Below are 113505 nucleotides of genomic sequence, written 5' to 3' on the forward strand. Positions count from 1 at the left end.
CGCAGCGAGGCGAGCGCCTTGTCCGCGAGGCCCTTGCCATAGGGCGGATCGAGAAACACCAGCGCGAACGGCTCGACCGGATGCGCCGGTCCGAGATCGGTGGCATCGCGGCGATAGACCTTGGTCGTGCCGCCGAGGCCGAGCGACTCGACATTGTTGCGCAACAACGCCCGCGCCTCGGCGCCATTGTCGACGAACAGCGTGAATTTCGCGCCGCGCGAGGCCGCCTCGATACCGAGCGCGCCGGTGCCGGCAAACAGATCGAGCACGCGGGCGTCCTCGATCGGATTGTCGTAGGCGTGGATCAGGATGTTGAACACGGACTCGCGCAAACGGTCCGCGGTCGGACGGATCTCGCGGCCGGACGGCGAAGCGAGATTGCGGCCCTTCAGCCTGCCCCCGACGACCCGCATCGACCGTTACTCGTCCTGCGGCTTGAGATCGCGCTTGCCATGATAGCCGCGCTTGGGGCGGCGCGGCGGGCCGTAGCCGTTGGCCTCATCCTCGTTGCGGGCGCGGGCCTCCTCGCTGCCGGTGCGCTGCACCAGCACGCGGCGGCCCTTGCGGTCATTGATGGTTTCGCGCTTGGCTTTCGGCTTCTTCGCGGGCGCATCGTCGCCGGCGTCACGCTGCTCCGGCCGCGTGAAATCCGCACCCGCGATCTTGGCGATCTTCTCGCCGAGCTGCTCGCGCAGCACCCGCGTCTTGACCTCCTCGACCTTGCCCTCCTCGAGCTCGGCGAGCTGGAACGGGCCGTAGGAGATCCGGATCAGCCGGTTCACCTCGAGCCCGAGATGCGCCATCACGTTGCGCACCTCGCGGTTCTTGCCCTCGCGGATCGCGAACACCACCCAGACGTTGGAGCTCTGGTCGCGCTCCAGCGTGGCGTCGATCGGCCCGTATTTGACGCCGTCGACCTCGACACCGTCCTTGAGCTGATCGAGCTGGCCCTGCGTCACCTCGCCATGCGCGCGCACGCGGTAGCGGCGCAGCCATCCGGTGTCGGGATGCTCCAGCGTCCGCGCCAGCCCGCCGTCATTGGTCAGCAGCAACAGGCCCTCGGTGTTGAAATCGAGCCGGCCGATCGAGATCAGCCGCGGCAGGCCCTCGGGCAGATTGTCGAACACGGTCGGCCGTCCCTCGGGATCGGCATGCGTCGTCATCAGCCCGCGCGGCTTGTGATACATGAACAGCCGCGTCCGCTCGCGCGGCGGCAACGGCTTGCCGTCGACGGCGACGACGTCGTTGTCGGTGATGTCGAGCGCCGGCGAATTGATCACGCGTCCGTTGACCGTGACACGGCCCTGGGTGACGATCTCCTCGGCGTCGCGGCGCGAGGCGAGGCCGGCGCGCGCCAACACCTTGGCGATGCGTTCGCCTGCCTTCTTCGGCTTCGGCTCGGGACGCTCACGGCGGTCGTCAAAGGCGCGTTCGCGATAGGCACCGCGGCCGCCGAAGGCCGGACGCTTGGCAAAGATCTGGCTGTCATCTTCGTTGTCGCGGCGCGGACGATCGCCGAAACGGCCTTCGCTGCGCGGATGCTCCTGCCAATCCCTGCGCCCTTCCGGCCGCTCGCGGCGGCGGTCGCCGCCTTCGTCATCATGACCCTTCCAGCGCGGCCGGCTGAATTTCGGACGGTCGCCCTGCTCGCGGTCATCGCGCGATCGCGAAAACCGCGGCCGCTCGTCGCCACCGCGATCATCGCGCGGCCTGTCGAACTTGCGCGGGCCGTCACGGAACGGGCGCGAACTACGCTCGGGACGATCGGAGCCGCCCTCGCGCTTCTGCCACGGCTTGGATTCGCCGCGCGGCGGACGATCACCGAAATCCTTGCGCGGGCCACGATCTCGATCGCCACCGCGATCACGATCGCCGCCGCGCGAAAACTTCCGGTCGCCGCCGAATTTCCGCTCCGGCCGATCGCCGTCGCGCGACGGACGGTCGCCATAGGATCGCTCACCGCGCGGCGTGTAGGGCCGCTTCTCGCCATCGCGATCCCGCGATGCATAGGGCTTCCGGTCACCGAACTTGCGGTCGGAAGATCGTCCCGCCGGGCGGGCGTCGTCGCGATCGCGGCGCGGCCCACGGTCGTCGCGGTTGTAGCTCGGGCGGTCGCCGCGCGGCTTGAACGAACGCTTGTCACCATCGCCGTCACGGTCAAACCGTGGGCGGTCGCCACGCGGCTTGAACGGGCGCTTCTCACCATCGCCGTCACGAGCGGAACGAGCGCCGAATGGCCGATCGCCCCGGGGACGATCGCCGTCGCGGCTGAATCTGGGCTTGTCGCCGAAATCGCGGCGCGGCGGACGGTCTTCGCGGTCGCCGCGATAGGGCCGCTTCTCGCCATCGCCCTTGCCTGCGAAGTCCTTGCCGGCAAAGCCGCGCTTGGCGAATTTCTTGTCCGGCCCACGCGCGGCTCCCGAGCGGCCCTTACCGCCGCCGGCGCGGCTCTGGCCGCCGCCGGGCCGATCACGCCGGCCGCGGGAATCGTTGTGTTTGTCGCTATCGCGGGGCATGAATGTTCTCGCCTGGGCGTTCAATTGGGGTGCAAGGGCCAACCGGTCGTGCGCGCCCCGTTTGGCAGCGCGCTTGACGCAAAACCGGCATCCACTTTTGCTGAAGGCGAAGCTACTAGCAGGTTTCTTCCAATGATACGAGGCATGTCGGCCCCTTCTTTCATGGATTTGGCGCTGAAAACGGCCGAAAATGCCGGAAAATCGGGCGAAGTTCCGATCGGGTGCGTCATTGTGCGGGGCTATGAGGTGATCGCCACCGCCGGCAACCGCACGCTGACCGACCGCGACCCCACCGCGCACGCCGAGATTCTGGCGATCCGGCAGGCCGCCGACGCCATTGGCAGCGAGCGGCTGGTCGACTGCGACCTCTATGTCACCCTGGAGCCCTGCACCATGTGCGCCGGTGCGATCTCCTTCGCCCGCGTCCGCCGGCTGTATTACGGCGCCGCCGATCCCAAGGGCGGCGCAGTCGAGTCCGGCGTGCGGTTCTTCGCGCAGCCGACCTGCCACCACGTCCCGGAGGTCTATGGCGCGGTGGGAGAAACCGAGGCGGCGACGCTGCTGCGCGAGTTCTTCAAGGAGCGGCGGTGACTGACCTTGGTAGCCCGGATGCAGGCAGCGCAATCCGGGAGCAATCCATCCGCGGACACCATCCCGGATTTCGCTTCGCTGCGTCCGGGCTACGAAGCTATCGGCGAGTAGCAAGTCAAACCCGTCATCCTGAGGTGCGAGCCTCTTCGGCGAGCCTCGAAGGATGCACGGCCCGGCTGGTGGCCGATTCATCCTTCGAGGCTCGCTGCGCTCGCACCTCAGGATGACGGGGGGAAACTTGTTGTCGCTACCCCGCCAGGAAAAACTCCCGCAATAGCTTCGCCGTTGCGTCCGGGGCCTCCTCGGGCAGGAAATGCCCCGACGCCACCGGCGCACCGCTGACATTGATGGCCCAGTTCTTCCAGGTGTCGAGCGGCGTGGTCGCCGCGCTCGCGACCCCGGCATCGCCCCACAAGGCCAGCATCGGGATCGTGATCTTGTTGCCGGCATCGACATCGGCCTTGTCGATCTCGTAGTCGGCATAGGCGCCGGCGCGATAGTCCTCGCACATCGCGTGGATGCGCGCGGGATCGCGGAACGGCGCCAGGTAATGCTCGAGCGCGCGCGGATCGATCGCCTCGAGCGTCTTGGTCCTGGTCTGGCTCGCCATCTTTTCCTTGAGGAAGAATTCGCCGTTGTTGGAGATCAGTGTCTCCGGCAGCGGATAGGGCTGCGCCAGGAACGCCCAGTGGTAGATCTTCAGCGCCGACAGGCGATTGAGCTTCTGCCAGTAATCATAGGTCGGCGCGATATCGAGCACCGCGAGCTTCGACAGCCGGCCGGGATGATCGAGCGCCAGCCGGTACGACACCCGGCCGCCGCGGTCGTGACCGGCGAGCGCGAAGTGCACGTGCCCGAGTTGCTCCATCACCTCGATCATGGTCTTGGCCCAGGCCCGCTTGGTGTAGGGCGTATGATCCTTGTCGCTGTCGGGCATGTCGGACCAGCCGTAGCCCGGCAGGTCGGCGATGATCAGCGTGAACTTGTCGTCGAGCTTCGGCGCAACCGTGTGCCACATCACATGGGTCGACGAGAAGCCGTGCAGCAACAGCAAGGGCGGGCCCTTGCCGCCGACGCGGGCGAAGATGCGGCCCTGCGAGGTGTTGATCCATTTCGATTCATAGCCGGGAAAAAGATCAGCGAGATCAGGCATTGGTGGCTCCTCCCGGTCGCGTGCGCCGTGCTTCAAACTTTGTTCGGCGTTGCCGCTGGCCTGGTTTATGCCATCCTGAGGTCCTGCCAACAACAACACGAAACGAGGAAGTGCCATGTCGATCGATTTTGAGATTCCCGCCGAGGCGAAGGCGATCCGCGAGAAGGTCCGCAAATTCGTGCACGACGAGTGCATTCCGGCGGAAAAGGAACTCGACACCAAGCCGCTTGCCGAGGTGCTGGGACCGCTGCGCAAGAAGGCCCGCGCGCAGGGCCTGTGGTGCCCCTTCGTGCCGAAGGAGTATGGCGGTATGGGCCTCGGCCCGCTCGCCAATGCCCTGGTGCAGATGGAGCTCGGCGAAAGCATGCTCGGCGCGCTCTCGATGAACACGCAGGGGCCGGACGACGCCTCGATGATGACGATCCTGGCGCACGGCACCGAGTACCAGAAGGAGAAATTCCTTAAACCCCTGCTGAACGGCGAGAAGCGCATCTGCTTCTCGATGACCGAGAAGGCCGCCGGCGCCGACGCCACCGGCATGCAGACCACGGCGGTGAAGGACGGCAACGAGAACTACATCCTCAATGGCGAAAAGTGGTTCTCCTCCTCGGCGAGCGTCGCCGATATGGCGCTGGTGATGGCGAAGACCGATCCCAACGCGCCGCGCCACAAGCAATACTCGACCTTCATCGTCGAGCTGCCCAATCCCGGCTACCGCATCAAGCGCAACGTCGCCAACATGGCGATCGAGGGCCCGCATGACGACGTGATCCATGGCGGCCATTCCGAGATCGAGATCAAGGATCTGAAGGTGCCGGCCGACAATCTGCTCGGCGGCGAGGGCAACGGCTTCAACATGGGGCAGCACCGCCTCGCCTACGGCCGGCTGCGCCACGGCATGCACAACGTCGCCAAGGCGCAGCGCGCGCTCGACATGGCGGCTGCCCATGTCACCAAGCGCTCGACCTTCGGCCAGCTCTTGGCCGACCGCCAGGCGGTGCAGTTCATGCTCGCGGACTGCGCGAGCGAGCTCTATATCGGCCGGCTGATGCTGCTGCACATCGCCTACAAGGCCGAGAAGGGCCTCGACATCCGCCAGGAGAACTCGATCGCCAAGATCTTCCATGCCCACATGGTGCACAAGGTGATCGACACTGCGATCCAGCTCCACGGCGCGCTCGGCTTCAGCCAGGATACGCCGCTGGCGAAATGGTACACCCAGGTGCGCTCGCAGCGGCTGGTCGACGGCCCGGATGAAGTGCACAAGTGGAAGATCGGCAAGAACGTCATCAAGGCGTTCCGCGAGCACGGCACCACCGCGAGCGCCGCAGGCGGCGATTTGCTGTAGCCCGCACCGTCATTCCGTGGCGGCGCAGCTCCGTACACTTCGTCATTGCCGGGCTTGACCCGGCAATCCATCAAGCAAGGAGGCTCTTCCGAAGGCGATGGATGCGCGGGTCAAGCCCGCGCATGACGAGCGAAACGTGTGGCGCGAGCTAGCCCTTCAGCTTCTCCGCCGCCACCGCCTGCCAGGCGATATCGCGGCGGCAGAAGCCTTCCGGCCATTTGATCCGATCGACCGCCTGATAGGCGCGGTCGCGCGCTTCGGTGACCGTCTTGCCCATCGCGCAGACGTTCAGCACGCGGCCGCCGTTGGCAAGGATTGTGCCGTCCTTCGCCACCGTGCCGGCGTGGAAGATCTCGACGCCCTCGACCGAGGCTGCGTCATCGAGGCCGTCGATCCGGGTGCCCTTGATGTAGTCGCCGGGATAGCCCTTGGCCGCCATCACCACCGTGAGCGCGGGGTCCGGATACCATCGCAGATCGAAGTTCTTCAACTGGCCGTCGATCGAGGCGAGCAGCGCCGGCACGATGTCCGACATCATCCGCAGCATCAGCACCTGGCACTCGGGATCGCCGAAGCGGACGTTGTATTCGAACAGTTTTGGACCCTGCGCGGTCAGCATCACGCCGGCATAGAGCACGCCCTTGAACGGGATGCCGCGGCGCTTCATCCCGGCGACCGTCGGCAGGATGATGCGCGCCATGATCTGGTCGTGGATTTCAGCGGTCACGAACGGCGTCGGCGAATAGGCGCCCATGCCGCCGGTGTTCGGCCCCTTGTCGTGATCGAACACCCGCTTGTGGTCCTGCGCGGCCGCGAGCGGAATCGCGGTCTCGCCGTCGCACAGCGCGAAGAAGCTGATCTCGCGCCCCGAGAGGAATTCCTCGATCACGACCTCGGCGCCGGCCGAGCCGAACGCGCCCTCGAACATCATCGCAATGGCGGCTTCCGCCTCGTTTAGCGTCTGCGCCACCACGACGCCCTTGCCGGCCGCGAGCCCGTCGGCCTTGACCACGATCGGCGCGCCCTGGGCGCGGACGTAAGCCAGCGCGTCCTTCGCATTGTCGAAGCGGCGATAGGCGCCGGTCGGAATGTCGAACTCGCTGCAGAGGTCCTTCGTGAAGCCCTTGGAGCCTTCGAGCTGCGCGGCCTGCCTGCTCGGCCCGAACGCCTTGATGCCGACGGCGGCGAGGTCATCGACGATCCCGGCGGCGAGCGGCGTCTCCGGCCCGACCACCACCAGGTCGACCGCATTATCCTTGCAGAACGCGATGACCGCGGCATGGTCGGCGACGTCGAGCGCGACGCACTCGGCCTCGCGCGCGATCCCGGCATTGCCCGGCGCGCACCAGAGTTTGGTCACCAGCGGGGATGCGGCGATCTTCCACGCCAGCGCATGTTCGCGGCCGCCGGAACCGAGCAGGAGGATGTTCATCAGGTGTCGCCGATCAGAGGGGTTGTAACGCCGTTTGGTCCGGTTTAGCACGCTCGCGGACCGCAGCAACACGCGGTTCGATCATGTGGATATGTGATTCGACGCTTGAAACGAGGCGTCCGGACCTTGCACACGGGGTCGAAAACCCCGATTCTATAGGCCAGATGACCGCTGCTCCGAATCTCGTCAACGCGCCTGAATTCACCGTCTCGGAACTCTCCTCCGCCCTGAAGCGGACGGTGGAGGACCGGTTTGGCCATGTCCGCGTCCGCGGCGAGATTTCGGGCTTTCGCGGCCCGCACTCCTCCGGCCACTGCTATTTCGCCCTGAAGGACGAGAGCGCCAAGATCGAGGCCGTGATCTGGAAGTTCGCCCACGCAAGGATGCGCTTCAAGCCGCAGGAGGGCCTCGAGGTCATCGCGACCGGCAAGCTGACCACCTATCCGAACTCCTCAAAGTACCAGATCGTCATCGATTCGCTGGAGCCGGCCGGCGTCGGCGCGCTGATGGCGCTGATGGAGGAGCGCAAGAAGAAGCTCGCGGCCGAGGGCCTGTTCGACGAGGCCCGCAAGCAGCTGTTGCCCTGGCTGCCCGAGGTGATCGGCGTGGTCACCTCGCCGACCGGCGCCGTGATCCGCGACATCCTGCATCGCCTCGAGGACCGCTTTCCCCGCCGCGTGCTGGTCTGGCCGGTCAAGGTGCAGGGCGACGGCTCGGCCGAGCAGGTCGCGGCCGCGATCCGCGGCTTCAACGCGCTGCCGGAGGGCCGGATCCCGCGGCCCGATCTGTTGATCGTCGCACGCGGCGGCGGCTCGCTGGAGGACCTGTGGTCGTTCAACGAGGAAATCGTGGTCCGCGCCGCATCCGAGAGCCATATCCCGCTGATCTCGGCGGTCGGTCACGAGACCGACATCACGCTGATCGACTTCGTCGCCGACAAGCGCGCGCCGACGCCGACCGCGGCCGCCGAAATGGCGGTGCCGGTGCGGAGCGAGCTGTTCGTCGAGGTTCAGGCGCTGGCCCGCCGCACCATGGTGTGCTGGCAGCGTGCCCAGGAGGCCCGCCGCAACGAGCTGCGTGCCGCGGCGCGTGCGTTGCCTGCGGCGAACGAATTGCTGGCGATCCCGCGGCAGCGGCTCGATCATCTCGCAGCCGGGCTGCCGCGCGGGCTGAAGGCCAACACGCACGCGCATTTCCGCCGCTTTGCCGCGTCGAGTTCGCGGCTCACCATCGGCGTGCTGCGCGGCCAGATCGCCCATGCAAGGCAGCGGCTCACCGCATCCGGCGAGCGCATCGCGCTGTCGGCGCGCGCGCTGCTGCATCGCAGGCGCGAGCGCTTCAGCGGGCTCGAGATCCGGCTCAAGGCCTCCAAGCTCGCCAACGCCAAGGCGCAGCGCAACGCGATCGCCCGCGATCTCGAACGCACCCACCGCCTCGCCGAGCGCGCCCGCCGCGCGCTGGAGACGACGCTGCAGCGGCTCGAGGCGCGGGTCGCCCATCGCAGCCAGCTGCTGTCGGCGCTGTCCTATCGCGGCGTGCTGGCGCGCGGCTTCGCGCTGGTGCGCGACGAGCACGGCCACGCGCTGCATTCGGCGGCGGCAGTCGGCCCGAACGCCAGCCTGTCAATCGAGTTCGCCGATGGCCGCGTCGCCGCCACCGCTGACGCCAATCAGCCGCCAGCGACGGCAATGCCCGAGAGCCAGCCCAAGCCCTCGCGCGAGGCGAAACCGGCGGCAGCGAAGCGCGTCACCAAGCCGGTCGATCAGGGCAGCTTGTTCTAGTTTTGTTTAGCGCGTTTTCTTTACGCGAACCGCTGCCCACTTCGCTCGAAAACGCTTCAGCGCGACAGCCACTCGGCGACTTGCTTCTGCGCATCCTTGCGCGCGTCCTTATCGGTGCCGATGTGACCGCGCTCGGCGATATCGGCATCGGAGGCCGCCACCGCGTGTAGTGGCAGATTGGGGCGGTCGAAGTCGTGATAGGCCTCGGGATAGACCACGATCCGCGCCAGTGCGCTGCGGCCGCGCGCGCCGTCGACCATCTGGTGGCAGGCCGATGACGAGGTCACATCGTCGCGCGCGCCGATCAGCACCAGCGTCGGCACCCGCGCGCTCCAGCCGAGACCGAACGAGGTGCGGCAATCCGGATAGAACGCCACCGCCGAGCGGAAGTCCGGCTCGACATTGCGCGACCACATCTGCGGCCGCACCGCCCACAGCAAGGCGGCCGCGCCGTTGCCCCAGCCGATCAGGCTGATGCGGCTCTTCGCCACCCATTTCTGCTGCACCAGCCACTGCCGGGCCGCATTGATGTCGGCGACGCGTGCGCGGCGGATCTGAACCTGATGCTCCCGGATGCGGCACTGCGGGCCGAGTTCGCGCGAGCCATAGCTGTCGGGCAGCAGCACCGCGTGGCCGGCCGTGAGCAATTGCTCGGCCCAGTCGCGATAGCGCGGCGCGACCTGCTCGGACTTGCCAGCCAGACCGCCGCAGCCGTGCAGCGCGATGACGGTCGGAAACGGCCCATCGCCGTCGGGCCGGTAGAGCTGCGCGTGCAGCGTGACGTTGCCTTCGGGGATCTCGACCTGATGCGGGGCCGGGAGCGGCGCCGCGGCCGCCGCCGGCACGGCAAGCATGGCGAGGCACATGAAAACTGAGGTGAGGCGCATCCGATCCGGCCGGCTCGATATGGCGCTGCAAACACAGCGGAGCACAGCTGCAAGGCTACCATGCACGTCCGCCGCCAAATCATCACAAGTCGGTGGTTTAACGGGCGGACATGCCCCCCTATCTGTGATAGACGGATTCATGAAGATCCAGGTGGCCTCATCGGAGGCAAGGCGGAGAGTTCAAACGTGCTGAACAAGTTCGGTCCCTCGGGCCATGGCGAAGCGCAGGTGCAATATCTCGACGGCGATTTCCGCGTGATCTCGCCCGGCACCTTTGTGCGTTGTGCCATCACCGACGTCCGGATTCCGCTCGACGAGCTGAAGTACTGGAGCGTCGACCTGCAGGAGGCCTACGCCACGCCGACCGCCGTGCTGCAGCGCCACCATCCCGGCATGGTCAAGCCGCAGGCGTAAGCTCAACGCCGGATTCATTTCCGCAGCCTCCTGTCCCGCGCCCTGAACAGCTGATCGGTAATGAACCGCCGCAGCGCGGCAGCATCCTCGAATTGCAGCGTCACCGCAAACGGCACGATCGCCTGCGCAAAGGCCGGCATCCCATCCGGGCCGCGCAACCGCGCGAGATCCTTTTCCGTCGTCACCAGCGCAAGCCCATCACGTTTTGCATCGGCAACGAGCTGCTCGATCTCGTCCCTGGTGAAGGCGTGGTGATCGGGGAAGGCCTCGTTGCGTACGACGTCGACGCCGCCTGCGCGCAGCGTGTTGAAGAAGCGCGCGGGATCGCCGATGCCGGCAAAGGCAAGCGCACGCGTGCCGCGGAGCGCCGCCAGCGAACCCTCGTCCGGCCTCAGGCGCGCGGACAGCACCGGCTTGCCGCGGGGCGCGAGCTCGGCCGCAATGCTCTGCGCCGCGTTCCCCTCACCGACCACGATCAGCGCGGCGGTGCGCTCCAGCTGCGGCGGCAACGGCGCGCGCAACGGGCCTGCCGGAATCACGCGGCCGTTGCCGACGCCGCGCGTGCCGTCGATCACGATCAGGCAGCAATCCTTCGCAACCGACGGATTCTGAAAGCCGTCATCCATCAGGATCACGGTAGCGTCCTGCGCGCGCGCCAGCGCAAGCCCCGCGGCGCGATCGCGCGACACCACGACCGGCAAGGTCGCCGCCATCATCAGCGGCTCGTCGCCAATATCGGCGGCCGTATGGCTGTCGCGATCGACCTTGACCGGACCGGCAAGCCTGCCGCCATAGCCGCGGCTCAGCACCACCGGCCGCTCGTCGAGCTCGCGCAGCAGCTTTGCCAGCGCCAGCACCGTCGGCGTCTTGCCGGCGCCACCGACATGGTAGTTGCCGACGCAAATCACGGGAATGCCGGCATCGGCGCCGGATTGCTGCATGCGGCGCGCGGCGACCGCGCCGTACAGCGCGGCAAGCGGTCGGAGCAGTTGCGATGTCCAAGACGAAGGCCGGTGCCAGAAGGCCGGCTCACGCATTGGCAGCTCCCATCTCGAGCCGCAGCTGCAACAGATACGGCTCGAGAGCAGTTACCGTGCGCTCCAGCGCACCACCGAGCTGTTCGACGACGCGCTCGGAGGCGGCAAGCGAGGTGTCCCGCGCCGTGGGATCGGCGAGGAACTGGCCGAGCTGCTTCACAAGCGCTTCCAGGTCATCGGCGCGGCGCGCGCCGCCGGTACGGTCGAGCGCCTCATAGACGTCGGTGAAATTGAACACGTGCGGGCCGTGCACGATTGCAGCACCGAGCTTGATCGCCTCGATCGGATTCTGGCCGCCATGCGAAACCAGCGAGCCGCCCATGAACACGATCGGCGCGAGGCGATAGAACAGGCCGAGCTCGCCCATCGTATCGGCAACGTAGATATCTGTTGTCGCGACCGGCAGATCCTCATGCGAGCGCAGCCCGGGGCGCAGACCGGCATCCGTCACGAGTTGTGCGACCGCCTCACCGCGATGGGCATGCCGCGGCACGATCACCGTGAGCAGCCCGGGGAAGTATCGGGCGAGCGATTTGTGCGCCTCGATCAGGATCTCTTCCTCGCCAGGATGGGTGGACGCGGCGACCACGATGGCGCGGCCGCGCGTCACCGACATCAGCCGCTCCAGCTTGGCGGGATCGGCGGGAGGCGCTGCGACGTCGAGCTTGAGGTTGCCGGTGATGGCGACGTTGTGGCTGCCGAGCGCGGCGAAGCGTTCGGCATCGGTCTTCGACTGCGCGAGGCAGATGTCGAACCGTCCGAGCAGGGCGCCAATGGTGTTGGAGACCCGGCGCCAGCGCGGGAACGAGCGCTGCGACATCCGCCCGTTGATCAAGACCATCGGCAGCCGCCGCGCGGCGCTCGACAGGATCAAATTCGGCCACAAATCGGATTCGATGAACAGCGCCAGCGACGGACGCCAATGATCCAGGAACCGCGCGACATAGCGCGGCGAGTCATACGGCACGTATTGATGGATGACATCGGGCGGAAACCGCTTGGCCACGATCGCGGCCGAGGTCACCGTCCCCGACGTGAGCAGGATGCGCAGATTGAGCGCACGCAGCCGCTCGATCAGCCCGGCCGCCGCCAGCACCTCGCCGACGCTCGCGCCGTGGATCCACACCAGCGGCCCCTGCGGCCTGAGGTCGGCGCTGATGCCGCGCCGCTCGCCGACGCGCTCGGGATCTTCCTTGCCGAGCTTGAGCCGCCGGTTGATCAGGGCAGGCGCGAGCGGCACCATCGCAGACGACAGCTTGCGGTACACACGCAACGTCATCGGTAGCGAGTTAGCCAAGCGCGGCCTCCGGTCGCCCGACGGCTGCATAGGCACGTCGGGTCGCTTCGTTGAGAAGGTCCTCCACGTGCTGCCGAAGCTGTTCCATCGTCGCGGCATCGGCATCGGGCGGCACATAGACCGGCTCAATACCTACCACTGCGCCGCGCCCGAATGGCAAATTGATGGTGGTCGAATCCCAGTTTTTCAACCGGATGAATCGGCTGGTGACCATCGCGAAGGGGATGATCGGCCGGCCGGTCTCCCGCGCCAGCATGATGGCCCCAAGCCCCGCCACCCGCGCCCGCTTCGGCACGTCGGCGGTGGTGGCCATGTTGCAGCCGTCCTCCAGCGCCCGAACCATCTCCAGGAAGGCGCCGACGCCGCCCTTGCGATGGAACGCGCCGGAATGGTCGCCGGAACCCCGGATGGTGCCGATGCCGAGCCGCTCCACCGCAAGGGCGTTGAACTCGCCGTCGCGGTGGCGGGAGATCAGGACCTTGGCGCGGTAGCTCGCCTTGGTCTTGATGAACGGCGTCATGAAGTGCTGGCCGTGCCAGAACACGAAGATCGCCGGCATCAAGGGCTCGACGATCCCGTACACGTCAGTCGGCTGATAGATGAAGCGGTTGGTGTACCACACCAGCCGCAGATACTCGGCCGCAAGCACACCCAGCGCGCGCTGCACGAAGCCGCTGCGCAGCAGATCGCGAAGAAGTCGTTTCAATGGGAATGCTTTGTGTCCTGCTCAGGATCGAGCAACCGGTGGAGATGAACGACGAAATAGCGCATCTGGGCGTTGTCCACCGTCTGCTGCGCCTTCGCCTTCCAGGCCGCATAGGCGGTCGCATAGTTCGGATACACGCCGACGATCTCGACCTCGTCCAGGTTCTTGAAGGTGTTGTGCTCGAGATCGGTCAACTCGCCGCCGATCACGAGGTGAAGCAATTGCGGCTGGGCATTGTCTGACATGGTGGTGTTTTCCTAACGAGATGCCCGGCAAAGAAGTGAAGTCGTTACAGGTCTGGTCGTCACAAGTCCGGTCGTCACAAGTCTGTCGCAACTAGTCTGGTCGTCACAATCGGAGACATGGGGCGGTTCGACGAGGCCTTACGGCAATGGACGGTTACGAAAATGCTCGACAATGCGTGCATGACGTTCGCGTCCTGCTGCCACCAGCACCCCATGCGTCACCTCCCGGCGATTGTATTCAATCGCATCCCCCGAGAGCGCGGTCATCTTACCACCCGCTTCCTGCACGATCAAATTCGCGGCGGCAAGATCCCAGTCGCGGCTTTGCCCGCCCGCAAAGGCGGCGTCAAGTCGACCTTGTGCTACGCGGCACAGCCGGAGCGCCAGCGATCCGATCCGCGGATACAGCGTGATCTCGTCCGGCGTCGGGCTGAGCCGTTGCACCAGCGGCTTCGGTCCGGCCATGCGGGGAAAATTGAAATCGGTGCCTGCGGTCGCGTGCACCGCGCCGTCGTTCAGGGTGGCGCCCTGCCCGCGGGCGGCAAAGAAGAATTCCTCGCTCACCGGTGCATACACCGCGGCGAGCACCGGCGCTGCATTTTCAACCAGCGCCACACTGACGCACCAATCCTCGCGGCCGGCGAGATAGGCGCGGGTGCCGTCGATCGGATCGACGATCCAGGTGAAGCGCCTGGCGAGCCTGCTCTCGTTGTCGGCGCTCTCCTCCGACAGCCAGCCATAGGTGGGTGTCGCCGAACGCAGCTGCTGCTCCAGGAGGTCGTTGACCGCGATATCGGCCTCGGACACCGGCGAGGACGCGCCCTTGATCCAGTTCTTCAATTCGGTGCGGAACAGCGACAATGCGAGCCGGCCCGCCTCCTGCACCGATCTGGTCAGCAAGGCGGCATCGCGCGCCTTGGTCCAGTCGTCCGTATCAGCGTCCGCCAAGCGTCAGGCCCTCGATGCGCAGCGTCGGCGAATTGACACCGTAGCGGAACTCCAGATCGTTGGCCGCGACCAGCGACTTGAACATCGGCAGCAGATGGCCGGCGATGGTCACCTCGCTGACCGGATAGGTGATCTCGCCATTCTCGATCCAGAAGCCGGACGCGCCGCGGCTGTAATCACCGGTCACGCCGTTGACGCCGGAGCCGATCAGGTCGGTGACATAGAAGCCCTGCTTGATGTCGGAGATCAGCTCCTTCGGCGTCACCGCACCCGGCTCGAGATGCAGATTATACGTTCCGGGCGACGGCGAGGACGACACGCCGCGATGCGCATGCCCTGTCGTGACCAGGCCGAGCTCGCGCGCAGTCGCGGAGTCCAGAACCCAGGTGGTCAGCACGCCTTCGTCGATCAGCGCTGTTTTCTTCACCCTGACGCCCTCGGCATCGAAGGTCTGCGAACGCAGGCCGCGCACGCGCAAGGGATCGTCGATGATGCGGATATCCCTGGAGAACAGCTGCTCGCCGAGCTTGTCCTTCAGGAAGCTGGTCTTGCGCGCGATCGAGGCGCCGTTGATGGCGCCGACCAGATGGCCGACGATCGAGCCGGCGACGCGCGGATCGAAGATCACCGGCACCTTGCAGGTCTCGACCTTGCGCGGATTGAACCGCGCCACCGCGCGCTCGCCTGCCTTGCGGCCAACGGTCGTGGGTGAATCGAGATCGGACGCATGCGGCGCGCTGGTGAAGTCGTAGTCGCGCTCCATGCCGGTGCCCTCACCGGAAATCGCCGTCGTCGAGATGCCGTGGCTGGAGCGCAGATAAGAACCGTGGAAGCCGGTCGAGGTCACCAGCACCATGCCGCCGATGCCGGTCGAGGCCGACGCGCCGCCGGACTTGGTGACACCCTTGACCGCGAGCGCCGCGGCCTCGGCTTCGATGGCGCGTTGCTCGAGTTCGGCCGTGGTCGGGACCTTGCGGTCGAGCAGATCGAGATCGGGGAAATCATGCGCGAGGAGCGCGGGGTCGGCCAGGCCGACATATTTGTCGTCGGGCGCCACCCGCGCCATCGCCACCGCACGCTCGGCGAGCTTTGCGATCCCGTCGCCGCTGACCTCATTGGTCGACACCACCGCCTGGCGCTGGCCGACGAATACCCGCAAGCCGACGTCGTCGCCTTCGGAGCGCTCGGTCTCCTCGACCCGGCCGTCGCGGACCTCGACGCCCTGCGAGACGCCGCGCACCGCGATGGCGTCGGCGGCATCGGCGCCCGCGCGCTTGGCGGCATCGACCAGGCGCTGCGCGAGGTCGCTGAGCGCGGATTGATCGAACAGATCGGAGGTATCACCGTGTCGCGATGCAGATGGTGAAGAGTTCACGAACGAATTCCTGCGGATTGAGGGGGGCCCGGAACGAGATCGACAGACCTAACCAGATGTGCCGGATTCACAGGGATTTCAAGCACTTTGCGTCGGCGGGCAACAAAGATTTGAGTGATCGGCGCAAGGCTTCGTCAATCATGCGGGCCAACCTCTTGTCAATCATGGCGCCAGGTGAGGAGCGATTAACCAGGCTTTTTAAGCTGAAACGGCAATCGGTCGGCTAGGCTCTCACACATCGACCGGGAACATAATCCCGGCGGGGAGAGTATGGCTTTGAGGCGTCAAACACCAACAAGCGGAATCAATTCCGCCGGGTCGAGCTGCGCACTGCGGCTCGACCCTCTTTCCCTTCCGCTCTCCTTCCATGCGCAGGATGCGCGCGCGGATGGCGGCATGCGGCAGGTCGAGCTTCATCGCGAACATGTCGTGCTGCGCCGCGCCGTTCTCGGCATGCGGATGGCGGTCAATGTTCGCGTCAGCGATTTCCTCGGCGTCGCGGTGCGCGGCATCGACGAGGCGCAGATGCTGGTGCTGGTTCACCGCGATCCCGCACTCACCATTCCGCTCGGCACCAGTTCGGACGCCGAAGAAATCTCTTCCGCCTGGCAGATGTGGAGCGACATCTTCCGTCTCCCGCGACTGACCGAGCCGCCACCGCGGACGCCCTCTCCGCGCCGCCGCCGCCGCAACGCGATCCGCGCGCGGAGACCGAAATTCCTGGTCCGCCGCCGCGCCGGTGCCAGCCTCAACGGCACCAGCGTGCACCGCGACGAGCGCGAGATCATCGCGCGGGATTAGATTTCTGCGCGCTTCTTTGGCCTCATGACAATGTCGTCCTGGCGAAAGCCAGGACCCATAACCACCGCATTTGATTGTGCACGAGACTATGGCCCCAGCGTCGCGCAACAACGCGCAATTGGGGTAATGGGTCCTGGCTTTCGCCAGGACGACGACGGTGGATGGTTCTCAATCAAGACGCCAAGCACGTGTCATCACCCGCGAAAACGGGTGATCCAGTATTCCAGAGACAGCAGTGCTTGAACCGATGGGCCGCGGCGTACTGGATCGCCCGGTCGAGCCGGGCGATGACAGTTGAGGGTGAGGATACAGCTTCGTTTTCTCGCGACTCCTCGATGCGCAATTGCGCACCCGGGAATGACGAGGGATGGAAATCACCCCGCGCGCAGCACCGCGTCGACGACCAGGCTCGCGAACAGGATCAGACCGGCGTCCCGGTTGGACTTGAAGATGCGCAGGCAGAGCGCGGGATCGCCGATGTCGAGCCGGCGGACCTGCCAGCCAAGATGCAGCGCGAACGCCGCAAGGCCGATCCAGGCCGGCCAGTGCGCCCCTGCGAGCGCGAATGCCGCGCCGATCAAGAGCACGGCGAGGCCATAGAAAATCACCAGCGCGCGATGGGTGCGGGCGCCGAACAGCCGCGCGGTGGATTTGACGCCGATCAGCGCGTCATCCTCGGCGTCCTGATGCGCGTAGATGGTGTCGTAGGCGATCACCCAGGCGATCGATCCAGCGTAGAGCGCAATCGCGGTCAGATCGATGCGTTCGAGCGTCACCGCAAATCCCATCAGCGCGCCGTAGGAAAAGGCGAGGCCGAGCACGACCTGCGGCCACCAGGTGATCCGCTTCATGAACGGGTAGATCGCAACGATCAGAAGCGAGGCGATGCCGGTCAGCACCGCAAAGCGGTTGAACTGCAGCAGCACGACAAGCCCGATCAGCGCCTGCACGACCATGAAGATCACCGCCTGCGTCACCGTGACCTGCCCGGCGGGGATCGGTCGCGACCGCGTGCGCTCGACCCTGGCGTCGAGATCGCGATCGGTGATGTCGTTCCAGGTGCAGCCGGCACCGCGCATCACGAAGGCGCCGATGAAGAACAGCAGGACGGTGAGCGGCAGCGAACGGACATCATGCGCGACGCCGGCGGCGAGCGCCGCCGACCACCAGCACGGCATCAAGAGCAGCCAGGAGCCGATCGGCCGGTCGTAGCGCGCAAGCCGCAGATAGGGCCGCGACCACACCGGCGCATGCGTATCCACCCAGTTACCTGTGGAGTCGGCAACGCGGGCGGACACGTCGCTCATCTGCGATCCATCATCGGGTGAGAACGTTGCCGTTCAGCGTGTCGAAGGTGCTGCCGCCCTTCTTGGTCGGGGTCGCTTCGGGCAGCGAGGCGGACGAGCCGAGCACATCGCTGAGCGATGGCCCCGCGGGCCCGCGCGGCTGCGCCGCTGCCTGCTCGGCGACGTTGCAGACCTTCTTCAGCAGGGCCTCGGTATTCTTGTGACCGTTCTTGAGCTGGTCGGCGATCTGCGGCGGAATTCCGCACTTCGACGCGTTGACGTCGACATACTTGATCATCTTGATCTCGGCCTGGCTGTAATTGCCGATCAGCTTGCAGGCCTCCTGGGGGCTGGCGTGACGATCGCTCGCGGTCTTGATCGCCTTGCCGCGCTTCTCCGCTTCCTCGCGCAGCGGAACGAAATTCTTCATGCAAGCGTCAGAGGCGCCACCGGCCTCGGCGCTTGGCGGGGGTGGCGGAGACCCCAGGCCGCCGCCGGCGATCGGGGCCGCGCCATTGCTCGGAAACGGCGACGGCGCCGCGCCGACCCTGGCCCCAGGCGCGCCGTTGACCGGCGGGAATGCAGGATCCGAGGCCGTGCCGGTCTGGCTCGGACGCATCCCCTTGACCGGCGGGAACGCGGGATCCGACGCGGTGCCGGCCTGCCCCTGCTGATTGGGCAGCGGGGCCGGAAAAGCGCTCTGGGCAGCGGCGTGCCCCACCGAAAGGGCGGTCGCGGCAACGGTCAGCACGATCAGGCGGCGGATCATCGAGGGTGTTTCTCCGGCAAAAGGTCCAGGCAACCCCAGCGCAACAAAACGAAGCAACGAAATTTGGGGGCGTTTTACGATTCCTGTGGCGCCTTAACAACCCGTGGATTTTGGCGACAGCGCGGCGTAGGGCCACACCGGCCACATTAAATTGTTCCCCGATTCTAAGCCTTTAGGCTACGAACGGCGGTAAAACCGGGCCATCAAATATGCCTGAACAGGGTTTTCGGTCATGCCTCGGCACGGCGCCGAAGCGACCGAAAAGCAAAAGGGGTCGCGTGCAAGCGACCCCTTGGACTTAACAAATGAACTGGTGACAGAAGCAATGTATCGACGGGTTCCTTCCTACTGGGCCGGCGCGTTCCTGGCGAGTCCGCGGGACTACGGTGCCGCTCAGTTTGGTAAACCTGCCCCGCAGCAATAACACCCGCCCTTGGGCCAGACCGCGGCACACGAACCGAGCACATGCCTGAACACGATTTTCGCAGCCCCCGCCTGTTTGTCGATGCCCCGCTCAATGCCGGCGCAATCGTTCCGCTCGAGCGCGACCAGAGCAACTATCTCGGCAACGTGCTGCGGCTTGGCAGTGGCGACACCGTGCTGGCCTTCAACGGCCGCGACGGCGAATGGCGCGCCGCGATTTCCGGCCGCAAGCGGGCCGACACCCTGACCATCACGGCACAGACCCGCGCGCCGGACCGTCTGCCCGATGTCACCTATGTGTTCGCGCCGCTGAAGCACGCGCGGCTCGATTACATGGTGCAGAAGGCGGTCGAGATGGGCGCCGCGCGGCTGGTGCCGGTGCTGACGCGCTTCACCCAGGTGTCGCGGGTCAATGGCGAGCGGATGCGCGCCAATGTTGTCGAGGCCGCCGAGCAATGCGGGATCATCTCGCTCGCCGAGGTAGCCGATCCGCTGCCGCTGGAGCGCTTTCTGGCCGGCCGCGACCAAGCGCGGCTACTGGTCTTCTGCGACGAGGCGGCGGAGGTCGAAAACCCGGTGCAGGCGTTGCAGGCGGCGACAACGGCAAACAGCGGGATCGACGTCCTGATCGGCCCCGAAGGCGGCTTTGCCGACGAGGAGCGCACCCTGCTGCTGCGCCAGCCCTCGATCCTCCGCCTCGCGCTCGGCCCGCGCATCCTGCGCGCGGACACCGCGGCGGTCGCCGCACTGGCGCTGGTGCAGGCGGCGCTGGGAGATTGGCGCGGTAGTGATGGACGCACCAGCGGAAGGGTTCCCTCCCCCCTTGCGGGGGAGGGTTAGGGAGAGGGGTGCCGCTTGCTCCGCCGTGGCACGTTCGCACGGATTCACGCTTGGGACGTTCGCGTTACAACGGCCGGATTGCGCGGAGAGCTGTCAAAAATCTCAACCGCTGGAGCCCGGGGCTCACCCCTCTCCCCAGCCCTCCCCCGCAAGGGGGGAGGGAGCCTGAGAGGCGTGCTCACATCACTCGCCAATCGGCGTGCCCTGCCCCTAGCCAAGCCGTCGCAAAATCGTTAACGAACCCAATCATTAAGCCACTTGGCTGATCCCTGTCGAAACCCTGACACGGCCATGCTAAGGGCTCCGCCAACACCACCCACGGAACCGGCCTCGAAACGCGATTTCGGTGCCAATTGGACGTCGAGATGACCGAAGCTGCCGCACCACGATCCGCCGCCGGATCCGCTGGATCCGCCCCCGGGGCGGCATCCTGGGCGGATGCGCTGCTGGCCTCGTTCGCGCAGGCCGGCTACATCAGGTCGGAGCCCGCGATCCTGCAGCCGGCCGAGCCGTTCCTCGACCTCTCCGGCGAGGACATCCGCAAAAGCCTGTACCTGACGACCGACCCGAGCGGTGAGGAGCTCTGCCTGCGCCCGGACCTCACGATCCCGGTGGCGCGCGACTACCTCGCCTCGCCTCGCGCCGGCCAGCCGGCCGGCTTCAGCTATCTCGGACCGGTGTTCCGCTATCGCGACGGCCAGCCGAGCCAATTCCTGCAGGCCGGCATCGAATCCTTCGGCCGGCAGGACCGCGCCGCGGCCGATGCCGAGATGCTGGCGCTGGCGCTGGAAGCGACCACGGCGTTCGGCCTGAAGGATGTCGAGATCCGCACCGGCGACGTCGCGCTGTTCAACGCGCTGATCGACGCCCTCGAACTCTACCCGGTGTGGCGGCGCCGGCTGATCAAGGATTTCAACCGCAAGGTTTCGCTGACCGACGACATCGAGCAGCTGACGCTCAAGACCGCGCCGGGCCGCAACGAATATGAGGGCGTGCTCGCCGCGCTCGCCGGCTCTGACCGCAAGGCGGCGCTGGCGCTGGTCACCGATTTGATGTCGATCGCCGGCACCACCAATGTCGGCGGCCGCACGGTCGCCGAGATCGCCGACCGCTTCCTCGAGCAATCGACGCTGAAGGGCGGCGCGCTGCCCCGCGACGCGGTCGCGACCATCAAGCGCTTCCTGTCGATCGCGGGCGATCCCGACGACGCGGTCGCGCAGCTGCGCGCGCTGGCCAGTGACGCCAAGCTCAACCTCACGGCTGCGATCGACCAGCTCGAGAGCCGAGTCGGCTTCATGGCGGCGCGCGGCATCGACATCCGCAAGACGCGGTTCTCGACCGCGTTCGGCCGCGGCCTCGACTATTACACCGGCTTCGAGTTCGAACTGCACGCCAGGGGCAACGGCAGCGAGCCGCTGGTGGCGGGCGGCCGCTATGACGGGCTGATGACGCAGCTCGGCTCAGCCAACCCGATCCCCGCGGTCGGCTTCTCGGTCTGGATCGAGGCGATGACCCGGCACGGCAAGGCCGCCGGCCTCGGAGGCGCCCAATGAGCACGCCCTTCGTCGTCGCCGTTCCCTCCAAGGGGCGCTTGCAGGAGAACGCGGAGAGCTTCTTCGCCCGTGCCGGGCTGACCCTGTCGAAGGCCGGCGGCGCGCGCGACTATCGCGGCACCATCCCGGGCGTCGACAATGTCGAGATCGCCTATCTCTCGGCGAGCGAGATCGCGGCCAATCTGGCGCGCGGCGCGGTGCACCTCGGCGTCACCGGCGAGGATCTGGTGCGCGAGAGCATTCCGGATGCCGACAAGCGCGTGCTGATGATCGAAGGCCTCGGCTTCGGCTATGCCAACGTCGTGGTCGCGGTGCCGCAGGCCTGGATCGACGTCCGCACCATGGCCGATCTCGACGACGTCGCATCGGGCTTCCGCGAGCAGCACAATCACCGCATGCGGGTGGCGACCAAATACATCAATTTGACGCGCGGCTATTTCGCCAAGCATGGCGTCGGCGACTACCGCATCGTCGAGAGCGCCGGCGCCACCGAAGGCGCGCCCGCGGCCGGCACCGCCGAATTGATCGTCGACATCACGACCACGGGGGCAACGCTTGCCGCCAACGGGCTCAAGGTGCTCGACGACGGCGTGATGCTGCGCAGCCAGGCCAACCTCGTCGCATCGCGGGATGCCGACTGGTCGACCGGCGCCCGCGAAACCGCGCGCGTCATCCTCGACCACATCGCCGCCCGCGCCCGCGCCAGCAAATACCGCGAGGTCCGCACCCGCTTCGCCGGCTGCAACGATGCGCTGCTGTCCGAGGCGCATAACCGTTTCGGCGTAGTCGCCCCGTTCGGCGGACCGACCTCGTCGGGCATGCTTACGCTGCACTGCCCACCGGGCAAGCTCTACGCGCTCGGCAGCTTCCTGCGCGAGCATGGCGCCGAGACCGTGTCTGTCGTGTCGCTGGACTATGTGTTCGACCGCGAGAATCCGCTGTTCGCCAAGCTCGAGGCGTTCCTGCGACAATGAGTCGAAACGGCTGTTCATGTTGGCGACAGGCAGCCGTCGGTACCATATTGTGTTGGTGATCTCTCGTTGCGACGCGTTTTCTGCACGCGAGCCGGAACCCCATCCCGCGTCACGTGCGGGGCAGGCTTCGCTCGAAAACGCCCTAGTTCTGGAACCTGACCGATGATGCTGGGCTCTGACGTTTCCAGCCTGACCACGACCGCCAAGACCGCCGCCGCGCAGGGTCTGTCCATCGTCGTGCCCGTCTACAACGAGGCCGCCGGGCTCAGTGCGCTGCACCAGCGGCTGATCGATCTCGCCAAGGCGCTGCGCGCCCGCTACGGGCTTAATTGCGAAGTCGTCTATGTCGACGACGGCAGCGCCGACAACACGCTGGCAATCGCGCGTGCCCTGCCCGCCGATGGGCTCGACCTCCAGGTGGTGTCGCTGTCGCGCAATTTCGGCAAGGAGGCGGCGCTGATGGCCGGCCTCGACCATGCCCGCCGCGGCGCGGTGCTGTTCATGGATGGCGACGGCCAGCATCCGCCGACCCTGGTGGAGCAGCTGGTCGCGCACTGGATCGATGACGGCTACGATGTGGTCTACACGGCGAAGGCGCATCGCGACAATGAATCGGCGCTGCGGCGGCTGTCCGTGCGCGGCTTCTACGCGCTGATCAATTGGGGCGCGCGACAGAAGATCCCGGAGGATGCCGGCGACTTCCGCCTGCTGTCGCCGCGCGCCGCGCTGGCGCTGCGGCAATTGCCGGAGCGCAACCGCTTCTTCAAGGGCCTCGCCAGCTGGATCGGCTTCAGGCAGATCCGCGTCGATTACGAGCCGGCGCCGCGCGCGCATGGCGTCACCACCTTCAATGCCGGCCGGCTGATCGGCCTCTCGATCGAGGGCCTGACCTCGTTCTCGGTGGCGCCGCTGCGCTTCGCCAGCCTGCTCGGCGCGCTGCTCGCCGGCGTCGCCTTCCTGTTCGGTCTCTCGATCCTGTGGGAAGTGCTGACCACCGGCAAGCAGGTGCCCGGCTATCCGTCGCTGATGATCGGCATGATGACGATCGGCGGCGTGCAGCTGATCATGATCGGCATCGTCGGCGAATATATCGGCAAGATCCTCTCCGAATTGAAGGCGCGGCCGATCTACTTCGTTGCCGAGCACACCGAGAAGCATGCCGACGGCGGCGCAGCGCAAAATGCCTCCGAGCGGACCGCTGCCGAATGAGCGAAAATTCGCCGCGCCGGATCTGGCTGTGTGCTGACGATTATGGTTTGAGCGACGGCGTCAACCGCGCGATCCGCGATCTGATCGAGCGCGGCCGCCTCAACGCGACGTCGGTGATGATGGTGACACCGGCGATCGGCCGCGAGGCTGCGGCCGCGTTGCAGGCGTCGGTCGCGAAGAGCCCGCGCTGCGCGATCGGGCTGCATGTGACGCTGACCGCGCCGTTCCGGCCGCTGACGCTGCATTTCCGTCCGCTCGACGGCGACATGTTCCTGCCGTTCCCGCGGCTGCTGCGCGCCGGGCTGATGCATCGGCTCGACGCCGAGCTGGTGCATGCCGAGGTGCTGGCACAGCTCGACGCCTTCCACGAGCTGTTCGGCCGTGCGCCCGATTTCGTCGACGGCCACCAGCACGCGCAATTGTTCCCGCAGGTCCGCGACGGCTTCCTGCGCGCCGTGAAGGAGCGCGCGCCGGACGCCTGGGTGCGGCAGTGCGGCCGCGAAGGTCCGCTGGCGCGCCAGTTGGCGGCACCGAAGGCGCTGGTGCTCAACGTGCTCAGCACCCAGTTCCGGATCAAGGCGCAGCGATCCGGCTTGCATTTCAACCCGGCCTTCGCAGGTGCCTATGATTTCACCCGCGAGAATGATTTCGCGGCGCTGATGCGCGGCTTTCTGGACGGCATGCCCGGGGACGGGCTCGTGATGTGCCATCCGGGTTTCGTCGATGAAACACTTGAGAGCCTCGACCCGCTGACGACGCAGCGTGAGGCCGAGCATGGCTATCTCGCCGGCGACGATTTCGCCGCCCTGCTCGCCCTGAATAAAGTTACACTTGCCTGAGAAGGTTCACGAAATTCATCCGGTCGTATTGTCGCATACATAAATTTAATTCTGGCCCCCACTCCTTGCGCCACAAACCCCGTCCTACATCAGCCGCGCGCCGATTCGATCGACGCGATGGAGAACGCCATGACACCGCAAGAACGCCAATTGATCGACGATCTCTTCGACCGGCTCGCCAAGCTGGAGAATGCCCCGCGCGACAGCGAGGCCATGTCCGCGATCATGCAGGGCCTGCGCAGCGCGCCGAATGCGGTCTACGCGCTGGTGCAAACCGCATTGGTGCAGGACGAGGCGCTGAAGCGCGCCCATGACCGGATCCAGGAGCTCGAGGCCGCGGTCGGCCAGCCGCAGGGTGCGCAGCAGCAGGGCGGCGGCTTCCTCGATTCGATGCGCGACGCCATCTTCGGCGGACAGGGCCAGCAACCGCATGGTTCGGTGCCGCCGGTGCGCGCGCCTGATATCGGCGGCGGCCGCCCGGTCTGGAACTCGGGCCAGGCGATCCAGCAGGCCGGCGGCTACGGCCAGCCGCCGCAGCAATACGGCCAGCCCCAGTACAATCAGCCCGATGGCGGCCCGCAGCCCCCGGCCTTCGGCGGCGGTGCGCCCGGCGGCGGTGGCGGCTCGTTCCTCGGCACCGCGGCTGCGGCTGCGGCTGGCGTGGTCGGCGGCGGGCTGTTGCTCTCGAGCATCCGCGGCATGATGGGCGGCGGCGGTCACCAGTCGCTGGCCGATGCCGGCGGCCTCGGCGGCGGCTCGCGCCCGTGGGGCGGCGACCAGTCGTCGAGCGACCTCGCGCGTGACGCCGGAATCAACGATGTCGGTTCGTCCGGCCGCGACAGCGGCTCGCGCTCCGGCCTGTTCGACCAGGCCTCGAACAACAACAACGACGACAATTACAACACCGATCACGATTCCGACGGCTTCGACAATGATGACGACGGCTTCGACGGCGGCGGAGACAATGACAGCGACTACGCGTAAGCGGATCGCTTGAACGACAAACGGCCGCTCTCATCGAGCGGCCGTTTTGATTCCGACTCAAACACGCGGTGTCATTACCCGCGCATGCGGGTGATCCAGTATTCCAGAGACCGCAGTGCTTGAGCCGAGAGGCCGCGGCGTACTGGATCGCCCGGTCAAGCCGGGCGATGAGAGGTGGGGATGGGTCCCGGCCCACGCCGGGACGACGCGGATTTCGTAACCCATCGTTCTGCTTCGCGTTCGGCTACACACTCACATCACGACGACCTTGGCGCCGACATTGACGCGGCCGTAGAGGTCGATCACGTCCTCATTGCGCATCCGGATGCAGCCGGACGAGACGTTGGTGCCGATCGTCCAGGGCTCGTTGGAGCCATGGATGCGATAGAGCGAGGAGCCGAGATACATCGCGCGGGCGCCGAGCGGATTTTCCGGGCCACCTTCCATGTGCCGCGGCAGATCGGGGCGGCGCGCCAGCATTTCCGGCGGCGGCGTCCAGGCCGGCCACTCCTTCTTCGCCGAGATCGTCTTGACGCCGGCCCAGGTGAAGCCGGGCCGTCCGACGCCGATGCCGTAGCGCAGCGCGCGGCCGTCGCCCTGCACCAGATAGAGGAACTTGTTCGGCGTATCGACCACGATGGTACCGACGCCTTCCTTGCCGTGATAGTCGACCAGCTGCTTTTCATATTGCGGATCGAACGGACGCTGCGTCGGATCGCCCATGGCCTCTTGCTGCTGACGGATCATCTGCTGCTGCGGATCCATCGGCGGCAGCCCCTGGCGGTTGCCGTAATAGCCCGGCTGCTGCTGATACTGCTGCGGCGCATAACCCTGCGACGACGGCGCATCGCCGAACAGGAATTCGATGAAGCCGCCGCCCATGTTGGAGCGCTGCGGCTGCACATAGGCGGTGCGCATCGGCGCCTGCGGTGCGCCCTGGTTGGCGTAGATCACGGTGGGCTCGGACGGAGCCTGCGCGTCGATCGCCATGGCGGAATGGGGAATTGCAATAAGCGAAGAGGCGCCGACGAGCAGCGCAAGCGTGGTTTTCCTGAACATCGACGTACTCTGTACTGGTTTCGTCGTGACGTGATGCGCGGACGGAGCGCATAGGGCCCCGCCGCACGTGGTCAATAAGCAATGAAAACCGCATCGGTTTGGTAAACGGAATCGCCGTTTCGATTCACCACGTCGCCAACCGCATGCCGTTTTGTGGGACAGCGTTTATTTTGCGTGAACGCCGCGGCGACATGGTTAATCGGCGGTATCGCCGCGATTGCGCGTTGTCCGCGCAAACTGTTCCCGCGTGAACCTGACGTTAAATCACCTCTCGCTAGAACGGACCGCAGTGAAGGGGCGGGAATGAAAATCATGTCAGTGAAGCGCAAGCGTTTTCGTGTCGAGCAGGCGATGGGTGAAGTGGTGATGCCGGAGCCGGAAGTGGCAGGCGGCGGCGACCTCGGTCCGATGCATCGCGAGATCATGGCCGAGCTTCGCTCGATCCGCGCCCAGATGGCCGCCGCACCCGCGCAGCGCACCGGCGACAGTGTCGATGCCGCGGTTGCCCGCGAAGTCGCCGAGACGCACGCGCTGCTCGAGACCTACCGCGCGCAGGTCGAGCAATGCGAGAAGCTCAAGGTCGAGCTCGACCTCATCCATGATGCGATCAGCCGCACCAAGCGCGAGATCGCCGTGCTGCACGGCAAGAGCTTCAACGGCGAGGAGATGGCCAAGGTCAATGGCGAGCTCGGCGCCGTGGTCGGCGGCACCGAACAGGCCACCCAGCAGATCCTCGAGGCGGTGGAAGCGATCGACCAGGCCGCGAGCGCGCTGGCCAACAACGTCACGCCCGACCAGCAGAAGCGGCTCAGCGAAGACATTCAGGAGCGCGTGGTCTCGATCTTCGAGGCCTGCAACTTCCAGGACCTCACCGGCCAGCGCATCAGCAAGGTGATGCAGACGATGAAGTTCATCGAGCAGCACATCAACGAGATGATGAACATCTGGGGCGGCGTCGACGCGATCAAGACCCACGTCCCGCCGATCGTCGACACCCGCGAGGGCGATGCCCGCCTGCTCAACGGCCCGAAGCTCGACGGCGACGCCGGCCACGCCTCGCAGGATGATATCGACGCGATGTTCAACTGAGGTCAGGTCAGAGACAAACGAGAACGCCGGTCCTGAGGGCCGGCGTTTTTGTTTGAGCGGTAGCCCGGGCTCCAAGCTGCGCGATCGGCACCTGCGTCCATTTCTAGAACTTCGCGACCTTTGACATGGATCAAGCCATGTCGAGGCAGGTGAGCGATCCGTCAGAGCCCTCTCTCGACCACATGCAGTTTGTGCCAATTGCGACAGCCGGAAATCTGCTGGCAGCCTTGCTGTCGCCGACGCATACTGTGTGTGAGGGAAATTGTCATGCATATGCCGGGAGCCAACATTAGGTGCCGGGTGCATGGGACTTCCGGAGCAAATCCGGTCGCCCCCGGTTGGGGCTTGTACTTCCACTCAGCATATCATCACAGGTTTGCCGCCGCTCGCCGCGCACATCCGGCGAGGTGAAGTCGGCATCTCTCGGAGGCTGCCGAAGCGCGAGGCGGTCTTTTGTAGCTGTGACGATGAGCGGCGGGTTTTCATTCGTGCGGATCGCCTGCGCCTTGTGATCGGATCCCTGATTTGGGGGGGAGCTACTGGAGTAACTCAACACTGGAGATTCAACATGACGCGAAGAACTGTCAGGACTACTGCAATTGCGCTCTCGACATTCGCTTGTGCGGCACTGTTCTCCATCACCTGGTCCGAGCAGGGCGGCATTTCGGCGTCGGTCGAAAGCGCCCAAGCACGGGTGGGCCGACCGCTGACGCCTGTCAGCGTCGCGGGCGTTGCGCGGCGTCAAAACCGGCGCGCCGCGTACGGATACGGAGTTGGCGCGGGTATCGCCGCTACGGCAGCGGTGGCCGCGGCGGCTGCTACAGCGCCGGCCTATGCCGGCTGGGGCGCCAACGACTGGACCAATTCATATGCCGCCCAGACCGATCCACACTATGGCCAGCCTTACTATCCGGCACGAGCCTACCATGGGGTCAGTCCGTATTACGGCTATGCCGGATGGGCGGACTACAAGGCAGCCAATGGGATCGGCTGCGAGCCCGGCACGATGACGAAGATGGCTGACGGCCGCATGTACGTCTGTCAGTGAGGTCGGCGCAATGGCATCACGGGGGCGGCTCAGCGAGCCGCCCTCTTGGCCTTCTTGATGTAGCAGACCGGTCGCGCATGGCGACGGAGCACGCCGTGCGTTGATCCACGTCAGCAATCACCAATGTCTCGCCACTGACGACAGTCCGGGCCACATCTTGAGCGGCTCCGTCGCCTTTCGATTCGTGTGCGACCAGAGGATCACCATGCATCGGACGAACATTCATTCGACCAAGTCCGTGATCTGGCCGCCCCTTCGCTACGTGAACACATCACGCGTCAACGGCGCGAACCGCGTGAAGCTCCTCGTCAACGACGCTGACCCATCTGCGTCAATTGGTCGAGTTCCTCAACTTGTATGAAGCAATGCAGGGTTGTACGTTCCGTTGCGCGCTCCAGCAACAGGAACGCCTGCAACCTGCTGCAAGCGGTTCATTATGCCGATTGAGTTGCCGCAGGACGCAATTGGTTCTCAAACGCCATTATGGGAGGGAACAATGTCAATTGCTCACGTACTTGTCGCGTTGTCCTCGATTGCTGCTGTTCTGACGGCTGGCAATGCCCAGGCTCAGAGCATGCCACCGGAAGGGCCTGTCTCGGTCACATTCGTTGCAACACCAATCCCGCCGCCAAAGCCGATGGCTGTCGGCGGCGGTCGAGAGTTTGACCTGCTGAACCAGGCGATGGCGGCGGTGAACGACGCCGGAAATCCTGTGCTCAATAACATGGGTGGACGTTGCCAGTTCAGTCGGCTCAGAGACACGTCGGCGAAGACCGTCGAAGTCCACGGGTTCTGTAATTACGTCGACAAGGACGGCGATCAAACATTCGAACAATGCGATTTCCTGCCGGGGCAACCCAACAAGTGCACCATCACCGGCGGGACCGGCAAATTCGAAGGGCTCCAGGCCGAGCTTGTCATTTCCATCGAGCCTCTCAAGAGCAATTTCGAAGGCATTGGTCAGGTCATTGGCCACAAGAAGGGTACGTATCGGTTGGCAAAGACAAACTGATACACCCGGCCGCGTCGTCGTTGACGCCGGCGCGAGCCGGCAGCAAGCGCTTCCGCGCGGAATGTGATTACCTCGATGGAGCGATTGCCCCATCCAGGGCTGACCAAGTACCGTTGTCAGCGACGGTTGTGATCGGATGGTCCGGCGGATGTACCCGTGGCCGATGATCTCGAACGGCCCCGACGTGGATATCGTCGGGGCCGTTTGCTTGAGGGCGCGATCACGTAAGCAGGTTCAGGCTGAGAGCGCCGCTGCATAATCACGTAGAGCGATTTCACATGACGTCGGATCGCACCCGGCGTTGATCTACGTCAACACCATTTGACCCATGCCACTCATATGCTGGGCCGCGCATGAAGCGGCTCGACCATCTTTCGGTCGGCCGCGATGAGGAGGATCACCATGCATCGGACGAACCTTTTTTCGAGCAGGTCGATGACGGTTGCGGGGATTGCGGCCAGCCTCGCATTGGGGGTTGCAAGTGTCGCTCTCACTCCAGCACCGGCCAAGGCCGTCGTTTACTGCACCTATGTCGGTTATCCGGTAGGCTGCGTGGCGCGGGCAGGCGTCGTGCTCAGGCCTCGTCCGGTGGCGCGCGCGGCAGTTCGACATAACGTGGGCGGCAACATGAATGGCGGCGTCAATCGCGTTGGCGTGCGGCGGTAAGACGGTCGCGCATCTCGACCATCGGCGGCCGACAACAAGCCAGGTTCGTCCCTTGAGGTTCGTCCAGGGACGACAGAAAACGCCGGCCTTCAGGGCCGGCGTTTTCTGTTGTCCGGTCGGAGGTCCGTCTTCCGTCGCCACGAGCTCGAGGACAGGTTCGGACTCGCGGAGGGAGACCCCTCACCCGGATCGCATGGGTATGCGATCCGGCCTCTCCAACAAGGGGAGAGGCGGACCGCCGACGTGGCACTAGCCGCGGATAAACTGATACCCCGCCGTTACGCCCTTGGCGCGCAGCGGACGTAGACCATGTTGCCGTAGCGGGTGGCGGCGTCCTTGTCGACGAAGCGGGTGATCAGGACCCTGCCGTCGAACGAGATGATCTCGCGGTCCTGCTCGCCGGGCACCGGTCCGGGCGGGCCGATATAGTTCTTGCCGCTCGGGGAACCCTTCAGCCGCAGTTCCTGCGGGGTGGCCTGGTCGGCCAGATGCATGATGACGCCGCCGTTCTGGCCGGCACCGATCACGTAAGGCTGCTTGCACTGGCCGCGCGCGGCGGCCTCGGTGCGGGCGCGGTCGGCGGGATTCTGGAACGAGGCGAGACCCCAGCGGCCGACGATCTCGTCGGGGCGGATGCTCGCCGGCATCTCCGGGGCGACCCCGGGTTCGACGGGCGCCGGCTCGGGGTTCGACGACAGCGACGGCAGGCTCATGCTGCCGCACGCCCCCAAAAGTGTCGTCAGCGCCGAAACAGCCGCGAACCGTGCGACCAATCGCGCGTTGAGTGACCTGATCATATGTATCCCCCGACTATGGTCCCGGCCGCACCCGTCCTGCAGCCAAGCGTAAAACTTAAGACGGAGCAATGACGTCTGACAAAATTACGTCATCGCTACGATTTGGTTTCTGGTCCACCATCCTATATTGGCCTCACCAAGGCCTTAACCCCTTTGCTTGACAGAAACTGTGCCAAGCCATATTTCCGGGCCCACAATTAGCACTCTCGCACCACGATTGCTAACTGCGCCGGGCGTCCTGCCCTGCGCCGACCGGGCCGGCATCCAACGCCGGTCTCGATGAACCGGACCTGAAACCGAGCCTCCAAGAGGGAACGTCATGGCTAAATCCACCTTCCGCCCACTGCACGACCGCGTCGTGGTCAAGCGTATCGATGCCGAGGAGAAGTCCAAGGGCGGCATCATCATTCCGGACTCGGCCAAGGAGAAGCCGTCGCAGGGCGAGATCGTCGCCGTCGGCCCGGGTGGCCGCGACGAGGCCGGCAAGCTGATCCCGATCGACCTCAAGGTCGGCGACCGCGTGCTGTTCGGCAAGTGGTCGGGCACCGAGGTCAAGCTCGACAACCAGGAGCTCCTGATCATGAAGGAGTCCGACATCATGGGCGTGCTGGCGTAACGCCAATCCATCGAGAGCCCGCCTCTCGTTCCTCTGTCATGCCCGGACTTGATCCGGGCATCCATCAAGCTTCGAAAGAGTCTTGCAAGGACGATGGATTGCCGGGTCAAGCCCGGCAATGACGGGCGCAGTTGCCGGGTGACCGCACACAATCATTCCAGGAGTTCAAATCAATGGCTGCCAAGGACGTAAAATTCGCCGGAGACGCCCGCGACCGCATGCTGCGCGGTGTCGACGTGCTCGCCAATGCCGTGAAGGTGACGCTCGGCCCGAAGGGCCGCAACGTCGTCATCGAGAAGTCGTTCGGCGCTCCCCGCATCACCAAGGACGGCGTCACCGTCGCCAAGGAGATCGAGCTCGACGACAAGTTCGAGAACATGGGCGCGCAGATGCTGCGCGAGGTCGCTTCCAAGACCAACGACACCGCCGGTGACGGCACCACCACCGCGACCGTGCTGGCCCAGGCCATCGTCCGCGAGGGCGCCAAGTCGGTCGCCGCCGGCATGAACCCGATGGACCTCAAGCGCGGCATCGACACCGCGGTCGCCGCCGTGATCAAGGACATCGAGAAGCGCGCCAAGCCGGTCGCGTCCTCGTCGGAAGTTGCCCAGGTCGGCACCATCTCGGCCAATGGCGACGCCGCGATCGGCAAGATGATCGCGCAGGCGATGCAGAAGGTCGGCAACGAGGGCGTCATCACCGTCGAGGAGAACAAGTCGCTCGAGACCGAAGTCGACATCGTCGAGGGCATGAAGTTCGATCGCGGCTACCTCAGCCCCTACTTCATCACCAATGCCGAGAAGATGACCGCCGAGCTCGAGGATGCCTACATCCTGCTGCACGAGAAGAAGCTGTCCGGCCTGCAGTCGATGCTGCCGGTGCTGGAAGCGGTGGTGCAGTCGGGCCGTCCGCTCCTGATCCTCGCCGAGGACGTCGAGGGCGAGGCGCTGGCGACCCTGGTCGTCAACCGCCTGCGCGGCGGCCTCAAGGTCGCCGCCGTCAAGGCGCCGGGCTTCGGCGATCGCCGCAAGGCGATGCTGGAGGACATCGCGATCCTGACCGGCGGTCAGCTGATCTCCGACGACCTCGGCATGAAGCTCGAGAACGTCACGGTCAACATGCTCGGCCGCGCCGGCAAGATCGTGATCGACAAGGAGAACACCACGATCGTCAAGGGCGCCGGCAAGAAGAAGGACATCGACGCCCGCGTTGGCCAGATCAAGGCGCAGATCGAGGAGACCACCTCGGACTACGACCGTGAGAAGCTGCAGGAGCGCCTCGCCAAGCTTGCCGGCGGCGTTGCCGTCATCAAGGTCGGCGGTGCGACCGAGGTCGAGGTCAAGGAGAAGAAGGACCGTGTCGAGGACGCGCTGAACGCGACCCGCGCCGCGGTGCAGGAAGGCATCGTACCGGGCGGCGGCGTCGCCCTGCTGCGCGCCAAGAAGGCGGTCGGCCGTCTCACCAACCCCAATGCCGACGTCCAGGCCGGCATCAACATCGTGCTCAAGGCGCTCGAAGCTCCGGTTCGCCAGATCTCGGAGAACGCCGGTGTCGAGGGCTCGATCGTGGTCGGCAAGATCCTCGAGAACAAGTCGGAGACCTTCGGTTTCGACGCCCAGACCGAGGACTATGTCGACATGGTCGACAAGGGCATCATCGACCCCGCCAAGGTGGTGCGCACCGCCTTGCAGGACGCCTCCTCCGTGGCCGGCCTGCTGGTGACCACCGAGGCCATGGTCGCCGAAGTGCCGAAGGACGCAGCGCCGGCGATGCCGGGCGGCGGCATGGGTGGCATGGGCGGCTTCTGAGCCCCCCGCTCATCCGCATCGAGATCGAAGGCCGCCTCCGGGCGGCCTTCTTTTTTTGCAGTTTGATTACGATCGAGACGTAAGGATCATCGCATGTCCCGCGACGCCAAATCACTGACGTCAACGCTGGCGCTGTTCTACGCGATCGGCGCGGTGCTCGCGTTGGGCGCCTATGTCCAAGGCAGCATCGATGACTTCGCGGCGGTCTTGACGTTCTGGTTCAAGCAAACGGTGACGTTCGTGGTGCTCGGCGCGGGTTACGGCCTCTATTGCGTCATCGCCGGCTCGATCGGTCATCGTCCAAAAGCGCCGCTGCGATTTCTGGACATATCGTTCCTGGCCGCCGCGGCCACGCTCGGCGTCGGCATGCTGGTCCGCAGTTGAGCACAAAAATCGTAGGGCGGATTAGCGAAGCGTAATCCGCCGAGATACCGCGCGTGATCGGCGGATTACGCCTTCGGCTAATCCGCCCTACCGGCTGAATTCGACGGCACGCTAGGCCACGCACACGCCCGGGACCGCGACCTTCTGGAACAGATGCGGCGATGCCACCGCCGAGGCCGGATAGGCCGAAAGCTTGGCCCTGAACTCCGGGTTCATGAAGGCGGCACGAAAGGCGGCGGTGGATTCCCAGACCGCGTAATTCAGGTAGGCCGGGCTGTCGCCGAGCGCGCGGTGCAGCTGGGTCGAGATGAAGCCGGGCTGCCGCTTCATGATGTCGGCATCGTCCTGCCAGGCCTTCAGGAAGGTGTCCTCGTCAGCCTTGTCGAGCGTGAAGAGGTTGACCAGCACGACGTTGCTGGCTTCGACCGCGAGCTGGCGGTCGATCGGAAATGCGGGGTCGAGGGGGCGCATATGCGGCATGGTTGGCTCCGTTGAATTGGTGCTATGATGTCATTCCGTTATGATGGATACATATCGATATTGACATTATGATGTCAATATACTCCTATGGTGACAAATGCCGCAGACCAAGCGAACCCCGGCGGGCGAAGCCCTGAGCAGCCTGATTCTCGACCTGTTCCGCCTCAACAGCCTGCTGTTCACATCAGGCGACCGGTTGGTGGCCGGGCTCGGGCTGACCAGCGCGCGCTGGCAGATCCTCGGCGCCATCATCGCCACTGAGCGCCCGCAACCGGTGGCGTGGCTGGCGCGCGACCTCGGCGCGGCCAGGCAGAACGTGCAGCGGATCGTCAACGACCTCGAGAGGGACGGACTCGTCACATTCGAGACCAATCCGCATCACCGCCGCGCCCAGCTCGTGGTGCTGAGCGATAAGGGACGCCAGGCCTTCGACGCCGCCATGCGCCTGCAATTGCCCTGGGTGAACAATCTCGCCGACGGACTGTCGCTGAAGGATATCGAAACCGTGGCTCGCGTCGTCGCGACGCTGCGCGGCCGACTGGAGAACGGCGAGGAACCTGACGAACGCGGATGACGCACGGCACGTCTGCGTTCGTCATGAAAGTGCCAAAGGTCAGGTCGGTCGAAATGCGAGAACCGCCGTTAGGCGGCCTTCTTTTTTGCGCAATGACAGGGAGGTTTGCTAGTTACGGCGGAACCGATTCTGCCCTTCGAGGACTCATCGTATGCGCGCGCTCCCGCTCCTGCTGCTCGGTCTTGCCGTCGCCTCGGCCCCTGCCCTCGCCCAGATCAAGCTGCAAACCAAGCCGGCACCGTCGAACGGCCCCGAGACGCGCTATTTCACCTCGATCGACGGCCTGATGGACGGCAATGCCGACGTCGTGCTGAAGGAGACCCGCCAGGGCAAGACCGTGACCGCGGCGGTGCTCGACGTCTGCTATCCCGCCGACAAGAGCTCCGACCGCAAGGACCGCTTCGTCGCCAACCTGACCGTCAACGGCCAGACGCTGTCCGGCACCACCCAGAGCGTCGCCGACAAGCAGCCGGTCACGATCAAGCTGAACCGCAAGCAGACCGGCGACGGCTTTGAGTTCCGCGGCCAGATCACGATCGGCCAGACCGTGACCGAGGTGGCATCGACGGACAACTCCGATCTCAGCGAGAAGGAATTCCACGACAACCAGGCCACCGAGGACGGCATCACGCCGCAGCCGAAGGATTTCACCGACGTTTCGCCGGAGTCGATCGGCGTGCGGGTGAAGCTCGATGCAGCAGCGGATTTCCTCAAGAGCCTGAAGGGCGAGGCCGTCGAGATCGGCACCTCCAGCCTCGCAGTGACCTGCGATGCGCTGCGCTCCGGCGAGCAGACCATCAACCTCACCGTCGATCCCGAGCGCGCCAGCGCGCTGCTCGCCAAGGCGAAAGCAGCCCCGGGCGTGACGGCAGCCGGCTGGACCAGCGGCGTGGTCGAGATGGACCGCACCATCCGCTTCGCCGCCGCCGACTGGAGCAGCGGCGACAAGGTCAACAAGGACAAGCTGGCAACCGCGATCGCAGGCGTGCTGGCGAAGACGCTTGCCGCAAAGCCTGCGTCTGCGACCTGGAATGCGAATACCGGCAAGCTCAAGCTGGTGCTGAAGCGGCCCAGCACGATCTACCCTGTGCTCGGCCTCACCCAGAATTACGAAGTCACCGCCCTCGTCTCACCGGATAAGCCCGGCAGCTCGGACAAGTTGATGCTGTGGGTCTCGAGCCCCACCGTCTCGACGTCGGACGACAGCGCCGGCGCCAAGCTGAACCTGTCAGACGACTCCAGCAGCGACGAGGAAGGCAGCGAGACCAAGGACGACAACGGCGCGATCGACGCGCTGCTCAAGGAATTCAAGGGCCAGCGCTGGGACGCCGACAAGTCGGTGTGGCGGTAAGGCCGCCGCTCTTAGGCTGCCCTCGTCTTCAGCGGCACAACATTGTCGCGCACCGGCTGCGGAGCTGCGTCCGGGCCGGACTGAAGCATCCCGTCGCTTCTGACAAACAATTCAGAACGAGGCTCGATCGCGGCGCGATCGAATAGCGCCCGCAGCTCGGGACGAAGTCCGTCGCCGCGCAGCGCGGCGATCGCATCGAAATGACGCATGATGGTCTCCTGTGTGATCGCGAAGACGTTCGCGCGTCGGTGTTGTGCAAACCACCCGCTTCCCGATTCCACGACGGCGTTCGCGAAGCGGCGCTAAGCGCCATGTCGACAAAGCGGAATCTCGTCTGAAGCTCGATCGCGAGCCCGATCTGAAATCGGGTGGCTCGACACACGCCTCCAAATGTTCACTGCGCGCATCGACAGAACGCCGGCCGCGATACCGGCAACGCGCAAATGGAGACGAACAGATGTCAGAGGACAACAAGACCGTGGTCGGCCGATGGTTCAAGGAGTTCTGGGGCAATCCCTGGAATCCGCGCATCATCAACGAGCTCGCAACGGCCGACATCGTCGTGCACTACCCGATGCACGAACCGAAGAAGGGCCGCGCCGCGGTGACGAAGTTCATGACCGAGTTTCGCGAGGCGTTTCCGGATCTCAATTTCTGGGGCGTCGGCGATCTCGTCGCGGAAGGCGACCTCGTCGTCGGCCGCTGGGAAGGCGGCGGCACCCACACCGGGCCTGCGTTCAGCGACTTCCGCCTCGGCTCGCTGCCCGCAGCCTCCGGCCGCAAGATGACGTTCGCCGGCACCACCGTGCTGCGCGTGCAGGACGGACGGATCGCCGAGGAGCTCGGACAGGAAGATGCGATCACCGCCATGCTGCAGCTCGGCCTCATCCGCCTGCCCGAACAGGACGGCGCAGCGGCGCGGCCGGGCGGCGAATTGCCGGCCGGCTGGAACAACATGCCGGGATATCCGGAGGGGCCGCGCTGAACACGGCCGCACGGCCTGGCGTCAATCGACGATCGCATCATCACTACCCGAACGCGGTTACCACCGCGGTCGGGTAGCGCAAACCAGCGGCGCGATGAAATTGAAGGTCTCTAAGCCGACGGCTCGCTGGATGGATTCCAATGTTGCTGCGCCGGCATCGCATCTCCTGATGCAATGCCGGCGCAGTTTGTTCGCAGCAACTCCACATCACCCCTGAAAGATCAGGCATGTCGTCGTGCCATGGGCGAGCAGCCGCCCCTTCGCGTCGGTGACCCTGCCTTCGGCAGTGCCGACGCGGCGGCCGCAATTGAGCACATGGCCCTCGGCGCGGATCGGGCCGGTATCGGGCGTGATCGGACGTAGCAGCGAGATCTTGAACTCGAGCGTGGTCTGGCTGGTGCCGGCATCGAGCGTCGATTGCACTGCAAGTCCCATGCAGCTGTCGAGCAACGTCGCGGTGAGGCCGCCATGCACGGTGCCCGCCGGATTGAGATGCGCATCGGTCGGCACCAGCGTGACGACGACGCGGCCGTGTTCGGCTTCAGTGACGTCATAACCGAGCGTCCGCGCGATGGTGTTGAGCGGCAAGGCGCCGGAGGCGAGCCCCTGGACGAACTCGAGCCCGCTCATCCTGAGTTTCTGTTCAGCACTGACGGTGCCGTAGCTCTTTGCCATTGCTGATCTCCATCGGGTTCATTGCATCGTGACGTCTGACGGCCGCTTCCGTCGCAGCGAGGCGGGCGAGCGTCCGTAGAGTTTTGCGAAGGCGGCGTTCATGCGCCTTGGACTGGAGAAGCCGGCGCGCTGCGCCACCAGCGCGAGCGGAAGCTCGCTGCCGTCGATCAGGCGCTTGGCGCGCTGCACGCGCAACGACAGCGCAACCTGCAACGGCGAGGCATCGAGGTGCTCGGCGAACAGCCGCGACAGATGCCGCGCGCCGATGCCGAGCCGATCGGCCAGCGCTCCGACATCGCCGCGGTCGAGCGCGCCCGCTTCGATCAGCGCCAGCGCACGTTCGACGGTGGTCCTGGTGCCCTTCCACGCCGGGCAGAACGGCGCCGCCTCGGGACGGCAGCGCAGGCAGGGCCGGAAGCCGGCGCGCTCGGCCGACGCCGCGCTGCCATAGAACCGCACATTGCGGGCGAGCGGCGTGCGGGCGCGGCATACCGGGCGGCAATACACGCCCGTGGTCTTGACCGCGACGAACACGACGCCGTCCCAGGCCGGATCGCGGCGTTGAAAAGCTTCATACTGTGCGGCGAAGTCGAGCATGCCTTCGCTATAAACGCGGCCGCCCACCGCGACGACCCGGTTTGCGGAGACGACGTCCGGAAACGACCGCTGCATGCGCCGCCGCTCCCGGGCGCATGTCACATCACCGTGACGCGGTTTGACGCCTCAGCGCGGCACGTGATACGGCGTCTCTGCCGAAAATAGGTATGGCCGGATTGGTAAGCCCGGCCACTTCCCGAGACGGGAAGACTAGCCCGCCGCTTTGCGGTGAGACCCACGGCCGGACAGAGTGACGAGACCGTCACGCTGCCGGTTGGGTCATGCGCGTCACCATTTCGGCCCTTCCGTCGGCTTCGGCGTCGTCACCGTCCGTTCCTCAAACCCGAACGGATGAACCATGCAACTGAAACATCTCAATCTCGCGACCTCGGATGTCAGCGACCTTGCCGCCTTCTTCCGGCGCTTCTTCGCCTTCAAGAGCCTGCTGGAGCGCGGCTCCACCTTCACCATCCTCGGCAATGACGACGGCTTCGTGCTCACCTTGATGCGGCTGAAGCCGAGCGATCCGCCGGCCTATCCCGAGACCTTCCATCTCGGCTTCTATGTCGCGGACCGCGCCGCACTTGCGGCCAAGCGCGATGAGCTTGCCGCCACCGGCCTGTCGCCGCAGCAGATCCAGGAGGCCGGACGCTCCGGACGCGGCGCGCATTTCTACTGCACCGCGCCCGGCAACATCGTCGTCGAGATCGCCACGGCGCCGGAGCTGCACGAGGCGTAGGCCCGCACGCGAACGCCCCGGATCAGAGGCGCTTGGTCATGAACAGGCTGAGCGGATCGGGCGCGTAGCCGCCGAACGGCGGGCATTCCCGGTAGCCGGCGGCGCGATAGAGCCCGATCGCCTCCGGCTGCCGGATTCCGGTCTCCAGGCTGATGCGCACGATCTGCCGGCTGCGCGCCGCGTCTTCCAGCGCGTCGAGCAGGCGGCGGCCGAGCCCGTGGCCGCGCGCATCGGCACGCACGAACATCCGCTTCATCTCGGCATGATCAGGCGCGATGCGACGGAAGGCGATCGAGCCGAGCACGTCGCCCCCGCGCCGCGCGACGAGGAAGACGGTGCCCGGGACGGCGAGCGTCTCGACCGCGGCGAGGTGATTGCTGTCAGGCGGATACAGCGCCTGCATGTAGGCGTCGGACAGATCGATCAGCCGCCGCACCTCCAGCTGCCGCGGGTCTTCGGGAGCGATGCTGACGTCAGGCTTGTGCATCTCTGGCCGCAATGCAGGATCGTCGTCCGGATTGTCGGCCGCCCGCACCGGCCCGTCAATTTACGGGGGCCTGCGACCAAAAGACTTCGTGCTGCCGCAGTTCGGTCACCGAAAATTAAGGCTCGATTTAGTTTCGAGGATCATCCTTTGCGTCACCGAACACAGGTCACGCCATGCAAGACCGCGAGCCGATCAGTGCTGCGAGCATCTGGCCAACAGATGTGACGGAGGGTCATTCGCCGGCGCAGACGGCGGACCTCTGGGACGTCTCAGGCGAAAACCACGACGCAGCCCTGCTGTTGCGGGAGCCGTTTGCCGATCGTATCGGCACCGCGCTGCTGGCGGCCACGGCGCTCGCCGCAAGCTTCGTGCTGGGATGGACCGGCGGCGCCAACTGGCACGACTTCGCAACGCCGGCGCCCGTCCCGATGGCCCAGAAGGAAGCGCCTGCCCCGCACGTTGCGGAGGCGCCGCCGAGCCGGAGGAGCGAGGGGCCGCGGCGGACCGCCTCCAACGCCGAGCCGTCGGTCACCGGCAGCATTCCCAAGACCGCTCCCGCCAATCCGCGCCCGCAGGTTCTGGGCGCGGCGCCCACGACGCTCAGTGCGCAAGCCGCCGCGCTGGCGCCGAAGCCGCAGCTCGCAGCGGGGCCGGAGACGCGGCCGAGCACCATCCCCGGATGGTCGGTGGTCGAGGTCCGCGACGGCACCGCCGTGCTCGAGGGGCCGGAAGGCGTCAAGATGGCCGCGCGCGGCGACGTCGTCCCCGGCCTCGGACGGGTCGATTCCATCGTGCGCTGGGGCAACCGCTGGATCGTCGCCACCGCGAGCGGACTGATCGCGACGCCCTGAGCGGCGAGTAGAGATTAGTTGCTGTTGATCACGAAACGCAGCGACTTGCTTCCGATGAACGTGACCTCGTCACCGTGCCGCCGCCAGCTCGTCATGTCGCCGAGCACAGTGAGCAGATCCTTGTCGGCCTGCGCCCGCTCCGGCGTGCAGGTGCGGTTCTCCATCGCACCGGGAACGAAGACGATGGTGTTGCCGGCAACCGAGAACTGGCCCTTGCCGCCGTCGCACCACAGCTCGAGGATCACCTCGCCATTGTCGCCGACCTCGATCGAGGGAATCCGCTTGGAGCCGGGCATGCGCGCGGCATCGAGCGTCATCACGAAGCCGAACGGGAATTCTTCCTGGGCGTGAGCCGGAACCGCGGCGAGCGCCGCGGCAAAGAGCGCTAACGCGGCCATGCCGCCGTTCAAAATCCGCTTCATCGACTGATGCCATTCCCGGGAATTGCGATGCCGCCCTTCTATGGGACGAGACCAGGATTGGCCAGCTTGCCGGTGCAAGAAAAAGCCCTTGAAAAGCAAAATCCCCGCGGGCTCGCGCCCGCGGGGATCTCGTTTGGGCGACGCCTCGCCTCGTTATTTCAGGACCATCGCGGTGAACGGGTACACATAGGCCTGCAGGGTCACGAACAGGCCGACCAGACACGCCAGCACGATCGAGTGCAGGAACACGTAGCGCAGGATCGATCCTTCGTGGCCGTACCAGTTGGTCGCGGTCGAGGCGACCACGATCGATTGCGCGTCGATCATCTTGCCCATCACGCCGCCCGAGGAGTTCGCCGCCGCCATCAGGACCGGCGACAGGCCGAGCTGCTCGGAGGTGATCTTCTGCAGATTGCCGAACAGCACGTTTGAGGCGGTATCCGATCCGGTCAGCGCCACGCCCAACCAGCCGAGCAGCGTGCCGAAGAAGGGATACAGCACGCCGGTCGCGGCGAAGGCGAGACCGAGCGTGGCGTCGACGCCGGACAGCCGGGTCAGCGTGCCGATCGCCAGCATCGCCGAGATCGTGATCAGCGAGATCGCGCAGAGCCGGATGGTGCGGCCATATTCGGCGATCAGCTTGAGCGGCGAGAAGCCCATCAAGAGACCCGAGATGATCGCGGCGATCAGCATGCCGGTGCCGGTGAACGACAGATAGGTGAAGCCGAACACGGCGCCTTCCGGCGTCGGCTTGGCGGCCACCGGCGGCACCTTGAAGATCAGCTTGTCGAGCTCGGGGACCGGATAATTCCAGACGAAGTTGGCGTTCGCCCAGGTCTTGAAGGCGCCATTGCCCCAGATCAGCATCAGGATGCAGACGATGATCCACGGCAAGAGCGCGCTCCACAATTCGCCCTGGGTCAGCGGTGTCTTGTCGAGCGGCGGCGCGGCCGCCATCGTCGCGGCCGATTCATCGCGGCCGCGCAGTGCCGGCGACAGCCAGAGCTGCCGCGGCTGCCAGACCTTGAGGAACAGGATCAGCGCCCCCATCGAGATCAGCGAGGCGCCGATGTCGACGATCCAGGGGTTGATGTAGTTCGAGATCACATATTGCGGGACCGCGAACGACACGCCGGTGACCAGGATCGCCGGCCACACCTCCTTCATGCCGCGCCAGCCCGCGAACGCCCACACCACCCAGAACGGCACGATCAGCGAGAACAGCGGCAGCTGCCGGCCGACCATGGCGCCGAGGATGTAGGGATCGAGCCCGGTGACCGAAGAGAGGCCCTGGATCGGGGTGCCCAGCGCGCCGAAGGCGACCGGGGCGGTGTTGGCGATCAGCGACAGGCCGGAGGCTGCGAGCGGCGAGAAGCCGAGCCCGATCAGCACCGCGCCGGTGATGGCGACCGGGGTGCCGAAGCCCGAGGCGCCCTCGAAGAACGCGCCGAACGAAAACGCGATCAGCAAAAGCTGCAACCGCCGGTCCTCGGTGACGCCACCGACCGCGCGCTTCAACAGCTCGAACTTCCCGCATCTCACCGTGACCTGGTAGAGGAAGATGACGTTGAGCACGATCCAGCCGATCGGGAAGAACCCGGTGATGACGCCGAGCAGCGTGGCGCGGATCGACATGTTGGCCGGCATCGTGAAGATGAAGATCGTGATCAGGTTGGTCACGATCACGGCGATGATGGCCGCGATATGCGCCTTCACCTTGCCGCTGGCGATCAGGACCAGCAGCGTGACCACGGGTATCGCGGCTGCGACCGTCGACAGCCCCGCATTGCCCAGCGGATTGTAGATTTGATTCCAGGTGTTCATCTCGGGTCCTCCCCACGTTCTTATGCAGCGCGCCAGCCTCGGTGCAGGCAGGCGCCGCTGGTGCGATTGCGGGAGTCCGTCGGAATAGTTGCAGCCCCGGCTCGCGAATGAACGATCGGTAAGGATCGCTCACATCCTCGCGAAAAATCGAAGGTCCCCCGCCCCTCGCCGTTGTCGTCATGCTAGGGTTGACTCGATCGCCGGGACAAGCCAACGCTTGCATGCCAGACCTACGACTTTAGTCGAGGAACGCCCTGATTGTCCCGAATCTTCAGGCCTTTGCGGCCCCTTCCCCGGAGACGATAATCTGTGAACAACATTCGCTCGACGCTCGCGACCGTGTGGCGCATCGCCTCGCCCTATTTCAGCTCCGACGACAAATGGGCAGGCCGCGGGCTTTTGGCCGCGGTGGTGGTCATCGAACTCGCCACCGTTTTTCTGACCGTGCTGTTCAACCGCTGGAACAATGTCTTCTACAACGCACTGCAAGAGCGCGATCAGGCGGTCTTCACCTATCAGATCGGCTATTTCTGCGTGCTCGCGGCGTTCTGGATCGGCCTGAAGGTCTACCAGCTCTACCTCAATCAATGGCTGCAGATCCGCTGGCGGCGCTGGATGACCACGCGCTATCTCGGCGGCTGGCTGCACGATGCCAACCACTACCGCATGCAGTTGCTCGGCGATGCCGCTGACAACCCGGACCAGCGTATCGCCGACGACACCCAGCGCTTCGTCGAGCAGACCCTTACGCTCGGGATCGGATTGTTGAGCTCCGTCGTGACGCTCGCGTCCTTCGTGGTCATCCTGTGGGGCCTTTCCAATCAGGCGCCGCTGCATCTGTTCGGCAACGACATCGGGATTCCCGGCTATCTGGTGTGGGGCGCGCTGGTCTACGCGACGCTCGGAACGGTGTTGACCCATTTGATCGGCCGGCCGCTCGTCGACCTCAACTTCCGACAGCAGCGGTTCGAAGCCGATTTCCGCTTCAACCTGGTACGGACCCGCGAGAACGCCGAGCAGATTGCACTGCTCGGCGGCGAACCGGCCGAGCGCACGCGATTGCTCGATCGCTTCGGCTTCGTGGTCGGAAACTGGCTCAGCATCATGCAGCGAACCAAGAAGCTGACCGCGTTCACCGCAACCTATTCGCAAGCCGCCGTGATCTTCCCCTATGTGCTGATCGCGCCGGCCTATTTCGCCAACAAGATCCAGCTCGGCGGCATGATGCAGACCGCCTCCGCCTTCAGCAGCGTGCAGGATTCACTGTCGTTCTTCATCACGGCCTACCGGACGCTGGCCGAATGGCAATCGGTGGTCGCCCGTCTCGATGGCTTCGAGAACTCGATCCGCGGCGGCGATGCGCTCGCGCAGCGGCAGGACATCATCCACGTCAAGCCCGCGGGCGGCGACACGATCGATCTCGACGATCTCCTGGTCACGCTGCCGGACGGCAAGCCTTTGCTCACGGCTGACGGCTTCAGCCTCCGCGACAATGAACGCACCCTTGTCACGGGTCCCTCCGGTGCCGGCAAGTCGACGCTGTTCCGCGCGGTAGCCGGCATCTGGCCGTTCGGCCGCGGCGCAGTCCAGGTCCCAGCCAACGCCAGCCTGATGATGCTGCCGCAGCGTCCCTATCTGCCGATCGGCTCGCTGCATGACGCCGTCGTCTATCCGGGCGAGGCCGCGCAATTCGACGCGGGACGGGTCCGCGAGGTGCTCACTGCCGTCGGCCTGCCGCAGCTGGCGGCGCGGCTCGGCGAGGAGGCGCACTGGAACCGGATGCTGTCGCTCGGCGAGCAGCAGCGGCTCGGCATCGCCCGCGCGCTGTTGCATCGGCCGCAATTCCTGTTCCTGGACGAAGCGACGGCCTCGCTCGACGAACCGTCGGAAGCCGCGCTGTACCGGCTGATCGCCGAGAAGCTGCCCGGCACCACCGTGGTTTCGATCGGCCACCGCGCGACTCTGGAGGCCTTCCATCAGCGCAACGTCACGCTGGTCCGCGACGGCGACCGCTTCACCCTGCGCGACAAGGTCGAGGCCACGGCGTCGTAGGCCAAGCGGAGTCAGGGCCGAGGGCGCGGTTCACCTCTCCCTTGGGAGAGGTCGATTTGCGCAGCAAATCGGGTGAGGGGTCACGGTCTATCGAGAGAGCAAGAACCCTCACCCGGCGCTTCGCGCCGACCTCTTCCCGGCGGGGAGAGGTGAAAATCGAAGCCGCGGCACTGGCCGCCGAAAACCGATCGTCCAAACAAAGAGGGCGGCAGATTGCTCTGCCGCCCTCTCGGTCTCCGGAAGGAGAGATTACTTCAGGCTGGATGCCGCCGTCAGGTCGACCGAAAGCTTGGCGATGCCGGCCGCGCCGCACCAGTTGGAGCCCGTGCCGAGCGGATTGATCGGGGTGACGTTGGTGGTTCCGCCTGCGGTGAAGTCGCTGGTGAAGGCGCTGCAATTGCCCTTCGACAGATCCGTGTCGGAGTAGCGCAGGTCGAGCGTGAACACCTTGTAGGTGAAGCCGATGCCGATGTTCCAGGTGTTGTAGTCGGCATACTTGATGCCGTTCGGGAACGCCGGAACGCCGTAGAAGCTGTCCGAGGTGCCGAGCCACTGCCGGCCGAACTCACCCGAAACATACATGCCGACGCCGCTGGTGCCGAACACGGTGCTGGGCGCCGTGTACTTGCCGATGATCGACGAGTAGTTGCCCCAGGCGCCGGTGTTGAGGAAGTTCGGCGAGTAGTACTCGTTCAGGGTGAACGCCCAGTTGTCGTTGATGGTGTAGGTGACCTTGCCGTAGACTTCGAAGAACGACACGTCCTTCTTCATCACGTTGCCGTTCGGCAGGAAGTTGGCGGCGCACTGCGGGCTGAGCGGGTTGCCTGCGGTGTCGGCGGCGGCGCCGAAGAAGCAGGTTCCACCCGGATACAGATAACCCCAGACACCGATGTCGAAGGCGAAGGCGCCGAAGGTCGGGCGGATACCGCCGTAGACGTCGACTTCGGCCGCAGCGCGGTTGGCGAAGGAGATGCTTTCGGTCGACGTACCGATGTAGAGCTGCAGGTCCTTGTTGACGTTGTAGCGCGGCTCGAAATAGGCGGTGACCGACGGATTGTGGTTGGACTGGGTGACACCACGGAAGATGTAGTCGTTCATGATGCCTGCGCCGAAGGCGATGTCCCAGGGATCGAACGGAGCCGGCGGCGGCGCCTTGACGGCCTTCACCGCCATGTCAGCTGCCATTGCCGAGCTCGAAATCATTGCTAGCGCCGTTGCTAACAAAGCCAGTTTCTTCATGACGATCCCCATCTACTTTTCCAAACAGCCCGGCTCCGGTGGCCCCCCAGGGCGCGCGATAGCGGACTGCAACTAAATCGAGTGGGATCAATTTGAATTGCGTGCACGGTACCGTGAAGCCAAAAAGACATGCACCTGCCGCCTTTTTAGGCGTTCTAGCCATGGCGCCGCATGTTGATCGGCGGGTGTTGCATTTGCACCACAAGATTGACGCTCCCGTAACGGTTGAGCCGGGCGCCTGACGTGGGAGCCGAGCAACAGCTGGCCTGAAGCGAAGGCGTCGAGGCGAATCGCCGTGCCCGCAAAACCACGGACTGTCTGCCGATACGGAAAAAGCCGCAGCGGCGTCCGCTGCGGCTTCGATCAGGTGAACCGGTCCAGGTTCGGTGACGGGTTCGGCTAGTGGTGCTCGCCGTCGGAAGTGCCCCAGCTCGGCGCCGGTTCGTGGCTCGGCGTGGCCCAGCTCGGGGCCGGCTGCGGCGCAGGCTCGGGCGCCGGAGCTGCGACCGGGGCGGCCGGCTTCGGCGCGGCGGCCTTCTTCGGCGCACTCTTCTTGGCAGCTTTCTTCGCAGCCTTCTTCGGTGCGGCCTTCTTCGGAGCAGCCTTCTTTGCGGCTTTCTTCGCAGTCTTCTTGGCCGCCTTCTTCGCCGACTTCTTTGCAGATTTCTTCGCGGCCTTCTTGGCCGACTTCTTCGCGGACTTCTTGGCCGACTTCTTCTTGGCCGCTACCGCCTTCTTGGCCTTTTTGGCCTTCTTGCTTTTCTTCGCCTTCTTCGACTTCGCCATCGTGGTCCTCCTGTTGCCGCTATGTGAGTCCACCGGGCGTATTGAAGTGATCGCTTGCCGGACAGCAGCTGCCTCGGGTGAGGCACCCTCCACCTCGCTTGTCGGGCATGATGGCCGCGCGATCGCTTCGCGTCTGTGGCTAAGGAAGCGCCGGTCCTTCAGATTGCTTCAGGCACATTGCGTCAGACACATTGGTCGGACACGTTGTGTCAGGGCAAGGCTGAGGTCCGGATCATGCTCGAGTGGCAGTCGATCAATTCAATCCTGGCCGGGGACCTCCTGTCGCCCAATCGAGAAGCTCAATCGTGTGCACCACAGGAACTGACGTACCGCCGGCAATCTGAACCATGCAGCCAATATTGCCCGCAGCGATCATGTCCGGTTTGACAAGCGCAATATTGGCGACCTTGCGATCGCGCAATCTGCTCGCAATGTCGGGCTGGAGAATGTTGTAGGTCCCCGCCGAACCGCAACACAAATGGCTCTCAGGCACATCTTTCACCACGAATCCATTCTTGGAAAGCAATTCTTTCGGAAGTTGAGTGATTTTCTGTCCATGCTGCAACGAACAAGCCGAGTGATAGGCAACGGTGACGTCGCCTTTCTGCGTTGAAGGCGCGAGCTCGAGAGCTGAGAGATACTCGGTGATATCCTTTGCCAGCGCCGAGATTCGCTTGGCCGGCTCCGCGAATGTTTTGTCCTCGCGCAGCAGGTAGCCGTAGTCCTTGACAACTGTCCCACAGCCCGAGGTCGTGACCAGAATGGCGTCGAGCCCGTTCTGGTCCGCTTCCCTTTGCCACACCGAGATGTTGGCGCGCGCCCGCGCCAGTGCGTCGCCGTCCTGCCCCATATGATGGGTCAACGCGCCGCAGCATTGCTCGTCCTTGACCAGCACAACCTCGACGCCGTGCCGGGTCAGCACGTTGATCGCAGCCTGGTTGATGCGTGGCGCCAGCACCTGCTGGGCGCAGCCCTGTAACAGCGCGACCCGGCCGCGCCGCCGGCCGATCGGCGCGAACACGGTTCCCGCAGCCGGACCCGGCGGCGGCAGGCCGCGCGGCGCGAGTGCCAGCATCGCCTTGATCCGCCGTAGCAGGCCGGGGCTCGACGCACCGACCGACGGGGTTGGCAGCAGCGCCGCAAACGGGCGGGCGAGCCCGGCCAGGATCATGCTGATCCGGAACAAGCCCGGCCGCGGCAGCACGAGGGCGAGCACCGACCGCAGCAGCCGCTCGGTCAGCGGCCGCTGATAATCCCGCTCGATCCTGACCCGCGCCTGGTCGACGAGGTGCATGTAATTCACGCCCGAGGGGCAGGTGGTCATGCAGGCAAGGCACGACAGGCAGCGGTCGATATGCTTGACCACGTCAGCCGTCGGCGGCTTGTCCTTCTCCAGCATCTCCTTGATCAAATAGATGCGGCCGCGCGGGCTATCGAGCTCGTCGCCAAGCAGCACATAGGTCGGACAAGTCGCAGTGCAGAAACCGCAATGCACGCAGGCGCGCAGGATCTTGTCGGCTTCCTTGACGTCGGGATCGGCAAGCTGCGCCAGGGTAAACTCGGTCTTCATGCGCCCCCGCCTCTAAGGCGCGATGAGATGAGGTAGAATCGTCATCGCGCTTCAGCTCCTTGTTTGGGCCTGATCTTTTCGGAAAACCGCTTCGCACTTTTCCGGATCATGCCTTGGTCATCCGGCCGCGGTTGAGGACCGACCTCGGATCGAAGCTTGCCCTGACCCGTTCGCCGAGCGCGGCGAGCCCGGCCGCCTGCGGCTGGAATACGTCGACCGTACGGCGCACATCCTCGGCGGCGCGGATCAGGATGGCGTGTCCGCCGACCGCCTCGACCCGGCTGCGGACCAGCGTGGCCTGCGCGTCGGCATTGGGCGGCACCGCGGCCCAGATCAGCCCGCCGCCCCAGTCGTAGATCACGTCGCCCCCGGTTGAGCGCGCCAGCGCCTGGCCCAGCGCGCCGCCTGAGGCCGGCGGGCAGACGATGCGCCATACCGGCCACGCCCCGAGCGCGCCGTTGGCCGCGAACGGCACCACGTCGCGCAGCGCGCTCCAGATCGAAGCCGACGCATCGTCAGCGAGGACGTCGACCGTTCCATAGGATGAGAGTGTCTGGCTCAGCGAGGCGGCGCGGTGTGCCGCCGACGCCGAAATGCCCTCGAGCCGCACCAGCGTGACCGCCTGGCCGGAGGCTGCGAGGCCGGCGAGCGCGCCGGTGGCGGACCGCAGCGCCGAACCGGGCACGTGCGCCGCGCCCGAGACGTCGAAGGGCGAGCCCAGCGCCGCCGTCATCGCCTTGTTGGCGGTGAGGTCGTCGAGCCCGCGCAGCAGCAGCGTCCGCTCGGCTTCCGGTTTCGGCATGACCTTGAGCGTCACCTCGGTCATGACCGCGAGCGTGCCCCAGGAACCGGTGAGCAGCTTGCAGAGATCGTAGCCGGTGACGTTCTTCACCACCCGCCCGCCGGTCTTGAAGCTGTCGCCGAACCCGGACACGGCGTGGGCCCCGAGCAGATGATCCCTGATACCGCCGGCCTTGATGCGGCGGGGACCGGCAAGGCCCGCGCCGATCATGCCGCCGATCGTGCCGGCGCCCGAGCCGCCGAGCAGCACGGAGGTGTCCATCGGCTCGAAGGCGAATTGCTGGTTCTTGGCGTCGATCAGGGATTGCACGTCGGCGAGCGGCGCGCCGGCCTGAACGGTGATGATCAGCTCGTTCGGCTCATAGGAGGTGACCGCGTTCAGCACCGAGACGTCGAGCACCGCATTGGTCGCCATCGGATGGCCGATGGCGCGCTTCGATCCATGACCAATGATCTCAAGCGGCTGCTCGCTGGCAACCGCCGCGCGCACCACCTCTTCGACATCCTTGATGTCTCTGACTTTGAGCGTTTCCACACGCTAGGCGGTATCGAAATTTGGCTCCGAAATCAAATGCGCGCGTCGAACAAGTCCCTGAATGCGACAAGCCCGGTCTCGGTGATCTCCACGGAACGGCCCTGCGGCCGCCGCCGGATCCAGTCCTGCTGCAACGCGAGGTCGGCAACCGCGGCCCCTGCCCGCCCGGCCAGATGCGGGCGCCGCTCGCTCCAATCGAGACAAGGCCGGCACAGCAGCCGCCGGCTTCGTGCCGGCGCACGCAGGTCGATGCCGAGATCACGGAGAAATGCGCGGCCCGAAGCGGTCAGTTCGCCGGCCTCCGGGTCGAGGTGGAGGTGGCCGTGCTCCCGCATCGCATCGGTAACGGCGACCCCGAGCTCGCCCGCAAGGTGGTCGTAGCAGGTCCGTGCCCGGCGCATCTCCGGATCGATCCGCGGTGGCGGACGGGCGGGATGCGGATCGATCGCCGCAACCGTCATCATGCCCTCGAGCATCTGCGCAACCAGCGGCGTGGCCAGCCGGTAGAAGCGGCGCGGACCGCGCCGTTCGACCCTGAGCAGCGCGCGTTCGACCAGCCGCGAAAGATGCCAGCTCGCGGTCTGCGGCGTCACGCAAGCGACCCGCGCGAGCTCGCTCGCAGTCTGCGCGCGCCCGTCCATCAGCCGCGACAGGATGCTGGCACGCCCGGGATCGGCGATCAGGGCGGCCAGTTCGGCAAGCTCTGGTGCGATGGTCTGCATGGCCGGCTCCGGCATCGACGTCATCCGCTTGTCGCACGCCACGCCGCCGTAACGCTTCGATCATGATCGAAATGTTCACGACATCGACACTTCGATCGTGACCTAACCGAGCTCACCGGACGATCCACTATCTCTCGCCTTGCGGTTCGGCCGGCAGATGGCCGGCGCGAATGATCTGGAGGCGCTCATGAAACGTTCGGAAGTCACCACCACGACGATGATGCTCACCCGACGATCGGCCATCGGCTCGTTCGCAGCGATCATGACGATCGCCGGCGCCTCGCCCTGGGCCGGATCGCAAGCTCGATCGGAGCAAAGCAACGGAGGAATGCCAATGAAGCACTATGCGATGAGCACGAGAACCATCAGCGACGCGATCAACACGTCAGGCCTTCTGGTCGTGGCGCAATGGGAAGCCAAGGAAGGCCAGGCCGACAAGGTCGCGGAAATTCTCGACCGCTTCCTGCCCGAGGCGCAGAAGGACCCCGGCACCAAGCTGTTCCTGATCGGCCGCGGCAAGGACAATCCGGCGCAATTCCTGTTCTACGAATTGTTCCAGGACGAAGCGGCGTTCAAGGCCCATGGGGAGAGCGCCTACTTCAAGACCTACATCGCGGAGCAGGCCCTGCCGCTGCTCGCCAAGCGCGAGCGGACGCAATACGTGCTGCTGTGACCTGTGGCACCGCGGGGAGGATGCAAACTCCTTCCCGCGGATGCAGGTCAGACTGAGGCGCTGCTGTTGCCGAGGTTTGCGCGCAGCTCGCCCCGCTCGGGCGAGCCGCGCCAGAAGCCGATGATCGCGATCCGCGACAGCACCGCGGCTTCGAGCGTCTCGACATGGCTGCGAAGGCCAAGCGCGTGCTTCTCGACAAGATGCCAGGACGCGACGGCGACGCCGAAGGCGAGCGGCAGGCTGATCAGGATGTTCAGATACCAGTGCTGAACCGGCGGGCCGAATGCGGCGACGCATTGCTGGATGACGAAGCCATAGAGATAGAGCCCATAGGAGTAATCACCCGACGACACGATCCAGCTCCGCCGCGGATTCATCAGGCCGAAATAGCACGCGACATAGGCGGCCGGCACCGGCGCCAGCGCGTCGCCGCGTCCGGTGGCCATGCCGGCGGCACAGGCCACCAGCGCCAGCAGGCAGACGGTCCGGTGATACGGCACCTTGTCGCGCCAGAGATAGAAGCCGACGCCGGCAAGGAAGCAGAACACCAGAAGATGCGGGCGCAGCTGGATCGGCACCTCGTCCCAGCGATAGATGTCGTAGGCGAACAGCGCGACTTGAACGACCACCAGGAATACAAGGTAGGCCACCCTGTTGAAGCAGATCGTGGTCACCGCGAGCAGCGCCAGCACGACGTAGCACCACAATTCATACGGCACGGTCCAGAGCTGGGCATTCACCAGGTCCGGCAGCGGATTGTGCAGGAAGACGCCCGGCAGCTCGTAATGGATGTCGCCGACGATATTGAGAAAATAGGCGTGGAATTTCGGGTCGGCGACATATTGCGCCAATGGCAATTCGGTGAAGACCGAACCGATGATGACGGCCGACAGTGTGGTCTCGACCGCGAGCGCCGGCCCGATCCGAAGCACGCGCAGGCCGAGGAACGAGATCAGGCTCTTGCAGCGCTGCAGGCTCGCGGTCACCAGAAAGCCGCTCAAGGCGAAGAACAGCGCCAGGATCATCGCGATGCCGATCCGCAGCGTGCTCTGGATTTCCAGCGCCCGGCCGAGCCCGAGCGTCACGTTCGCGCTGTGCAGGCAGATGATCGTCGACGCCAGCGCAATCCGCATGTAGTCGAACCCCGCGGGCCGATTGCGCGCAAGCGCCAGCTGATCGGCCAGGCTCGGCATCGACGTTTTCCCGAAGACATGCATCTTGCGAAAATACCGGGGAACAGTTGAAGGCCGTGTAAACGGTGCCCGCCGCAGATTGCGCGGACAGGCGACGGCAGCCCTGACGGCTTGCCGCGGCGATCGCGGCAAGCATCGGTTAACGTTATCGGCTGGTGAGCGCGATCCGTCGAAATGTACCGATCGACAACCGGTGATTTTGGTTGCGGCCCAACCGCCGCAGGAGAACCGCCACCATGAACATCAAGCTGACAGCCGCCGCGCTGCTCGCGATGATCGCGGCAGGGCCGGCGCGTGCCGCAATGCTCACCGAGGCCGAGGCGACGTTCCTCGAGCAGCTCGTCACCGCGGCCGCAGTGCTCGAACAGCGATGCGCCGGCTATGAGCCCGACGGTGCCGGTGGCGTTCAACTCGGCGCCCGGCTTCTCGGCAGCCCCGATGCCGCGATGGCATTGATCAACGCCTTCGACGCGGCCATCAAGGCCCACGACGGCAATGACTACGATCCGGATAAATTCCGTCCCGAGGTGTCCGAAGCGGCCGGCACGACGTTCAAGCGAGTCCGGGCGGAATTGATCCAGGACCCGGACCGAGCCTGCGCCGAATATGGCGATGCCGGCGCCGCAGCCGGCCTGCTGCGGCGGTACTAGAACCGCGGGATGTCCGGGAAGGCCAGCTTGCCGGCGTGGACATGGACGCGGCTGAGCTCGGCGCAGCGATGCAGCGTCGGAAACACCTTGCCGGGGTTGAGCAGGCCCTGGGCATCGAAGGCGCATTTCAGCCGCTGCTGCTGGTTGAGGTCGATCTCGGTGAACATCTCCGGCATCAAATCGCGCTTCTCGATGCCGACGCCGTGCTCGCCGGTCAGCACGCCGCCGAGCTCGACACAGCAGCGCAGGATGTCGGCACCGAACGCCTCCGCCTTCTCGATCTCGCCCGGCTTGTTGGCATCGTAGAGGATCAAGGGGTGCAGATTGCCGTCGCCGGCGTGGAACACATTGGCGACGCCGAGGCCGTATTTCTCCGAGAGGTCGCGGATCCGCGCCAATGCCTTCGGCAACGCGCCGCGCGGGATGGTGCCGTCCATGCAGAGATAATCCGGCGAGATCCGCCCGACCGCGGGGAATGCCGCCTTGCGGCCGGCCCAGAACAGGTTGCGCTCGGCCTCCGAATTGGAGATCTGCAGCGTCACCGAGCCGCAGCCCTTGGCAATGGTCTCGACCCGATTGATCAGCTCGTCGACCTCGATCGACGGGCCATCGAGCTCGATGATCAGGAGCGCCTCGACGTCGAGCGGATAGCCGGCATGGACGAAAGCTTCCGCGGCGTGGATCGCCGGCTTGTCCATCATCTCCATGCCGCCCGGGATGATGCCGGCGCCGATGATCCGCGCCACGCATTCGCCGGCCGCCTCGACCTCGGCGAAGCCGACCATCAGCGCGCGCGCCGTCTCCGGCTTCTGCAGGATGCGCACCGTGATCTCGGTGATGACGCCGAGCAGTCCTTCCGAGCCGGTGATGATCCCCATCAGATCGTAGCCGGCATTCTCGGCCGACTTGCCGCCGATGCGCAGGATCTCGCCCGACATCAGCACGATCTCGCAGCCCAGCACGTTGTTGGTGGTCATGCCGTATTTCAGGCAGTGCACGCCGCCGGAATTCTCCGCGACATTGCCGCCGATCGAGCAGGCGATCTGCGACGACGGATCCGGCGCGTAATAGAAGCCGGCATGGGCCACCGCCTGGCTGATCGCAAGGTTGGTGACGCCGGGCTCGGTGACAACGACGCGGTTGTCGAAGTCAATCTCGCGAATCCGCTTGAACTTGCCCAAGCCCAGCAGCACGGCGTCGGCGAGCGGCAGCGCGCCGCCCGACAGCGAGGTGCCGGAGCCGCGCGGCACGACCTTGATGCCCTGCTCCTGGCAATATTTGAGGACCTTCGCGACCTGCTCGGTGGTATCGGGCAGCACCACGACCATCGGCGGCTGCCGGTAGGCAGTCAGGCCGTCGGATTCATAGGCCAGCATCTCCGCGGCACTGTCGATCACGCCCTCGCCCGGGACGATGGCGCGCAAGGCGGCCACGATCTCGGCGCGGCGGGCAAGCACGGCCTGGTCGGCCGCCGGCATCATGATGGACATCGTTGTTCCCTTGGACGGCTTTGGGACGGCTTTCGCCCTTTGTCGATTTGTTACGACAAATCAATCACGTCTGCACCTGTTTCAGTCAACCGGCCGAAGGTCGGATTGCCTCACCCCACGATGGCGAGTTCTCTCTCGGACAAGCGGGCGGCCATGAAACCTGTCAAAGTTTCGTGGCTTGTCCTGTCCAAGCTGGGCATGCCACAAACGATCACTACCTCCCGGGACGAAACGAAGAGAACCCCATGAACCTAAAGACCTTGAGCGCGCTGGCGGTCGTCACATCGCTGGCCACTGCATCCTCCGCGCTGGCGCAGGATGCCGCCGCCGGCAAGACCTCGTTCAACAAATGCCTCGCCTGCCACGCGATCGGTGAAGGCGCCAAGAACAAGGTCGGCCCCGAGCTCAACGGCCTCGACGGCCGCCACTCCGGCACCGCGCCGGACTACAACTATTCCGATGCCAACAAGAATTCCGGCATCACCTGGAACAAGGATCAGTTCCTCGAATACATCAAGGATCCGAAGGCCAAGATCCCCGGCACCAAGATGGCGTTCGCCGGCATCAAGAACGAGACCGAAGCCAACAATTTGTGGGCCTACGTGTCGTCGTTCGACAAGGACGGGAAGCAGAAGTAATCGGCGGCATCGGACGTCGTCCGCCCTGCGCACAAGCCAGGGCGGACGTTTTGTTGCGTTCAGCGCGGCAACAGATTGGTCTTGGCGAGGTCGACCACCTCGTCGCCGCGGCCGCTCATCACGGCGCGCAGCACCCACAGGCTGAAGCCCTTCACCTGCTCCAGCGTTATGGTCGGCGGCATCGATAATTCCTGCGTCGCGGTCACGACATCGAGCACGGCCGGGCCGTCATGCGCGAAGACGTTGCGGATCGCGCCCTCGAGCTCGCCGGGATCCTCCACCCGGACGCCGTGAATGCCCATCGCGCGGGCCATCGCCGCGAAATCCGGATTCTTCAGATCGACCCCCGTCTCGATGAAGCCGGCAGCTTTCATCTCCAGCGCGACGAAGCCGAGCACGCTGTTGTTGAAGATCACGACCTTCACCGGCAGCTTCGCCTGCGTCAGCGTGATCAGATCGCCCATCAGCATGGCAAAGCCGCCGTCGCCGGACATCGACACCACCTGCCGTTTGGGCTGCGCCGCCTGCGCGCCGATCGCATGCGCCATCGCATTGGCCATCGAGCCGTGCACCCAGGAGCCGACCAGCCGGCGGCGGCCGTTCATTTTCAGGTAACGCGCAGCCCAGATCGTCGGCGTGCCGACGTCGGCGGTGAACACCGCGTCCTCGCTCGCCTGCTCGCTCAACAGCCGCGCCAGATATTGCGGATGGATCGGCTTCTGGCCCGGCTTGCCGCGGGCAAGATCGTCGAGCCCGGCGCGGGCGTCCTTGTAATGCGCGAGGCTGGCGTCGAGAAATTTGCGGTCGGTCTTCGGATTGAGTTTCGGCAGCAGCGCGGCGATGGTCTCGCCGACGTCGCCGACGATGCCGAGATCGAGCTTGCAGCGGCGGCCGAGATTTTCCGGGCGAATATCGACCTGGGCGATGCTGATGCCGGTCGGGAAGAACTGCTTGTAGGGAAAGTCAGTGCCCAGCATCAGCAGCACGTCGCAGCCGTGCATGGCGGCATAACCGGAGGAGAATCCGATGAAGCCGGTCATGCCGACGTCATAGGGATTGTCGTATTCGACATACTCCTTGCCGCCGAGCGCATGCACGATCGGGCTCTTCAGCGTCTCGGCAAGCTTGATCAAACCGTCATGCGCGCCGGCGCAGCCGCGGCCGCAGAACAGCGTGACGCGCCGCGCGCCGTTGAGCAGCGCGGCGAGCGCGTTCAGTTGGGCATCGGCCGGACGCACCACCGGCACCGGCGGCAGCAGGCCGGCATTCGGCGCGATGTCGCGCTTCGGCGCCGGCCGCATCGCGACGTCGCCGGGCAGCACCAGCACCGCCACGCCGCGCTTGCCGACCGCGGCGCGGATCGCGTTCTCCAGCATGTAGGGCAATTGCGCCGGGTCCGACACCAGCTCGCAATAGTGGCTGCATTCGCGGAACAGGTCCTGCGGATGGGTCTCCTGGAAATAGCCGCCGCCGATCTCGGCCGACGGGATCTGCGCCGCCAGCGCCAGCACCGGCGTACGGCTGCGATGCGCGTCGAACAGGCCGTTGATGAGGTGAAGATTGCCCGGGCCGCAGGAGCCCGCGCATACCGCCAGATCGCCCGTGATCTGCGATTCGGCAGCGGCGGCGAACGCCGCCACCTCCTCGTGGCGCACATGCAGCCAGTCGATCGTGCCGCGCTTGCGCAACGCCTCGGTCAGGCCGTTGAGGCTGTCGCCGACGACACCGTAGATGCGCTTCACGCCGGCCTGGGCAAGGGTTTCAGCGATGAGGTCGGCGATGTTGTCGATCCGCATGAGACGTGTCCTTTGCTGATAGTCGAAACCGCGCGGCACGGATGATGTTCGGCGCCACGCGGCGGCGCAAGCCTTGCCGGATCACATTTCGCTTGGATCGCAAGGCGCCGCAGAGGGCTAATCCGCCATTGCCGAGTGCCGCGCCATCCGCTCGGCCATCGCCTCGATCTCGGAGGCCACCAGATCGGGCGCGGCGTACTGCACCATATGGCCTGTGCCCGGCAGCACGATGAGCCTGGCGTTGGGCGCCGTGGCGGCAAGCGGCCGCGAATGGATGCCGGTCGAGACCGTCTTGTCGACATCGCCCGAAATGATCGACACCGGTGCGGTGATTTCCGCATAGCGCGGCGCCTGTTCAATAACGGCGGCCTTCAGCGTCACTAGGTCGCGCGCATTGGCGATGAACTCGCGCGGGCGCAGCAGCAGCAACGTCGCGCTGTCGCGGACAAAATCATCCGGCATCGGCTGCGGCGCGAACACGCCGCGCGCGCCCGAACCGGCGACGAGATAGCCGAGCGGCAGCGTGATCGTGTACGCGAGCAGCGGCCCGATCAGCGGCGTCGCGATCACGTCATTGTATCGGCCGGCGCCGCCGCGCCAGGGATAGGCGACGGGGGCGAGCAGCACGAGGCCTGCGACGCGATCCGGATGATCGAGCGCGATGCGCAGGGCGAGCGCGCCGGCCCAGGAATGCGCCACCACGATCGCCCGCTCGACGCCGATCTTGGTCAGCGCGTCGGCGATCATCCGGCCCTGGATCGCAGGCGTCGAATCCGCGACGCGCTCGCGCGTGCTCCAGCCATGGCCCGGCCGATCGATCAGGATCACCCGATGCGTCTTGGCAATGCGCTCGCCGAGCGGCTGCATCGCGCGGAGGTTGGAGCTTGCGCCATGCAGCAGCACGATCGGCGGCCCCGCGGCATCGCGCGGGCCGAGTTCGACCACATGCAGCCGCGCGCCGGCCACATCGATCATGCGGCCCTGGGGCTGGAATGCACGCTGGATCAGCTGGACGCCGAGCTGTGTCGCCAGCGCCAGCCCGGCCACCGCCAGCACGACGATCAAGACGAGCATCAAGAAGATCCGGATAATCCTGCGCACCGGGAAGCTACGGCGGAGGTGCGAGCCGGTTTCGATGCTATCCCGCTTTGCCGCGCCAAGTCCAATAGTGCCAAGCCGACTCGCTACGAGACGGGCTTCGACTCGCGGCGTCGCGGCGGCCGTGGTGGCGGCGGCGGAGGCGTCGTGGGCTGCAACGTCACGATCACGGGATTGGGCTTGTGGTCCAGCGCCGCCCCGGTCGCGGCATCCACACCCATGCCGACAACGCCGCCAAGCAGCAGATTTCCGGCGAAGCCTGCCCCGCCGGATCCGCTGATGTCCTTGGTCAGCGGAATGATCTGCGACTGATAGCCTTCCTTGCTGATCGTCACGACGATGTCCGCGTTGCGCTTGGCCTGAATCGCGCACGGCGTCACGCAGGCGGTCGGTGCCTCCAATCCTGCGATGTCGGCGGTCGCGCCTGCCGGCGTCGATGCAATGGAAATGGTTTCAGTCGTGCCGCGTGTCACCGACGCGCAGCCGCCCAATGCGACGCAAAGCGCCGCAGCAATAATCGATTTCATAAAATTGTCTTCCCCCAGCCAGCTGCGTTGTGTCGCAACTTGTGGGCGAGGGCAATCAACCTTTAGCCTAATGGTGGGGCTTGATCCGGCTTGGCGGGCAGTTGTCCACAATGCGCCAGGCCTGTGGATAGCGGGCTCAACCCTGCGTCATTAGTAATTCCATCGTTTGATGGTGGCAATTTCGCCATCAGTCGCAAGGCTTCATCGAAACCGGGGACGCTACCGGGAATACTTCTTGGCTTTTGCACAGGATTCACGGGAACCCGCGTCCGCACGACGAGTTCAACGGGAAGTAATCGGAGGAGTATCATGATTTCCGACCCTAGCGAAGCGGCCATCGATCAGATCGTGGCAAGTTGCAATGGCGACCTGCGCGGCGCCCTGAAGGCACTGTTGCTCGTGAATGAGCACCTGGAGGCGGAGCTTCAGCAATTCTATGCTGCGATCGCCCAGGACAGCGCGTCCCGCGGCAAGTTCCTGCACTAGTTCCCTCGCCAGATCGTATCGCGAGTCAGCATCAGCCTCGCGAGCCACCTGCCCTCTCGCGTCAATCGCACGCAATCAGATGTCGCGGCCTTCGACCTTCTCGGTCAGCTGCTTGACGATCTGCGGCACCTTCTCGAGGTAGGGATCGACCGCCAGCGCCTTGCGGAAGGCGTCGAGCGCACGCTTGTCGTCGCCCATGTCCTGCATGATCATGCCGACACCCGCCAGCGCACCGAAATGGCGAGGCTCGCGGGTCAGCACCTGCTGTAGATCGGACAGCGAACGGACGTAGTCGTTCTTGAGGTAGTAGATCGTCGCGCGCCGGTTCCAGGCCTCGACATAGTCGGGCCGGAGCTTGATCACCGCGTCCAGAAGCTTCAGCGCGACATCGACATTCTGGGCGTCGAGCGCGGCCTTGGCGCGCACCATCAAGAGTGCCGCGGTATCGCTCGGGGTTTGCAGCCACAGCGCCCAGATCCGCGCCTCGACATGGCGGGCACTGTCTTCATCGGGCGCAGCCTTCAGCGCGCCGAACAGGAAATCCAGCCCGCGGGTGCGGTCGGCCGGAACCTTCGGCAGCTTGGTCGGAGCTTCCGGCAGTTTCTTCTGTGTCCTGGGCGGCGGGACCACCCGGGGATCGTCCTGCGCGGCGGCCGCGACAGGCATGGCCAGAAGCGCGGCGATCAGGATCGCCAGCCGACGGTTGGTGGGCGCAATGAGCTTAAATCCGAAGTTTAATCCCATTGCCGAAGTGTAGACGCACAAAGCCGCACTGCAAAGCAGCGCGGCGTCAAAGACCTGTGAAAGGAGGATCGGAAACCGATCCGCGCGAAATCAACCCTGTCGGATCAACCCTGGCGCGCCTTGAAGCGGCGCTGGACCTTGTTGATCACGTAGACGCGGCCCTTGCGGCGGACCAGACGGTTGTTGCGATGGCGGCCGCGCAGCGACTTCAGCGAGTTACGGACCTTCATGGGACAATCCTGTTACTTCGAAAGGCCCGTGTTGGAGGCCGTACCTGATCAATGCCAATACTTGACGAAGCCGATAGTTGGCGAAGCCAATAGTTGGCGAAATGAGATTTATCCCGACAAGCGGCCTGCCGCCCGGGACGGCGGGGTTCTAAGCCATCGGACCGTTAAATGTCAACCGAGGCAGGCCGATTTTCGGGCCTATCCCGGCCTGGAACCTGCGCCAGCCACCCCGCCACGCCATTGAGATCGCTCCGGAAACAGGAGACCGCCACCGATTATCGCGCCGGGGAGGCAATCCCGTGGCACCCGCAGATCGCTTCACAGCCGGCGAATCGTGGCTGCCCGCCGAGAGCTTGAACCTGCGCGCGGCCCGAACAGAGCTTCGCAGCCGGTCGGAGCTGAATCAACGTTTGCGTCGCTTCGGCCCCAGACCGCTTGCGAAGATCGTTATATAGTATAATTATTTTTCATCACCAACAAACACGCCGCCGGGGAAGCCGAATGCCCAAGCTCAAACTGCCCGACATCGAGAACGTCGTCGCGATCGACATCCACACCCACGCCGAGGAGCCGTGCGGCATGCATGGCGACGACGGCTATGACGATTTCCAGGCGCAGATGGCCGACTATTTCAAGTCGCCGCACAAGCATCCGCCGACCGTGCCGGAGACCGCGGCCTATTACCGTTCCAAGAACATCGCTGCGGTGATCTTTCCGGTCGATGCCGAACGCGAGACCGGCTTCCGCCGCTACAACAATTACGAGATGCTCGAGGTCGCCTCCGATCATCTCGACGTGCTGATCCCGTTCGTCTCGATCGACCCGCACAAGGGCAAGCTCGGCGTCCGCGAGGCGCGCAAGCTGATCGAGGAATACGGCGTCCGCGGCTTCAAATTCCATCCGACCATGCAGGGCTTCTACGCCAACGACCGCATGGCCTATCCGCTCTATGAGGCGATCAATGAGGGCGGCGCGATCGCGCTGTTCCACACCGGCCAGACCGGCGTCGGCTCGGGCATGCCGGGCGGCATGGGGATGCGGCTGAAATATTCCAACCCGATGTACATGGATGACGTCGCGGCCGATTTCCCCGACCTCAAGATCATCCTCGCGCATCCCTCCTTCCCCTGGCAGGAAGAGGCGCTGTCGGTCGCGACCCACAAGCCGAACGTCTATATCGACCTGTCGGGCTGGTCGCCGAAATATTTCCCGCCGATCCTGGTGCGCTACATCAACTCGATCCTGCAGGACAAGATGCTGTTCGGCTCCGACTGGCCGGTCATCACGCCTGATCGCTGGCTCGCCGATTTCGCCAAGCTCGACATCCGCGAAGAGATCCGGCCCAAGGTCCTGAAGGCCAACGCGCGGAAGATTTTGGGTATTTAGCGCGTGATCCGGACCCGGAGGGCCGCGTTAGCGCAAAGTGCCGAGCGGTTTTCCGGAAAGATTATGCGCAAACAAAGGGATGAGCTCATGATGCGATTCCGTGGAAGCGCATCATGAGCTAAGGGAGTATCATCGGCGGCAAGCTTCGGAGGTGGTTCATGACGAACTTCACCGGACTTGCCCTCGCCGCACTACTGACCGGAAGCGCAGGGCTGGGCTGTGCGGCAAGCGCCGAGCAGCCGGCCGCCTTCGTCGAATTCGAGAGCCCGCTCGCCAGCGCACAGGCGCTGCAAGGTTATCTGCGATTGCCCGACGGGCCGGGCCCCTCTCCCGCGGTCGTGCTGCTGCACGGCTGCGGCGGCTTCTTCAAGCAACTCGACGAGCGCTGGGGCCGGCGACTGGCGGCCTGGGGCTACGTCACGCTCACGGTCGACCGGTTCGGGCCGCGCGGTATCACGAACACCTGCGCGAGCGGGCCGCCGGCGGCGACCGTCCATGACGCCTATCGCGCGTTGAGCTTCCTGACCCGGCAATCGGCCGTCGATCCCGATCGCATTGCGGTGGTCGGGTTCTCGCAAGGCGCCTGGCTTGCCTTGTTCTCGGTCGAGCGCGGCGCGATCGAGCAAAACGCGACGGAGAAATTCCGTGCCGCCGTCGCGTTCTACCCGCCCTGCCTCAGCATCAAGGGCAACATGACGGTGCCGACGCTGATCATGGTCGGCGAACTCGACGACTGGACACCGGCCAAGGAATGCCGGAGCCTGGCCGAGGGCCACGACGACTACGGCATCTCACGGCAGAAGGACGCGGGGTATCCGATCAAACTCATCATCTATCCCGGCGCCTATCACGATTTCGACGTGCCTTCGCTCCGCACGCCCCAGCAGCAGTTCGGTCATCACCTCGAATTCAACGAGGCGGCGCGGGACCAATCCGTCGACGCACTCAGGAAATTCCTGTATTCGACGATCGGCGGGCAAGAGAGACCACAATGACAATCAAAGCAATCGTCTTCGACGCCTACGGTACGCTCTATGACGTCCAGTCGGTGGCCGACATCACCGAGGATGCGTTCCCCGGCTATGGCGACATCATCACGCAGGTCTGGCGCCTCAAGCAGCTCGAATACTCCTGGCTGCGCACGCTGATGCGGCGCTACCAGGATTTCGCCACAGCCACCCGCGACTCGCTGGCCTACACGCTGCGCTGCCTCGGCCTGCAATATGACGACGCGACCTTCGGGCGCATCATCGACAAATATCAGCACCTCGCGCTGTATCCGGATGCCGTCGCAGCGCTCGAGGCGATGCAGGACAAGAAGCTCGCGATCCTCTCCAACGGCAGCCCCGACATGCTGAATGCGCTGGTGCGCAATTCGGGGCTCGATCGCCTGCTCGATGCAACCATCAGCGTCGATGCCCACAAGGTGTTCAAGCCGGCGCCCGAGGCCTACACGCTGATCGAAGAGGTGTTGAAAATACCTCCCGCGGAGGTGCTGTTCATCTCCTCCAATCCGTGGGACGCCTGCGGCGCCAAGGCGTTCGGCCTCAACGTCGCCTGGATCGAGCGGGTGACGCCGGAAGCGATGGCGCTCGCCTGTGTCGAGAGCGAGACGGTCGCCCCATTGACGATGTTCAAGGCACTGCGTACCCAGATGGACGAGCTCGGTGTCGTGCCCGATCACCGGATCCACGGTCTCTCCGAGCTTCCTGCTTTGGTGTCTGCCAGATCCTGACTAGCAAGAGCCCTGAACTTCATGAGCATCGAGTCCGTCCGCGCCTTCTTCGCCGAGAACGCGCCCGATATCTCCGTGATCGAATCCGCCGTGAGCTCCGCGACCGTCGTGCTGGCGGCAGAGGCCTATGGCGTCGAGCCGGCGCGGATCGCCAAGACGCTGAGCCTGCGGGTCGGCGACCGCGTCGTGCTGATCGTCGCCGCCGGAACGTCGCGGATGGACAACAAGAAGGTGAAGGCAGCCTTCGGCGGCAAGCCGAAAATGCTCGGCCTCGACGAGGTCGCCGACATCACCGGCCATGAGGTCGGCGGCGTCTGCCCGTTCGGGCTGAAGACGCCGCTGCCGGTCTATTGCGATGTGTCGCTGAAGGCATTCGACGTCGTGGTGCCGGCCGCGGGCTCGACCCACAGCGCCGTGCGCATCACGCCCGACCGGATGGCGGAGCTGACCGCGGCCGAATGGGTCGACGTCTGTGAGGTCAGACCCTAGAGATTCCTGCTTGACGCATCTGCGTCACGCGAACCGGCGTCCACCTCGCTCGAAGGCGATCTAGTCCTCATCATCATCGGGTGCTGGCCGCGGCGGCGCCACCGGGGCCGGCTGCATACGCTGCGGCGCGCGCGGCCGCTGTTGCGTTTGAGGCTGCGGCGCGCGCCCCTGGGTTTGCGGCTGCTGCGCACTTGCGTTGGACTCGAATACGGCGCGACAGCCGCTGGAGAGCTGCGGCGTGTTCTGCCGCAGGCAAGCAACAATCCGGTTGGTGTCGGGAATCTGGTCGCCGCACAGCCGCCACACATCCGGTGTGCACGCCATCTGCTGTTCCCATGTTCCGCGATACTCTTGAGACAACGCAGGCGCCGCAGCGCCAAGGCCGCCGACCGCGATCACTAAGCTCAGGACAATCCGCTGCGTCTGCATGTCCAGTGCCCTTGTTCAGATTTGATCCGCGCACACGCGGGTTCCGCGCGGCGATTTGCTTCAAGCTGAAGAATGAATGCGGCCAAGAATGGTTCAAGGATCGTTCAAGGATCGTTCGCGCGGACAACTAAATGTGAAGATGACCGCAAATGTGAAGATGACCGGCCGCAGTTCCCTATTCGACCTTGCCGATCTTCTTCACCGCCGCGATCAACCGCGCGCTGTCGTCTGCAACAAATTTTGAAAACTCCGGCGCGTCCATGTAGGCGACCGGGCTGCCCGCGGTTTCGAAGGTCTTGATCACCTCGGGTGCCTTCACGGCAACGGCCATCGCCGCGCGCAGCCGCGTCATGATCGGCGCCGGCAGCGCGGCCTGCGCGAACAAGCCCGCCCAGATGTAGAATTCGACGTCCTTGTAGCCGAGTTCCTTGAAGGTCGGCAGATCGGGAAAACTCGCAATCCGCTCGGCACCCCAATTGGCGAGCACGCGCATCTTGCCGTCCTCGACCTGCTGCTTGAGCGTGCCCGGCGCCGACGCCAGCGCCTGCACGGTGCCCGAGAGCAGCGCGGTGAGCGCGGGACCTGCGCCGCGAAACGGGATGTGCTGCAACTTGATTCCGGCACTTGCCGCAAACATCTCCATCGCGACATGCAGCGTGCCGTAGGGGCCGGACGAGCCGTAGGGAATCTGTCCCGGACGTTTCTTCGCATCGTCGACGAACTCCTGCAGCGTCTTCCATGGCGCCGAGGCCGGCACCGCCAGCAGCGTCGGATCGGCTAGCACGCGCGCGACCGGCGCGAACTGCGACATTTCGTAGGCGACCGGACGGCCGAACAGCCGGTCGGCCTCCGGCAGCACCGCGAGCGAGGACAGCGTCATCAGCAGCGTGTAGCCGTCAGGCTCGGCGCGCGCGGCCTGCGCATTGCCGATCGATCCGCCGGCGCCGCCGGCGCGATTGTCGACGATCACGGGCTTGCCGAGAATCCGCTCCAGCGCCAGTGCCACCGGGCGCGCCGCGAGGTCGGCCTGGCCGCCGGCCGGAAACGGCACGATCATCGAGATGTTGCGGTTGGGATAGGCGCCTTGCGCGAAGGCGGAATTGGCCAACGCAGTGTGTGCGAGCGGCAATGCGGCAGCGGCGCGCAGGAGTTCGCGGCGGTTCATCGAGAGCTTCTCCCCAGTCATGTTTTTTGGCGATCGCAGCCGACCGCGATGCCGCGGTCAAAGCCGCGGCTTGGTCGCATGTTGCAGGAGCGGGACGCAGAGCTCAAGCGTCCTGCACGTCGCATCCCGCTTCACCTCTCCCCGCGTGCGGCGAGAGATCGGAACGCATCGGTAGATGCGTTCCGGGTCTCCGCAAGCGCGGCTATCACTGCATAGGCGGAGGCAGCCCCTCACCCCAACCCTCTCCCCTAAGAACGGGGCGAGGGAGCACAGCGCCGTCGCTATTCGACCGAATCCCACCACGCCCTAGCGCTTGCGCGTCGTCTTGCGGGTCTTTGCGGCGGATCGCTTCCCGGCCGCGCCGCGCTTGGTCGCGGTCTTCTTGCTGGCCGCCGCGCGGCGCACCGGTGCGGCCGCAGCCGCGCGCTTGCGCGCCACCGCCTTCGCCACCGCCTTCTTGGGCGCTTTCCTGGCCGTATTCGCGGCGGCCTTCTTGGCCGCCTTCTTCGCGGCTTGCGGGCGCGCGCGGCGCGCCGTGGTCGTGCTGCGGCGCCGTGCACCGCTTCCGCCGACCGGAACGATGTGGTCGTCGGCATCCAGCGTGAGTTGCTGGAGCGGATATGCCGGCAGGAAGCTCGGGTCGTTGTAGAGCTTGCTCAGGCTGTCCTGGTCGAACTTGCCGCCCTGCCCGCGATCCTCGCCCGCGCCGGCGCGCCAAGCGGCTTCCCAGACCCGGGCCAATGTCTTGGCGCCGTCCTGCATGCAGGCCGACGTGGCGTCCTTCAGCTTCGACCACATCGCGTCGACCTGACCGCTGCCCATGTGGGAATTGAACAGGTTGACGATGGTCATCGGCGGCAGCCGCTTCACGGTTCGCTGCATCAGCGCGACCACGGCGACCGCGGCGTCGCGGCCGGTCGGCGTTCCACCCGAGGTAATCTCCACGACGTCGCTCGTCCTGGCGTCGGGGATCATCTTGATGAGATCCTTGCCGTGACGGCCGATCATCGTGGTCTCGTACACGCTGTGCACCTTGGCGTGTGTCTTGTCGTTCGGATCGAGGCCGTGATGGAATTGCGAGATGTGCAGCGGCTGGCAGGCATCGCCGATGTAATGCGCGACGATTCCGGCGGCGCAGACGAACTCCAGCTTCTTGTTGGCGGCGGCGTATTCGACCATCTCGTCGAAGATCTGCCAGACCCGGAACGGCAATGCGCCGCGGCGATCCTCGCCGATCCCTTCGTAATAGTCGTTCCAGACTTTTGGATCGACGTTGCGCGTCGACTCGGCGCAGAGATCCAGCAGCGTCTTGCCGTCCTTGCCCGGCTTGTCCATGTCGGCGAAATGGTTGCTTTCGTCGGTCGGCCGGGTGAAGCGCCAGACCAGATCGGCGACGTCGGCAAGCGGCGCGAACGCGCCGCGCTGATACGGCTTGAGGTCGGCAAGCAGCTTGTCGTCGAGGCCGATATTGTCGGAATTGGCGTCCATCATGGTCGCGAGCTTGGGCAGCTTCGCATCGATCAGGCCGGTCGCGTAGGCGCCGATCTTGACGTGTCCCCATTCGCCCCAATACTCGGTGTGGCCGGCGTTCCAGTCGCCGATCAGCTCGACATCGAGCTCGCGGCACAGCGTCGCCATGCAGATGCCGAGCGCGACCTGCATCGGAACCTTGCCGCCCGATCCGAGCAATTCCTGGCCACCCCATTCCAGCGCGAGAGGACTGAGGATGCGTGCGCCGCCGGCATTCTTCGGCGCGTCCGGGTCGTCGAGAAACCACACCGTGCCGGAATCGCCGGGATAGTTGTTGAGCGGCGTGTCGCCGTCGCGCGGGCCGATCACGAAATCGCTGACATACTCCATGCCGCCGACGGTCTTGTAGCGATAGAACAGCCCGATGATCTTGCCCTTCATCAAACCGCTGGTCGCACCGAAGGCGATCAGCGGCTGATTGATGATGTCGAGACGGAAGGTGCCGACATTGAGATCGACGACGTCGCCGACCTGGCCGACGCCGTAGACCTGCGCAGTCCAGCCCTTGACGTCATCGACGCGGATCAGTCCGGCATCGAGATTGGCCACCACGCGCGAGCCGGGCCAGCCGGGATAGACCTCGCTGAAGGCGCGCTTGCCGAGTTGCAGCGCATCGCTGACGCCGAGGCGGCGGTCGGTGTTCTTGAAGCCGGCGAAGATCGCGCGCCCGGCCGCGCCGACCACGTGGCGGTTGGACAGCGCAAACACCGTCTCGCCATTGCTGACGAGACAGCCGATCGAGCCGCGATGGATCTTGCCCTGGATCATGGTCTGGACCGGGAAACCGCCGCCGACCAGATCGCTCTTGAACACCGGCGGATCGACCGTGCCGGGGCTGTTCTCGTTGGGATCGACCTTGACGACACAGGTCGGCACGACGCGACCATCGGGCAGATACAGGAACGGCGGCACCAATTGGTCCTGCTTCTCCGGATGGTTCTTCAACTCGGAGCGCTTCATCCAGTCCCGGACGAAGACGAGAATGCAGGGCCACGACCAGTCCTTGACCGATGAATTGAACAGCGTGCGCGGACCGAGCGCCTGCGGCTTGGAGTGGTGCCGCCGTTCGGTCGCGTTGCGGTCGGTGTCGCGGATCAGATAGCGGCCGATCGCCGTGGCGTAGACCGATTGCAGATGCGCCAGATGCACGTGATAGGCCTCGCGGGCATCGAGCAGGTCCTTCACCGACAATGACGTGAAATCATGTTTGGTCAGGTCAATCATCTGGTTCCTCCGAAAAATGCGCTTTGCGGCAACCGTTTCAGGACGCAGAAATAGACGATCGCATCGGACCACGATCGTGGGTTAGTTCACACAATCTATACAATTTAAAAGGGATGACACGAATGTGACGGGCGCACAGCACGCGCGTAAGCGCGTTCGCGGCCTCCTATTTGCGCTGCACGCGGCGCTCTATTTGCGCTGCGCACGGCCCTTGGCAAAATGCTTCGCCAGGAAATCCGCCAGCACCTCGACGCGGGCGGGGCGCGGGCCGCCGGGTGGCGTGACGAGATGCACGGCGCCTTCCGGCTGCTTCCAGCCTTTCAGGATCACCTCGACCTCACCGCGCGCGATCGCGTCGCCGACGATGAAATCGGGTAGATCGGCAATCCCGAGGCCGGCGAGCAGCGCGGGCATCACCGCCTCGCCATTGTTGACCCGCAGCTGGCCGGCGGGACGCACGCTCGCCTGCTCGCCCGACGCATTGGTGTAATGCCAGACACCCTGGGTCGAGAGATAGGCGTAGCCGAAGCATTTGTGCTCGGCGAGATGCATCGGATGGGTCGGCCGGCCGTAGCGCTTGAGGTAGGACGGCGCCGCCACCGTGTAGCGCGGCATGCCGCACAGCCGCCGCGCGATCAGCGAGGAATCCGGCAGCCGCGCGATACGCAGGCCGGCATCAAAACCTTCGCCGATCAGATCGACCGTCGCGTCGCTGAGATGCAGATCGATCGCGACCTCCGGATAGGCCTCCATGAATTCCGGCAGCAGCGGCGCCACCGTCTTGATGCCGAAACTCATCGGCACCGCGAGCCGCACCAGGCCGCGCGGCGTGGTCGATTGCGCCAGCGCCTCGTTCTCGGCGGCCTCGCCATCGGCCAATAGCCGCGCCGCGCGCTCCGACAATTTCTGACCCGCGTCGGTCAGCGCCAGGCGGCGGGAGGTGCGGTTGAACAGCCGCGCGCCGAGCCGCTCCTCGAGCCTTGAGACCGCCTTCGACACCGTCGCCTTGGACAGCGAGAGCTCGGTCGCGGCCGCCGCAAACGACCGTAATTCCACGACTTTTGCGAAGATCGCGAGCGCCTCGAAGTCCGGCAGTTTCGACATGGGCAGTGGTCCTGATTGGATCAATTTGGAAACAATGAGTTTCGATAGTTTCTATTTCTATACCACAGCCGGAGGCATATCCAAGTGCCATCGAATTCAACCGCAAATCCAATCAATGGAGAAATCCAATGACCAAGAAGCTCTCAGGCAAGGTTGCCCTCGTCACCGGCGGTTCGCGTGGCATCGGCGCAGCCAGCGCCCGTGCACTCGCCGCGGAGGGCGCCAGCGTTGCGATCAGCTACGTCGCCTCTCCCGACAAGGCGGAAGCCGTCGTCGCCGAGTTGAAGGCGAGCGGCGTCAACGCCCGCGCCTACAAGGCCGACCAGGCCTCGTCATCCGACGTCGATCAGCTGGTGAAGACCGTCGCCAGGGATTTTGGCCGGCTCGACATCCTCGTCAACAACGCCGGTGTCGCATCCGGCGGTGCGGTCGACGATCCCAAGGCCGACACCGCGACGCTGGCCCGCCAGGAAGCGATTAACGTCGACGGCGTGATCACCGCGATCCGCGCCGCCTCGAAGCTGATGGATGAAGGCGGCCGCATCGTCACCGTCGGCTCCATGCTGGCCGATCGTGCCTCGTTCCCGGGACTTGCCGACTACGTCGCCAGCAAGGCGGCCGTCGTCGGCTACACCAAGGGCGCGGCGCGCGACCTCGGACCGCGCGGCATCACTGTGAACGTGGTGCAGCCCGGCTCGATCGACACCGACATGAACCCGAAGGACGGCGGCGAGTTTGCCGAGACGCAACGCCTGCAGCACGCGCTGCAGCGCTTCGGCCGCCCGGAGGAAGTCGCCGCCGGCGTCGTGTTCCTGGCAAGCCCGGAAGCCTCGTTCGTCACCGGCACCGTGCTCAACGTCGACGGCGGCTTCGGCGCCTGATCGCAAGATTCTCAGGAGACGCCGGGCGTGAGCGCCCGGCCCCTCCTCAACATCAAATCAAGGGGAATGACCATGATCGAACTGAAACCATTCGCAGAACTTGGCGGCGCCGACCACGGCTGGCTGAAGGCCAAGCACCACTTCTCGTTCGCGAGCTACTACGATCCCGACAATATCAGCCACGGCGCGCTGCGGGTCTGGAACGACGACGAGATCGCGCCCAACTCCGGCTTTCCGGCGCATCCGCACGCCAACATGGAGATCATCACCTATGTTCGCGAAGGCGCGATCACCCACCAGGACTCGCTCGGCAACAAGGGACGCACCGAAGCCGGTGACGTGCAGGTGATGAGCGCCGGCAGCGGCATCCGTCACTCCGAGTACAATCTGGAGCCGGCGAAGACCAAGATCTTCCAGATCTGGATCGAGCCGACCACGAAGGGCGGCCAGCCGACCTGGGGCTCGAAGCCGTTCCCGAAGGCCAACCGCTCCGGCAAGCTCGTCACCATCGCCTCGGGTATCGAGGGCGACAATGACGCACTGCCGATCCGCGCCGATGCGCGGGTGCTCGCCACCACGCTGAAGGCCGGCGAGAGCGCGGAATACACCGCCGACAAAGCCCGTCACCTCTATCTGGTGCCGGCGGCCGGCAGCGTCGAGGTCAACGGCGTGCGCGTCAACGCGCGCGACGGCGCAGCGATCCGCGACGAGGCCAGGCTGAGGATCACCGCGCTCGAGGATGCCGAGCTGGTGCTGGTCGACGCGGCGTAAGTACCACACCCACACCTCGTCATGCCCGGGCTTGACCCGGGCATCCATCCATCTTCGCAAGACTTCTTCGAAGTCGATGGATTGCCGGGTCAAGCCCGGCAATGACAGCCCCGTTCAACTTCAACCCGTCTGCAACACTGCAAAGGAGGCCATCATGGCCAAGGTTCTCGTTCTCTATTACTCCGCCTACGGTCACATCGAGGCGATGGCGAATGCCGTCGCGGAAGGCGCGCGCGAAGCCGGCGCCACCGTCGACATCAAGCGCGTGCCCGAGCTGGTGCCGGCTGAAGTCGCGAAGGCCTCGTACTACAAGCTCGACCAGGCCGCGCCGGTCGCCACGATCGACGATCTCGCCAACTACGATGCGATCATCGTCGGCACCGGCACCCGGTTCGGCCGCATGGCATCGCAGATGGCCAACTTCCTCGATCAGGCCGGCGGGCTGTGGGCCAGGGGCGCGCTGAACGGCAAGGTCGGCGGCGCCTTCACCTCGAGCGCGACCCAGCATGGCGGCCAGGAGACCACGCTGTTCTCGATCATCACCAACCTGCTGCATTTCGGCATGACGGTGGTCGGCCTGAATTACGGTTTTGCCGGCCAGATGAAGCTCGACGAAGTCACCGGCGGCGCACCCTATGGCGCCACCACCATCACCGGCGGCGACGGCAGCCGTCAGCCCAGCGAGAACGAACTCGCCGGTGCGCGCTACCAGGGCCGCGCGGTCGCGGAGACCGCCAGAAAACTTCACGGCTGAGCTGCACGGTTGAGTTTCACGCCTGGCTGAAAGGCCATGCGATAGGGCGGCACCTCGCTGGCGATTGCCGCCCTATCTGTTTTTCCCGGAGGCGACGGTTCCCGAGATCATCGGGACCGTTTTCGTGATATGCCGCAAGGCCTCCTGTCGGCGCAGCCCCGAGGTTCGCCATGACCAACACACAGAAGACCCGCTGGCCGGAACTGCCGACCGCGGCGTGGCGCGACAGCAGTGCCACGCTCCAGCTCTTCACCCAGATCGCCGGCAAGATCCGGCTGGCGAAATCGCCCTGGCTCAATCACTCCTGGCACGTCACGCTCTATGTCACGGCGCGCGGGCTGACGACCTCCCCGATCCCCGACGGCGACCGCACCTTCCAGATCGACTTCGATTTCATCGATCACATGCTCCGCATCTCGACCAGCGACGGCACCGAGCGGCAATTCGCGCTGGCCGGTCAATCGGTCGCGAGCTTCTACGCGACGATCATGAGCAATCTGAAGGACCTCGGAGTCGACGTCGCCATCGACGAGATCCCGAACGAAGTCACCGACCCGATCCCGTTTTCGCAAGATACCCAGCATGCCGCGTACGACGCCGATGCCGTGCGGCGGTTTCACCAGATCCTGGTGAACTGCGATCGCGTGTTCAAGCAATTCCGGACCGGCTTTCTCGGCAAGGCGAGCCCAGTGCATTTCTTCTGGGGCAGCTTTGACCTCGCGGTGACGCGCTTTTCCGGCAAAGCGGCACCACGGCATCCCGGCGGCGTGCCGCATTTGCCCGATGAGGTGGCGCACGAGGCCTATTCGCACGAGGTCAGCAGCGCCGGCTTCTGGCCGGGCGGCGGCGCCATCGATTATCCCGCATTCTATTCCTACGCCTATCCGGAACCGGCGGGCTATCGCAGCACGCCGGTGCGACCCGACGCGGCATTCTTCAGCGAGGCGCTCGGCGAATTCATTTTGCCCTACGATGCCGTGCGGGTGGCCGCAGACCCGGACAACGCGCTGCTCGAATTCCTGCAATCGAGTTACGAGGCCGCGGCCATCAACGCGAACTGGGACCGTGCTGCGCTGGAATGCGCAGCGGGCGAGCCGGGCGTGGTCAGAGCGCTCTAACGCATGATCCGGAAAAGTGCGAAGCGGTTTTCCGAGAAGATCATGCCCAAACAATGACCTAAAGCGCGATGATGATTCAACCTAATCTCATCGCGCTTTAGTCCTCTTCGCGCGACGGTGTCGCCTTGCCGAGCGCCTGCTTCAGCCGGGCCGAGAGTTTTGGATAGTGACGCAGCGCCAGCACGGCGCGGTCACGCAGCGCGAGAGGCTGACCGCGCCAGCTCAAGGCGGCGCCGAGATCGACCAGCGGCGTGCGCTGCGGCCCGAAGCGGCGCTTGTAGCTGTAATTGCCGATCGAGAACTCGAACTCCCGCACGCCGTCCTTGTGCAACGCTTCGATGGTGCGATCGATGATCAGCCGGCCCGGCGAACACGTCGACCATTTCTCGCCTGCATTGCTGATGCGGATCATGATGTAGCGCGAACCGGTGCGGACGCCGAGCAGCGTCGCCACCACTTCGTCGCTGGTCGTCAGCGCGGTCATGACAGCATAGCCGCGGTCGGTGCCTTCGCGCACGAGGTCACGATAAAAGGCGGTGCAGTCGGCATTGTCGAGCACATAGTTGAGCCCGAGACCGAGCAAGCGGTCCCCCTGCTGCGCCTCCGTGACCGAGAGCAGGTCCAGCGCCTCGCCGGTGTCGGCAGCGAATTTGAACGCCGCGGACGGTTCACGCGTGAACACGCGCCAGCTGCGTCCCAACTCCTTGCGAACCTTGCGGTCCAGCTCGTAGCGCCAGGCGTTGTGGTCGTCGCCGATGGTCAAGAGATTGCCGTTGACGATCGACGGCGCGACGCCGCCGAGCAGCGCCAGCGGATTGGCGCGGCCTGCGAGCTTGAGCGGCATCTTGCGAAAGCGAATGAGATCGGCGCCGCCCTGCCACTGCCGCAGGGCGGTCCGCAGATCGCGCCAGAACTGCCATGCCGCAACGTGGTCGCGCGGCGCAGCGGGGCCGAGCAGCGGCGCGTTGAAATCGGTGAGGTTGACGTCGGCGAATTCGATGATGCGGAGGCCGCCCTGCCGGTGACAGATCAGCGGCAACAGGGCAGCGCGCTCGCCGGTCGCGGCGTCGCTGACCACGGCGATCAGCGGCGCGACACCTTCGGTCGACGCGAAGGCCCGGTACCACGACGCATACCATTGCGGATGCTGGAACGCGGTGAGCGGCTCGAATGCGCCCCAGCGGGCAACCGCCTGCGCCCAATCGGAAACCAGCTCGACGCGATAGCCGACCGCATAGGACGCGACCCGCGCGCCGAATTTCTCAACCGCTGTCGTCAACACTGTCATTCCAGCACCTGTCAGCGCAAGCTCGCTTACGCCGCTTCCAACGCCACCTTGGGCAGATCGACGATCTTGCCGAGATCGCTCTCGTCGAGACGGAAGTCGATCGCGCGGCGTACCGCGCGCTCGCGCTTCACCCATTTGCCGTCGCGCAGCAGCTTCTGCATCACCTGCTTGGCGAAGAAGGTCGGGCCGCGGATGCTGCGGCTGCGCGGCGTATAACCGAAGCGATGCCGCAGCATGCCGTTGGCGAGATGCAGGATCTGGGCGCGGCGGATGTCGTCATTCACATAGGAGATCGTCATCGAGATGTTGACGGTATCGAGGTTCTCGACGCGATGCGGCGCATTGAGCGGCCAGTTCAGCATCTGGCCGGGCTCGAGATCGATCACCTGCGCATGCCAGTCGTACCAAGGCTCGTAGGGGATATCGACCTCGACGTCGAACAGCGCGATGTCCTCCAGATGCTCGGGCCGGATGAACGGCTGCGTGTTGGGATAGATGTAGACGCGCTTGCGGCCGGCGATCTGGACCAGGCCCTGCCCCGGCAGGTCGGCATGATAATAGACCTGCGCATCTGGCGACGAGATCAGGATGCCGGCCTGATGGGTCGGCGCGTCGAAACCCGGAACCTTGGCTGCGATCTCGCCGAACATCCGCTCGATCATGTCGCGGTAGCGGCGATCGATCGCGGTGACGTTGCGCAGGTTCAGCCACAGGCCGCCGCGCGAGATCGCCTCGATCACCTGGTGGCCGCGCAGCCTGCCGATCTCGCCCTCGCGCCAGACCCGGCTCGATCCCTTGGCGCCGGTCTTGACCAGGCTGTAATGCTCGCGTGGATAATGCTCGATCAGCTTCGCGAGATCGTCCATCGAGAACGCCGGCTGCTGGTGCATGGTGTGCTCGAGCCGGATCGGCTGGTGGCTCCAGAGCTTGGAATGATTGTCATCCCAATTCGCGAAAATCCTGCCTGTCGTCATGGTCGCGCTCCTGGCTAATGCGCCGTTTCGCTTCATCCGATGTCCCGTTCCGGGACGAGCCGGCAGCTCTTGCGCAGGGATTGGCAAGAACGATGCCGTCACGTATGCGCGCGGGGTTACCCAAAGCTAATGTCTCGCCGTTATGGCTAACCGCGAAATTCCGGAACCGGTCGCCTGAGCTCGATGAGCGAAAAACCCCGATATCGTGCGCTGTTTCTCGGCGCCGGGCCGCAGATGCACTGCGGCGTCGGGCAGTTCACCCGCCTGCTGCAGGAGACGATCGAGAAGATCGAGCCCGGTGCTAGCACGACGTTAACCCTGACGCAGACCGATGGCACGATCGGCGAGATCTGGCGCGCGGTCGGCACTGCCGGCAGCGTGGTCTGCAACTTCCCGATCGTGGCCTGGAAGCGCGTGATCGCGCGGCCGCTGCTCGCGCTTCTGTTCGCCCGCCTGCGCCGCCGCAAGGTCGTCCTGATTCAGCACGAATGGGCCGGCCTCAACGGTATCCGCCGGCTGACCTACATCCCGGCGCTGTGGCTCGCCAACACCATCGTGATGTTCTCGCCGCTGGTGCGCCGCGAGCTTGCCGATGATCCGATCATGCGCGGCATGGTGCGGAAATGCGTGTTGGCACCGCTGCCTCCGAACATCGCGGCGCCCGCCGGCTTCGCCGACTCGATGTTGCTGCAACGGCTCGTCAGCGCACGCAGCGCAGGCCAGCTCATCGTCGGTCATTTCGGCTCGATCTATCCCGGCAAGCAGCCAAACGGGCTGCTCGAGATCGGCGCGATCCTGAAACAGCGGGGCTTGCAGCCCTTGATCGTCTATGTCGGCTCGTTCATTCGCGGCACCGACAATATCGAGCAGAAATTCTATGCCCGCGTCGCCGAGCTCGGACTGAAGGGCGAGGTGATCGTCTCCGGCTACGTCGCCTCCGATCACGAAGTGTTCGGCCTGCTCGGCGAGATCGACGCGTTCTGCTACTCGCTCGACGAGGGCCTGACCGCGCGGCGCTCGAGCATCCTGGCCTGCGCACAGTCCGGCCGGCCGCTGATCGTCACCGGCCCGGCGTTGCCGGACGAGTTCGACCACCATCCGCGCTTCAAGGAACTGATCGACCGCGGCGCCATCCTGCTGGTGCCGCGCGACGCCGACAGCGCTGCATATGCCGACCGGATCGTTACCGCGCTGAAGCGGCCGACCGTGCCGGTGCCGTTCGATTTCGACGGCTGGTGGACGGACGTCGCCAATGCAATTCGCGCCCAACTGTAGGATTGGTTCAGGCCCGCATCCGGAACCGGGCGAGATAATGCAGCCCGAACAGCGCGATCAGGAATGTGACCCAAATGGTATCCGCGCGATCGAGGAAGAAGCTCTCCATCGACGACAGATAGAGGCCGAACAACCAGATGCGCAGGAAGAGCAGCGTCAACGGCGTATCATTGCCGCCGCGATCCGCGGCCTGGAAGTCGCGCAGCGGCTTGATGACGACAGCGGCGATCAGCAGCACGAGGCCCGGCAGGCCGGTGCCGAGCGCCATATCGAGATAGCCGTTGTGGCTGTGCGAGGCGTAGCCCGCCCACTCCTTGCCTTCCTGCAAGTTCTGGATCGCGTTGGTGCCCCAGAACGACTCGAAGCCGTAGCCGGTCCATAGCCGCTGGTGCAGCGACTCGAGCGCGAAGGCCCAGATGTCGGCGCGGCCGGTGAATGAGGTGTCGATCGGCATCCGATCTGCGATCGCAGCCAGCGTGTCGCTCATGACAGTTCCGACGCTGAACAGATTGAGCAGCACGAGCGGCGTCAGCCACAGCAGCGCGCGGCCCCAGGTCGAGCGGATCACCGGCATCAGCGACGTCAGCATCAGCACGGCGACGCACAGCACGATCGCGCTCTTGCCGGCGGTGAACAACAGGAACACCGCGGCGAGCCCGGTCACGGCGATGCCCGACAGCCAGCCGCCGGCCCGCAGCAAATAGATGCCGAGAAAGATCAGCATCGCCATCATCGCGGCGGCGACGTTCTTGTGGCCGAACGCGCCGCGCCAGTTGCCGGCGAGCGCCGGCTCCTGCGGATCGGTCGCCTGGTGGATCGACAGATGCGGCGCCAGGAAGACGCCGAGATAGCACGTCACGAGCAGGACCAGCGCGGCAATGCCGAACCAGCGCATCAATTCGCCCTGCGATCTCGGCAGCAGCAGCAGCGTCGCCGTCACCACGATGACGAACACCGAGAGCGCCAGGCGCTTCAGCGAGGTAGCGGGATCAAACGAGAATATCACGGTGACGCAGATCCAGCCCGCGAACAGCAGGAACGCCGGCGTCAGCAGCGATTTCAGCGCCGGCAGATTGTCGCGCAGGGTCAACGTCAGCATCGCGACCATCAGCACGCCGAAGAGGCCGTAGAGAAACGCCTCGCGGCCGGAGGTCACCTCGCCGACATAGAAGCCGCTCAGATCCTCGAACGGATGCAGCGAGATCCAGACCAGCAGCAGGATGCCGATGAAGAACGCGCAGCGGACGAGATCCATCACCGGCCGGCGCGCGATCTCGGCGATCAGCGCCCGGCTCTCCGCAGTGACGGACAGATCGCTCACGAGGCGATCTTGGAGGCCGCGTAAGGCTGCGGCTCGATGCCGAGCACCGCGAGCGCGCTGCCGACGGCGACCACCATCGGATGCATCGCGATCACGGCCTGATGCTCGCGCAGCACGATACGGGTGAAGCGATACAGCGAGAACGGCACCAGGCCGAACATCTTGGCTTTCACGGCCGCGCGTGACCACATGGTCTGCGCCGCCTTGCGCTCGATGTGATAGTTGATCGCGCCGATCCGCAAGCCGCGCCGCACGATCCAGCCGAGCTTGGTGCGGGTCGAGGGAACGGTCTCGCTGATGACCGCCTCCGTCACCCAGAAGAAGCGGAAGCCGGCGCGACGCGCCCGCGCAAAGAAGTCGTGATCGCCGCCGCCGAGGAAGTTGAAACGCAAGTCGAAGGCCGGAGCTCCGAGCCGCTCGAACACCGCACGCCGGATCAGGCAGTTGCCGCAGCCATAGATCACCGGGACGGGGCCGCTGGCATGATAGGCCGGCGCGAACGCCGGATGGCGCGTGAGCCCGCCCTTGTGCTTGTCATCGAAGTCAGGCCAGACCGGCCCGCCGATGATCTCGGCGCCGGAGCTTTCGGCCGCCTGCGCCATCCGCTCCAGCCAATCCGGCGAGGCGACCTCGTCGTCGTCGATCATCAGGAAGTTCAGCGTGTTCGGGAATGTCTCGAGCGCGGTCTCGAACGCCGCGTTGATTGCCTGGCAGTTGCCTTGCCTGGGTTCGACGATGCAGACGCCGTGAAGCCTGCCCGAATTGAGAAACTCGGCCGCGACCGGCGCGCTCTCGCAATGCGCCGCGTCATTCTCGACCACCACGACCGCGAAGCGGCGCTCCGTGCGTTGTGCCGCGATCGACTCCAACGTCAGCCGCAGATGTTTCGGCCGGCGGAAGCTCGGAATGCAGATGACGGTCTCAATGGAGCAATCCAGCGCGGGTGAGGTCGTTACCCAGGCGCGGTCAGCTGCAGCAAGCTCGGTCGACATCTCCATGCCCTCCTGGCAATCGCGATCCGCGAAGCACGCATCACCCCGGCACGGATCGGAATGGGACATGGCCGTCCCAAAGTGACCGACACAGGTGGCAATACGGACGCGGAGCGAACGTTACGGCGACCTCATGGCAAATTCCGCTCCACACGGCAGACGCGTTACCGCAACTTCGTCGCAAGGTTAATTTGAAGTCGAGTGAAGCGATTTGGCCGGGATAGAGCGTCGCGTTGTGGCGCGGCCTCACGACCTACCACGGCGTTAGCACCCCCTTAGGGTTAAGAGCCTGCGCGCGTGCGGGCCGGAGCGCCATGCGCCTTAACTGGCATCCAATTTGCTGATCAACCCATAAATCCCGATCGGTCCGGTCGCCACAACGCAAAACACTGCCTGAGGTTCACCTTGAAAACGCTCGACCTCGTCTCGCTCGGCACCAAGCACGTCCGCAACGCCCTCTCGGAAGAGCTTTACCTGCGTACCGGACGCGACGTCACGCGCCCGGCCGCGATCTTCGCGGAGGTGGTCGAACGCTGCAATTACAAGTGCCGCTATTGCGACTACTGGCGCCGCCCGAACTATCGCGACGAGATGTCGATCGCCGAGTGGCAGCGCGCGCTCGCGAGCCTGAAGGAATTCATCGGCGCCTATCATGTCGAGTTCGCCGGCGGCGAGCCCTATATCAAGAAGGGCTTTCTCGATTTGCTGCGGTTCTGCCGCGACAGCGACATCCATTGGGGCGTCACCACCAATGGCGGCGCCTACCTCAACAAGAAGATCGTGGCGCAGACCGTCGAAGCGCGCCCGTTCAACATCAACATCTCGATCGACTCCACCGACCCCAAGATCCACGACTACTCGCGCGGCGTCGAGAATTCGCTGACCGACATCGTGCAGGGCATCCGCAATGTCGCCGAGCAGCGGCGCGCCGAGGGCCTGGACTTCCCGATCATCATCAAGCCGGTCGTGCACAAGCTCAACTTTCGTCGCCTGCCCGAGATGGTCGACTGGATCCAGCAGATCGGCGCCACCGCGCTGAGCTTCCAGCCGGTCGAGCAGGGCACGCTGGAGGTTGAGGACGAACTGTGGATCGGCGAGAGCGAGATGGACGATCTCATCAAGGTCCGTGACGAGCTGCTGCGGCTGAAGCGCGCGGGCGCGCCGATCCTCAACGGCGAAGCCGTGCTGCGGGCCTGGCCGAACCATTTCCGCCGCGAGAAGGCGCCGAAGGAAGTGATGCCCTGCCGTGTCGGCATGCGGAATTACTTCATCCGCTCCGACGGCCGCCTTGAAGTCTGCTGGTTCTTCAAGCCGATCGGCAATGTGCGCACCCAGACCGCGCGCGAGATCTGGTACAGCGAGGAAGCGCAGGCGCGACGCAAGGAGACCATCGCCTGCGACAAGCTCTGCCTGTTCACCTGCCTTGCGCAGCGCACGCTCCAGGACAAGCTGAAGATGGGCCTGACGCTTTTGACCAACACCAAGGCCGCCTGACGCGGCAACATGAACGACAAAGCCCGGCCAGTCAGAGGACTGTCCGGGCTTTTGCTTGAGCGGATGGATGGAGCCGGTCAGCCCGCGAACAATTTGCGGAACAGGCTAGCCGACTCCAGAAACTGGCCGTTGTCGATCTGCGTCGGCCACAGGCCATCGACATCGAAATAGGCCGCATAGGCGATCGAAGCCTGGTTGGCGGCGAACCAATCGTGCATCTGTTGCACGAAAACGGCATTGTCGCCGGACTGGCCGACACCCCATTCCGGATAGCTCATCAGCTTGCCATGGCTCGCCGCGAACGCGCGCTGCCATTCCAGGCCGAACGGTGCCTTGAGGTAGGAATTGGTCCAGCGCTCCGCCGCGCTGCCCTCCGATTTGAAATCGTAGACGTCGAGGCCGATGGTGTCGACGACATCATCGCCGGGATAGGCGGCGTCCGCCGGCATGTCCTGAGGTCCCCAGCCCGGACACCAGTCGAACTTGAAGCTGCCGGAGCGCGCGCGAAAGATCGCGACGACACGGCGGAACGCCGCAATGTAGTCGTCCTCATGCCCCTTGGCGAACCAGCCCATGTTGGAGATGTTCATCTCCCAGCCGAGGCGGATGATCGCTTTCGGCTGCGCTTCTCCGATCGCGCGCGCGGCCGCTTCGAATTCGGCATCATGCAGGCCGCCAGCGACATCGGCGAGCGGCGTGCCGGTGATGGTGAGCGGCACCGACCAGACGACGTTGCGAGCTGGATTGAGCTTCTTCCAGAGCCCGGGCACCCAGTCCAGTTTGTGAAAATCCTCCCAGCTGCTCTGGCCGTAGAAGTCGACGCCAGGCACCGACGAGCGCGGCCGGTTGAGCCATCTCTCCCAGGCCTGCAGCACATGCTCGCGGCCGGTCTCGCCCCAATTGACGAAGGCGCCGGCGAACCGCGCCGAGTTCGCGCCGAGCCGTGACCGGGTTGGCGGTGCGGCCCGCGCGGTCGAAAATCCGCTCAAGGTGAGACCGGCGAGTACAAGGGCACCGCGCCGCGTGATTCCGCGATCAGCCGTCATAGCGCGCCCCAGCGAACCCGCCCGCGGCGCGCGTGCCAAAAGCACACAGCGCCGACAGCGCTGGTGTCTCGAAATGGATTGACCGTGCGGCCGGCCGTTCGGCCGTGCCGCTTGCCCACCGGAAATGCCACCAAAATTGCATACGCATCCACCTGCGCCGACCGCGTCGGCAATCGAGCCACGAACACTGCAATATCCGGGCAAGGTCGCGATCCAGCGTCAAAATCGCGCGGCCAGGCGATTATGACCGATCCGTTAACCGCGACGACGCGTCGTCATTTACCAATGATTAACCATCTGCGCCGCGGATAGGGTCATCAAAACTCTCCGGCACCGATCTTGCTGAACTGAGCTTCAGGACAAGTCCGGCGGTCGACGATGTTCCGCCCTGAAACGGTGTCGCCGGAGAAAGTTACAAGATGAACCCTGTCGCGTTATTGACCCCGACCTATGGGCGCGATCTGGAAATCTGCACGCTGCTTTGCGAGAGCGTGGATCGCCACGTCACGTCCTTCTCCAAGCATTATCTGCTGGTGCCGGATTGCGACCTGCCGCTGTTCGCGCCGCTCGCCAGCGAGCGCCGCATCATCATTCCGGCCTCGTCCTTCCTGCCCGACTGGCTGCGGCCGCTGCCGCGCATGATCCAGCGCAACCGCCGCCAGTTCTGGTGGTCGCTGCGCGCCAAGCCGGTCAACGGCTGGCATGTGCAGCAGATCCTGAAGATCGCGGCGACGATCGCGCTGCCCTATGAGCGGTTCTGCATCCTGGATTCCGACATCGTGTTCTTCCGCGATTTCGATCTGGCGCGCTTCCAGTATCCGAATACGATCCCGCTGCTGAAGATGACGGACGCCGTCACCGCGGACCAGCCGCGCCATTCGCGCTGGCTCGAGACCAGCCACCAGCTGATCGGCCTGCCGACGCCGCCGTTCCCGGCGCCGGATTTCATCGGGCACATCATCTTCTGGGACAGGCAGACCACAAGCGCACTCGCCGCGCGCATCGAGACGGTCACCGGCAAGAGCTGGATCGAGGCGCTGTGCCGGACCCGCGAGTTCTCTGAATATCTGCTGTACGGCTTCTTCGTCGAGAACGACGAGGCGTCTGCGCTGCGTCACTCCGTGGTGCCGAAGACGCAATGCGTCAGCTACTGGGATGATCCGACCTTGAGCAAGGACGAACTCACCCGGCTGCTGCTGCGCGCCAACAAGGATGACGTCGCGTTCTCGATCGCGTCCTTCTCGGGCACGCCGGTCGCGACCATTCGCGAGGTCGTGGCCGAGAGCGACGCCATCCTGGCGTCGTCGGCGGCTGCAAGACCGGCGGAGCTTGCCGCATCATGCTGATCGGACAGGCCAGCATCAACCTGACCGCCAACGTCCTTTCGGCGTTGCTCGGGCTCGCGAGCGTGTTCATCTTCACGCGGCTGTTTGCGCCGCATGACTATGGCGTCTACCTGCTGGGCACGGGTTTCGCATCCGTCATTTCGGTCTTTCTGGTCGGCTGGTTTCGCAACCTGATCCTCAGCGGCCATGGCCGTGATGACGGCACCGACATCCGCGGCCTGGTGGCGTCGGGCTATCTGATTTCCTGCCTCGCTGCACCGATCGCCTACCTGCTGGCGCGTCTCGTCGGGCTCGATCCGGCTGCCGCGCTTGCCGCCGTCATTGTCGCAATTGCGATCGGCCTGTTCGAGCTGACGCAGGATCTGCTGCGTGCCAGGCTGAAGGCGCTCTCGGTGATGAGGGCAACGCTGGTTCGCGCCGGCGCCCTGCTCGGCTTCGGCGCCGTCGTTGCGCTGGTCAGCCCAACCGGCGTCCTGCTGTTGCTCGCGGCCGCCACCGCCTATCTCGTTGCCGCGCTGGTGCAGTCGCGCAGCGCATGGCGCGGCACCACCGTCAGTTTCGACCGCGCCGAGCTGCGCACGCTCGCCCGCACCGGCCTGCCGCTGACCGTGTCGCTGACGCTGCTCGCGATCTCGAGCGTGACCGATCGTTTCATGATCGCAAACCTGATCGGCGCGGCCGATGCCGGCAAATATGTCGCGGCGCTCGACCTGGTGCGCCAGACCCTGATGATGCCGGCGATGAGCATGGCGGCGGCGTTCTTTCCCATGGCCGTGCAGATCCACGCCCGGCACGGCGACGCTGCGGTCAGGAGCCACCTCGCCGACTGCCTCGAACTGCTCGCCGGCGTCACGCTGCCGGCCTGTCTCGGCTTTGCCTTGATCGCCCCGCACGTCGCCAACGTCATCCTCGGCACAGACTTCCGCGCGCTGGCGAGCGAGATCATGCCGATCATCGCGGCGGCCGTGCTGTTCCAGGTGCTGACGCAGCAATATCTGCATGCGAGCTTCCTGCTGTCGGGACGCAACTCCTTCTATCTGATCAACACCGCCTCGATCATCGCAGCCAACGTGATCCTGTCTTACGTGCTGGTCGGCTTCTACGGCACGATCGGGGCGGCCTGGGCGCGCCTCGGCGCCGACATCACGGGCTTTGCCTGCGCGTTGATCCTGAGCCGCTTCGCTTATCCGATTCCAATCCCGCTCGGCCGCCTCGCTCTGATCGTGATCGCCGCGCTCGCGATGGCGCTCACCGTCGGAGCGCTGGACCGCGCCCTGCAACTTTCCGATCTGCCTGCCAGCATCGTGCTGGTCGGCGCAGGGTCCACCGTCTACGCCGCGCTGTGCTGGCTGCTCGACATTGCGCACCTGCGCCGCCGGCTGAAGCGGGGTCTTCTCATGTTCCGCACCAGATTCGCAAACAGCAACGTTGGATGAGCCGATGCCCAAGTCCCTTGCGCTCGCTACGCGTCCCGCCCCGATCGCCGAACTCTCGATGCCTATCCCTGCTGAAATTCATCCGGATTCCCTACTCGCCTTGCCGCCCGGCGAGGCCAAGCAGAGCCTGCTCACGGTGCATAGCATCCTCGACGCCCGGCTGCCGGCCGGCCCGCTCGCGATCTACGAGGCCGGCGGCGGCTCGACCAGCTATCTGCCGCTCGGCGTGCTGCGCCGTGCGCATGTGACCGTCGTTGACATCGACCCCGACCAGATCCGCAACAACAGCTATGCGCAGGAAGCGATTCTCGGCGACATCCAGACCTATCGCCCGCCGCAGCGTTTCGATTTGATCATCTGCTACAACGTGATCGAGCACATCCCTGATGTGGACGCCGTGCTGCGCCGATTCTGCGAGGCGTTGAAGCCGAACGGGCTGCTGCTGATCGGCGCGCCGAACCCGAAATCGCTGTCGGGCATCGTCACGAAGTATTCTCCGCACTGGTTCCACGTCTGGTTCTACCGTCATGTGCGCGGCGAAAAGAACGCGGGGCTGCCCGGCGAGGCGCCGTTCCCGACCCATTTCCATCCGCTCGTTAGCCTCGACAAGCTCGAGGCATTCGTGGCCGGCCGCGGACTACAGGTCATCTACCGGAAGAAATACGAGAGCCCGCGCTATCCCGAGATGCGCCGGCGCAAGCCGTTGCTCGCCGCGATCATCGACGCGGCAGCGAAGGCGATGAATGCAGTGTTGCCGGGCAAGATCGACGTCCGGCACGGCGACTATCATGTGATCCTGCGAAAGCTTGGCTAATGAACGCATTGTGGTCGGAAGCGCGGGTCAAGGTCAGCCACCGGCTGGCGATGCATGTGCAGGTCGAGCGTTTCCGCCTGAACAATGCCGCGCCGATGGTGACCTTCACCTTTGACGATCTGCCGAAGAGCGCGGCGACGTTCGGCGCCGACATTCTCGAATCCTACGGCGCCCGCGGCACGTTCTACGTCTCGGGCGGGCTGGTTGGGCTCGACGCGCCCGACTGGGTCACCGGAAACTCCGACGACGTCGTCTCGCTGCATCGCCGCGGCCATGAGGTCGGCTGCCACACCTTCTCGCACCGCCGCGCCTGCGATCTCGACGAGACGTCGCTCGCCGCGGAGATCGCGCGCAACCGCACCTATTTCCATTCACTCGACCCGACCATGCCGGTCGAGACCTTCGCCTATCCGTTCGGCTACGGCTCCTACGCGCGGAAGCACCAGTTGAAGTCCGAATTCCGCACCTGCCGCAGCATCGTGCCGGGCGTCAACAGCGGCGAGGTCGACCTGCAATTCCTCCGTGCCATGCCGCTGATCGACCGCCAGATGTCTCGCGAGCGGATCGATGTGGCCTTCACCGAGGCGGCAAACGTGAACGGCTGGTTAATTTTCTACAGCCACGACGTCGCCGACGAGCCGAGCCTCTATGGCTGCACGCCGGACCTGATGACCTACGCGCTGGAAGCGGCGGCGCGGCGCAATGTCCCTGTCCTGACCATGGCGGAGGCGTTCCGATGCGCCCGCGCTTAAACGCTTTGTTTGCCTTTCTGGTGAATAGTCGGCGAATGAGTATGGTTAATTTTTCGTGTTGCGTTTTTTCCGCGTCCTCTCGTGCGCGTTGCGTGGCCCGAAACAGTACTCCTCAGCCGATGCGTGCGGCCATTCAGACGGAAGCTGGGGTCGATGCTTAGCTATGACCAGCCGATCAACCGGGCCAAGCCGGAGCCGCGCCGGGCCGCGATCCCGGCCGGCTTCAACGTGCTCGAGCTGATCCGGCTGTTGTGGGAGCGCAAGGTCGCGATCCTGTCGGCCGCGCTGCTCTGCACCTGCATCGCAGTCGCGATCGGCAAGAGCCTGACACCGAAATACACCGCCGGCGCCCAGCTCTATGTCGACCCGCGCGAGCTGCAGCTCGTCGAACGCGAGCTGACCCCGCGCGCCCAGGACGTCTCCGGCCTCTCGATGGTGGTCGAGAGCCAGTCGCGCCTGATAACGTCCAACAACGTGCTGCTGCAGGTGATCCGCGACACCAACCTCGTCAGGGATCCCGAGTTCGGCGGCGGTGCCGCGAGTCGCGGCCTGCTCGCCTCGCTGCTCGGCCTGTTCGGGATCGAGCCGCGGACGACGGCGGAGCAGCAACAGCAGATCGAGATGAACACGCTCGATACGCTGAACCGCCACATCAACGTCAAGAAGACCGATCGCACCTTCATCGTCGACATCGACGTCTGGTCGCACGACCCGGTCAAGGCCGCGATGCTCGCCAACGCGATCGCCAAGGCCTACCTCACCGAATCCAAGCAGTCGCAGGCCGAGGCCGCGCGGCGCGCCACCCGCGACCTGTCCGGCCGGCTGAAGGAGCTGCAGCAGCGGCTGCGCAACGCCGAAGAGGCGCTCGCGACCTACAAGGCGCAGAACAATTTCGTCGGCTCGCAGGACAATCTGCTCACCGATCAGCAGCTCTCGGTCGGCAACCAGCGGCTCGCCGCGGCACGCGCGCTGACGCTCGATGCCCAGGCCAAGTATGACCAGATCGAGGCCAGCCGGCGCGGATCGATGGATCCGGGCGCGATCCCCGAAGCGCTGCAATCGCCGACCATCGCCAATCTGCGTTCGCAATATGCCGACGCCAAGAAGCGGCAGGCCGAATTGCAGGGTGAGCTCGGGCCGCGGCATCCGGCGCTGCGCCAGGTCGACCAGCAGGTCGAGGACCTGCGCCGCACCATCAAGGAAGAGATCGACCGCTTTGCGGTATCCGCGAAGAACGATCTGACCCGCGCCCGCGACTACGAAGCGTCGCTCAACAAGGCGCTCGACGTTCAGAAGCACCAGAGCGTGCAGATGAGCCAGGCCTCGGTTCGGCTGCGCGAGCTCGAGCGCGAGGTCGATGCCAGCCGCGACGTCTATCAATCGTTCCTCAAGCGCTCGCGCGAGACCGAGGAGCAGGAGAGCCTCAACACCTCGAGCGCGCGCGTGATCGGCGATGCGACGATTCCGCAGCAGCGCACCTTCCCGCCGGCGATGAGCCTGCTCGCGATGATCGGCTTCATGTTCGGCGCCCTCGCCGCCGCGGCCTGGATCGTTGCCGCCAGCCAGCTCGCGCCCGGTGCCGGCCCGATCCGTCCCAAGGTCGAGCCGAAACAGGATGCCGCCGCGCCGGAACGGCAGGCCGTGATCGCCAAGCCAAAGCCGCCCGTGCAGGCCGCGCCCGCGATACAGCCCGCCGCTATTGTCATCGACAATCCCGTGATCGAGAAGCCGTTGATCGCCGAGCTCAGGGAATCCGACGTCATGCGCACGCTGGGCGGAATCCTGAGCGGCGACAATCCCGCCGACGTCACCCGGTTCGGCTGGCCGACGCTGCGCACCGGTTCCGCGCTCGGGCCGTTCTCCAACACCGTGCGGCAGATCCATGCGGCGCTGGCGACCGGGGCTGCCCCCAAAGCCGTCCCCGTGCTGGCGGTGATCGGCACGGCAGACGATGCCGACCGCAGCATGGTCGCGCTCAACATCGCGCTGGTCGCCGTGCGCGATGGCGCCCGCGCCCTGCTGATCGACGCGGACGCTGCCGACCACGCCCTGACCGACAGGGTCGCGCATCCGGTCCAGAGCAAGCCGAGCCGGCTCGACTGGCTCACCATCGGCAGCAAGGCGTCTCGCGCCATCAACACCGCAAACGGCATTGCCATCCTGCCGGCGATCAAGGGCAATCCCGCCAGGGCCAGTGAGGCGATCCAGAAGGCGATCGCGCAGGCGCGCTTGGCCGGAAGCCATGACCTCGTCATCCTGGACGGGCCGCCGCTGCCGTGGGGTTCCGATGAACGGCGGCTGTTCGACATGGCCGACGGGCTGATCGCGGCGCTGCCGGCGGATCGCGACATCAACGCGTCGATGGAAGACATCATCACCGCACTCGGCGGCGCAGAACGCAAGCTCGCCGGCGTCGTGATCAACGAACTGCAGTCCGCGAGCCAGCAGCACGACAAGCAGTATGCGTGAGCGGCGCGCCAGCCGCGCCGCATCCCACCCCGCGGCTGCAACCGCGATTACGAATTGATCGTCTCATGGCCCGGCTATCGATCGCAGTCATCTTCGCCGCCGCGTCCGTCCTGCTGTCGGTCACCGCACGGGCCTGCCCCGCCTTGATCGAAGGCGTTCCGCCGGATCGGCTCAAGGCGCTGTCACAGGGCGTCAATGCCGACGGCTGGATCGCAGACCCCAGGTCGGCGCCGCCGCGCAGCCTGCTGCGCGAACTGCGCAAGGCAGGCCTCAGCCATATCCGCCTGCCGGTGCCGGCCGACTTCGTCATGCCGCGCTTCGCCGCGAAGGCGGAGATCGACGGCCGCCTGCGCAGCGTCGATGCCGCGCTGAAGACCCTGCTCGAGCTCGGTTATTCGGTGTCGATCGACCTGCATTCGGGCGAGCGCTTCAACGCGCTGCACAAGGACGATCCGCCCGGCGCGATGGCCGAGATGAAGAGCGCCTGGACCGGGCTCGCGCGGGTCATGCAGCGCCATCCTTACGATCGCGTCTTTGCCGAGCTCCTGAACGAGCCTGACGTCGATGCCGCGCAATGGCAGAACGAGGTCCGGGAGCTCGCCGGCTTCATTCGCGGTCTGCTGCCGCAAACCACGCTGATCACGGGCCCGGTCAACTGGCAGCGCGCGGACTCGCTGCCGGACTTCACCCCGCTCGACGATCCGAATGTCGTCTATGCCATCCACTTCTACGACCCGATGGTGTTCACGCATCAGGCCCATTGGGATCCGAATGAGCCGCTGCACGACGTCAGCGGATTGCCCTACCCGATCCGCGCCGACGATCCCAGGGTTCAGCAGTTGCGCGAGCAGCTCACGGCGCTCGGCAAGCCAAAGACGCTGGCGATGGTCGACCGCGCCATCCCCGACCGCGGCATCGACCAATGGCTCGAGCCGGCCGCCGCCTGGCAGCGGCAATATTCGCATCCGATCATCATCAACGAATTCGGGGTGCTGAAGGCCGGCGCCCCGCGCGACAGCCGGTTGCGCTGGCTCGCCGGCGTCACGGCCTATGCCCGGCAACAATGCTGGGGCTGGACACATTGGGAAATGTCGCAGGGTTTCGGCCTGGCCGATGCGGTCACCGGCAAGCCCGACCGCGAGGCGCTGCGGGCGCTGCTCGGAACGCGCTAGCCGATCTGGTTAACCGGTTTTTACACAATGCGCGGCTAGATCGACGATGCGGGCGCGGGACGCCCACGCGTCCGGTCATTTAGGTCAGAGCCTGTGCGAGCAGACATAGCCCCGCGGCCGCTGTTGGCCGGCGATCTCGTTCCCGCGCTCGGCATCGCCGTGGCATCGATCGCATTCGCACCGATCATGCAGGCGGCCAATGCGGGGCTTGCGATCGTCGTCGAAAGCCTGATCGGCTGCGCCATCGTGCTCGCGGCGCCAGCCTATGCACCGTCGATCGCGATCTTCATCATCTTCTTCCAGAATCTCTTCGTCTCGATCCTGTCGTCCTACATGACGACCGAGCAGGAGATGGATTTCGTCAAGGGCTATAACTTCCTCGTTTGCGCCGTCATGTGGCTGGTCACGCTGGCGCTGTATCTGCTGCACGAGCGCAAGCACTCTGCCGAGATCGACCGGATCATGAAATGGGGGCTGGTCACCCTCGCAACCGTGACGGCGTATTTCCTGCTCGGCGCCACGCAGGACTCGCATGCGGCGCTGGTCTATCTGCGCAACATCGCGCTGCCGCTGTTTCTGTTTCAGCTGTCGCTGCTGACCGCCGCCACCTTCGAGATCCGCGTCACGCCGTTCCTGGTGACGGTGGCTGCCCTGCTGATCGTCTGCGGGTATGTCGAACTGCTGTTCCGCGACTTCTGGCTCGATATCACCAATGGCTACACGTTCTGGCACTTCGACGAGCTCAAGGCGAGCCGCTCCGGCGCCTGGGAAGCCGAGATGCGCCAAACCGGACGCGTGCCGGTGGATCTGATCGACCGCTTCCGCTTCAGCTTTCTCAACAGCCCGTTGTTCGAGGACCTCGGCCTTTCGTCGATGATGCGCATCTTCGGACCGAACATGAGCCCGATCAGCTTCGGTTACGGGATCGCCTTCTCCATCCTGTTCCTGTTCGCGGTCGGTTGGCGCTGGCTGGCGCTGGCCGCGATCCCGCTCTTGATCTGCTGCAGCGTCAAGGGCGCGCTCATCCTGGTGATCTTCGTGGCCCTGGCCTGGACCGCAACCCGGCTGCTCGGCGCCACCATCACCCTTGCCGTCGCGCTGGTCGGTCTCGTGCTGTACGCCATCGCGGCGATATATATCGGCCTCCAGATCGGCGATTTTCACGTGATCGGCTTCATGGGCGGCTGGGATGGCTTCCGGCAGAACCCGATCGGCCGCGGTCTCGGCGTCGGCGGCAACCTGTCCGATGGTTACTTCTCGATCGACTGGAACGCCGCGCAGGCGGCCGGCACCATGGACGGCGCGGTCGAGAGCGCCGTCGGCGTGCTGCTCTACCAGATGGGGATCGGCGCGTTGGTGCCGCTCGGCTTCTTCCTGGCGATGGCGCTGAAGGCCTGGCGCCTCTACGCCTCCTCGGGAATTCTCACGCAGGGACTCGCCGCGTTCGGCACGATGGTGGTGCTGGTGAACGGCATCTTCCAGGAAGAGGCGCTGTTCGCGCCGCCGGCACTCGGGCTGTTGCTGTGCCTGACCGGGCTCGTGCTCGGCCATCATTTGCGGACGCAAGGCGACGATCCGGCGGCGGCCAATCGATAGCGCATCACCGAGAGAACGGGCCCGGCCGCCTCGCGACCGGGCTCCGCCCGCCTAGCGTCGTCAGAGCGCCTTGATCTGCACCTTGCGGAACTTGACCACGCCCGAGCCATATTGGAGCGCGATGTAGCCGCTGGCGTGCTTGGAGTCCTGGGCGTCGACGGTCTTCTGGCCGTTCAGCGTCACGACGAAATGCGGCCCGTGTGCGGTGATCTCATAGACGTTCCATTTGCCGGCCGCCTTCGGCATCGGATCGACCTTGCCGACGTCGACGATCGCGCCGGTGCCGTAGGTCGGGTCGGGCCGCTTGTCGAAGATATTGACCTCGTAGCAGACCTTGGAGTCGATCACCTTGTTGCCTTCGCAGCGGATGAAGATGCCGCTGTTGGCTTCCTCATCGGTCCAGAACTCCGCCCTGATCTGGAAATCCTTGTATTGGGTCTTGCTGACGAGATAGGAGAGATCCTTGCCGTCGAGCTTGTCGGCGACCAGCGCGCCGTCCTTCATGGCCCAATTGGCCTTGCCGACCTCGTCCCAGTCGCCCTTCTTGGAGCTGTCGAGCAGCGTGACCCAGCCGTCGTCCCCCGACGCGGTGGTGGAGAATTGCAGCGCGGCCGCACCGATCACGAGTCCCGCCGCCAGTATCGACAGATGCTTCTTCAAGGTTATCCTCCCGTCTTTTGGTTGGCGCGCAACCTATCATCGTCTGCGGCGGCGTAAACGCTTTTTCATATTGCAACTGCGTTGTGTCACGAACCGTTGTCGCAATCTTGAGGTCAGACATGCGCGGGCACGTCTTGTCGGACGGAAGCGAGGGCGATTAGCTTCGTGCGACATACGGGCGCAGCAGTCGCCCGAATAATGGGAGTGCACCGATGATGACGGCGTCCATCCGACCCTGGCGATACCTGATGATGCCCTTGGCTTTTGCCGGCATGCTGAGCATCAGCTCCGCGGCCGAGCTCAACCCCGCCGCCGTCACCTACAAGCTGCCGGACCAGATCCCCTGGAGCCCGGTCGACGCGCGCGGCGCGCAGAATGCCGTCGTGGTCGGCGATCCCTCGAAGCCCGGCTTCTACATGGTCTACACCAAATGGACCAAGCGCAATCACTTCAGCCGTCCGCACTTCCATCCTAACGACCGCTATATCGTCGTGCTGAAGGGTACCTGGTGGGTCGGCTCCGGTCCGAAATTCGATCCCGATCACGGCACCGTGGCGATGCCGGCCGGAAGCTTCGTCACCCATTTCGGCAAGCAGGTGCATTGGGACGGCGCCAAGGACGAGGACGCCGTGCTGCTGATCATGGGCGAAGGCCCGGCCACCGCAACCGAGGTGGAACAGAATTAGCAGGAAGCCGACAGCAACCTTCGTATCCACGCGGCGTTTCACCTCCTCATCCTGACGAGGAGATAGCGCATGGCGAAAGCCGCCGACATTCGGGAACGTATGGATGTGATCTCGTCCGACAAGAAGACGGTCGGCAAGGTCGACCACATGGAAGGCACCGACAAGATCAAGCTGACCAAGCAAAGCTCGCCCGACGGCCAGCATCATCATTTCATTCCGCTGTCCTGGGTCGACCATGTCGACCAGCACGTGCACCTCAACAAGTCGGGCTCCGACGTCACGGCGCATTGGCAGCACGGCCGCCAATAGCCGCGTTGCGCAAGGTCGGTGCGATGCTATCATCGGGCCCTGAGGAAGGGCTTTCGATGCATCCTGCCGCCAAGCTGCAATTTGCCCGGATCGCCGACGAGTTCGCGCGATGGCGTGCCATCCCCGAGCCGGAGCGGCCGCCGGCGCCGGCGTGGTGGTGGGGACCGGCATTCGAGATGCGCGACGCTGCCGAGCCGCTGCCGTCCGTGTGCGGCCACAAGCTCCGGCTGCCCGCCGGCGCGAGCTTTGCCGATGGTGCGCGCGTGTTGCGGCAGACGCTGGCCGGCCAGGACCTGCTGCCCTGGCCCTATGATTTCTCGCGCAAGGTCGCCTCGACCGATTCCGACGTCCGCGACCTGCCCGTGCAACCGTCAGACGACAGCGCGTTTCCGCCCTAGATCCGGCTCCGCATCGCCGATCGCGTCGTCAAGCGACGGCTGCAACGAGGGCGACGTCGACATCTTCAACAGCTCGGCGAGATCGCGCGGCGCCAGCGGCCGGCTGAACAGGAAGCCCTGCATCTCGTCGCAGGCATGCGCGCGCAGGAACTCCTGCTGCTCGGAGGTCTCGACGCCTTCGGCGACGATGGTCATACCGAGCGCCTTGCCCATGCTGATGATCGCCTGTGCGATCGCCACGTCCTCGGAATCGTTGGGCAGGTCGCGCACGAAGGAGCGATCGATCTTGATGGTGTCGATCGGAAACTGCTTCATCAGCGACATCGATGAATAGCCGGTGCCGAAATCGTCGATCGCGAGCCGAATGCCGCGATTCTGGATCGCATCGAGCACGCGGACCGCGCGCGTCACGTTGCGCATCACCATGCTTTCGGTGACCTCGAGTTGCAGCAGCGCCGGCGACATGCCGCTCGCCGCCAGCGCCTCGTCGATGTCGTCGAGCAAATTCGGATCGCCGAATTGCCGCGGCGAGAGATTGACCGCCATGGTCACCGCCTTGAGGCCGCGCCGCTGCCAAATCATGTTCTGCGCGCAGGCTTCCTTCAGCACCCAGCGGCCGATCGGCACGATCAGGCCGACCTCTTCGGCGAGCGGAATGAACTGCCCCGGCGACACCTTGCCGAGCTCGGGATGGGTCCAGCGCAGCAGCGCCTCGACGCCGCTGATCTGCCCGCTCGCCATGTCGACCTTGGGCTGATAGTCGAGCGAGAATTGGTTGCGTTCGAGCGCGCGGCGCAGCGCGCTCTCCATCGTCAGGCGCTCGATCGACTGCGCTCTGACCTCGTTGGAGAAGAATCGGAAGCCGTTCTTGCCGTCCTCCTTGGCGAGGTACATCGCCATGTCGGCATTCTTGGTCAGCGTCTGCACGTCGGAGCCGTCGGCGGGATACATCGCGATCCCGATCGACGCCGTGGTGTGGCACTCGTGTCCGCTGATCTGCAGCGGCTGGCTGAGCGAGACCAGGAGATCGCCGGCGATGCGCTCGACGTCGTCACGGTCAGCGGTTTCCTCCAGGATGACCACGAACTCGTCGCCACCGAGCCGCGCCACCACGTCGCTCGCGCGCAACGATCCCTGCAACCGCTCGGCGATCGCCACCAGCAGCATGTCGCCGGCATCGTGACCGAGCGAGTCGTTGATGATCTTGAAACGATCGAGATCGATGAACAGCACCGCGAGCTGACGGCGATGGCGGTCCGCCGCCGAGATCGCGTGACGCAGCATCTCGTTGAAGGTTTCGCGGTTCGGCAGGTTGGTCAGGCTGTCATGCGAGGCAAGATATTCGATCCGCTCATCGGCCTTGTGCTTTTCGTCGGCGCGATCGAAGCTCTCCAGCGCGAAGGCCAGATTGTCGGCGAGCCGCTGCAGCAGCTCGGTGAACTCCGGCGTGAAGGTGTCCTTCTCGATCGCGACGAAGATCATAACGCCGACCACCTGCCCGCTGACGGTCAGCGGGAACGAGGCGCTGGACTGCGTCCCGTCGAGGCGGGCCCGCTCATGGAAAGCGACAGTCTCGCTGTCGGCAAAATAGTCGTTGATGATGCACGCCTTGCCGGAGCGGAACGCCCGGCCGCAGGCGCCGCGCCCCTCGGGATGCGCCTCGCTGACCGAGAGCGTCACCTGGCTTGCGCCCTCCGCCGCCGGGCCCGCGATCGCGACGATCCGCAGATAATCGCTTCCGCCCTGCGCGAGCGCGATCGTGGTCGAGGTGAACTTGCCACCGGTTGCTGCCGCCTCGCAGACCAGTTGATACAATTCGGCGCGGGACTTCGCCCGCATGATCGCCTCATTGGTCGCGCTCAACGCCGCGAACATCCGCGACAGCCGCTCTTTCTGCTCATCGGCCCGCGCCTTCTCGTCGGCGCGGTCGAAATTGGCGAGTGCGAACGAGACGTTCTCGGCGAGCCGCTGCAACAGCGCCATCATCTCCGGGCTGAAGGTGCCGAATTCGCTGGAGAGGAACACCAGCGCGCCGATCGCCTCGCCGTTCTTCAGTAGCGGCAGCGCCGCGCCGGACTTGCTGCCGCTGTCGCGGACCACCGGATAGACATGCGATTCAGGACCGAAGTCGCTGAGATAATCGTTGCTGATACAGGGTCTGCGGGTGCGGATCGCAACGCCGGTCAGGGTCTGTCCCTCCGGACGGGTCGCATCGGCCGACAACTGGACTTCCCTTGCTCGCACCCGGTCCGGCCCGGAGGCAGCGACGTTCTCCAGGAAGGCCTCGCCCGGGCGGACCAGCCTGATCGTTGCCGAGATGAATTGCCCGCCGACGGCTGCGGCATCGCAGACCAGATCGAACAGCTCGCTGCGGGATTTCGCCCGCATGATCGCTTCATTGGTCGCGCTCAGCGCCGCGAACATCCGCCGCAGCCGTTCCTTCTGCTCCTCGGTGCGCGCCTTCTCGTCGGCGCGATCGAAACTTCCGAGCGCGTAGGATACGTTGTCGGCGAGCCGCTGCAACAGCTCGGCGAATTCGGCCGAGAAGGTGTTGCGCTTGGCGGAGATGAACAGCATCACGCCGACCGGCTCGTCGTCGACGATCAGCGGAAACGCCGCTCCGGATCGCGCATCCTCGCGGTCGATGACATCGCGGAACGGGCTGTTGGCGACGTCGCCCAGGAAATCGTTGTTGATGCAGGCGCGCCGGGAGCGGAACGCCCGGCCGCAGACGCCGTGCCCCTCGGGCCGCGCCTCGCTGCGCGAGACGTTGAGACGGCGCGCATTCGTCGCGGTCGGCCCCGCGACCGCCATCATCTCCAGGAAGTCGTCGCCGGGCTTGGAGATCAGGATGCTGGTGGAATTGAACCCGCCGCCATGCGCCGCCGCCGCGCAAACCAGCTCGAACATCTCGAGCCGCGACCGCGCGCGCATGATCGCCTCATTGGTCGCGCTCAACGCCGCGAACATCCGCGACAGCCGCTCGCGCTCGGCGTCCGCCTTGGCTTTCTCGGTGGCGCGGCCGAAATTGTCCAGCGCGACCGACACATTTTCGGCGATCCCCGCGAGCAGCGCGATGATCTCGTCATCGCGCGCCCAGGAATTGCTGGTGAAGAAGATCAGGACGCCGATGCTCCTGCCGAACCGGGTGAGCGGCAGCGCGACGCAGGCCATCATGCCGCTGCCGCGGACCGGCGTCTGCTGCTGGCTTGTCGATATCGGAATGTCGTGCTCGACGCAGGGCCGCTGCGACCGGAACGCCTCGCCACAGATACCCTTGCCGTAGACGTTATCCGGATCGGTCGAGAAGCGCGTCTGGGTGATCAACTCGATCGCCTCGCCGGTGCCGGCGACGGGTTCGAGCCAGTGCGTGTCCGGCTCCGCCAGCAACACCACCGTGGCGAAGGATTTTCCGCTGAACACCGCGGCATCGCAGACCCGCTGATAGAGATCGTGCTCGGTCTTGGCGCGGAGGATCGCCTCGTTGGTCGCGCTGATGGCGCCGAACATGCGGTTCAGCCGGCGCATCGCCCGCTCGCCGCTCTTGCGCGAAGCCTCATGATCGAAATTGTCGAGCGCAAAGGACACGTTGGCCGCCATGCGCTCCAGCAGCGAAACCATCTCCTCGCCCAGCGAGTTGATCTCGCGCCGCGTCACCATGAAAACGCCGACGCTGCGCCCGTTGCAGACCAGCGGCATGGCCGCGGCCGCGCCGACGCCGGCCGCCGCGGCACCACGGCGCCAAGCCGCCGAGCGGGCATCGTTGACATAGTCGTTGCTGACGCAGGCCCTCTTGTCGCGGAACGCCCGTCCGGCAACGCCGTCGCCTTCGGGGGTGTTGGCGATGGCCGAAATCGTGATGCTGCGCAGGCGCGCGACGTCGTCGCCGTAACCGGCTGCGAATCTCAGCAGACCGGTATCAGGCTCCAGCAAGAACACGGTCGCGGCCAGGAAGCTCCCGCTCGAGAACGCGGCTTCGCAGACCTTTCCGTACAATTCTTCCAGTGATTTCGCGTACAGGATCGCTTCGTTGGTGGCGCTCAACGCCGCGAATGTACGCCCGATGCTCGACTGCACGATCTCTGAAGGCCCCGGGGCCACCCCCTTCAATCTGGGCCGGAACATTGCCCGCGATAGGCCTAAATGGTGGTTAGCGTATCCGGCAAGTTGCGAGACAAAGTAAACGGCTGACGAACACGGGAAGCGGTTTTCCGGGATATTACGGACCCTTGTGTGTCAGGCTGAGGCGAAGGGCGATGAGGCGCCGGTCGCCGCCCTGCCGGCGCCGCCGGAGCCGCCAAATTCCGCATCGCGACCGCGCCCGTTCCACTCCGTGAAATCATGGCTGCCAGCACCCTGCTGGCGGTATGGCGGACCGGATTTTCTGCGCTTGCTCGCCCCCCGGCGCTTTGAGAGCATGAGCCCGACAACCACAAGCACGACCCGCACATCATGCGGGCAGACCGCGAGGAAAATCCCATGCCGATCGTCCAGGCCGACCGTCTCACGCGCATCGGCGCGGCGCTCCTGAAAGGCGCCGGCGCATCGGAGGAGGAGGCGAGCGCCGTCGCGTCCGGCTGCGTCAACGCCAACCTCGCCGGCCACGACTCCCACGGCGTGATCGCGATCCCGACCTATATCGACCGGATCAAGGCCGGCCATATCGTGCCCGGCGCGAAATGGACCATCGTACAGGAGACGCCGACCACGACCGTGATCGACGGCCATTGGGGCTTCGGCTTCCACGTCAACGCCAAGGCGATGGAAATGACCATCAACAAGGCGAAGACCGCCAATGTCGCGGCCTGCACCGTGTTCCGGCAGAGCCATGTCGGGCGTCTCGCGCATTACCCGATGATGGCGATGCGCGAGGGCATGATCGGGATTGCGGCAGCCGATTCCGGCCGCTCGCCGAAACATGTCGCGCCGTTCGGCGGCCGCGAAGCCCGGCTCGGCACCAATCCACTCTCGATCGCGGTGCCCTCCGATCTCGAGGCGCCGTTCTATTTGGACATGGCGACCTCGGCGGTCGCCGCCGGCAAGATCCAGCTCGCGGTGGCGCGCGGCGAGAGCATCCCGAAGGGCTGGATCATCGACGCCGAAGGCCGCGACACCACCGACCCGAAAGACTACCGCAAGGGCGGCGCGCTGCTGCCGCTCGGCGGCAGCGAAGGCTACAAGGGCTCGGGCCTTGCGGCGATGGTCGAGGTGCTGTGCGGCCTCCTGACCGGCCTCGGCTTCGGCGTCGAGCCGACCGGCCGGCACAATGACGGCTGCTTCATGGCGGTGTTCAACGTCGCCGCATTCCGCCCGCTCAAGGATTTCAGGAAGGAGGTCGCCGACTTCGCCCGCTATCTGAAATCGACGCCGCCGTCGGAAGGAAGCCGCGGCGTGTTCTATCCGGGCGAGGTCGAGCATCTGCGCGAGGTCGAGCGGCGCAAGAACGGCATCGAGATCGAGGATGCGACCTGGGACAAGCTCAAGGCACTCGCCGCCGACTACAAGCTCGCGGATGAGCTTGGTCTTCGCTGAACTATCCGAGCACGGGAGAACGACATGACACGGCAAATGGCGCTGGTTGGCTTTTTGCAGGCGCAGAACTGCACCAACCTGCCGGGCTCCTGGCGCCACCCGGAGTCGCGCGACGATTCGATGTCGGCCGACTACTACCAGGAGATCGCGCGCATCCTCGAGCGCGGCAAATTCCACATGGCGTTCTTCGACGATCGCCTCGCAATGCCCGATCGCTACGGCAACGATCACGCCCACACCGTCGAATACGGCATCCGCTGCGTGAAGATGGACCCGATCGTGGTGCTGACCACGATGGGCATGGTCACGACCAGGCTCGGCCTCGCCTCGACCGCGTCCACCACCTATTTCGAGCCGTTCGACGTCGCCCGCCGCTTCGCCACGCTCGACCTGATGACGGGCGGCCGCGCCGCCTGGAACGTGGTGACCTCGGTCAATGACGGCGAAGCGCTCAACATGGGCCGCGCGCAGCATCTCGAGCACGATCACCGCTACGATCGCGCTGACGAATTCATGGAGGTGGTGCTCGGCCACTGGGACGCCTGGGAAGACGGCTCGCTCGTCATCGACAAGACAAGCGGCCGCTTTGCTGATCCAACGAAAGTGAAGCGGCTCGATCACAAGGGCCAATTCTTCACCTCGCGCGGCCCGTTCACGGTGCCGCGCTCGGCGCAGGGCCATCCCGTCGTGATCCAGGCCGGCGCCTCCGGCCGCGGCCAGCGCTTTGCCGGACGCTGGGGCGAGGTGATCTTCACCGCGGCGCGCAACCTGGCCAATGCCAAGCAGGGCTATGACGCGATCCGCGGCGAGGCCGCCAAGGCCGGCCGCGATCCCGACCAGATGTTCCTCTGCAACCTGATCACGCCGGTGACCGGCGCGACCAAGGCCGAGGCCGAGGACCGCATGGCCGTGATCCAGAAACTGCCGCTCGAGATCGACGCGCTGTCGCTGCTCGCCGAGGGCCTCAACTTCGATTTCGGCGCCAAGGGGATCGACGAGCCGCTCACGACAGAAGAATTGCAGGGCATGCAAGGCATGCTCGGCATCCGCGACGGCGTGCTGCGCACCTCCGGCAAGACCAATCCCTCGACCCGCGACTTCATCACCTTCTCCGGCCGCGGCCAGGTGCAGGACGCGATGGTCGGCGGCCCCAAGGAGATCGCCGACCGGCTGGAGGAAATGTTTGTCAATCGCGGTTGCGATGGTTTCGTGGTCGCGGCGAGCTACGTGCCGGGCTCCTATGCCGACTTCGTCGACCATGTGGTGCCGGAGTTGCAGAAGCGCGGCCTGTTCCACAAGGACTACGCCGGCATGACGCTGCGCGAGAATCTCGGGCTGAAGCGTCCCGCCGCGGGCGCCTGGAAGACCCGCGCGCAGGCCGCGGAATAGAGGAGATCATCATGCGCTGGCTGAAATTCACCGCTGCAGGCACGACGGCGGGTACTGCTTCTTGGGGCCTCGTCGAGGGCGACACCGTCACGACCGTCAACGGCGATCCATTCGGTGAATGGAGCAAGACGTCGAAGACCCATGCCCTGAAGGACATCAAGATCGAGCTGCCGCTGGTCCCGCGCACCTTCTACTGCGTCGGGCTGAACTATCTGAAGCACCTCAAGGAAGCCGCCGACAAGGCCGGCACGGTGCCGAACGTTCCTGACCGGCCCGAGATCGGCTACCGCGCGCAGAACGCGCTGATCGCCCATGACGAGGATGTCGTGATCCCGGCAAGCGCGACCGAGAAGATCCATTACGAGGGCGAGCTCGTCGTCGTGATCGGCAAGAAGGCCAAGCATCTGACCGAAGCCAACGCGATGGACTGCGTGTTCGGCTACACCATCGGCAACGACGTCTCCGAACGCAGCTGGCAGAAGGCCGATCGCGGGCTGTGGCGATCCAAGAACGCCGACACCTTCAAACCGATGGGCCCGTGGATCGAGACCGATGTCGATCTCGACCGGATGGAGACCGCGATCCGCGTCAACGGCAAGCAGACCGGCCGCTTCCGCACCAACGAGATGATCTTCGGCATCGTCCCCTTCCTCGTCGAGCTGAGCAAATACTTCACGCTGTCGCCCGGCGACGTGATCTGGATGGGCACCGACGGCGCCTCGCCCGACCTGAAGGACGGCGACGTGGTGGAGATCGACATCACCGGCATCGGGACGCTGCGCAACAGGTTCGTGAGGGAGAAGGTGTAAGGGCTTGCCAGACCCGTCATCCTGAGGAGCGCGCAACGCGCGCGTCTCGAAGGATCGACGGCCACCAGCCCGGCCGCGCATCCTTCGCGGCTCGCCCAGCGGCGCCAGTGCGCCGCAAGGCTCGCACCTCAGGATAATGGAAATAGGGGCTCGGTCGCATTCTCTCCATTCGTCGTCCCTGCGAAAGCAGGGACCCATACTCCGCGGCCTGGGTTGCTGAAGGGACTCGTCGTTCCGACATCGCGCGCCAACAATCTTTCATGGATCCCTGCTTTCGCAGGGACGACACTGAACTTGTTGAGGCATGGGGGGTCATACATCCAGCGCAGACCGGATGGCTCACCGACCGGCCCCCGGCCGGCTCTTCACGTGATCAATGAACGCCCGCAGCTTCGGCAGGATCTGGCGGTGGCCGGGATAGTAGAGGAACACGCCGGGCGTCGTCGTCGCGAACGGCTCCAGCACACGGACGAGCTTCTTCTCCTTCACGGCGCCGGTGATCAGCGGTGCGGGCACCTGCGCGAGGCCCACGCCTTCGAGCGCCGCGCCGACCAGCGTCGGGAAATCATGGCCGATGAATGATCCCGACACAGTCAGCTCGATCGAGCGGCCATTGTCGTTCAGCGACCATGGCGCGAGCCCGCCGTTCGATCGCCGCAGCCGCAGGCAGGCGTGTTCGCGCAAATCGTCCGGACGCTTCGGCCGGCCGCGGCGCGCGAGATAGTCGGGGCTGCCGACGATCGCGAACGGGAACGGCCTGGTCAGGCGCACCGCGACCATGTCCGGGTTGATGAACTGACCCATCCGGATGCCGGCATCGAAACCGCCGGCGGCGAGATCGACCAGCTCCTCGCTGGCGGCGAGCTCGACCTCGATCTCGGGATAGGCCTTGCAGAACGAGGCGATCAGCGGCTCCAGCAGGATCGGCACCACCGAGCGCGGCACGGTGAGCCGCAACAGCCCGGCCGGCTTCTGCCCGAGCTCGCGCGCGGCCCCGCTCGCGGCGACCAGCTCCTCGAACGCAGGCCTGGCGCGCGCCAGGAATCGCTCGCCGGCCTCGGTCAGCCCGACACTGCGGGTGGTGCGGATGAACAGCACGGCGCCGAGGCGCGCCTCGAGCGCGCGCACCGCCTGGCTGATCGCCGACGGCGTCACGGCGAGCTCGGTCGCCGCGCGGCGAAAGCTGCGGTGCTGGGCGACGCTGAGGAACGCCTCCACGCCGTCGAGCGCGCCCTGCCGGACTGTGAAGTTCTGCTTCATGGCCCGTCAACATTATCGCGAATAGTCGCCCACGGAAAGCCGCCCTAGATCGGAGGCAACAGCGCCACGCGCGCTGCTCCACGCCACATCACGACATCTGTCGTGAGCGGAGACATGCGACCGATGCAAGCAATCCGTCACGCAATCCTTGCCCTCACCCTCACTTTGACAGGCTTAACCACCATGACCGCTCCCTCCCCTGCCCAGGCCCAATCACAAGTACAAGCTCAAGCCACCTCCCCCATCACCACCGGCGTGATGGTCATCCTGACCGTCAAGCCGGGCGTCACCCGCGAACAGGTGATGGCCGTGATGCCGGACGAAATCCGCCAGACCGTGCAGCTCTACCTCAATGGCAAGCTTCGCGAATGGTATTCGCGGTCCGACGGGCGCGGCGTCGTCTTCCTGCTCGACGCCAGGGACACCGCCGAGGCGCACGCGATCATGGAGGGCCTGCCGCTGTCCAAGCTCGACATCATGGACCACGACTACATCGCGGTCGGCCCGCTGCTGCCGCTGCGCCTGCTCGTCGCCAAGCCCTGAACGGCTTGCGAGGTCGAACCTGATCGTCGGGTTCGACCTCGCCACCGGATCGACAAACAGAGGAGGCCGGCTGTGCCGATCAGTCTCAACATTCCATTCCTGCTCAGCGTCGCCGGAGCATTTCTGACCAGTACGGTGGTGGCCGCCATTTATGTCTGGCCGGCGCTCCGCGCCTGGCCGCGCGCTGAGGCGCTCCGGCTGCTTGCGGCCTTCCATGCCTTCCGGTTTCTCGGCATGAACTTCCTGGTCACCGGCTTCGTGTCGCCGGAGGTGAACCCTGTGTTTGCCGGCGCGGTCGGCTGGGGCGATCTGACCGCTGCTGTTCTCGCGCTGCTCGCGATGGCGGCCCTGTCGTGGCGCTGGCCGATCGCCATTCCGCTGGTCTGGCTCTTCAACATCTGGGGCACGCTGGATCTTCTCAACGCCTATTACATGGGCGCGACGAAGAACGCGGATCCCGGCCTGTTCGGCGCCGGCATCTATATTCCGGCGCTCTACGTGCCGCTGCTGCTGGTCAGTCATGTGATGATTTTCATGATCCTGATGCGCGCGAAGGCGGCGGAAGCGTAGATACAACAGCCTGTCCGTCATCCTGAGGTGCGAGCCTTGCGGCGCGATTGCGCCGCTGGGCGAGCCTCGAAGGATGCACGGCCCGGCTGGTGGCCGCTCGCCCTTCGAGACGGCCGCTTCGCGGCCTCCTCAGGGTGACGGGCTCGGAGTGCAGCGCGCGGCTCCGTCACCGTTATGATGTCGCACTCGATCAAAACGGCAACGCCACGCCGGTCTTGATCTCCTTCAGGATCACATTGGTGCGGACGTGGCGAATGCCGGGAATGCGGAACATGAACTCGTCGAGGAATTTGTTGTAGGCGTCCATGTCGCGCACGACGACGCGCAGATGATAGTCGGCGTCGCCGGTGGTCGCGAAGCATTCCAGCACCTCGCGGCGCTGCATCACCCGCGCGACGAACTCGTCGACGAACTTCACATCGTGGCGTTCGAGCGAGACGTGCAGGATCGCCGAGGTCGCAAAGCCCGCACGCTCGCGCGCCACCAGCGCCGAATAGCCCGAGATGATGCCGGACTCTTCCAGCGCGCGGACCCGGCGCCAGCACGCCGAGGTCGACATGCCGACGGTGTCGGCCAGCTGCTGGTTGGTGGCACGGCCGTCCTTTTGCAGTTCGGCGAGGATTTTTTCATCCTGCTCTTCAACCATGTCGAAGCTCCATTTTGGTAGATTTTACCAAAATTTCCCATCTGCTACAACATTCTACCGAATATGAGGCGTGGGGAGAACAGATAGGTAAGACCTACCAAGCCCGCAGGCATAGCCTTGTCCCATCAGACATTTCGATTCCCCGAGGGATCACTTATGGGCCAGATGCCGTTGCTCGACGCCTACCAGCTGTCCGAGCGCTACAGCCGCGACCACGGCCGCGTCTTCCTCACCGGCACGCAGGCGATCGTCCGCATCGCGCTCGACCAAGTGCGGCGCGACCGCGCGGCCGGGCTCAACACCGCGGGCTTCATCTCCGGCTATCGCGGCTCGCCGCTCGGCGGCGTCGATCTCGAACTGTGGAAGATCGGCGAACTGCTGAAAGACAGCCGCATCGAATTCCTGCCCGCGGTCAACGAGGACCTCGCGGCGACCGCCGTGCTCGGCTCGCAGCAGGTCGAGACCCAGCAAGACCGCCAGGTCGATGGCGTGTTCGGGCTGTGGTACGGCAAGGGCCCGGGCGTCGATCGCTCCGGCGATGCGCTGAAGCACGGCAATGCCTACGGCTCGTCGCCGCATGGCGGCGTGCTTGTGGTCGCCGGCGACGATCATGGCTGCGTGTCGTCATCGATGCCGCATCAGTCCGACGTCGCCTTCATGAGCTGGTTCATGCCGACGCTGCATCCGGCCGATGTCGGGGAATATCTCGCCTTCGGCGAATTTGGCTACGCGCTCAGTCGATTTTCGGGCATGTGGGTCGGCTTCAAGGCGATCTCGGAGATCGTGGAGTCCGGCGCCTCGGTCGAGCTGCGGCCGCCGCGCGTCTTTGCGCAGCCGGATTTCGTGCCGCCGCCGGGCGGACTGCATTATCGTTGGCCTGATCTGCCGGGCCCGCAGATCGAGGAGCGGCTGGAGGCCAAGAAGCACGCGGTCTACGCCTTCGCAAAAGCCAATCCGATCGACCGCCGCATCTACGACATCAAGGACGCGAGCTACGGCATCGTCACCACGGGCAAGGCGCACCTCGATCTGATGGAGGCGCTGCGGCTGGTCGGGCTCGATGAGGCCACATGCCGCCGCTTCGGCATCGACATCTACAAGGTCGGCATGGTGTGGCCGCTCGCGCTGCACGACGCGATGGAGTTCGTGAAGGGCAAGCGCGAGATCCTTGTTGTCGAAGAGAAGCGCGGCATCATCGAGAGCCAGTTCAAGGAATATTTCTACGACTATCCCGGCGCCAAGCCGGAGCGGATGGTCGGCAAGCATGACGAGCAAGGGGCGCGACTGATCTCCTGGACCGGCGAATTGTCGCCGCGGATGCTGGCCGATGTGCTGGCGCGGCGGCTCGATCCGATGTTTCCGGAGTTGCAGCTCGCGCGCCGCGTGGCAGCGCTGGTGCCCGAGCAGGACCGCATGATTGCGGTCCCGGGCGCAACGCGAACGCCGTATTTCTGCTCCGGCTGCCCGCACAACACGTCGACCAAGGTGCCCGAGGGCTCCAAGGCACTGGCCGGCATCGGCTGCCACTTCATGGCGAGCTGGATGGATCGCGAGACCTCGTCGCTGATCCAGATGGGCGGCGAAGGCGTCAACTGGGCGGCCTCCTCGAAATTCACCGGCAACAGCCATGTGTTCCAGAATCTCGGCGAAGGCACCTATTATCACTCCGGCTCGATGGCGATCCGGCAGGCGATCGCGGCCAAAGCCAACATCACCTACAAGATCCTGTTCAATGACGCAGTCGCAATGACCGGCGGCCAGCCGGTCGACGGCCCGGTCAGCGTGCAGGCGATCGCGCACTCCGTCCGCGCCGAGGGCGTGTCGCGGATCGCGCTGGTCTCCGATGACCCTGCGCATTTCTCGCCGGCGGATCTGCCCGTCGGCGTCACCATCCATCCGCGCGAGGAGATGGACGTCGTGCAGCGCGAGCTGCGCGAAATCCCTGGCGTCACCGTGCTGATCTACCAGCAGACCTGCGCCACCGAGAAACGGCGGCGGCGCAAGCGCGGCACGATCAAGGATCCGGCGCGCTTCGCTTACATCAACGACCTCGTCTGCGAAGGCTGCGGCGACTGCTCGGTGGAGTCGAACTGCCTCAGCGTCGAGCCGAAGGAGACGCCGTTCGGCCGCAAGCGCAAGATCAACCTCTCGACCTGCAACAAGGATTTTTCCTGCCTCAACGGTTTCTGCCCGAGCTTCGTCACCATCGAAGGCGGCAAGCGGCGGGCGAAGGGTGCGAGCACGGTCGATCCGCTGGCGCGCGCATCGGCACTGCCGGAACCGGAGCTTGCGGGGCTGGACAAGCCCTATGATCTCCTCGTCACCGGCGTCGGCGGCACCGGCGTCATCACGGTCGGCGCCTTGATCGCAATGGCCGCGCATCTCGAGGGCCGCGGCGTCTCGGTGCTCGACTTCACCGGCTTCGCGCAGAAATTCGGCCCGGTGCTGAGCTTTCTGCGGCTCGCGGCCAGGCCGGACGCGTTGCATCAGGTGCGGATCGATCAGGGCGCGGCCGACGCGCTGATCGGCTGCGACCTCGTGGTGAGCTCGTCGGCGAAAGCCTCCGGCACCTATCGCAAGGGGATGCGCGCCACGGTCAACATCGCGGAGATGCCGACCGGCGACGTGGTGCGCTTTCGCGATGCCGACCTCGCCTCGCCGGTTCGCCTGCGCGCCATCGAGCGGGTGATCGGGGCGGGCAACCTCTCAACGATCGACGCCAATGCGCTGGCTGAGCGGCTGCTCGGCGACAGTGTATACGCCAACATCATGATGCTCGGCTTTGCCTGGCAGCAGGGCCTGGTGCCGGTGTCGCTGCAGGCGTTGACCCGCGCGATCGAGCTGAACGGCGTCGCCATCGAACGCAACAAGCAGGCGCTGGCCTGGGGCCGCCTCGCCTCTGCCGATCCGGACTTCCTGCCGAAGGCCGGGAACGCTGCCGCGAGCGCACCGGAGACGCTGGAGCAAATGATCGCGCAACGCGCAGACTTTCTTCGTGACTATCAGAACGAGGCCTATGCCGCGCGCTACCGCGCCACGGTCGAGCGCGTCCGCCGCGCCGAGGCCGCGTTCGGCAGCGAGACCTTGACCGACGCCGTCGCACGGTCGCTGTTCAAGCTGATGGCCTACAAGGACGAGTATGAGGTGGCGCGGCTGCACATGCAGAGCGGCTTCCTCGACGAGCTCAACAAGGAATTCGACGGCGACTTCACGGTGCAGTATCACCTGGCGCCGCCCTTCCTGCCGGCGCGGCGCGATGCGCGGGGGCGGCCGACGAAGCGCGCGTTCGGCCAGTGGATCCAGACGCCGCTGCGGTTGCTCGCGAAACTGAAGGGGCTGCGCGGCACGCCGTTCGACGTGTTCGGTTACACCGCGGAGCGCCGCGCCGAGCGTGGACTGGTTATCTGGTACGAGGCGCTGATCGACATCATGCTCGGCAAGCTCGACGCCGCGCGGCTGCCCGGTCTCACAGCGATTGCAAAGGCACCGATGGAAATCCGCGGCTACGGGCCGGTAAAGGACGCCGCGATCGAAAAGACGAAGGCGGAGGTGGCGCGGCAGACCGCGCGTCTCACCTCCGCCCCGTCAGATCAAGGCGACGGCTCAGGCCGCCGCGCCGCGCTTGGCGGGTGAGATCAGGCCGACAACGACGGTCGCGAGCACCGCCACCACGATGTTGAGCAAGAGCGCACCGAGGCCGACATAGAAGGTGTAGCTGCTATCGCCGAGCGAGATGGTGGCGAGCGGCTTCAACCCGTTGCTCCATGCCGTGTAGGTGCCCCAGCCAATGCCGACCGCCCAGCCGAGCAGCAGCCCTTCGGCGCGGAACCAGACGGTGAACAGGCCGAACACCAGCGCCGGCAACGTCTGCACGATCCAGAGGCCGCCGAGCAGTTGCAGGTCGAGCGCATATTGCGTCGGCAGGAACAGGATGAAGGCCAGCGCGCCGACCTTCACCACCAGCGAAGTGATCTTGGCCACCGATGCCTCACCGGCATGCGAGATGTCCGGATTGACGTAGGACTTCCAGACGTTGCGGGTGAACAGATTGGCCGCGCCGATGCTCATCACCGCCGCCGGCACCAGCGCGCCGATCGCGATCGCCGAGAACGCGAAGCCCGCGAACCACTCCGGGAACAGCGCCTTGAACAGCATCGGCACCACGTCGTTCGGCGAGGTCACCTTGATGTTGGCGGCATAGGCCATATAGCCGAGCAACGCGATCAGACCGAGCAGCAAAGTATAGGCCGGCAGCAGGATCGCGTTCTTGCGGATGGTATCCGCCGACTTCGAGGCGAAGATGCCGGTCAGCGTATGCGGATACATGAAGGCGGCGAGCGCCGACCCGAGCGCCAATGTCGCGTAGGGCAAATACTGCGAGGGCTTCAGCGTCAACCCGGTGGCGCCGCCCTTCGCGGTGAAGGCGTCGTTGGCGGCCGAGAACACCGCGCCATAACCGCCGAGCTTCGCCGGCACCACGACCACCGCCGTCAGCACCACGATGTAGATCATGATGTCCTTGACGAAGGCGATCAGCGCCGGCGCGCGCAGGCCGGAGCTGTAGGTATAGAGCGCGAGGATCACGAAGGCGGCGATGATCGGCAGCTCGCCGGTCAAGCCCATCGCCTTGATCACGACCTCCATGCCGATCAGCTGCAACGCGATATAGGGCATGGTCGCGACCAGGCCGGTCAGCGCCACCGCGAGTTCGAGCGCGCGCGAACCATAGGCGCCGTGAACGACGTCAGCCGCGGTGACGTAGCCGTTGGCGTGCGCCTTCTTCCACAGCACAGGCATGACGGCGAACACGAAGGGATAGACGATGATGGTGTAGGGCAGCGCGAAGAAGCCGTAGGCGCCGACCGCATAAACCAGCGCCGGCACCGCGATCACGGTGTAGGCGGTGTAGAAATCGCCGCCGACCAGGAACCAGGTGATCCAGGTGCCGAACTGGCGGCCGCCGAGACCCCATTCGTCGAGATGCTCGCTGACCGGGCCGGATTTCCAGCGCGCGGCGAAGAAGCCCATCACGGTGACGAGCGCGAAGAAGAAGATGAAGACGGAGAGCGCCACCCAGGCGATGTGATCGGTCATGGCTCTCCCCTCACCGCTGCTCGTCAGCGTCGGGCTGGCGGCTGCGATAGACCAGCCAGATCAAGAGCGAGGAGATCGGCACCCAGGCGAGCTGGTACCAATAGAAGAACGGAAAGCCGAACAGCGACGGCTCGGCGAAATTGTAGAACGGCACCCACAGCAAGCCGATAAACGGCAGCAGCAACAGAATCCACATGGTCCTCTCCCAGCCCGGGGCGCGATCCAAACCGGCAGGGTTGCCGGCGTCCCGTCATCAACGACCCCAGGAACCATTCGTTGCGTCTAGAATCACGGTTACGGCATGGCGATGCAAAAAGATGTGATCGCTGTGACGGGCAGGGAGCCTACTCGGTCTTGATGCCGGCATCCTGGATCACCTTGCGCCAGCGCGCTTCCTCGCCCGCAAAGTAGCGGTCGAGCTCGGCCGGGGGCTGCGCCACCATCACGAGGCCCTCATTGACGCTGAGCTTCTCGAAGGCCTCCGCCTGCACCGCCTTGGCCGCCGACCTATTGAGGCGGTCGATGATATCGGGCGGCGTGTTCGCGGGTGCGTAAAGGCCATACCAGGATTCCGCGGCGTAGCCCGGCACACCGGCTTCCGAGACCGTCGGCAATTTCGGAAACGACGCCGAGCGTTCGGCCGAGGTCACCCCGATCGCGCGCAGCTGCCCGGCCTCGACCAGCGAGGCGCAGCTCGCCACCGTGGTGAACATCACCTGGATCTGGCCGCCCATCAAATCGGTGATCGCGGGCGCCGCGCCCTTATAGGGCACGGTGGTGAGATTGACGCCTGCGAGATGCTTGAACAATTCGCCGGCCAGATGCGCCGAGGTGCCGGTGCCGTAAGTGCCGTAGGACAGTTTTTCCGGATCGGCCTTCGCGGCTGCGATCAGGTCTGAGATCGACTTGATCGGCGAAGCCGGATTGACCACGACGACGTTGAACGAACGGGCCACCAGCGCCACCGCCGCAAAATCCCTGTGCGCATCGTAAGGCAGCTTGCTGTAGAGGCTCGGATTGACCGCATTGGCGAAGGTCGCCATCAGCAGCGTGTAGCCGTCGGGTGGGCTCGTCGCGACGCTCTGCGTGCCGATGATGGTGCCCGCCCCCGGCTTGTTCTCGATGATCACGGTGACGCCGAGATCCTTCTGCATCTCCTGCGCCAGCGTCCGCGCGACGACATCGGTGCCGCCGCCCGGCGCGAACGGCACCACGATCTTGACGATGTGATCGGGATAGCCGGCGCGTACGGGCGTGTGCGGCAGCACGGTTGCTGCAAGCGCGAACAGAAGCGATGCGAGAAGACGAAGCGGCATGGCAGACCCCGACGGCAGGCGGTGGGTTCTTCATACACGGGAGCGCCATGCAAGGGATGCCGGGCGGTCATGACGTTGGAAGAAGCGCTACCCTCCTGCCAGTCCCGTCATCCTGAGGTGCGAGCGGAGCGAGCCTCGAAGGATGAATCGGCCAACAGCCGGGCCGTGCACCCTTCGAGGCTCGCAAGAGCTCGCACCTCAGGGTGACGGGTCTAGGTTCGTCATTGCGAGCGGAGCGAAGCAATCCATGGCTCGGCATAACGGATGCATGGATTGCTTCGTCGCTTCGCTCCTCGCAATGACGGCATCACCCGCTCACGAATACGGATTGATCAGCTTCTGCTGCTCGGTGGCGTGGCGCACCAGGAGATCGATGAAGGTGCGCACCTTCGCCGAGAGATGATGGCGGTGCGGATAGATCGCGTTCATCGTCAATTCGACCGGCCGGTATTCGGGCAGCAGGCGCACCAATTGGCCGGACTCCAGCTCGTCGCGGATCAGGAAGCCCGCCGCGAGGAACACGCCGACGCCGGCGAGCGCCGCGAGCTTCAGCGTCTCGCCGCTGTTGGAGACCAGATTGCCGGAGACCCGCACCTCGGCCGGCGTGCCCTTGCGGTCGGTGAAGTGCCAGTCGTCGCCATAGGGGTAGTTGGCGTGGCGCATGCAGTTGCGCGCCGAGAGATCGGCGAGCTGATCGGGCTTGCCGTGCTGCTCGATATAGCCGTGCGACGCGCACAGCACGTGGCGCCAGGTCGCGATCGTGCGCACGATCAGGCTGGAGTCCGGCGGCGGGGTCATGCGCACCGCGAGATCGTAATTCTCGTCGATCAGGTCGGCGTGGCGCTCGCCGATCGTGAGATCGACCTTGACCTCGGAATAGGTCGCGAGGAACTCGGCCACCGCCGGCGACAGGAACTGGACCAGATGGGTGTTGGTGAAGATGCGCAGCGTGCCGCGCGGCACCGATTGCTGCGCGCCGGCCACCTCATCGGCCTGCTCGATATCGGCGAGGATCTGGACGCATCGGTCGTAATAAGCCTGGCCGACCTCGGTGAGGCTGACCTTGCGCGTGGTGCGGTTGAGCAGCCGGGCGCCGAGCCGGTCCTCCAGCGACTGCACATGGTTGCTCACCATGGTCGTGGACATGTTGAGCTTGCGGCCGGCCGCTGAAAAGCCGCCGGAATCCACGACCCGTACAAAGGCGGTCAGGCTGGTCAGGCGATCCATGCAGCAAGGTCCGGATTATCAGCGCTGGCTTGATAATGCTTCCAGTTTTAGCGGGATTATCACAGCGGGGAGGACATTGCATCTAAGGGGCCATATCCGGCGCCCTTTCTGGAAGGACGCGAATGTTCGGCCAGGAGAAGACCATGTCGACCACCACCTATGCCCCTGAAGAATCGGCCAAAATCGGCCTCCGCCCGTTGCGGCGGACGATCAAGCGGGTGAGCCTCGGGCTCGCCGCCCTGCTCGGCATAGCCGTCGCCGCCGACTTTGGCTACGACTACCTCACCACCGGGCGTTACCTGGAATCGACCGACGACGCCTATGTGAAGGCGGACTCGACGATCATCGCGCCGAAGGTCTCGGGCTATATCGCCAAGGTGCTGGTCACCGACAACCAGCCGGTGAAGGCCGGCCAGCTGCTGGCCCAGATCGACGACCGCGACTACCGCACGGCGCTCGGCCAGGCCAGGGCCGACGTCGACGCCGCCCAGGCTTCGGTGCGCAACCTCGATGCGCAGCTTGAATTGCAGCAGCCGATCATCGACCAGAGCACTGCCGACGTCAGCGCCGCCGAGGCCAATCTGAAATTCGCCCAGGAGGAGCAGACCCGCTACGACGGGCTGATGAAATCAGGCTCCGGCACCATTCAGCGCGCCCAGCAGACCGACGCTGCGCTGCGCGCCAACACCGCGCAATTGCAACACGCGAAGTCGGCGCTGTCGGCGGCACAGCGCAAGGTCGACGTGCTGACCACGCAGCGCGCCCAGGCTGTCGCACAGGTCGATCGCGCCCGCGCCGTCGAGCAGCAGGCCGAGCTCAATTTGTCCTATACGAGGATCACCGCGCCGGTCGACGGCACGGTCGGCGCCCGCACGCTGCGCGTCGGGCAGTACGTGCAGGCCGGCACCCAGCTGATGGCGGTGGTGCCGCTCGATGCGGTCTATGTGGTCGCCAATTTCAAGGAGACCCAGCTGACCCATGTCCGCAACGGCCAGCCGGTCGAGATCACAGTCGACAGCTTTCACGGCACCACGCTGAAGGGCCATGTCGACAGCCTGTCGCCGGCCAGCGGTCTCGAATTCGCACTGCTGCCGCCCGACAACGCCACCGGCAACTTCACCAAGATCGTGCAGCGCGTGCCGGTGAAGATCGTGCTCGACGATCACAGCCTGACCGGCCTGTTGCGGCCGGGCATGTCGGCGATCCCGACGGTCAACACCAAGGCCACGGTGCTGGCCGAGCGCGAGGAGAAGCGGCGGCTGGCGTCAGCGACGCGGGCGAACGGGGGATAGCGGCAGGCGCTTCTTCGATTGGCTGACGCGATCGATCGTAAAGATCGATCGCGTTTCACTGCGTCTGCGTCTGTCTTCGCGTCCGTCTTCGCGCAGCGAGCACTGGCGGGAGGGCTCCCTCCCCCCTTGCGGGGGAGGGTTGGGGAGAGGGGTGCCGCTTGCGCTGAATGCTGTTGGTTTGCGACGACGCTCGCTGTCACCGGTCACGCGTACGGCAAGATTGAACTGTCTCAGGCAAATCTCTGACGTCAGCGCTCGGGGCCACCCCTCTCCCCACCCTCCCCCCGCAAGGGGGGAGGGAGCCGATCCAGCGTGCTCACCTCACCAATCGACACACCCGCACAACCGAACGCCGCGCCGAACGGTAGCGCGGTCGCAAGACCGCCGCGCGATTATCAATCGCGACCGAACAATCTTTCCAGTCTTTCCCGAATTATCGAAAGCGGCCGCCTAATCCATGTTGTGTGGGCAAGCGAGAGAACACGCCGATGACCGCGCTCCAGCCCACCACCAACGCCGCCGACCTCCCCGCCCCCGCCGCACCGGCGGCGCCGTCGATCCCGACCAAGACCTGGATTGCGGTGATCGGCGCCACGCTCGGCGCGTTCATGGCGGTACTCAACATCCAGATCGTCAATGCCTCGCTGGCCGACGTGCAGGGCGCGATCGGCGCCGGGATCGACGACGGCGGCTGGATCTCGACCTCCTACCTGATCGCCGAGATCGTGGTGATCCCGCTGTCCGGCTGGCTCGCGCAGGTGTTCTCGGTGCGCATCTATCTGCTCACCAATGCGGCCCTGTTCCTGGTGTTCTCGGCGGCGTGCGCGCTGGCGCAGGACCTGCCGCAGATGATCGCGCTGCGCGCCGTGCAGGGTTTTACCGGCGGCGTGCTGATCCCGATGGCGTTCACCCTGATCATCACGCTGCTGCCGAAGGCCAAGCAGCCGATCGGACTCGCGATGTTCGCACTGTCGGCGACGTTCGCGCCCGCGATCGGCCCGACCATCGGCGGCTATCTCACCGAGAACTGGGGTTGGCAGTACATCTTCTATGTCAACCTCGTGCCCGGCGCCGTGATGATCGCGATGCTGTACGTCTCGCTCGATCCGAG

Annotated in this window: 107 protein-coding genes (2 of these 107 only partly in view); 56 read left to right on the plus strand and 51 right to left on the minus strand. The window is 65.3% G+C overall.

Going from position 1 to position 113505, the window contains the following annotated elements:
- Together rsmD and BI327_RS30065 are read right to left on the minus strand one after the other, a co-directional pair.
- A protein-coding gene (rsmD, locus tag BI327_RS30060) for a 16S rRNA (guanine(966)-N(2))-methyltransferase RsmD (protein WP_076864909.1) crosses the window boundary here: on the minus strand, positions 1–413 show its 5' portion. It extends 145 nt beyond the left edge of the window; only the first 413 of its 558 coding nucleotides appear in the window; it begins with the start codon at positions 411–413; its stop codon lies off the left edge, out of view.
- A 6-nt stretch (positions 414–419) separates the two neighbouring features.
- The gene (locus BI327_RS30065) at positions 420–2516 is read right to left on the minus strand and encodes a pseudouridine synthase (RefSeq protein ID WP_076864910.1); all 2097 of its coding nucleotides are present in this window, start codon (positions 2514–2516) and stop codon (positions 420–422) included.
- 132 nt (positions 2517–2648) lie between these two features.
- Between BI327_RS30065 and BI327_RS30070 the strand changes: the two genes are divergently transcribed.
- Positions 2649–3107 carry a nucleoside deaminase gene (locus tag BI327_RS30070; protein WP_076864911.1) on the plus strand — a complete coding sequence of 153 codons (459 nt, stop codon included), beginning with the start codon at positions 2649–2651 and terminating at the stop codon, positions 3105–3107.
- A gap of 247 nt (positions 3108–3354) precedes the next feature.
- On the opposite strand, the gene BI327_RS30075 is transcribed toward BI327_RS30070, so the two are convergent.
- Positions 3355–4260 carry an alpha/beta fold hydrolase gene (locus tag BI327_RS30075; protein WP_076864912.1) on the minus strand — a complete coding sequence of 302 codons (906 nt, stop codon included), beginning with the start codon at positions 4258–4260 and terminating at the stop codon, positions 3355–3357.
- Between the two features lie 115 nt (positions 4261–4375).
- Between BI327_RS30075 and BI327_RS30080 the strand changes: the two genes are divergently transcribed.
- A complete protein-coding gene (locus BI327_RS30080; protein ID WP_076864913.1) occupies positions 4376–5608 on the plus strand; it encodes an acyl-CoA dehydrogenase family protein in 1233 nt (410 codons plus the stop codon).
- A gap of 148 nt (positions 5609–5756) precedes the next feature.
- Here BI327_RS30080 and purD read toward each other — a convergent pair whose 3' ends face one another.
- On the minus strand, positions 5757–7040 hold the full coding sequence (gene purD / locus BI327_RS30085; protein WP_076864914.1) for a phosphoribosylamine--glycine ligase: 1284 nt from the start codon (positions 7038–7040) through the stop codon (positions 5757–5759).
- 164 nt (positions 7041–7204) lie between these two features.
- On the opposite strand from purD, the gene xseA reads away from it, so the two are divergent.
- Positions 7205–8821, plus strand: a complete 1617-nt coding sequence (gene xseA / locus BI327_RS30090) for an exodeoxyribonuclease VII large subunit (protein WP_076864915.1) — start codon at positions 7205–7207, stop codon at positions 8819–8821.
- 56 nt (positions 8822–8877) lie between these two features.
- Here the strand turns inward: xseA and BI327_RS30095 are convergent, their stop codons facing one another.
- On the minus strand, positions 8878–9675 hold the full coding sequence (locus BI327_RS30095; RefSeq protein WP_394329895.1) for a dienelactone hydrolase family protein: 798 nt from the start codon (positions 9673–9675) through the stop codon (positions 8878–8880).
- Between the two features lie 219 nt (positions 9676–9894).
- Between BI327_RS30095 and BI327_RS30100 the strand changes: the two genes are divergently transcribed.
- Entirely contained in the window at positions 9895–10122 is a 228-nt protein-coding gene (locus BI327_RS30100; RefSeq protein ID WP_076864917.1) for a DUF2093 domain-containing protein, read from the plus strand.
- Between the two features lie 14 nt (positions 10123–10136).
- Here BI327_RS30100 and lpxK read toward each other — a convergent pair whose 3' ends face one another.
- The 6 genes from lpxK to BI327_RS30130 form a co-directional block, all read right to left on the minus strand.
- A complete protein-coding gene (lpxK, locus tag BI327_RS30105; protein WP_076864918.1) occupies positions 10137–11159 on the minus strand; it encodes a tetraacyldisaccharide 4'-kinase in 1023 nt (340 codons plus the stop codon).
- Complete coding sequence (locus tag BI327_RS30110) at positions 11152–12486, minus strand: 3-deoxy-D-manno-octulosonic acid transferase (RefSeq protein ID WP_076864919.1); 1335 nt, start codon at positions 12484–12486, stop codon at positions 11152–11154. The genes lpxK and BI327_RS30110 overlap by 8 nt, the downstream gene beginning before the upstream one ends.
- A complete protein-coding gene (locus tag BI327_RS30115; RefSeq protein ID WP_076864920.1) occupies positions 12449–13162 on the minus strand; it encodes a lysophospholipid acyltransferase family protein in 714 nt (237 codons plus the stop codon). Before BI327_RS30115 ends, BI327_RS30110 begins: the two co-directional genes overlap by 38 nt.
- Positions 13159–13407: a DUF4170 domain-containing protein gene (locus BI327_RS30120; RefSeq protein ID WP_016848023.1), complete on the minus strand. Its 249-nt coding sequence runs from the start codon at positions 13405–13407 to the stop codon at positions 13159–13161. Before BI327_RS30120 ends, BI327_RS30115 begins: the two co-directional genes overlap by 4 nt.
- A gap of 138 nt (positions 13408–13545) precedes the next feature.
- Positions 13546–14355 carry a 3'(2'),5'-bisphosphate nucleotidase CysQ gene (locus BI327_RS30125; protein WP_076864921.1) on the minus strand — a complete coding sequence of 270 codons (810 nt, stop codon included), beginning with the start codon at positions 14353–14355 and terminating at the stop codon, positions 13546–13548.
- Entirely contained in the window at positions 14342–15730 is a 1389-nt protein-coding gene (locus BI327_RS30130; RefSeq protein WP_076864922.1) for a TldD/PmbA family protein, read from the minus strand. The genes BI327_RS30125 and BI327_RS30130 overlap by 14 nt, the downstream gene beginning before the upstream one ends.
- A gap of 276 nt (positions 15731–16006) precedes the next feature.
- Here BI327_RS30130 and BI327_RS30135 point away from each other — a divergent pair, with 276 nt between their 5' ends.
- Positions 16007–16531 carry a DUF6101 family protein gene (locus BI327_RS30135; RefSeq protein ID WP_076865460.1) on the plus strand — a complete coding sequence of 175 codons (525 nt, stop codon included), beginning with the start codon at positions 16007–16009 and terminating at the stop codon, positions 16529–16531.
- A gap of 374 nt (positions 16532–16905) precedes the next feature.
- Here the strand turns inward: BI327_RS30135 and ubiA are convergent, their stop codons facing one another.
- Positions 16906–17838 (minus strand): 4-hydroxybenzoate octaprenyltransferase, encoded by a 933-nt coding sequence (ubiA, locus tag BI327_RS30140; RefSeq protein ID WP_076864923.1) that lies wholly within the window; start codon positions 17836–17838, stop codon positions 16906–16908.
- Between the two features lie 10 nt (positions 17839–17848).
- Positions 17849–18586 carry a hypothetical protein gene (locus BI327_RS30145; RefSeq protein WP_076864924.1) on the minus strand — a complete coding sequence of 246 codons (738 nt, stop codon included), beginning with the start codon at positions 18584–18586 and terminating at the stop codon, positions 17849–17851.
- A 465-nt stretch (positions 18587–19051) separates the two neighbouring features.
- Between BI327_RS30145 and BI327_RS30150 the strand changes: the two genes are divergently transcribed.
- The 6 genes from BI327_RS30150 to BI327_RS30175 all read left to right on the plus strand — a co-directional run bounded on the left by BI327_RS30150 (position 19052) and on the right by BI327_RS30175 (position 25408).
- Entirely contained in the window at positions 19052–19849 is a 798-nt protein-coding gene (locus BI327_RS30150; protein ID WP_076864925.1) for a 16S rRNA (uracil(1498)-N(3))-methyltransferase, read from the plus strand.
- Positions 19850–20214: 365 nt separating this feature from the next.
- A complete protein-coding gene (locus BI327_RS30155) occupies positions 20215–21402 on the plus strand; it encodes an ATP phosphoribosyltransferase regulatory subunit (protein WP_076865461.1) in 1188 nt (395 codons plus the stop codon).
- Positions 21399–22376 (plus strand): ATP phosphoribosyltransferase, encoded by a 978-nt coding sequence (hisG, locus tag BI327_RS30160; protein WP_076864926.1) that lies wholly within the window; start codon positions 21399–21401, stop codon positions 22374–22376. Before BI327_RS30155 ends, hisG begins: the two co-directional genes overlap by 4 nt.
- Positions 22377–22538: 162 nt before the next feature.
- Positions 22539–23585: a glycosyltransferase family 2 protein gene (locus BI327_RS30165; RefSeq protein ID WP_076864927.1), complete on the plus strand. Its 1047-nt coding sequence runs from the start codon at positions 22539–22541 to the stop codon at positions 23583–23585.
- Positions 23582–24424 carry a ChbG/HpnK family deacetylase gene (locus BI327_RS30170; RefSeq protein WP_076864928.1) on the plus strand — a complete coding sequence of 281 codons (843 nt, stop codon included), beginning with the start codon at positions 23582–23584 and terminating at the stop codon, positions 24422–24424. The genes BI327_RS30165 and BI327_RS30170 overlap by 4 nt, the downstream gene beginning before the upstream one ends.
- A gap of 129 nt (positions 24425–24553) precedes the next feature.
- On the plus strand, positions 24554–25408 hold the full coding sequence (locus tag BI327_RS30175) for a DUF2076 domain-containing protein (RefSeq protein WP_076865462.1): 855 nt from the start codon (positions 24554–24556) through the stop codon (positions 25406–25408).
- 252 nt (positions 25409–25660) lie between these two features.
- Here BI327_RS30175 and BI327_RS30180 read toward each other — a convergent pair whose 3' ends face one another.
- Positions 25661–26467, minus strand: coding sequence for a L,D-transpeptidase (locus tag BI327_RS30180; RefSeq protein ID WP_076864929.1), 807 nt, complete (start codon positions 26465–26467; stop codon positions 25661–25663).
- Positions 26468–26779: 312 nt separating this feature from the next.
- Here BI327_RS30180 and BI327_RS30185 point away from each other — a divergent pair, with 312 nt between their 5' ends.
- The 4 genes from BI327_RS30185 (at position 26780) to BI327_RS43310 (ending at position 30282) form a co-directional block, all read left to right on the plus strand.
- On the plus strand, positions 26780–27556 hold the full coding sequence (locus tag BI327_RS30185) for a protein phosphatase CheZ (protein ID WP_076865463.1): 777 nt from the start codon (positions 26780–26782) through the stop codon (positions 27554–27556).
- Between the two features lie 568 nt (positions 27557–28124).
- Positions 28125–28604 (plus strand): hypothetical protein, encoded by a 480-nt coding sequence (locus BI327_RS43305; protein ID WP_245334980.1) that lies wholly within the window; start codon positions 28125–28127, stop codon positions 28602–28604.
- A 496-nt stretch (positions 28605–29100) separates the two neighbouring features.
- Positions 29101–29616 carry a hypothetical protein gene (locus BI327_RS30195; RefSeq protein WP_076864931.1) on the plus strand — a complete coding sequence of 172 codons (516 nt, stop codon included), beginning with the start codon at positions 29101–29103 and terminating at the stop codon, positions 29614–29616.
- Between the two features lie 387 nt (positions 29617–30003).
- Positions 30004–30282, plus strand: coding sequence for a hypothetical protein (locus BI327_RS43310; RefSeq protein WP_245334981.1), 279 nt, complete (start codon positions 30004–30006; stop codon positions 30280–30282).
- 278 nt (positions 30283–30560) lie between these two features.
- On the opposite strand, the gene BI327_RS30205 is transcribed toward BI327_RS43310, so the two are convergent.
- Complete coding sequence (locus BI327_RS30205) at positions 30561–31079, minus strand: hypothetical protein (RefSeq protein ID WP_076864932.1); 519 nt, start codon at positions 31077–31079, stop codon at positions 30561–30563.
- Positions 31080–31398: 319 nt separating this feature from the next.
- Here BI327_RS30205 and BI327_RS30210 point away from each other — a divergent pair, with 319 nt between their 5' ends.
- From BI327_RS30210 to BI327_RS30220, 3 genes are all read left to right on the plus strand, one after another.
- On the plus strand, positions 31399–31695 hold the full coding sequence (locus BI327_RS30210) for a co-chaperone GroES (RefSeq protein ID WP_018269780.1): 297 nt from the start codon (positions 31399–31401) through the stop codon (positions 31693–31695).
- A gap of 173 nt (positions 31696–31868) precedes the next feature.
- Complete coding sequence (gene groL, locus BI327_RS30215; protein WP_076864933.1) at positions 31869–33503, plus strand: chaperonin GroEL; 1635 nt, start codon at positions 31869–31871, stop codon at positions 33501–33503.
- Between the two features lie 93 nt (positions 33504–33596).
- Positions 33597–33887 (plus strand): hypothetical protein, encoded by a 291-nt coding sequence (locus BI327_RS30220; protein WP_076864934.1) that lies wholly within the window; start codon positions 33597–33599, stop codon positions 33885–33887.
- A 111-nt stretch (positions 33888–33998) separates the two neighbouring features.
- Here BI327_RS30220 and BI327_RS30225 read toward each other — a convergent pair whose 3' ends face one another.
- Entirely contained in the window at positions 33999–34367 is a 369-nt protein-coding gene (locus tag BI327_RS30225) for an antibiotic biosynthesis monooxygenase family protein (RefSeq protein WP_076864935.1), read from the minus strand.
- Between the two features lie 97 nt (positions 34368–34464).
- Here BI327_RS30225 and BI327_RS30230 point away from each other — a divergent pair, with 97 nt between their 5' ends.
- Both BI327_RS30230 and BI327_RS30235 read left to right on the plus strand, forming a co-directional pair.
- Positions 34465–34941: a MarR family winged helix-turn-helix transcriptional regulator gene (locus BI327_RS30230; RefSeq protein ID WP_076864936.1), complete on the plus strand. Its 477-nt coding sequence runs from the start codon at positions 34465–34467 to the stop codon at positions 34939–34941.
- Between the two features lie 151 nt (positions 34942–35092).
- A complete protein-coding gene (locus BI327_RS30235) occupies positions 35093–36292 on the plus strand; it encodes a hypothetical protein (RefSeq protein WP_076864937.1) in 1200 nt (399 codons plus the stop codon).
- Between the two features lie 11 nt (positions 36293–36303).
- Here BI327_RS30235 and BI327_RS30240 read toward each other — a convergent pair whose 3' ends face one another.
- Positions 36304–36573, minus strand: a complete 270-nt coding sequence (locus BI327_RS30240; protein WP_143271713.1) for a hypothetical protein — start codon at positions 36571–36573, stop codon at positions 36304–36306.
- Positions 36574–36749: 176 nt separating this feature from the next.
- Here BI327_RS30240 and BI327_RS30245 point away from each other — a divergent pair, with 176 nt between their 5' ends.
- Entirely contained in the window at positions 36750–37277 is a 528-nt protein-coding gene (locus tag BI327_RS30245) for an ester cyclase (RefSeq protein WP_076864939.1), read from the plus strand.
- Positions 37278–37484: 207 nt separating this feature from the next.
- On the opposite strand, the gene BI327_RS30250 is transcribed toward BI327_RS30245, so the two are convergent.
- Positions 37485–37952 carry a PaaI family thioesterase gene (locus tag BI327_RS30250; RefSeq protein ID WP_076864940.1) on the minus strand — a complete coding sequence of 156 codons (468 nt, stop codon included), beginning with the start codon at positions 37950–37952 and terminating at the stop codon, positions 37485–37487.
- Positions 37953–37970: 18 nt separating this feature from the next.
- Complete coding sequence (locus BI327_RS30255; protein WP_076865465.1) at positions 37971–38549, minus strand: bifunctional transcriptional activator/DNA repair enzyme AdaA; 579 nt, start codon at positions 38547–38549, stop codon at positions 37971–37973.
- Between the two features lie 358 nt (positions 38550–38907).
- Between BI327_RS30255 and BI327_RS30260 the strand changes: the two genes are divergently transcribed.
- Positions 38908–39288 (plus strand): VOC family protein, encoded by a 381-nt coding sequence (locus BI327_RS30260; RefSeq protein ID WP_076864941.1) that lies wholly within the window; start codon positions 38908–38910, stop codon positions 39286–39288.
- Between the two features lie 22 nt (positions 39289–39310).
- Here BI327_RS30260 and BI327_RS30265 read toward each other — a convergent pair whose 3' ends face one another.
- Complete coding sequence (locus tag BI327_RS30265) at positions 39311–39775, minus strand: GNAT family N-acetyltransferase (protein WP_076865466.1); 465 nt, start codon at positions 39773–39775, stop codon at positions 39311–39313.
- Between the two features lie 221 nt (positions 39776–39996).
- Between BI327_RS30265 and BI327_RS30270 the strand changes: the two genes are divergently transcribed.
- A complete protein-coding gene (locus BI327_RS30270; protein ID WP_143271714.1) occupies positions 39997–40626 on the plus strand; it encodes a hypothetical protein in 630 nt (209 codons plus the stop codon).
- A 14-nt stretch (positions 40627–40640) separates the two neighbouring features.
- On the opposite strand, the gene BI327_RS30275 is transcribed toward BI327_RS30270, so the two are convergent.
- Positions 40641–41048: an META domain-containing protein gene (locus BI327_RS30275; protein ID WP_076864943.1), complete on the minus strand. Its 408-nt coding sequence runs from the start codon at positions 41046–41048 to the stop codon at positions 40641–40643.
- Between the two features lie 153 nt (positions 41049–41201).
- On the minus strand, positions 41202–42872 hold the full coding sequence (locus tag BI327_RS30280; protein WP_076864944.1) for an L-lactate permease: 1671 nt from the start codon (positions 42870–42872) through the stop codon (positions 41202–41204).
- Between the two features lie 309 nt (positions 42873–43181).
- Here BI327_RS30280 and BI327_RS30285 point away from each other — a divergent pair, with 309 nt between their 5' ends.
- Entirely contained in the window at positions 43182–44924 is a 1743-nt protein-coding gene (locus BI327_RS30285; protein WP_076864945.1) for an ABC transporter ATP-binding protein/permease, read from the plus strand.
- 249 nt (positions 44925–45173) lie between these two features.
- Here BI327_RS30285 and BI327_RS30290 read toward each other — a convergent pair whose 3' ends face one another.
- The 5 genes from BI327_RS30290 to BI327_RS30310 form a co-directional block, all read right to left on the minus strand.
- The gene (locus BI327_RS30290; protein WP_076865467.1) at positions 45174–46163 is read right to left on the minus strand and encodes a TorF family putative porin; all 990 of its coding nucleotides are present in this window, start codon (positions 46161–46163) and stop codon (positions 45174–45176) included.
- Between the two features lie 399 nt (positions 46164–46562).
- Positions 46563–46949 (minus strand): histone, encoded by a 387-nt coding sequence (locus tag BI327_RS30295; RefSeq protein WP_076864946.1) that lies wholly within the window; start codon positions 46947–46949, stop codon positions 46563–46565.
- A 253-nt stretch (positions 46950–47202) separates the two neighbouring features.
- Positions 47203–48519, minus strand: coding sequence for a glycolate oxidase subunit GlcF (gene glcF, locus BI327_RS30300; protein WP_076864947.1), 1317 nt, complete (start codon positions 48517–48519; stop codon positions 47203–47205).
- A 106-nt stretch (positions 48520–48625) separates the two neighbouring features.
- On the minus strand, positions 48626–49855 hold the full coding sequence (locus BI327_RS30305; protein WP_076864948.1) for an FAD-binding protein: 1230 nt from the start codon (positions 49853–49855) through the stop codon (positions 48626–48628).
- A gap of 32 nt (positions 49856–49887) precedes the next feature.
- Positions 49888–50592 carry an ArsR/SmtB family transcription factor gene (locus tag BI327_RS30310; protein WP_245334982.1) on the minus strand — a complete coding sequence of 235 codons (705 nt, stop codon included), beginning with the start codon at positions 50590–50592 and terminating at the stop codon, positions 49888–49890.
- A gap of 172 nt (positions 50593–50764) precedes the next feature.
- Here BI327_RS30310 and BI327_RS30315 point away from each other — a divergent pair, with 172 nt between their 5' ends.
- Complete coding sequence (locus BI327_RS30315) at positions 50765–51250, plus strand: putative quinol monooxygenase (RefSeq protein ID WP_245334983.1); 486 nt, start codon at positions 50765–50767, stop codon at positions 51248–51250.
- 47 nt (positions 51251–51297) lie between these two features.
- Here the strand turns inward: BI327_RS30315 and BI327_RS30320 are convergent, their stop codons facing one another.
- The gene (locus tag BI327_RS30320) at positions 51298–52443 is read right to left on the minus strand and encodes an acyltransferase family protein (RefSeq protein WP_245334984.1); all 1146 of its coding nucleotides are present in this window, start codon (positions 52441–52443) and stop codon (positions 51298–51300) included.
- Between the two features lie 236 nt (positions 52444–52679).
- On the opposite strand from BI327_RS30320, the gene BI327_RS30325 reads away from it, so the two are divergent.
- Positions 52680–53093, plus strand: coding sequence for a hypothetical protein (locus tag BI327_RS30325; protein WP_076864951.1), 414 nt, complete (start codon positions 52680–52682; stop codon positions 53091–53093).
- Here the strand turns inward: BI327_RS30325 and BI327_RS30330 are convergent.
- A complete protein-coding gene (locus tag BI327_RS30330) occupies positions 53090–54583 on the minus strand; it encodes an FAD-linked oxidase C-terminal domain-containing protein (protein WP_076864952.1) in 1494 nt (497 codons plus the stop codon). The two genes, BI327_RS30325 and BI327_RS30330, sit on opposite strands and share 4 nt — an antisense overlap.
- Positions 54584–54828: 245 nt before the next feature.
- Between BI327_RS30330 and cycA the strand changes: the two genes are divergently transcribed.
- A complete protein-coding gene (cycA, locus tag BI327_RS30335) occupies positions 54829–55221 on the plus strand; it encodes a cytochrome c-550 CycA (protein ID WP_076864953.1) in 393 nt (130 codons plus the stop codon).
- Positions 55222–55280: 59 nt separating this feature from the next.
- Here the strand turns inward: cycA and poxB are convergent, their stop codons facing one another.
- From poxB to BI327_RS30350, 3 genes are all read right to left on the minus strand, one after another.
- Entirely contained in the window at positions 55281–57017 is a 1737-nt protein-coding gene (gene poxB / locus BI327_RS30340) for a ubiquinone-dependent pyruvate dehydrogenase (protein ID WP_076865469.1), read from the minus strand.
- Between the two features lie 117 nt (positions 57018–57134).
- Positions 57135–58091, minus strand: coding sequence for an alpha/beta fold hydrolase (locus BI327_RS30345; RefSeq protein ID WP_076864954.1), 957 nt, complete (start codon positions 58089–58091; stop codon positions 57135–57137).
- Positions 58092–58201: 110 nt separating this feature from the next.
- On the minus strand, positions 58202–58642 hold the full coding sequence (locus BI327_RS30350; protein WP_076864955.1) for a PEGA domain-containing protein: 441 nt from the start codon (positions 58640–58642) through the stop codon (positions 58202–58204).
- A 309-nt stretch (positions 58643–58951) separates the two neighbouring features.
- Here BI327_RS30350 and BI327_RS42815 point away from each other — a divergent pair, with 309 nt between their 5' ends.
- Positions 58952–59128, plus strand: coding sequence for a hypothetical protein (locus BI327_RS42815; RefSeq protein ID WP_167386919.1), 177 nt, complete (start codon positions 58952–58954; stop codon positions 59126–59128).
- A 75-nt stretch (positions 59129–59203) separates the two neighbouring features.
- On the opposite strand, the gene BI327_RS30355 is transcribed toward BI327_RS42815, so the two are convergent.
- Positions 59204–59872, minus strand: coding sequence for a tetratricopeptide repeat protein (locus tag BI327_RS30355; protein ID WP_076864956.1), 669 nt, complete (start codon positions 59870–59872; stop codon positions 59204–59206).
- A 104-nt stretch (positions 59873–59976) separates the two neighbouring features.
- Positions 59977–60102 carry a type B 50S ribosomal protein L36 gene (gene ykgO / locus BI327_RS30360; protein ID WP_002718645.1) on the minus strand — a complete coding sequence of 42 codons (126 nt, stop codon included), beginning with the start codon at positions 60100–60102 and terminating at the stop codon, positions 59977–59979.
- A gap of 501 nt (positions 60103–60603) precedes the next feature.
- Between ykgO and BI327_RS30365 the strand changes: the two genes are divergently transcribed.
- The 4 genes from BI327_RS30365 (at position 60604) to BI327_RS30380 (ending at position 63712) form a co-directional block, all read left to right on the plus strand.
- Positions 60604–61488, plus strand: a complete 885-nt coding sequence (locus BI327_RS30365; RefSeq protein WP_076864957.1) for an amidohydrolase family protein — start codon at positions 60604–60606, stop codon at positions 61486–61488.
- 158 nt (positions 61489–61646) lie between these two features.
- A complete protein-coding gene (locus tag BI327_RS30370) occupies positions 61647–62483 on the plus strand; it encodes a dienelactone hydrolase family protein (RefSeq protein ID WP_076864958.1) in 837 nt (278 codons plus the stop codon).
- Positions 62480–63223, plus strand: coding sequence for a haloacid dehalogenase type II (locus BI327_RS30375; protein ID WP_076864959.1), 744 nt, complete (start codon positions 62480–62482; stop codon positions 63221–63223). Before BI327_RS30370 ends, BI327_RS30375 begins: the two co-directional genes overlap by 4 nt.
- A gap of 21 nt (positions 63224–63244) precedes the next feature.
- Positions 63245–63712, plus strand: coding sequence for a YbaK/EbsC family protein (locus BI327_RS30380; protein ID WP_076864960.1), 468 nt, complete (start codon positions 63245–63247; stop codon positions 63710–63712).
- Between the two features lie 60 nt (positions 63713–63772).
- Here BI327_RS30380 and BI327_RS30385 read toward each other — a convergent pair whose 3' ends face one another.
- The 4 genes from BI327_RS30385 to BI327_RS30400 all read right to left on the minus strand — a co-directional run bounded on the left by BI327_RS30385 (position 63773) and on the right by BI327_RS30400 (position 69164).
- Positions 63773–64141, minus strand: a complete 369-nt coding sequence (locus BI327_RS30385) for a hypothetical protein (protein ID WP_076864961.1) — start codon at positions 64139–64141, stop codon at positions 63773–63775.
- A 175-nt stretch (positions 64142–64316) separates the two neighbouring features.
- Positions 64317–65306, minus strand: a complete 990-nt coding sequence (locus BI327_RS30390) for a tripartite tricarboxylate transporter substrate binding protein (protein WP_076864962.1) — start codon at positions 65304–65306, stop codon at positions 64317–64319.
- Positions 65307–65612: 306 nt separating this feature from the next.
- Positions 65613–68060: a hypothetical protein gene (locus tag BI327_RS30395; protein WP_076864963.1), complete on the minus strand. Its 2448-nt coding sequence runs from the start codon at positions 68058–68060 to the stop codon at positions 65613–65615.
- Positions 68061–68249: 189 nt separating this feature from the next.
- Positions 68250–69164: a LysR family transcriptional regulator gene (locus BI327_RS30400; RefSeq protein ID WP_076864964.1), complete on the minus strand. Its 915-nt coding sequence runs from the start codon at positions 69162–69164 to the stop codon at positions 68250–68252.
- A 128-nt stretch (positions 69165–69292) separates the two neighbouring features.
- Here BI327_RS30400 and BI327_RS30405 point away from each other — a divergent pair, with 128 nt between their 5' ends.
- The 4 genes from BI327_RS30405 (at position 69293) to BI327_RS30420 (ending at position 72688) form a co-directional block, all read left to right on the plus strand.
- On the plus strand, positions 69293–70045 hold the full coding sequence (locus tag BI327_RS30405) for an SDR family NAD(P)-dependent oxidoreductase (protein ID WP_076864965.1): 753 nt from the start codon (positions 69293–69295) through the stop codon (positions 70043–70045).
- A 72-nt stretch (positions 70046–70117) separates the two neighbouring features.
- Positions 70118–70816, plus strand: a complete 699-nt coding sequence (locus BI327_RS30410; RefSeq protein WP_076865470.1) for a pirin family protein — start codon at positions 70118–70120, stop codon at positions 70814–70816.
- 154 nt (positions 70817–70970) lie between these two features.
- Positions 70971–71570 carry an NAD(P)H:quinone oxidoreductase gene (gene wrbA, locus BI327_RS30415; RefSeq protein ID WP_076865471.1) on the plus strand — a complete coding sequence of 200 codons (600 nt, stop codon included), beginning with the start codon at positions 70971–70973 and terminating at the stop codon, positions 71568–71570.
- A 170-nt stretch (positions 71571–71740) separates the two neighbouring features.
- The gene (locus BI327_RS30420; RefSeq protein ID WP_076864966.1) at positions 71741–72688 is read left to right on the plus strand and encodes a DUF5996 family protein; all 948 of its coding nucleotides are present in this window, start codon (positions 71741–71743) and stop codon (positions 72686–72688) included.
- 97 nt (positions 72689–72785) lie between these two features.
- Here the strand turns inward: BI327_RS30420 and BI327_RS30425 are convergent, their stop codons facing one another.
- Positions 72786–73967 carry a GNAT family N-acetyltransferase gene (locus tag BI327_RS30425; RefSeq protein WP_245334985.1) on the minus strand — a complete coding sequence of 394 codons (1182 nt, stop codon included), beginning with the start codon at positions 73965–73967 and terminating at the stop codon, positions 72786–72788.
- 35 nt (positions 73968–74002) lie between these two features.
- Positions 74003–74950, minus strand: a complete 948-nt coding sequence (locus tag BI327_RS30430) for a cupin-like domain-containing protein (RefSeq protein WP_076864968.1) — start codon at positions 74948–74950, stop codon at positions 74003–74005.
- Between the two features lie 183 nt (positions 74951–75133).
- On the opposite strand from BI327_RS30430, the gene BI327_RS30435 reads away from it, so the two are divergent.
- Positions 75134–76225, plus strand: a complete 1092-nt coding sequence (locus tag BI327_RS30435; RefSeq protein WP_089025642.1) for a glycosyltransferase — start codon at positions 75134–75136, stop codon at positions 76223–76225.
- A gap of 7 nt (positions 76226–76232) precedes the next feature.
- Here BI327_RS30435 and BI327_RS30440 read toward each other — a convergent pair whose 3' ends face one another.
- Both BI327_RS30440 and BI327_RS30445 read right to left on the minus strand, forming a co-directional pair.
- Positions 76233–77546, minus strand: a complete 1314-nt coding sequence (locus BI327_RS30440) for an O-antigen ligase family protein (RefSeq protein WP_076864969.1) — start codon at positions 77544–77546, stop codon at positions 76233–76235.
- Entirely contained in the window at positions 77543–78538 is a 996-nt protein-coding gene (locus BI327_RS30445; RefSeq protein WP_394329896.1) for a glycosyltransferase family 2 protein, read from the minus strand. Before BI327_RS30445 ends, BI327_RS30440 begins: the two co-directional genes overlap by 4 nt.
- A 405-nt stretch (positions 78539–78943) precedes the next feature.
- Here BI327_RS30445 and BI327_RS30450 point away from each other — a divergent pair, with 405 nt between their 5' ends.
- Complete coding sequence (locus BI327_RS30450) at positions 78944–80032, plus strand: radical SAM protein (protein WP_076864971.1); 1089 nt, start codon at positions 78944–78946, stop codon at positions 80030–80032.
- A 77-nt stretch (positions 80033–80109) separates the two neighbouring features.
- Here BI327_RS30450 and BI327_RS30455 read toward each other — a convergent pair whose 3' ends face one another.
- The gene (locus tag BI327_RS30455) at positions 80110–81078 is read right to left on the minus strand and encodes a glycoside hydrolase family 26 protein (RefSeq protein WP_076864972.1); all 969 of its coding nucleotides are present in this window, start codon (positions 81076–81078) and stop codon (positions 80110–80112) included.
- Between the two features lie 419 nt (positions 81079–81497).
- On the opposite strand from BI327_RS30455, the gene BI327_RS30460 reads away from it, so the two are divergent.
- From BI327_RS30460 to BI327_RS30490, 7 genes are all read left to right on the plus strand, one after another.
- Positions 81498–82424, plus strand: a complete 927-nt coding sequence (locus BI327_RS30460) for a DUF6492 family protein (protein ID WP_076864973.1) — start codon at positions 81498–81500, stop codon at positions 82422–82424.
- The gene (locus tag BI327_RS30465) at positions 82418–83860 is read left to right on the plus strand and encodes a lipopolysaccharide biosynthesis protein (protein WP_076864974.1); all 1443 of its coding nucleotides are present in this window, start codon (positions 82418–82420) and stop codon (positions 83858–83860) included. Before BI327_RS30460 ends, BI327_RS30465 begins: the two co-directional genes overlap by 7 nt.
- Before the next feature lie 4 nt (positions 83861–83864).
- Positions 83865–84674, plus strand: coding sequence for a class I SAM-dependent methyltransferase (locus tag BI327_RS30470; RefSeq protein WP_076865473.1), 810 nt, complete (start codon positions 83865–83867; stop codon positions 84672–84674).
- The gene (locus tag BI327_RS30475) at positions 84674–85426 is read left to right on the plus strand and encodes a polysaccharide deacetylase family protein (RefSeq protein WP_076864975.1); all 753 of its coding nucleotides are present in this window, start codon (positions 84674–84676) and stop codon (positions 85424–85426) included. Before BI327_RS30470 ends, BI327_RS30475 begins: the two co-directional genes overlap by 1 nt.
- A 153-nt stretch (positions 85427–85579) precedes the next feature.
- Positions 85580–87895: an exopolysaccharide transport family protein gene (locus BI327_RS30480; protein WP_076864976.1), complete on the plus strand. Its 2316-nt coding sequence runs from the start codon at positions 85580–85582 to the stop codon at positions 87893–87895.
- Between the two features lie 65 nt (positions 87896–87960).
- The gene (locus BI327_RS30485) at positions 87961–89067 is read left to right on the plus strand and encodes a glycoside hydrolase family 5 protein (RefSeq protein ID WP_076864977.1); all 1107 of its coding nucleotides are present in this window, start codon (positions 87961–87963) and stop codon (positions 89065–89067) included.
- A gap of 93 nt (positions 89068–89160) precedes the next feature.
- Positions 89161–90663: a hypothetical protein gene (locus BI327_RS30490; protein WP_245334986.1), complete on the plus strand. Its 1503-nt coding sequence runs from the start codon at positions 89161–89163 to the stop codon at positions 90661–90663.
- A gap of 60 nt (positions 90664–90723) precedes the next feature.
- Here BI327_RS30490 and BI327_RS30495 read toward each other — a convergent pair whose 3' ends face one another.
- Positions 90724–91323 (minus strand): 3-keto-disaccharide hydrolase, encoded by a 600-nt coding sequence (locus tag BI327_RS30495; RefSeq protein ID WP_076864979.1) that lies wholly within the window; start codon positions 91321–91323, stop codon positions 90724–90726.
- Positions 91324–91571: 248 nt separating this feature from the next.
- Between BI327_RS30495 and BI327_RS30500 the strand changes: the two genes are divergently transcribed.
- The 3 genes from BI327_RS30500 (at position 91572) to BI327_RS30510 (ending at position 92716) form a co-directional block, all read left to right on the plus strand.
- Positions 91572–92009, plus strand: coding sequence for a cupin domain-containing protein (locus BI327_RS30500; protein ID WP_076865474.1), 438 nt, complete (start codon positions 91572–91574; stop codon positions 92007–92009).
- Between the two features lie 69 nt (positions 92010–92078).
- Entirely contained in the window at positions 92079–92318 is a 240-nt protein-coding gene (locus tag BI327_RS30505; RefSeq protein ID WP_076864980.1) for a DUF2171 domain-containing protein, read from the plus strand.
- A gap of 56 nt (positions 92319–92374) precedes the next feature.
- Positions 92375–92716 carry a hypothetical protein gene (locus tag BI327_RS30510; RefSeq protein WP_076864981.1) on the plus strand — a complete coding sequence of 114 codons (342 nt, stop codon included), beginning with the start codon at positions 92375–92377 and terminating at the stop codon, positions 92714–92716.
- Here BI327_RS30510 and BI327_RS30515 read toward each other — a convergent pair.
- The gene (locus BI327_RS30515; protein ID WP_076864982.1) at positions 92690–96793 is read right to left on the minus strand and encodes a bifunctional diguanylate cyclase/phosphodiesterase; all 4104 of its coding nucleotides are present in this window, start codon (positions 96791–96793) and stop codon (positions 92690–92692) included. The two genes, BI327_RS30510 and BI327_RS30515, sit on opposite strands and share 27 nt — an antisense overlap.
- Before the next feature lie 402 nt (positions 96794–97195).
- Here BI327_RS30515 and BI327_RS30520 point away from each other — a divergent pair, with 402 nt between their 5' ends.
- Genes BI327_RS30520 through BI327_RS30530 form a run of 3 tightly spaced genes read left to right on the plus strand, consistent with a single transcriptional unit; the run spans position 97196 to position 100446 of the window.
- Positions 97196–98248: an Ldh family oxidoreductase gene (locus tag BI327_RS30520; protein WP_076864983.1), complete on the plus strand. Its 1053-nt coding sequence runs from the start codon at positions 97196–97198 to the stop codon at positions 98246–98248.
- A gap of 24 nt (positions 98249–98272) precedes the next feature.
- Positions 98273–99637 carry an LLM class flavin-dependent oxidoreductase gene (locus BI327_RS30525; RefSeq protein WP_076864984.1) on the plus strand — a complete coding sequence of 455 codons (1365 nt, stop codon included), beginning with the start codon at positions 98273–98275 and terminating at the stop codon, positions 99635–99637.
- Positions 99638–99648: 11 nt separating this feature from the next.
- On the plus strand, positions 99649–100446 hold the full coding sequence (locus BI327_RS30530) for a fumarylacetoacetate hydrolase family protein (protein ID WP_076864985.1): 798 nt from the start codon (positions 99649–99651) through the stop codon (positions 100444–100446).
- A gap of 339 nt (positions 100447–100785) precedes the next feature.
- Here BI327_RS30530 and BI327_RS30535 read toward each other — a convergent pair whose 3' ends face one another.
- Entirely contained in the window at positions 100786–101706 is a 921-nt protein-coding gene (locus BI327_RS30535) for a LysR family transcriptional regulator (protein ID WP_076864986.1), read from the minus strand.
- Between the two features lie 183 nt (positions 101707–101889).
- Between BI327_RS30535 and BI327_RS30540 the strand changes: the two genes are divergently transcribed.
- Complete coding sequence (locus BI327_RS30540; RefSeq protein WP_245334987.1) at positions 101890–102249, plus strand: muconolactone Delta-isomerase family protein; 360 nt, start codon at positions 101890–101892, stop codon at positions 102247–102249.
- A gap of 72 nt (positions 102250–102321) precedes the next feature.
- Entirely contained in the window at positions 102322–102819 is a 498-nt protein-coding gene (locus BI327_RS30545; protein ID WP_076864988.1) for a hypothetical protein, read from the plus strand.
- A gap of 190 nt (positions 102820–103009) precedes the next feature.
- On the opposite strand, the gene BI327_RS30550 is transcribed toward BI327_RS30545, so the two are convergent.
- A complete protein-coding gene (locus tag BI327_RS30550; RefSeq protein ID WP_076864989.1) occupies positions 103010–103465 on the minus strand; it encodes an Lrp/AsnC family transcriptional regulator in 456 nt (151 codons plus the stop codon).
- A gap of 156 nt (positions 103466–103621) precedes the next feature.
- On the opposite strand from BI327_RS30550, the gene BI327_RS30555 reads away from it, so the two are divergent.
- A complete protein-coding gene (locus BI327_RS30555) occupies positions 103622–107098 on the plus strand; it encodes an indolepyruvate ferredoxin oxidoreductase family protein (protein WP_076864990.1) in 3477 nt (1158 codons plus the stop codon).
- On the opposite strand, the gene mctP is transcribed toward BI327_RS30555, so the two are convergent.
- The 4 genes from mctP to BI327_RS30575 all read right to left on the minus strand — a co-directional run bounded on the left by mctP (position 107069) and on the right by BI327_RS30575 (position 111102).
- Positions 107069–108559, minus strand: coding sequence for a monocarboxylate uptake permease MctP (mctP, locus tag BI327_RS30560; RefSeq protein ID WP_076864991.1), 1491 nt, complete (start codon positions 108557–108559; stop codon positions 107069–107071). The genes BI327_RS30555 and mctP overlap by 30 nt on opposite strands.
- Before the next feature lie 10 nt (positions 108560–108569).
- Positions 108570–108755 carry a DUF3311 domain-containing protein gene (locus BI327_RS30565; RefSeq protein ID WP_024581224.1) on the minus strand — a complete coding sequence of 62 codons (186 nt, stop codon included), beginning with the start codon at positions 108753–108755 and terminating at the stop codon, positions 108570–108572.
- 148 nt (positions 108756–108903) lie between these two features.
- Positions 108904–109875 carry a tripartite tricarboxylate transporter substrate binding protein gene (locus BI327_RS30570; protein WP_076864992.1) on the minus strand — a complete coding sequence of 324 codons (972 nt, stop codon included), beginning with the start codon at positions 109873–109875 and terminating at the stop codon, positions 108904–108906.
- 315 nt (positions 109876–110190) lie between these two features.
- A complete protein-coding gene (locus tag BI327_RS30575; RefSeq protein ID WP_076864993.1) occupies positions 110191–111102 on the minus strand; it encodes a LysR family transcriptional regulator in 912 nt (303 codons plus the stop codon).
- 143 nt (positions 111103–111245) lie between these two features.
- Between BI327_RS30575 and BI327_RS30580 the strand changes: the two genes are divergently transcribed.
- Positions 111246–112394, plus strand: coding sequence for an HlyD family secretion protein (locus tag BI327_RS30580; protein ID WP_076865475.1), 1149 nt, complete (start codon positions 111246–111248; stop codon positions 112392–112394).
- 488 nt (positions 112395–112882) lie between these two features.
- On the plus strand, positions 112883–113505 hold the 5' portion of the coding sequence (locus BI327_RS30585) for an MDR family MFS transporter (protein WP_076864994.1). 985 nt of this gene lie beyond the right edge of the window; the window shows 623 of its 1608 coding nt (coding positions 1–623); its start codon is at positions 112883–112885; its stop codon lies off the right edge, out of view.

The sequence above is a fragment of the Bradyrhizobium mercantei genome (assembly GCF_001982635.1).
In the GTDB taxonomy this organism is placed as follows: Bacteria; Pseudomonadota; Alphaproteobacteria; order Rhizobiales; family Xanthobacteraceae; genus Bradyrhizobium; species Bradyrhizobium mercantei.

Bases quoted from the DNA above. Each gene is read 5' to 3' on its own strand.
- BI327_RS30250 (WP_076864940.1), bottom strand. From the start codon at position 37,952: ATGGCAAAGAGCTACGGCACCGTCAGTGCTGAACAGAAACTCAGGATG.
- BI327_RS30395 (WP_076864963.1), bottom strand. From the start codon at position 68,060: ATGATTGACCTGACCAAACATGATTTCACGTCATTGTCGGTGAAGGAC.
- BI327_RS30265 (WP_076865466.1), bottom strand. From the start codon at position 39,775: ATGCACAAGCCTGACGTCAGCATCGCTCCCGAAGACCCGCGGCAGCTG.
- hisG (WP_076864926.1), top strand. From the start codon at position 21,399: ATGAGCACGCCCTTCGTCGTCGCCGTTCCCTCCAAGGGGCGCTTGCAG.
- BI327_RS42815 (WP_167386919.1), top strand. From the start codon at position 58,952: ATGATTTCCGACCCTAGCGAAGCGGCCATCGATCAGATCGTGGCAAGT.
- ykgO (WP_002718645.1), bottom strand. From the start codon at position 60,102: ATGAAGGTCCGTAACTCGCTGAAGTCGCTGCGCGGCCGCCATCGCAAC.
- BI327_RS30470 (WP_076865473.1), top strand. From the start codon at position 83,865: ATGCCCAAGTCCCTTGCGCTCGCTACGCGTCCCGCCCCGATCGCCGAA.
- BI327_RS30075 (WP_076864912.1), bottom strand. From the start codon at position 4,260: ATGCCTGATCTCGCTGATCTTTTTCCCGGCTATGAATCGAAATGGATC.
- BI327_RS30480 (WP_076864976.1), top strand. From the start codon at position 85,580: ATGCTTAGCTATGACCAGCCGATCAACCGGGCCAAGCCGGAGCCGCGC.
- BI327_RS30410 (WP_076865470.1), top strand. From the start codon at position 70,118: ATGATCGAACTGAAACCATTCGCAGAACTTGGCGGCGCCGACCACGGC.
- BI327_RS30070 (WP_076864911.1), top strand. From the start codon at position 2,649: ATGATACGAGGCATGTCGGCCCCTTCTTTCATGGATTTGGCGCTGAAA.
- BI327_RS30290 (WP_076865467.1), bottom strand. From the start codon at position 46,163: ATGAAGAAACTGGCTTTGTTAGCAACGGCGCTAGCAATGATTTCGAGC.
- BI327_RS30385 (WP_076864961.1), bottom strand. From the start codon at position 64,141: ATGCAGACGCAGCGGATTGTCCTGAGCTTAGTGATCGCGGTCGGCGGC.
- BI327_RS30150 (WP_076864925.1), top strand. From the start codon at position 19,052: ATGCCTGAACACGATTTTCGCAGCCCCCGCCTGTTTGTCGATGCCCCG.
- BI327_RS30210 (WP_018269780.1), top strand. From the start codon at position 31,399: ATGGCTAAATCCACCTTCCGCCCACTGCACGACCGCGTCGTGGTCAAG.
- BI327_RS30465 (WP_076864974.1), top strand. From the start codon at position 82,418: ATGCTGATCGGACAGGCCAGCATCAACCTGACCGCCAACGTCCTTTCG.
- BI327_RS30565 (WP_024581224.1), bottom strand. From the start codon at position 108,755: ATGTGGATTCTGTTGCTGCTGCCGTTTATCGGCTTGCTGTGGGTGCCG.
- BI327_RS30170 (WP_076864928.1), top strand. From the start codon at position 23,582: ATGAGCGAAAATTCGCCGCGCCGGATCTGGCTGTGTGCTGACGATTAT.
- BI327_RS30485 (WP_076864977.1), top strand. From the start codon at position 87,961: ATGGCCCGGCTATCGATCGCAGTCATCTTCGCCGCCGCGTCCGTCCTG.
- BI327_RS30350 (WP_076864955.1), bottom strand. From the start codon at position 58,642: ATGAAATCGATTATTGCTGCGGCGCTTTGCGTCGCATTGGGCGGCTGC.
- BI327_RS30295 (WP_076864946.1), bottom strand. From the start codon at position 46,949: ATGGCGAAGTCGAAGAAGGCGAAGAAAAGCAAGAAGGCCAAAAAGGCC.
- BI327_RS30245 (WP_076864939.1), top strand. From the start codon at position 36,750: ATGTCAGAGGACAACAAGACCGTGGTCGGCCGATGGTTCAAGGAGTTC.
- BI327_RS30255 (WP_076865465.1), bottom strand. From the start codon at position 38,549: ATGCTCGACTTCGCCGCACAGTATGAAGCTTTTCAACGCCGCGATCCG.
- BI327_RS30235 (WP_076864937.1), top strand. From the start codon at position 35,093: ATGCGCGCGCTCCCGCTCCTGCTGCTCGGTCTTGCCGTCGCCTCGGCC.
- glcF (WP_076864947.1), bottom strand. From the start codon at position 48,519: ATGAAGACCGAGTTTACCCTGGCGCAGCTTGCCGATCCCGACGTCAAG.
- BI327_RS30165 (WP_076864927.1), top strand. From the start codon at position 22,539: ATGATGCTGGGCTCTGACGTTTCCAGCCTGACCACGACCGCCAAGACC.
- BI327_RS30370 (WP_076864958.1), top strand. From the start codon at position 61,647: ATGACGAACTTCACCGGACTTGCCCTCGCCGCACTACTGACCGGAAGC.
- BI327_RS30280 (WP_076864944.1), bottom strand. From the start codon at position 42,872: ATGAACACCTGGAATCAAATCTACAATCCGCTGGGCAATGCGGGGCTG.
- BI327_RS30065 (WP_076864910.1), bottom strand. From the start codon at position 2,516: ATGCCCCGCGATAGCGACAAACACAACGATTCCCGCGGCCGGCGTGAT.
- BI327_RS30530 (WP_076864985.1), top strand. From the start codon at position 99,649: ATGCGCTGGCTGAAATTCACCGCTGCAGGCACGACGGCGGGTACTGCT.
- mctP (WP_076864991.1), bottom strand. From the start codon at position 108,559: ATGACCGATCACATCGCCTGGGTGGCGCTCTCCGTCTTCATCTTCTTC.
- BI327_RS30520 (WP_076864983.1), top strand. From the start codon at position 97,196: ATGCCGATCGTCCAGGCCGACCGTCTCACGCGCATCGGCGCGGCGCTC.
- BI327_RS30540 (WP_245334987.1), top strand. From the start codon at position 101,890: ATGACCGCTCCCTCCCCTGCCCAGGCCCAATCACAAGTACAAGCTCAA.
- BI327_RS30260 (WP_076864941.1), top strand. From the start codon at position 38,908: ATGCAACTGAAACATCTCAATCTCGCGACCTCGGATGTCAGCGACCTT.
- ubiA (WP_076864923.1), bottom strand. From the start codon at position 17,838: ATGAGCGACGTGTCCGCCCGCGTTGCCGACTCCACAGGTAACTGGGTG.
- BI327_RS30315 (WP_245334983.1), top strand. From the start codon at position 50,765: ATGAAACGTTCGGAAGTCACCACCACGACGATGATGCTCACCCGACGA.
- BI327_RS30575 (WP_076864993.1), bottom strand. From the start codon at position 111,102: ATGGATCGCCTGACCAGCCTGACCGCCTTTGTACGGGTCGTGGATTCC.
- BI327_RS30330 (WP_076864952.1), bottom strand. From the start codon at position 54,583: ATGTCCATCATGATGCCGGCGGCCGACCAGGCCGTGCTTGCCCGCCGC.
- BI327_RS30310 (WP_245334982.1), bottom strand. From the start codon at position 50,592: ATGCCGGAGCCGGCCATGCAGACCATCGCACCAGAGCTTGCCGAACTG.
- BI327_RS30325 (WP_076864951.1), top strand. From the start codon at position 52,680: ATGAACATCAAGCTGACAGCCGCCGCGCTGCTCGCGATGATCGCGGCA.
- BI327_RS30435 (WP_089025642.1), top strand. From the start codon at position 75,134: ATGAGCGAAAAACCCCGATATCGTGCGCTGTTTCTCGGCGCCGGGCCG.
- BI327_RS30345 (WP_076864954.1), bottom strand. From the start codon at position 58,091: ATGCTCGTCTTGATCGTCGTGCTGGCGGTGGCCGGGCTGGCGCTGGCG.
- BI327_RS30205 (WP_076864932.1), bottom strand. From the start codon at position 31,079: ATGATCAGGTCACTCAACGCGCGATTGGTCGCACGGTTCGCGGCTGTT.
- BI327_RS30375 (WP_076864959.1), top strand. From the start codon at position 62,480: ATGACAATCAAAGCAATCGTCTTCGACGCCTACGGTACGCTCTATGAC.
- BI327_RS30400 (WP_076864964.1), bottom strand. From the start codon at position 69,164: ATGTCGAAACTGCCGGACTTCGAGGCGCTCGCGATCTTCGCAAAAGTC.
- BI327_RS30500 (WP_076865474.1), top strand. From the start codon at position 91,572: ATGATGCCCTTGGCTTTTGCCGGCATGCTGAGCATCAGCTCCGCGGCC.
- BI327_RS30570 (WP_076864992.1), bottom strand. From the start codon at position 109,875: ATGCCGCTTCGTCTTCTCGCATCGCTTCTGTTCGCGCTTGCAGCAACC.
- purD (WP_076864914.1), bottom strand. From the start codon at position 7,040: ATGAACATCCTCCTGCTCGGTTCCGGCGGCCGCGAACATGCGCTGGCG.
- BI327_RS30460 (WP_076864973.1), top strand. From the start codon at position 81,498: ATGAACCCTGTCGCGTTATTGACCCCGACCTATGGGCGCGATCTGGAA.
- BI327_RS30120 (WP_016848023.1), bottom strand. From the start codon at position 13,407: ATGTCAGACAATGCCCAGCCGCAATTGCTTCACCTCGTGATCGGCGGC.
- BI327_RS43310 (WP_245334981.1), top strand. From the start codon at position 30,004: ATGAGGAGGATCACCATGCATCGGACGAACCTTTTTTCGAGCAGGTCG.
- BI327_RS30095 (WP_394329895.1), bottom strand. From the start codon at position 9,675: ATGCTTGCCGTGCCGGCGGCGGCCGCGGCGCCGCTCCCGGCCCCGCAT.
- BI327_RS30550 (WP_076864989.1), bottom strand. From the start codon at position 103,465: ATGGTTGAAGAGCAGGATGAAAAAATCCTCGCCGAACTGCAAAAGGAC.
- BI327_RS43305 (WP_245334980.1), top strand. From the start codon at position 28,125: ATGACGCGAAGAACTGTCAGGACTACTGCAATTGCGCTCTCGACATTC.
- BI327_RS30475 (WP_076864975.1), top strand. From the start codon at position 84,674: ATGAACGCATTGTGGTCGGAAGCGCGGGTCAAGGTCAGCCACCGGCTG.
- cycA (WP_076864953.1), top strand. From the start codon at position 54,829: ATGAACCTAAAGACCTTGAGCGCGCTGGCGGTCGTCACATCGCTGGCC.
- lpxK (WP_076864918.1), bottom strand. From the start codon at position 11,159: ATGCGTGAGCCGGCCTTCTGGCACCGGCCTTCGTCTTGGACATCGCAA.
- BI327_RS30220 (WP_076864934.1), top strand. From the start codon at position 33,597: ATGTCCCGCGACGCCAAATCACTGACGTCAACGCTGGCGCTGTTCTAC.
- BI327_RS30535 (WP_076864986.1), bottom strand. From the start codon at position 101,706: ATGAAGCAGAACTTCACAGTCCGGCAGGGCGCGCTCGACGGCGTGGAG.
- BI327_RS30185 (WP_076865463.1), top strand. From the start codon at position 26,780: ATGTCAGTGAAGCGCAAGCGTTTTCGTGTCGAGCAGGCGATGGGTGAA.
- BI327_RS30110 (WP_076864919.1), bottom strand. From the start codon at position 12,486: ATGCAGCCGTCGGGCGACCGGAGGCCGCGCTTGGCTAACTCGCTACCG.
- BI327_RS30430 (WP_076864968.1), bottom strand. From the start codon at position 74,950: ATGACGACAGGCAGGATTTTCGCGAATTGGGATGACAATCATTCCAAG.
- wrbA (WP_076865471.1), top strand. From the start codon at position 70,971: ATGGCCAAGGTTCTCGTTCTCTATTACTCCGCCTACGGTCACATCGAG.
- BI327_RS30580 (WP_076865475.1), top strand. From the start codon at position 111,246: ATGTCGACCACCACCTATGCCCCTGAAGAATCGGCCAAAATCGGCCTC.
- BI327_RS30555 (WP_076864990.1), top strand. From the start codon at position 103,622: ATGGGCCAGATGCCGTTGCTCGACGCCTACCAGCTGTCCGAGCGCTAC.
- BI327_RS30230 (WP_076864936.1), top strand. From the start codon at position 34,465: ATGCCGCAGACCAAGCGAACCCCGGCGGGCGAAGCCCTGAGCAGCCTG.
- xseA (WP_076864915.1), top strand. From the start codon at position 7,205: ATGACCGCTGCTCCGAATCTCGTCAACGCGCCTGAATTCACCGTCTCG.
- BI327_RS30405 (WP_076864965.1), top strand. From the start codon at position 69,293: ATGACCAAGAAGCTCTCAGGCAAGGTTGCCCTCGTCACCGGCGGTTCG.
- BI327_RS30275 (WP_076864943.1), bottom strand. From the start codon at position 41,048: ATGAAGCGGATTTTGAACGGCGGCATGGCCGCGTTAGCGCTCTTTGCC.
- BI327_RS30320 (WP_245334984.1), bottom strand. From the start codon at position 52,443: ATGCCGAGCCTGGCCGATCAGCTGGCGCTTGCGCGCAATCGGCCCGCG.
- poxB (WP_076865469.1), bottom strand. From the start codon at position 57,017: ATGCGGATCGACAACATCGCCGACCTCATCGCTGAAACCCTTGCCCAG.
- BI327_RS30455 (WP_076864972.1), bottom strand. From the start codon at position 81,078: ATGACGGCTGATCGCGGAATCACGCGGCGCGGTGCCCTTGTACTCGCC.
- BI327_RS30155 (WP_076865461.1), top strand. From the start codon at position 20,215: ATGACCGAAGCTGCCGCACCACGATCCGCCGCCGGATCCGCTGGATCC.
- BI327_RS30505 (WP_076864980.1), top strand. From the start codon at position 92,079: ATGGCGAAAGCCGCCGACATTCGGGAACGTATGGATGTGATCTCGTCC.
- BI327_RS30390 (WP_076864962.1), bottom strand. From the start codon at position 65,306: ATGAACCGCCGCGAACTCCTGCGCGCCGCTGCCGCATTGCCGCTCGCA.
- BI327_RS30145 (WP_076864924.1), bottom strand. From the start codon at position 18,586: ATGATCCGCCGCCTGATCGTGCTGACCGTTGCCGCGACCGCCCTTTCG.
- BI327_RS30225 (WP_076864935.1), bottom strand. From the start codon at position 34,367: ATGCCGCATATGCGCCCCCTCGACCCCGCATTTCCGATCGACCGCCAG.
- BI327_RS30380 (WP_076864960.1), top strand. From the start codon at position 63,245: ATGAGCATCGAGTCCGTCCGCGCCTTCTTCGCCGAGAACGCGCCCGAT.
- BI327_RS30175 (WP_076865462.1), top strand. From the start codon at position 24,554: ATGACACCGCAAGAACGCCAATTGATCGACGATCTCTTCGACCGGCTC.
- BI327_RS30420 (WP_076864966.1), top strand. From the start codon at position 71,741: ATGACCAACACACAGAAGACCCGCTGGCCGGAACTGCCGACCGCGGCG.
- groL (WP_076864933.1), top strand. From the start codon at position 31,869: ATGGCTGCCAAGGACGTAAAATTCGCCGGAGACGCCCGCGACCGCATG.
- BI327_RS30195 (WP_076864931.1), top strand. From the start codon at position 29,101: ATGTCAATTGCTCACGTACTTGTCGCGTTGTCCTCGATTGCTGCTGTT.
- BI327_RS30445 (WP_394329896.1), bottom strand. From the start codon at position 78,538: ATGTCGACCGAGCTTGCTGCAGCTGACCGCGCCTGGGTAACGACCTCA.
- BI327_RS30180 (WP_076864929.1), bottom strand. From the start codon at position 26,467: ATGTTCAGGAAAACCACGCTTGCGCTGCTCGTCGGCGCCTCTTCGCTT.
- BI327_RS30525 (WP_076864984.1), top strand. From the start codon at position 98,273: ATGACACGGCAAATGGCGCTGGTTGGCTTTTTGCAGGCGCAGAACTGC.
- BI327_RS30510 (WP_076864981.1), top strand. From the start codon at position 92,375: ATGCATCCTGCCGCCAAGCTGCAATTTGCCCGGATCGCCGACGAGTTC.
- BI327_RS30365 (WP_076864957.1), top strand. From the start codon at position 60,604: ATGCCCAAGCTCAAACTGCCCGACATCGAGAACGTCGTCGCGATCGAC.
- BI327_RS30080 (WP_076864913.1), top strand. From the start codon at position 4,376: ATGTCGATCGATTTTGAGATTCCCGCCGAGGCGAAGGCGATCCGCGAG.
- BI327_RS30355 (WP_076864956.1), bottom strand. From the start codon at position 59,872: ATGGGATTAAACTTCGGATTTAAGCTCATTGCGCCCACCAACCGTCGG.